This is a genomic window from Azospirillum endophyticum, from assembly GCF_016595245.1.
GTDB classification, from domain to species: Bacteria; Pseudomonadota; Alphaproteobacteria; order Azospirillales; family Azospirillaceae; genus Azospirillum; species Azospirillum endophyticum.
In genome coordinates, this window is the sequence record NZ_JAENHM010000025.1 from 226,984 (window position 1) to 309,768 (window position 82,785).

General features: G+C 67.7%; 69 protein-coding genes and 1 pseudogene (1 of these 70 only partly in view). 42 read left to right on the forward strand and 28 right to left on the reverse strand.

Features of this window, described 5'->3' with window-relative positions:
* The 8 genes from JHL17_RS08130 to JHL17_RS08165 all read left to right on the forward strand — a co-directional run.
* On the forward strand, positions 1–158 hold the 3' portion of the coding sequence (locus tag JHL17_RS08130; RefSeq protein ID WP_200191869.1) for an FAD binding domain-containing protein. Its footprint begins 634 nt before the window's first position; the window shows 158 of its 792 coding nt (coding positions 635–792); its start codon lies beyond the left edge, outside the window; the stop codon is at positions 156–158.
* Positions 159–243: 85 nt separating this feature from the next.
* Positions 244–477 (forward strand): DUF4160 domain-containing protein, encoded by a 234-nt coding sequence (locus JHL17_RS08135; protein ID WP_247893386.1) that lies wholly within the window; start codon positions 244–246, stop codon positions 475–477.
* Positions 478–481: 4 nt separating this feature from the next.
* A complete protein-coding gene (locus tag JHL17_RS08140) occupies positions 482–760 on the forward strand; it encodes a DUF2442 domain-containing protein (RefSeq protein ID WP_200191872.1) in 279 nt (92 codons plus the stop codon).
* 34 nt (positions 761–794) lie between these two features.
* Positions 795–1,718, forward strand: a complete 924-nt coding sequence (locus JHL17_RS08145; RefSeq protein WP_200191874.1) for an AAA family ATPase — start codon at positions 795–797, stop codon at positions 1,716–1,718.
* A 7-nt stretch (positions 1,719–1,725) separates the two neighbouring features.
* Positions 1,726–2,943, forward strand: a complete 1,218-nt coding sequence (locus JHL17_RS08150; RefSeq protein ID WP_200191876.1) for a vWA domain-containing protein — start codon at positions 1,726–1,728, stop codon at positions 2,941–2,943.
* Positions 2,940–3,269, forward strand: a complete 330-nt coding sequence (locus tag JHL17_RS08155; protein WP_200191878.1) for an XdhC family protein — start codon at positions 2,940–2,942, stop codon at positions 3,267–3,269. The genes JHL17_RS08150 and JHL17_RS08155 overlap by 4 nt, the downstream gene beginning before the upstream one ends.
* On the forward strand, positions 3,266–3,982 hold the full coding sequence (locus tag JHL17_RS08160; RefSeq protein WP_200191880.1) for an XdhC family protein: 717 nt from the start codon (positions 3,266–3,268) through the stop codon (positions 3,980–3,982). The genes JHL17_RS08155 and JHL17_RS08160 overlap by 4 nt, the downstream gene beginning before the upstream one ends.
* Before the next feature lie 124 nt (positions 3,983–4,106).
* The gene (locus tag JHL17_RS08165; RefSeq protein ID WP_200191882.1) at positions 4,107–5,774 is read left to right on the forward strand and encodes an NTP transferase domain-containing protein; all 1,668 of its coding nucleotides are present in this window, start codon (positions 4,107–4,109) and stop codon (positions 5,772–5,774) included.
* Here the strand turns inward: JHL17_RS08165 and JHL17_RS08170 are convergent.
* On the reverse strand, positions 5,731–6,429 hold the full coding sequence (locus JHL17_RS08170) for a type 1 glutamine amidotransferase (protein WP_200191884.1): 699 nt from the start codon (positions 6,427–6,429) through the stop codon (positions 5,731–5,733). The genes JHL17_RS08165 and JHL17_RS08170 overlap by 44 nt on opposite strands.
* 182 nt (positions 6,430–6,611) lie before the next feature.
* On the opposite strand from JHL17_RS08170, the gene JHL17_RS08175 reads away from it, so the two are divergent.
* The 4 genes from JHL17_RS08175 (at position 6,612) to JHL17_RS08190 (ending at position 11,085) form a co-directional block, all read left to right on the forward strand.
* On the forward strand, positions 6,612–8,126 hold the full coding sequence (locus JHL17_RS08175; protein ID WP_200191886.1) for a bifunctional metallophosphatase/5'-nucleotidase: 1,515 nt from the start codon (positions 6,612–6,614) through the stop codon (positions 8,124–8,126).
* A gap of 109 nt (positions 8,127–8,235) precedes the next feature.
* Positions 8,236–9,279 carry a hypothetical protein gene (locus JHL17_RS08180; protein ID WP_200191888.1) on the forward strand — a complete coding sequence of 348 codons (1,044 nt, stop codon included), beginning with the start codon at positions 8,236–8,238 and terminating at the stop codon, positions 9,277–9,279.
* A gap of 5 nt (positions 9,280–9,284) precedes the next feature.
* A complete protein-coding gene (locus JHL17_RS08185; RefSeq protein ID WP_200191890.1) occupies positions 9,285–10,283 on the forward strand; it encodes a hypothetical protein in 999 nt (332 codons plus the stop codon).
* 79 nt (positions 10,284–10,362) lie between these two features.
* A complete protein-coding gene (locus JHL17_RS08190; protein WP_200191892.1) occupies positions 10,363–11,085 on the forward strand; it encodes a fused DSP-PTPase phosphatase/NAD kinase-like protein in 723 nt (240 codons plus the stop codon).
* A 15-nt stretch (positions 11,086–11,100) separates the two neighbouring features.
* Here JHL17_RS08190 and JHL17_RS08195 read toward each other — a convergent pair whose 3' ends face one another.
* The 8 genes from JHL17_RS08195 to JHL17_RS08230 form a co-directional block, all read right to left on the reverse strand.
* Positions 11,101–11,757, reverse strand: a complete 657-nt coding sequence (locus tag JHL17_RS08195; RefSeq protein WP_211113345.1) for a YitT family protein — start codon at positions 11,755–11,757, stop codon at positions 11,101–11,103.
* Between the two features lie 148 nt (positions 11,758–11,905).
* Positions 11,906–12,253, reverse strand: a complete 348-nt coding sequence (locus JHL17_RS08200; protein ID WP_200191896.1) for an HVO_A0114 family putative DNA-binding protein — start codon at positions 12,251–12,253, stop codon at positions 11,906–11,908.
* Entirely contained in the window at positions 12,234–12,578 is a 345-nt protein-coding gene (locus JHL17_RS08205; protein ID WP_247893388.1) for a toxin-antitoxin system TumE family protein, read from the reverse strand. Before JHL17_RS08205 ends, JHL17_RS08200 begins: the two co-directional genes overlap by 20 nt.
* Before the next feature lie 25 nt (positions 12,579–12,603).
* Positions 12,604–13,581: a pyridoxal-phosphate dependent enzyme gene (locus JHL17_RS08210; RefSeq protein ID WP_200191898.1), complete on the reverse strand. Its 978-nt coding sequence runs from the start codon at positions 13,579–13,581 to the stop codon at positions 12,604–12,606.
* 446 nt (positions 13,582–14,027) lie between these two features.
* Positions 14,028–15,476: a sensor domain-containing diguanylate cyclase gene (locus JHL17_RS08215; protein WP_200191900.1), complete on the reverse strand. Its 1,449-nt coding sequence runs from the start codon at positions 15,474–15,476 to the stop codon at positions 14,028–14,030.
* Between the two features lie 50 nt (positions 15,477–15,526).
* Positions 15,527–17,149: an ABC transporter substrate-binding protein gene (locus JHL17_RS08220; RefSeq protein ID WP_200191901.1), complete on the reverse strand. Its 1,623-nt coding sequence runs from the start codon at positions 17,147–17,149 to the stop codon at positions 15,527–15,529.
* Positions 17,150–19,837 (reverse strand): sensor histidine kinase, encoded by a 2,688-nt coding sequence (locus tag JHL17_RS08225; RefSeq protein WP_200191903.1) that lies wholly within the window; start codon positions 19,835–19,837, stop codon positions 17,150–17,152.
* A 231-nt stretch (positions 19,838–20,068) separates the two neighbouring features.
* Positions 20,069–21,040 (reverse strand): choline ABC transporter substrate-binding protein, encoded by a 972-nt coding sequence (locus tag JHL17_RS08230; protein WP_200191905.1) that lies wholly within the window; start codon positions 21,038–21,040, stop codon positions 20,069–20,071.
* Between the two features lie 165 nt (positions 21,041–21,205).
* Between JHL17_RS08230 and betI the strand changes: the two genes are divergently transcribed.
* Positions 21,206–21,781 (forward strand): transcriptional regulator BetI, encoded by a 576-nt coding sequence (gene betI / locus JHL17_RS08235; protein WP_200191907.1) that lies wholly within the window; start codon positions 21,206–21,208, stop codon positions 21,779–21,781.
* Positions 21,782–21,783: 2 nt separating this feature from the next.
* Here betI and JHL17_RS08240 read toward each other — a convergent pair whose 3' ends face one another.
* The 4 genes from JHL17_RS08240 to JHL17_RS08255 all read right to left on the reverse strand — a co-directional run bounded on the left by JHL17_RS08240 (position 21,784) and on the right by JHL17_RS08255 (position 26,183).
* The gene (locus JHL17_RS08240) at positions 21,784–22,707 is read right to left on the reverse strand and encodes an ABC transporter permease (protein ID WP_200191909.1); all 924 of its coding nucleotides are present in this window, start codon (positions 22,705–22,707) and stop codon (positions 21,784–21,786) included.
* A complete protein-coding gene (locus JHL17_RS08245) occupies positions 22,700–23,881 on the reverse strand; it encodes a quaternary amine ABC transporter ATP-binding protein (RefSeq protein WP_200191911.1) in 1,182 nt (393 codons plus the stop codon). Before JHL17_RS08245 ends, JHL17_RS08240 begins: the two co-directional genes overlap by 8 nt.
* 255 nt (positions 23,882–24,136) lie before the next feature.
* Positions 24,137–25,318: an acetyl-CoA C-acyltransferase family protein gene (locus tag JHL17_RS08250; RefSeq protein WP_200191913.1), complete on the reverse strand. Its 1,182-nt coding sequence runs from the start codon at positions 25,316–25,318 to the stop codon at positions 24,137–24,139.
* A gap of 61 nt (positions 25,319–25,379) precedes the next feature.
* Positions 25,380–26,183, reverse strand: a complete 804-nt coding sequence (locus tag JHL17_RS08255; RefSeq protein ID WP_200191915.1) for an enoyl-CoA hydratase/isomerase family protein — start codon at positions 26,181–26,183, stop codon at positions 25,380–25,382.
* Positions 26,184–26,456: 273 nt separating this feature from the next.
* Between JHL17_RS08255 and JHL17_RS08260 the strand changes: the two genes are divergently transcribed.
* From JHL17_RS08260 to JHL17_RS08270, 3 genes are all read left to right on the forward strand, one after another.
* A complete protein-coding gene (locus JHL17_RS08260) occupies positions 26,457–27,704 on the forward strand; it encodes an MFS transporter (protein WP_200191917.1) in 1,248 nt (415 codons plus the stop codon).
* A 124-nt stretch (positions 27,705–27,828) separates the two neighbouring features.
* Positions 27,829–28,416 carry a sigma-70 family RNA polymerase sigma factor gene (locus JHL17_RS08265; protein ID WP_247893389.1) on the forward strand — a complete coding sequence of 196 codons (588 nt, stop codon included), beginning with the start codon at positions 27,829–27,831 and terminating at the stop codon, positions 28,414–28,416.
* Positions 28,413–29,078 (forward strand): ChrR family anti-sigma-E factor, encoded by a 666-nt coding sequence (locus JHL17_RS08270; protein ID WP_200191921.1) that lies wholly within the window; start codon positions 28,413–28,415, stop codon positions 29,076–29,078. The genes JHL17_RS08265 and JHL17_RS08270 overlap by 4 nt, the downstream gene beginning before the upstream one ends.
* Before the next feature lie 24 nt (positions 29,079–29,102).
* Here the strand turns inward: JHL17_RS08270 and JHL17_RS08275 are convergent, their stop codons facing one another.
* Both JHL17_RS08275 and JHL17_RS08280 read right to left on the reverse strand, forming a co-directional pair.
* The gene (locus JHL17_RS08275) at positions 29,103–29,384 is read right to left on the reverse strand and encodes a GNAT family N-acetyltransferase (protein ID WP_200191923.1); all 282 of its coding nucleotides are present in this window, start codon (positions 29,382–29,384) and stop codon (positions 29,103–29,105) included.
* 55 nt (positions 29,385–29,439) lie between these two features.
* Positions 29,440–30,225 carry an SDR family oxidoreductase gene (locus JHL17_RS08280; RefSeq protein WP_200191925.1) on the reverse strand — a complete coding sequence of 262 codons (786 nt, stop codon included), beginning with the start codon at positions 30,223–30,225 and terminating at the stop codon, positions 29,440–29,442.
* A gap of 199 nt (positions 30,226–30,424) precedes the next feature.
* Here JHL17_RS08280 and JHL17_RS08285 point away from each other — a divergent pair, with 199 nt between their 5' ends.
* The 4 genes from JHL17_RS08285 (at position 30,425) to JHL17_RS08300 (ending at position 36,902) form a co-directional block, all read left to right on the forward strand.
* The gene (locus JHL17_RS08285; protein WP_200191927.1) at positions 30,425–32,548 is read left to right on the forward strand and encodes a 3-hydroxyacyl-CoA dehydrogenase NAD-binding domain-containing protein; all 2,124 of its coding nucleotides are present in this window, start codon (positions 30,425–30,427) and stop codon (positions 32,546–32,548) included.
* Between the two features lie 171 nt (positions 32,549–32,719).
* On the forward strand, positions 32,720–33,226 hold the full coding sequence (locus JHL17_RS08290; RefSeq protein WP_200191929.1) for a hypothetical protein: 507 nt from the start codon (positions 32,720–32,722) through the stop codon (positions 33,224–33,226).
* Between the two features lie 539 nt (positions 33,227–33,765).
* A complete protein-coding gene (locus JHL17_RS08295) occupies positions 33,766–34,746 on the forward strand; it encodes a TRAP transporter substrate-binding protein (protein ID WP_200191931.1) in 981 nt (326 codons plus the stop codon).
* A gap of 146 nt (positions 34,747–34,892) precedes the next feature.
* A complete protein-coding gene (locus tag JHL17_RS08300; RefSeq protein ID WP_200191933.1) occupies positions 34,893–36,902 on the forward strand; it encodes a methyl-accepting chemotaxis protein in 2,010 nt (669 codons plus the stop codon).
* A gap of 125 nt (positions 36,903–37,027) precedes the next feature.
* On the opposite strand, the gene JHL17_RS08305 is transcribed toward JHL17_RS08300, so the two are convergent.
* The 3 genes from JHL17_RS08305 to menD all read right to left on the reverse strand — a co-directional run bounded on the left by JHL17_RS08305 (position 37,028) and on the right by menD (position 40,154).
* Positions 37,028–37,354, reverse strand: coding sequence for a group II intron maturase-specific domain-containing protein (locus JHL17_RS08305; RefSeq protein WP_200191935.1), 327 nt, complete (start codon positions 37,352–37,354; stop codon positions 37,028–37,030).
* Between the two features lie 165 nt (positions 37,355–37,519).
* The gene (locus tag JHL17_RS08310) at positions 37,520–38,098 is read right to left on the reverse strand and encodes a cupin domain-containing protein (protein WP_247893390.1); all 579 of its coding nucleotides are present in this window, start codon (positions 38,096–38,098) and stop codon (positions 37,520–37,522) included.
* A gap of 142 nt (positions 38,099–38,240) precedes the next feature.
* Complete coding sequence (menD, locus tag JHL17_RS08315) at positions 38,241–40,154, reverse strand: 2-succinyl-5-enolpyruvyl-6-hydroxy-3-cyclohexene-1-carboxylic-acid synthase (protein ID WP_345773771.1); 1,914 nt, start codon at positions 40,152–40,154, stop codon at positions 38,241–38,243.
* A 602-nt stretch (positions 40,155–40,756) separates the two neighbouring features.
* Between menD and JHL17_RS08320 the strand changes: the two genes are divergently transcribed.
* From JHL17_RS08320 to JHL17_RS08360, 9 genes are all read left to right on the forward strand, one after another.
* Positions 40,757–46,774: a beta strand repeat-containing protein gene (locus JHL17_RS08320; RefSeq protein WP_200191937.1), complete on the forward strand. Its 6,018-nt coding sequence runs from the start codon at positions 40,757–40,759 to the stop codon at positions 46,772–46,774.
* Positions 46,775–46,996: 222 nt separating this feature from the next.
* Positions 46,997–48,334 carry a TolC family protein gene (locus JHL17_RS08325; protein WP_345773772.1) on the forward strand — a complete coding sequence of 446 codons (1,338 nt, stop codon included), beginning with the start codon at positions 46,997–46,999 and terminating at the stop codon, positions 48,332–48,334.
* Positions 48,331–50,025: an ATP-binding cassette domain-containing protein gene (locus tag JHL17_RS08330; protein ID WP_200191939.1), complete on the forward strand. Its 1,695-nt coding sequence runs from the start codon at positions 48,331–48,333 to the stop codon at positions 50,023–50,025. The genes JHL17_RS08325 and JHL17_RS08330 overlap by 4 nt, the downstream gene beginning before the upstream one ends.
* Positions 50,022–51,410: an HlyD family type I secretion periplasmic adaptor subunit gene (locus JHL17_RS08335; protein ID WP_200191941.1), complete on the forward strand. Its 1,389-nt coding sequence runs from the start codon at positions 50,022–50,024 to the stop codon at positions 51,408–51,410. The genes JHL17_RS08330 and JHL17_RS08335 overlap by 4 nt, the downstream gene beginning before the upstream one ends.
* 80 nt (positions 51,411–51,490) lie before the next feature.
* Positions 51,491–54,580: an ABC transporter substrate-binding protein gene (locus JHL17_RS08340; RefSeq protein ID WP_200191943.1), complete on the forward strand. Its 3,090-nt coding sequence runs from the start codon at positions 51,491–51,493 to the stop codon at positions 54,578–54,580.
* Positions 54,581–54,618: 38 nt separating this feature from the next.
* Positions 54,619–55,023, forward strand: a complete 405-nt coding sequence (locus JHL17_RS08345; protein ID WP_200191945.1) for a hypothetical protein — start codon at positions 54,619–54,621, stop codon at positions 55,021–55,023.
* A gap of 2 nt (positions 55,024–55,025) precedes the next feature.
* Positions 55,026–55,508 (forward strand): hypothetical protein, encoded by a 483-nt coding sequence (locus JHL17_RS08350; RefSeq protein WP_200191947.1) that lies wholly within the window; start codon positions 55,026–55,028, stop codon positions 55,506–55,508.
* Positions 55,505–56,260: a hypothetical protein gene (locus tag JHL17_RS08355; protein ID WP_200191949.1), complete on the forward strand. Its 756-nt coding sequence runs from the start codon at positions 55,505–55,507 to the stop codon at positions 56,258–56,260. Before JHL17_RS08350 ends, JHL17_RS08355 begins: the two co-directional genes overlap by 4 nt.
* The gene (locus JHL17_RS08360; RefSeq protein ID WP_247893391.1) at positions 56,248–59,583 is read left to right on the forward strand and encodes a type VI secretion system protein; all 3,336 of its coding nucleotides are present in this window, start codon (positions 56,248–56,250) and stop codon (positions 59,581–59,583) included. The genes JHL17_RS08355 and JHL17_RS08360 overlap by 13 nt, the downstream gene beginning before the upstream one ends.
* Positions 59,584–59,774: 191 nt before the next feature.
* On the opposite strand, the gene JHL17_RS08365 is transcribed toward JHL17_RS08360, so the two are convergent.
* Positions 59,775–59,921: a hypothetical protein gene (locus tag JHL17_RS08365; RefSeq protein WP_200191951.1), complete on the reverse strand. Its 147-nt coding sequence runs from the start codon at positions 59,919–59,921 to the stop codon at positions 59,775–59,777.
* Positions 59,922–59,973: 52 nt separating this feature from the next.
* Here JHL17_RS08365 and JHL17_RS08370 point away from each other — a divergent pair, with 52 nt between their 5' ends.
* The 11 genes from JHL17_RS08370 to JHL17_RS08420 all read left to right on the forward strand — a co-directional run bounded on the left by JHL17_RS08370 (position 59,974) and on the right by JHL17_RS08420 (position 70,675).
* On the forward strand, positions 59,974–60,474 hold the full coding sequence (locus tag JHL17_RS08370; RefSeq protein ID WP_200191953.1) for a YcjF family protein: 501 nt from the start codon (positions 59,974–59,976) through the stop codon (positions 60,472–60,474).
* A gap of 42 nt (positions 60,475–60,516) precedes the next feature.
* Positions 60,517–60,687 carry a hypothetical protein gene (locus JHL17_RS08375; protein ID WP_200191955.1) on the forward strand — a complete coding sequence of 57 codons (171 nt, stop codon included), beginning with the start codon at positions 60,517–60,519 and terminating at the stop codon, positions 60,685–60,687.
* An 8-nt stretch (positions 60,688–60,695) separates the two neighbouring features.
* Positions 60,696–61,481, forward strand: coding sequence for a substrate-binding periplasmic protein (locus tag JHL17_RS08380; protein WP_247893392.1), 786 nt, complete (start codon positions 60,696–60,698; stop codon positions 61,479–61,481).
* Positions 61,482–61,488: 7 nt separating this feature from the next.
* Positions 61,489–63,237, forward strand: coding sequence for an ATP-binding cassette domain-containing protein (locus JHL17_RS08385; protein ID WP_200191957.1), 1,749 nt, complete (start codon positions 61,489–61,491; stop codon positions 63,235–63,237).
* A gap of 1 nt (position 63,238) precedes the next feature.
* Positions 63,239–64,549 (forward strand): prohibitin family protein, encoded by a 1,311-nt coding sequence (locus JHL17_RS08390; protein ID WP_200191959.1) that lies wholly within the window; start codon positions 63,239–63,241, stop codon positions 64,547–64,549.
* Between the two features lie 7 nt (positions 64,550–64,556).
* Positions 64,557–66,224, forward strand: a complete 1,668-nt coding sequence (locus JHL17_RS08395) for an ATP-binding cassette domain-containing protein (RefSeq protein WP_200191961.1) — start codon at positions 64,557–64,559, stop codon at positions 66,222–66,224.
* 67 nt (positions 66,225–66,291) lie between these two features.
* The gene (locus JHL17_RS08400) at positions 66,292–67,446 is read left to right on the forward strand and encodes an SDR family oxidoreductase (RefSeq protein WP_200191963.1); all 1,155 of its coding nucleotides are present in this window, start codon (positions 66,292–66,294) and stop codon (positions 67,444–67,446) included.
* Between the two features lie 31 nt (positions 67,447–67,477).
* Positions 67,478–67,906, forward strand: coding sequence for an SET domain-containing protein (locus JHL17_RS08405; RefSeq protein ID WP_200191965.1), 429 nt, complete (start codon positions 67,478–67,480; stop codon positions 67,904–67,906).
* Positions 67,903–68,649: a hypothetical protein gene (locus JHL17_RS08410; RefSeq protein WP_200191967.1), complete on the forward strand. Its 747-nt coding sequence runs from the start codon at positions 67,903–67,905 to the stop codon at positions 68,647–68,649. Before JHL17_RS08405 ends, JHL17_RS08410 begins: the two co-directional genes overlap by 4 nt.
* A gap of 58 nt (positions 68,650–68,707) precedes the next feature.
* Entirely contained in the window at positions 68,708–69,892 is a 1,185-nt protein-coding gene (locus tag JHL17_RS08415) for a porin (RefSeq protein ID WP_200191969.1), read from the forward strand.
* Between the two features lie 234 nt (positions 69,893–70,126).
* Positions 70,127–70,675: a GNAT family N-acetyltransferase gene (locus tag JHL17_RS08420; RefSeq protein WP_200191970.1), complete on the forward strand. Its 549-nt coding sequence runs from the start codon at positions 70,127–70,129 to the stop codon at positions 70,673–70,675.
* A 98-nt stretch (positions 70,676–70,773) separates the two neighbouring features.
* Here JHL17_RS08420 and JHL17_RS08425 read toward each other — a convergent pair whose 3' ends face one another.
* A complete protein-coding gene (locus JHL17_RS08425; RefSeq protein WP_247893393.1) occupies positions 70,774–71,424 on the reverse strand; it encodes a helix-turn-helix transcriptional regulator in 651 nt (216 codons plus the stop codon).
* Positions 71,425–71,582: 158 nt separating this feature from the next.
* Between JHL17_RS08425 and JHL17_RS08430 the strand changes: the two genes are divergently transcribed.
* Positions 71,583–72,212: a superoxide dismutase gene (locus JHL17_RS08430; protein WP_200191972.1), complete on the forward strand. Its 630-nt coding sequence runs from the start codon at positions 71,583–71,585 to the stop codon at positions 72,210–72,212.
* An 802-nt stretch (positions 72,213–73,014) separates the two neighbouring features.
* Here JHL17_RS08430 and JHL17_RS08435 read toward each other — a convergent pair.
* Complete coding sequence (locus JHL17_RS08435; protein ID WP_200191974.1) at positions 73,015–73,791, reverse strand: AraC family transcriptional regulator; 777 nt, start codon at positions 73,789–73,791, stop codon at positions 73,015–73,017.
* Positions 73,792–73,943: 152 nt separating this feature from the next.
* Between JHL17_RS08435 and JHL17_RS08440 the strand changes: the two genes are divergently transcribed.
* Positions 73,944–75,155, forward strand: a complete 1,212-nt coding sequence (locus JHL17_RS08440) for an MFS transporter (RefSeq protein ID WP_200191975.1) — start codon at positions 73,944–73,946, stop codon at positions 75,153–75,155.
* A 64-nt stretch (positions 75,156–75,219) separates the two neighbouring features.
* Here the strand turns inward: JHL17_RS08440 and JHL17_RS36985 are convergent, their stop codons facing one another.
* From JHL17_RS36985 to JHL17_RS08470, 7 genes and pseudogenes are all read right to left on the reverse strand, one after another.
* Positions 75,220–76,077, reverse strand: a complete 858-nt coding sequence (locus tag JHL17_RS36985) for a TRAP transporter large permease subunit (RefSeq protein WP_345773773.1) — start codon at positions 76,075–76,077, stop codon at positions 75,220–75,222.
* Positions 76,078–76,147: 70 nt separating this feature from the next.
* Positions 76,148–77,131, reverse strand: a pseudogene (locus tag JHL17_RS36990) (TRAP transporter small permease); the annotation flags it as partial.
* Positions 77,128–78,147: a TRAP transporter substrate-binding protein gene (locus JHL17_RS08450; protein WP_247893394.1), complete on the reverse strand. Its 1,020-nt coding sequence runs from the start codon at positions 78,145–78,147 to the stop codon at positions 77,128–77,130. The gene JHL17_RS08450 and the pseudogene JHL17_RS36990, both read right to left, overlap by 4 nt.
* Positions 78,148–78,245: 98 nt before the next feature.
* Complete coding sequence (locus tag JHL17_RS08455; protein ID WP_200191977.1) at positions 78,246–79,322, reverse strand: maleylacetate reductase; 1,077 nt, start codon at positions 79,320–79,322, stop codon at positions 78,246–78,248.
* 37 nt (positions 79,323–79,359) lie between these two features.
* The gene (locus JHL17_RS08460) at positions 79,360–80,580 is read right to left on the reverse strand and encodes an enolase C-terminal domain-like protein (protein ID WP_200191979.1); all 1,221 of its coding nucleotides are present in this window, start codon (positions 80,578–80,580) and stop codon (positions 79,360–79,362) included.
* Entirely contained in the window at positions 80,577–81,590 is a 1,014-nt protein-coding gene (locus tag JHL17_RS08465; protein WP_200191981.1) for a 2-hydroxyacid dehydrogenase, read from the reverse strand. Before JHL17_RS08465 ends, JHL17_RS08460 begins: the two co-directional genes overlap by 4 nt.
* A 124-nt stretch (positions 81,591–81,714) precedes the next feature.
* Positions 81,715–82,605 (reverse strand): LysR family transcriptional regulator, encoded by an 891-nt coding sequence (locus tag JHL17_RS08470; protein WP_200191983.1) that lies wholly within the window; start codon positions 82,603–82,605, stop codon positions 81,715–81,717.
* Positions 82,606–82,785: the final 180 nt, after the last annotated feature.

Sequence of the window (82,785 nt, forward strand, 5' to 3'; positions counted from 1 at the left end):
CGTTCGAGACGGCGCTCGCCGCCGATTTCCGGGCGGAAGCGCTGAACGGCCTGTCGGTGAAGGCCGACGGCCTGAACGCCGACATCCACGCCAGCGCCGACTACCGCGCCCATCTCGTCACCGTGATGGCGAAGCGGGCGGTCGAAGCCGCGGGATAAAACGGCCGCTACGCCCTCGCCACGAGTATCCGTATCGTGGCGAGGGCTCTTGACGCCGTGGAATAGAGGCGGTCAGACTTTCTCCATGCCGATCATCGTCCGAATAGGGAACGCCCGCGTTTACATTTATGCCGACGATCACAATCCACCGCATTTCCATATCGTCGGACCGGACTTCAACGCGTTGGTCCGCATCAATGATCTGGCGTTGCTGAAAGGATCGGCACCGCCCGATACGATGCGAAAGGTGCTGGATTGGGCGGCAGAAAACCGGCCGCTGCTGGCATTGCGGTGGATCGAGATCAATGGCGAGGAGTAAATCGATGGATCAGCCCCGCGTCTCCGCAGTCGAAGCCCTTTCCGGTACGCTGTCGGTTGCCGTGACATGGATCGACGGCACTCGGGACGTCGTGGATCTGTCCGATCCGATCCGACGCTTTACCATGCTGCGTCCACTTGCCGATCCGGCCCTGTTTGCCAAAGTGAAGGTGGTGACCTGGGGTTGGGCCATCGGCTGGGGTGAGGCGGAGGAGCCGGACCTCGACTATCCGGCAGACCGGCTTTGGCAGCGGGCACAGGACCAGCGCCGCGCCGCCGCCTGACACGGTGCATTCATTCAATCCATCAAGGCCGTTCATGACCACCCCTCTCCCCGCCTCCGTCGATGAAGCGCTGGCGCTCCTCACCCGCGGCAATTACGTCGCGGACCGCTCGCTGGCGACAGCACTCTTCCTGGCGCTGAAACTGAAGCGCCCGCTGTTCCTGGAAGGCGAGGCCGGCGTCGGCAAGACGGAAATCGCCAAGGTCCTGGCAACGACGCTCGGCCGCAAGCTGCTGCGGCTGCAATGCTATGAGGGGCTGGACGCGTCATCCGCCGTCTATGAGTGGAACTATGCCCGCCAGATGATGGAAATCCGGCTGGCCGAGGCATCGGGCGGGCAGGACCGCGAATCGCTGGCCTCCGACCTGTTCTCCGAACGCTTCCTGGTCAAGCGGCCGCTGCTCCAGGCGCTGGAGCCGGATCTCGCCGGGCCGCCGGTGCTGCTGATCGACGAGCTGGACCGCACCGACGAACCGTTCGAAGCCTATCTGCTGGAGATCCTGTCCGATTACCAGGTCTCGATCCCGGAGTTCGGCACCGTCCATGCGCCGGAACCGCCCGTCGTCATCCTGACCTCCAACCGTACGCGCGAGATCCATGACGCGCTTAAGCGGCGCTGCTTCTACTATTGGGTCGATTATCCCAGTGCCGCACGCGAGCGGGAGATCGTCGCGGTGAAGGCTCCGCAGGCCGATGCCCGGCTGGCGGCCCAGGTGGTCGGCTTCGTTCAAAACCTGCGCGGCATGGACCTCTACAAGGCGCCGGGCGTGGCGGAGACCCTCGATTGGGCACAGGCCCTGGTCGAGTTGAACCAGTTGGAGCTTGAACCCTCCGTCATCAATGACACTCTCGGCACGCTGCTGAAATACCAGGACGACATCGCCCGCATCCAGGGCAGCGAGGCGGCGCGCATCCTGACCCAGGTCAAGACCGAGCTGGCCGCTACCACCGCAAGGTGAGGCTGCCATGAAGGACGACGCGCCGGCCGGCCGCCTCACCCTCAACCTGATGCATTTCGCCCGTGCGTTGCGTGCCGCCGGCCTGCCGGTCGGGCCGGGCAAGGTGCTGCAGGCGGTGGAGGCGGTGGAGGCGGTCGGACTGTCCAACCGCACCGACTTCTACTGGGCGCTGCATGCCGTCTTCGTGAACCGCCATGACCAGAGCGAGCTGTTCGACCAGGCCTTCCACGTCTTCTGGCGCAACCCGGACATCCTGAAGCGGATGATGTCGCTGATGCTGCCGAAGGTTCGGACCGAGGCGCCTCCCGACCAGCCGGAACTGGCGCAGCGTCTTGCCGAAGCCCTGCATGGCGGCGGCACCGAACGGGAGGAGCCGGAGAAGACGGAGATCGAACTCGACGCTTCCTTCACCGTCTCCGCCGCCGAACGCCTGCAGGACAAGGATTTCGAGAAGATGACCGGGGAAGAGATGGCGCAGGCCAAGCGCCTGCTGACCCGCCTCGCCCTGCCGCTGGCCGAGGTCACCACCCGCCGCTATCGCGCCGACCCGACGGGGCCTCGCGTCGATCCGCGCGCCACCCTGCGGCGGATGCTGCGCACCGGCGGCGACCTGTCCGACCTCGCCCGCAAGCGCCGCCGCACCCGGCCGCCGCCGCTGGTGGTGCTGTGCGACATCTCCGGATCGATGACCCGCTATTCGCGGATGCTGCTGCATTTCATGCATGCGGTCACCAACGACCGCGACCGGGTCTACAGCTTCGTCTTCGGCACGCGCCTGACCAACATCACCCGCCACCTGCGCCACAAGGACGTGGATGTGGCCCTGGACGCCGTGTCGGCGGCGGTGGCCGACTGGTCGGGGGGGACCAGGATCGGCACCGCGCTGCACGCCTTCAACCGGACCTGGGCCCGCCGGGTGCTGGGCCAGGGCGCGCTGGTCCTTCTCATTACCGACGGGCTTGACAGGGATGCAGGGGAAGGGCTTGCGGCAGAGGCCGAACGGTTGCACAAAAGCTGTCGGCGGCTCGTCTGGCTGAATCCTTTGCTACGCTGGGAAGGCTTCGCGCCGAAGTCCTCGGGCATCCGGGCGCTGCTGCCGCATGTGGACGATTTTCTTGCGGCCCACAGCCTGAACAGCCTCGCGGATCTGGCCGGCACCTTGTCGGCCGACGGCCCGCGTCGTAGCCCGGGCTTGCGCCGCTGGTTGAAGGAGGCGGCGGGATGAACGACACCCTGATGGCGGACAACATCGTGGAGCAGGCAGCCGCATGGCGTGCCGCCGGCCGCAGGGTTGCCCTGGCGACCGTCGTGTCGACCTGGGGTTCCTCGCCGCGGCCGGTCGGCAGCCAGATGGCCGTCGACGACCGTGGATCGATGGCCGGCTCCGTGTCCGGCGGCTGCATCGAAAGTGCCGTGGCGCATGAGGCGGCCAAGACGATGGAGGACGGCGAACCGCGCGTGCTGTCCTTCGGCATCACCAACGAAATGGCCTGGGAAGTCGGGCTGGCCTGCGGCGGGCAGGTACAGGTCTATGTCGAGGCCGTGGAATGAAACGCGAAATTCTCGACCGGCTGCTTGCGGCGAAGGCTGCCGCGATTCCGGCCGCCCTGGTGACCGACCTGAGCAGCGGCCTGCAGACCCTCGTCTATGAGGACACCGTCCATGGCGGCTTCGGGCTGGAGCCCGACCTGCTGGACGAGGTGCGGCGGCGTATCCGCCAGGACCGCTCCGGCCTGCTGGTCGATCCTCAGGACGAGGACGGCTTCCGCCTGTTCGTGCATGTCCACAACCCGGCGATGCGGCTGCTGATCGTCGGCGCCGTGCACATTGCCCAGGCCTTGGCTCCGCTGGCGGCGCTGACCGGTTACGACGTGACGGTGATCGACCCGCGCGGCAGCTTCGCCACGGAAGCCCGCTTCCCCGGCGTGAAGCTGAACCACCTCTGGCCGGACGAGGCGTTGGCGGAACTGAAGCCCGACGTCCGTACCGCCGTGGTCACCCTGACGCATGATCCGAAGCTCGACGACCCGGCACTGATCGCCGCCCTGCGTTCCGCCGCCTTCTATGTCGGCGCGCTGGGCAGCAAGCGCACCCATGCCCTGCGGCTCGACCGCCTGCGCGACGAGGGGTTGAGCGAAGCCGAGGTCAAGCGCATCCGCGGCCCGGTCGGCCTGTCCATCGGCGCGGTCACCCCGGCGGAGATCGCGATTTCGATCATGGGGCAGATCACCTGCGTGCGGCGGGGGGAAAACCACCCCTGCTGAGAGCGGAAGGTCGGGGTGGGGAGACATCGTCCGCCATCCCACCCATACCTTCCGCCGATTGCCCGGCTCCGGCACGGCCGCCATATCCGTGGGCATCGATCGTCCGTGCCCATCCGGAGCCCCCATGTTCTTCGGTCCGCTTCCCCTCTCCGACGCCGAGGGCGCGATCCTCGCCCATTCGCTGCGCCTGGGCTCCGTCGTCTTCAAGAAGGGCCGCCGTTTGTCGGCCGACGACGTCGAAGCCCTGCGCGACGCCGGCATCACCGAAGTGATCGCGGCCAAGCTGTCCGATGCCGACATCGGCGAGGATGCCGCCGCCTCCCGCGTCGCCGCCGCCACGGCGGGTAGCTCGGTCCAGGTCGCCGCCGCCTTCACCGGCCGGGTCAATCTGTTCGCCGAAACGCACGGGCTGCTGCGCATCGACGCCGCGCGCATCGACGCCATCAACGCGATGGACGAGAGCGTCACCATCGCCACCCTGCCCGACTTCACGCCGGTCGCCCCTGGCCAGATGCTGGCGACCGTCAAGATCATTCCCTTCGCCGCCCCCGCTGCCATGGTGCAGCAGGCCGAGCGGCTGGCGGCCGACGGGACTCCGCCGCTGGCCGTTCTGCCCTATCGCCCACTGTCGGTGGCGCTCATCCAGACACGGCTGCCGGGGGTGAAGGACAGCGTGCTCGATAAGACCGTCACCGTGACGCGGGAGCGGGTGGAAGCTCTCGGCGGCGCGTTGATCCACGAATCGCGCTGCGCCCATGACGAGGCGGCACTCGCCGAGCGGATCGCGGAAGCCCCGGCGGCCGATCTGCTGCTGATCGCCGGTGCGTCGGCCATCACCGACCGGCGCGACGTGCTGCCGGCCGCCATCGAGCGGGCCGGCGGCAGGATCGAGCATTTCGGCATGCCGGTCGACCCCGGCAATTTGCTGCTGCTTGCCCGGCGCGACGGCAAGCCGGTGCTGGGGCTGCCGGGCTGCGCGCGGTCGCCCAAGCTCAACGGCTTCGATTGGGTGTTGCAGCGCATCGCCGCCGGGAGTCCGCCGAGCCGGGCCGATGTGATGCGGATGGGCGTCGGCGGTCTGCTGGCCGAGATTCCAACCCGTCCCCTGCCGCGGGCCGGCGTATCGTCGGAGACTCCGCGCGCTCCGCGCGTCACGGCCCTGGTGCTGGCTGCCGGCCGCTCCAGCCGGATGGGGCCGACCAACAAGCTGCTGGCCGAGATCAACGGTGCGCCGCTGGTCGCCCGCGCGGTCGACGCTGCGCTGGCTTCCCAAGCCGCCAACGTCATCGTGGTCACCGGCCACCAGGGGGAAAGCGTGGCGAGGGCCTTGGCCGACCGTCCCGTCACCTTCGTCCACAACCCGGCCTACGCCGAGGGGCTGAGCAGTTCGTTGCGTACCGGCCTCGCTGCGGTGCCGAGCGAGACGGACGCGGTGATCGTGTGCCTGGGCGACATGCCGAGGGTGGCGTCGGCGGTGATCGACCGGCTGGTCGCCGCCTACAGCCCGCTGGAAGGCCGTGCCATCTGCATCCCGACCATTGATGGCAAGCAGGGCAACCCGGTGCTGTGGGACCGGGCCTTCTTCGCGGAAATGGCGGGGCTGACCGGCGATGCCGGCGCGAAGCGGCTGATCGGCCGGCATGCCGACCGGCTGTGCGAGGTGCCGGTGGACGATGCCGGCATCCTCTACGACGTCGACACCCCCGACCTGCTCGCGCGCTTCACCGAAGCGGACGGCAGGGGAAGGATCAGCGCGCCAGATCCAGCCAGCGCCGGGTCATCGCCCGGGTGAAGCGCTCCGCCACCGGCATGTGGGTGGCGATGGAGTCCTCCAACCCATGCAGCATGTCGGCGTTGCTCTCCCGCGCCTCTTCCCGGATGCGGGAAGCCCAGCCGCGCAGGATGTCGCCCGTCGCCTCCGGATGGAACTGGAAGGCATAGGTGGCGCGGCCGAGGCGGAAGGCCTGACGGTCGCAGGCCTCGCTGTAGGCCAGCGGCACGGCACCGTCGGGAAACTCGAAGGTGTCGTAATGCCACTGGGCGAGATTCAGCTCCGGACCGAAGCCGCCCAGCAGCGGATCGCCCTGCGCGCCCTCGGTCAGGCTGACCCGGTGGATGCCGAGTTCCGGCGTGGTGTGACGGTAGACCTTCGCGCCATAAGCCCGCGCCGCAAGCTGTGCGCCCAGGCAGATGCCCATCACCGGACGGTCGGCGTCGGTGAAGTCGCGGATCGTTTCCATCACCTGACCGAAATGCGGTCCCTTCTCGTCGTTCCAGGCATCCTGCGGGCCGCCGAGGACCACCAGACCGGAATAGCCGTCCTTGTCGGGGATCGCCTCCCCCTCGTTGGCGGCGATGGTGACGAGGGTGGCGCCGTTGTCGGTCAGCGCGTCGCCCACCAAGCCGATGGGAGCGGTGCGGCTGTTCTGAACGACCAGGATGCGCATGGGTCGGCTCGGCTCGCGTCGTTGGCACGGGTGTCATCAAGTTGTGAGACCGTCGCGGGCGGAGTTCAAGCCGCAGCCGCTGCCCACGGCATGCCCCGCTGCGCAAAGCCGCTATGCGCAGCGCCGGAAAGCCAGGCTAACATGCGCGGTGAACCGAGTTTCCCGCCGAAGGATCGTTCCGCATGCCGTCCCCCATCCGTCTCGTCGCCGCTCCGCTGTTCGTCGCCATGCTCGGTGCGGCCCTGCCCGCCTGGGCGCAGAACGGCACGCTGACCTTCCTGCACGTCAACGACGTCTACGAGATCGCTCCGGTGAAGGGACAGGGCGGTTTCGGACCGTTGATGACCCTGCTGAAGCGCGAGCGCGCGGCGGCCCCGGACGCGGTCACCACGGTCGGCGGCGATTTCCTGTCGCCGTCGCTGCTGTCGGGCACGACGCGGGGCGAGCAGATGATCGCGCTGTTCAACGCCATCGGCGTCGATGCGGTGACCTTCGGCAACCATGAATTCGACTTCGGACCCGACCTGCTGAAGCAACGCATGGCCGAATCGAAGTTTCCCTGGATCGGTAGCAATGTGCGCTCGGCCGACGGGTCCGCCTTCGCCGACACGGTGCCGAACTGGACAAGGACCATCGACGGCATCACCGTCGGCTTCCTCGGCCTGATCACTCCCGACACCGCCCGCCTGTCGAGCGCCGGGCCGGGCCTCAGCTTCTCCCCGGTCCTGGAAACGGCGGCGGCGGCGGTCAAGGATCTGCGGGCCAGGGGGGCGGCGGTCGTCGTGGCGCTGACCCACCTGACGATCGAGGAGGACCGGGAGCTGGCGTCCAAGGTCAAGGGCATCGACCTGATCTTGGGCGGCCACGATCATGACCCGATCAGTTTCTACGAGGGATCGACCCTGATCCTGAAGGCCGGACACGACGCGCAGTATCTCGGCATCGTGAAGCTCGCCGTCGCGACCAAGGACGCCGGCAAGGGGCCGGTGACCACCACCATGCCGGCGGAATGGCGCTTCGTCACCACGGCCGGCGTCGCCCCGGATCCGGAGGTCGAGGCGGTGGTGGAAGGCTACACCAAGCGCCTGGACAGCGATCTGGCCGCGGTGATCGGCACCACGGCAACCGAACTGGACAGCCGCAAGGACGTGGTGCGCAGCCGCGAATCCAGCATGGGCAACCTGATCGCCGACGCCCTGCGCGACACGCTGAAGGCCGATGTCGCCATCACCAACGGCGGCGGCATCCGCGCCGACGCGCTGCACCCGGCAGGGTCCAAGCTGACCCGCAGGGACATCTTCGCCGAGCTGCCCTTCGGCAATGTCGGCGTGCTGGTGGAGATGTCGGGACAGGATCTGATCTCCACCCTCGAACACGGTGTCGGCAAGGTGGAGGAGAAGGCCGGCCGCTTCCCCCAGGTTTCCGGCCTGACCATGGCCTATGATCCCAAGGCGCCGTCCGGGCGGCGGGTGACGGCCGTGACGGTCGGCGGCAAGCCGCTCGATCCGCAGGCGACCTACCGCGTCGCCACCAACGACTACATGCTGAAGGGGGGCGACGGCTATGCCGCCTTCCCGCGCGCCAAAGTGATCGTCGATGCGTCTGGAGCGGTGTTGCTGGCAACCATCGTGATGAACTACGTCGAAGCCAAGAAAACGGTCGCGCCCGCGGTGGATGGCCGGATCGTGACAAAATAACGCAGCGGCCGGGACATTATCCGGCTCTCGGGCGACACTCCGTTGCGCGAGGCCGGCATTTGCCTTTAGGGTAACCCGTCCGCCCTATATCCGCGCCGAAGGCCGCCGCATGTCCGACACCCTGACCAAGCGCTCCAACGATTTCGCCCAGACCTTCAACGCCGCCCATGGCGAGGCCGGTCTGGGCCGGGTGTCGATCGCCCATGTCCTTCAGCGCATCCAGTCCGACCCGAACTTCCTCTTCGACGAGGAGTTCCGTCAGGGTGCCGGCCAATGCCCGTTCCATGCCGGGAAGACCGAGGGAGCGGGGGCAGGACCTGCCCCGATCCCGCAGGACGATGCCGACAAGGTGGTGGTCAACAGCCTGCTGGCCCTGCTGTTCAACCGCCTGCGCGATCACATCGCGGAGAAGCTGCCCTTCGACGCCGACGGCCGGCCGATGCTGCCGATCCCGCCACGCTCGCCGCATGGGCTGGACCCGGCCGACCGCGCCGCCATGGCGGCGGCGGCGCCGGATGTCTTCTGTTCCGTCCTGCGCGATGCGACCTGCCACCTGCTGGATGGGCTGATCACCGGCTGGGCCGTCGATCTGGTGCGGGAGGAAGAGCATTTCCGCTCGCTCGGGTCCGGCGAGATCTCGCTCGACGCGGCGGCGACCTTCGTCCTGCGCACGGCGCTGGAGCATTCGCCGCTCTATCAGCGGGCCGGCTACGACATGCTGTCGATCACCAAGACCGGCAGCCACACGGCGATCCACATCTGCTGGGCGATGGTGGAGGCGGCCCCGCTGCTGGTGCCGGGACAGGACGCCGCCTTTTACGACGACCTCGTCCACCGCAGCCTGAAGCAGATCGTGCCGCTGTCGATGGCCAGCCTGGGGATGCTGGTCCATTACATGGAGGAAAGCGGGATCGAGCCGGCCGACGGGCTGGCCGTGCACCGGCTGCCCAAGGACCAGACCGCCTTCGTGCTGGACGGCAACGGCCTGATCCGGCTGAACGCCGACCCCATCGTCACCTTCGCCAAGCCGGGCGAGCGCTACTACACCGGCTGCCCGGCCTTCTACACCACCAACCTGATCAAGCTCTATCTCGACATCGTCGCCGGGCTGGCCCTCGACTACTCCGTCTACGACCGCCTGCAGGAGGGCTGAGAGCGATGGCCCGGACCAACGACTTCGCCCTGACCTATGCCGGGGCGCATGAGGACGCCGGGATGACCCGGATCAACCTCGCCCCCATCCTGCACCGCATCGCCGAGGACCCCGGCTATCTTCTCAGCGAGGAGTTGCTGACGCTCGCCGGCCATTGCCCGGCTCATGCCGATACCCGCAAGGAGGATTTCGAGAAGGTCGCGATCAACACGCTCCTGGGGTTCCTCTACGTCGACCTGCGGGAGCACATCATCGCCCGCATGCCGCTGGACGAGGCCGGGCATCTGGTGCTGTCGACCCCGCCGGACTCGCCGCACCGGCTCGATTTCGCCGATCCGGACGGCATGGCCGCCGCCGATCCCGACCGCATGGTCGGCTTCCTGCGCGATGCCGTCTGCCACCTGCTGGACGCCATCATCAAGGACTGGGCGATCAAGGTGATGATGGAGGAGGAGCGCTGCCGGGCGGAAGGGACGATCACCGACATGGCCGCCGCCGGCTATGTGCTGGGGCGCGAGCTGCAGAAATCGGTCCTGCACGGGCCATCCGGCTACGACATGCTGTCGATCACCAAGACCGGCAGCCACACGGCGCTCCATGTCTGCTGGAATCTGGTGGAGGCGGCGCCACTGCTGCGCCCGGGTCTGGAGGCCGCCGCCTATGACGATCTTGCCCGCCGCAGCCTGAAGCAGGTGCTGCCGCTCGCCATGGGCAGCCTGGGCATGCTGTGCCAGTTCATGGCGGCGGGAAAGATCGAGGCCGACGACCACCAGGCCATCCACCCGCTGCGCATCGACCAGTCGGCCTTCCTCTATGATCCGGACAAGGATCTGATCGTCCTGAACACCGACCTGATCGAACCGACCGCGATGGCGGGCGAGCGCCATTACACCGGCTGCCCGGCCTTCTATGCCAACGGACTCATCAACCTTTACATGGAAGTCGTGCTGACGCTCGCGGCCCAATACGGCATGTATGTACGGCTGCAGGACAGGGTGGCATGACCCTCCGGCGTAATCGAGGTTCTTGACGGAACGCCGACCATGCCTATGTTGGCGTTCCGTCAGAATCGGAAGGTTTGAGTTGGCGAAGAAAAGCACCCTGCGGGCGGTCACCACCACCGCGCTGGCCGATGCGATCAAGCGCAATCGCAGCCGCATGGCGACGCCGTGGCAGCGGGCACTCGGCCATCTGGAAAGCGTGTTCATCGACCATGCCTGCTTCCGGCTGATCTATTCCAACACCTACCGCATCTCGCCCGACATGTACCGGGCGAGCCAGCCCTCGCCCTCGCACATCGCGGCGGCGGCGCGCAACGGGGTGAAGACGATCCTGAACCTGCGCGGTTCGCGCGACTGCGCCTCCTACATCCTGGAGGCGGAGGCCTGCCGTGCACAGGGGTTGGAACTGGTCGATTTTCCGGTCAACTCCCGCGACATGCCGAAGAAGGAAACCCTTCTGAAGGCACGCGAGCTGTTCAGGACTATGACCTATCCGGCACTGATGCACTGCAAGTCGGGCGCCGACCGTGCCGGCTTCATGTCGACGCTGTATCTGTTCGCCCATGAAGGCCAGCCGCTCGACCAGGCGATGAAGCAGCTGTCCTGGAAATACGGCCACTTCAAGCAGGCCAAGACCGGCATCCTCGATTACTTCTTCGAGCTGTATGCCGCCTACAACCAGAAACGTCCGATCGCCTTCTGGGACTGGGTCGAGCGCGTCTATGACCCGGTGGAAGCCAAGGCGAGCTTCCGCTCGCGCGAATGGGCGGATACGGTGGTCGACCGGGTGCTGGGCCGCGAATAAGGCGGCCCGTTCCCTTCAGCGGGCGACGTACCAGTCGGCGCGGTGGTTGAACGAGACGAAGGCGTTCAGCACCGCGGCGCCCAGCATCGACGCCAGCAGCGCCGGCCAATCCAGGACGAAGGCGGCGGCCGAGAATACCGCCACGTCGAACAGAGCCTGCATCCAACCGGCGCGGAAGCCGGTCTTTTCCTGCAGATAATAGGCCAGGATGCCGACACCGCCGCCGCTGGCGCCGTGGCGGAACAGGGCGATCACTCCGATCCCGACGCAGAAGCCGGCCAGCACCGCCGCGACATAGGGGTTGATGGCGCTGAAGCTCATCATCGTCGGCAGCAGGCCGGACAGCAGGGCGATGCCGGTCACCGCGATCAGCGATTTGATCGTGAAGCCGACGCCGATCCGGGCCAGCGCAAGAAAATAGAAGGGCAGGTTGACCAGGAAGAACAGTGTTCCGAAATCGATGCCCGTCGCGTAAGAAATCACAAAGGCCAACCCCGCCGCCTGCCCGGTGACCAGTCCAGCGGCATGAAGGATGGCGATGCCGAAGGACGTCATGACGACGCCGAACAATTGTCCCTGCAAATTATCAAAGAAACTATGCGCTGCGCGTGGACGCTCGTAAGTGACGGATGCCGAGGACGACGAAATAGCCGAGGTAGAATTGTTCGTCATGCCAATCACCCCTTGGTCTTGCCCGTGTGTCTACACGCGACGACCAATATAGGTCATTTTCACTGACCTATCCATACTTCGCTTCGGCAAGGGGGGAGCTATGCGATCTTCGGGGGAGTGACGGAGGCGGCAGTCCTTTGGTGCCGGCTTAAGCCGCCTTCAGCATGAAGTCGACATGCACGGCATCGTATGGAAACTCGAACCTGCCATCGGCGCCCCGCTGGATGATCCCGGCGTCAATCAAGGCATGGACATCGGCATGCACGGCCTTGACGTCACGCTCGACGCGCCGCGCAATCTCGCGCAAGGCCAGTGGTCCTTGACCGGTCATTGTGCGCAACAATTCCCAGCGTTTCGCAGTCAGCACCTTCCAGAGCAGTTCGGGGCTGGCGAAGCCAATGCGCGCACCGTCGTCGGCCCCGCCACTGCTCCAGGCGCTTTGGAAAGCAGCGAGGCCATCGGCAAGGCTGGTCACCTCAAGCGTCAGCGTGTTCATCGAGCCACCTCCGTACATCACCTTCGAAATCAGCAATCAGGCGGTCCACCCCTTCGAAGCGATAAGGATGCTCCTCCATGCCAACGTGACGATGGTCGCCCTTACCGGCTTCATTGTCATATCGGAGGATGCACACACCTCCAACGACCAGAGCCAAGCCATACTTGTAACTGTGCTTGCTGCCACGGACCGGAAACGGCACCTCCCAAAGCAGCATTTCCACAAATGCGATTGGAGTCAGAACAATGCGGCGGTTTACCAGCGCTCGGGCCTTCATGTTGGAGAAAATGCCAACGCTTGATGATGTTGTCAACCATTCCAACATTTGCCGGTGGTATCACTCGACCCGGTTACGCAGCCAAGGTCCGGGCCAGCGTATCGCCGTCGACGTTGCGGCCGGACAGCACCGCGACCGTCCGCCCGGTGCGCCCCAACCGCCCGCCGAGCACGGCGGCCACGCCCGCGGCTCCCGCCCCCTCGGCCACCACGCCGAAAGACCGGTGCAAGGCTCGCATCGCGGACGCGATCTCCCCCTCCTCGACCTCGACCACCCGGTCGACCAGTGTGTCGACGATCACCTGCGGCAGTTTGCCAAGCGCATGGACGTTGATGCCGTCGGCCAGCGTCGGGCCGCCGCGCCGGGCGAGGCGCACGCCGATCACCCGCACCCACGGGCGCTGGGCCTTCACCGCGGCGGCCACACCGGCCAGCAATCCGCCGCCGCCGACCGGCACCACCACCGTGTCCACGTCCGGGCGGTCGGCCAGGATCTCCAGCCCGACCGTGCCCTGCCCGGCGATCACGTCGGGATCGTCATAGGGGTGGAGGAAGGTCAGCCGCCGCTCGACCGCCAGTTCCAGCGCCCTGCCCTTGGCCTCGCCCACCGTGGCGCCATGCAGCACCACCTCGGCCCCCAGTTCGGCCGTCCGTTCCACCTTGCAGCGGGGGGCGGTCTCGGGCATCACGATGGTGGCCTTGACGCCCAGCCGGGCGGCATGCAGCGCCACCCCCTGCGCATGGTTGCCGGCCGACATCGCCACCACTCCGCCGGCACGCTCCGGCGCCGTCAGCCGCAGCAGGCGGTTCAGCGCGCCGCGCTCCTTGAAGGCGCCGGTGGCCTGGAACACCTCCGCCTTCAGCCACAGGTCACGATCCAGCGTGGGGGCATGCAGCAGGGGCGTGCGAACGATCTGGCCGGACAGCCGGCGGGCGGCATCGGTCACCGCCGACAGCGGCAACCATGCCGGCAAACGGTCTTCAAGGTCCGGGGTATGAACGGGCGTGCAGACGGACAGTGTGCGCGCGGCATCGGCATGCGCGGTGAACATCGCGAAGATCCTCGGACGAACGAATTTTTGGGGTAGGACGGGCGTGACCCGGACCGCCTCAGCGGACCGGGTGAGTAATTCGCGCCGAGCCACACATTCGCTCGCGGAAGCGAACACCGCCGTTGAATGCCGCGACTGCCGTCACGGAATTGACCCTGTCATGAACCGGATTGAGGGTTCCGGGAACCACAAGGTGCAGCGACACGCCACACACTCCACACGACCAGTGAACACGAAGACGGCAACTGTCCGACGCTTTAGAGCGCCGGGCCGGTAATTCGCATTCGCATGGTGTCGGTGGTGTTCATAAGATCTGAATACCCGTTGCAGCGGCGGCGGTCAAGCCGTCATCGCTCAAAATGTCGCAGGCCATGGCCGCATGTCCGGCGACCGGATCCGGGTTCCGAAACCAGTCCGGTATCACCCGATCCGGTCTTGTGCCCGCCTCAGGTCGCCTCGACCCGGTTCCGCCCAAGCGCCTTGGCACGATAGAGCGCCTGATCGGCCCGGCCCAGCACGCTTTCGACCGAATCCCCCGGCGGGCGGAGCTGGGTCAGGCCGAAACTCCCGGTCAACCGGAAATGCCTGCCGTCGGCCAGCGTGATCGTCAGCCTGGCCAAGCCGTCGCGCAGACGCTCCGCGATCACCGCACCGTCGGCATGGGATGTCCCCGGCAGCAGGATGGCGAACTCCTCCCCGCCGATCCGGCCGATATGGTCGGTGGCACGCAGATGGCTGCGGATCTCCTCCACCGCCCTGCGGATGGCGACGTCGCCGGCCGCATGGCCGAGTTCGTCGTTGATGCGCTTGAAATGGTCGATGTCGAGCATGACGAGACAGGCCGCGCCGCCATCCTGACGACTGTCCGGAGCGAGCCCCTGCCCGGAGAGCAGCCGTTCCAGAAGGTCCAGGATATGGCGGCGATTGTAGGCGCCGCTCAACGGATCCGTGGTGGCGAGGCGATGCAGTTCGTGCTCCATCCGCCGCCGCTCGGTTATGTCGGTGGCGATGCCGATCACTCCCGCGGCCTCGCCGCCCGGCGTGGCCAGGGGACGCTTGATCACCAGCAGCTCGCGCCTGTCTCCGCCCTCCCCTTCCACGCTGGTCTCGAAGGAGACGGTATCCATGCCGGCCGGGACCTGCCCGGATTCGGTTCCGTCGATCGCTTGCCGGTCGGTGGTTTGATGATCGAAGGTCCAATCGCTCCCGTCGTCGGCATTCGGAAACAGCTCGCGGAAGGCACGGTTGCACAGGGCGTAGCGGCCGGCGGCGTCCCTGTACCAGACCGGACTCGGCATCAGTTCCACCAGGTTTTCGATGAAGCGGCGCTGCTCGTCGGCCACTGCGGTCTGGCGCTCCAGCTCCGCCGTGCGCTCGGCGACGCGGCGTTCCAAAGACTGGTTCAACGTCTCGATGGTGACGAGATCGCACCAGCCGCGCACGGCGCCCACCAGGCTGGTGAACAGCTTCTGGGCGGTCAGTTCCGCCTTGCTCTTATAGTCGTTGATGTCGTAGGCGACGATGGCTTCCCGCTCCGGCGCCTGTCCGGGCTGGCCGGTGCGCAGGATGATGCGGATGTGCCGGTTTCCCAGGTCGCGCCGAATGTAATGGACCAGACGCAGCCCGGCGTCCTGGGTCTCCATCACCACGTCGAGCAGAACCACCGGCACGTCGGAGCGCTGTGCCAGGATCGCCCGCGCCTCCGCCGCCGAAAAGGCGCTGATGACTGCGAAGTGGCGGCCATCGAACTCGAAATCGTTCAACAGGACGCGCGTCATGGCGTGCACCTGTTCGTCGTCGTCGACCACCAGGATCGGCCAAGGGACCGCGGTCTTCGACGGCCTTTCCAGCTGCGGTCCGGTTTCGTCGCCGAACAGCAGGTCATCCGGAGACATGTCGCTTCCGATCGTTGCATTCCCAGATGAGACATTCATATCCGTTTTACTCACTGGGTTTCGATATCGACGCCTGAGAAATTCTGATTGAACAGATTATTCGTATATTTCTTGACTTCTTTGCGATGCGCCACGGCGATAATGGAATTTGCGATGGGGAACCATGGTATTTCCTGATGAAAAATGCGCTGTGCTTCTCGATAATGCGCAGCACGACGTTCCGGATCGCTGATGATCTTGGCCTTCGTAATCTGGTCTTCGAAATCCGGATTGCACCATCTCGCGATATTGGCGCCACCTGGACGCACGGCGCCGCAGTTCAGCAGAAAATACAGGAAGTTGTCGGGATCGCCGTTATCGCCGGTCCAGCCATAGATCACCATGTCCTGCTCGCCCTGCGTCACCTGACGGCGGTAGTTGCCCCAGCTTTCCGTCTTCAACGTGACCTTGATTCCCACGCGCTCCAGGTTCTCCCGTATCATTTCGGCGGCGCGCTTGCCGTTGGGCAGGTAGGGGCGCGTGACCGGCGTGTACCAGAGATCGAGGGTGAAGCCTTCAGGATAGCCAGCCTCGGTCAACAGGCTACGGGCGGTGCCGGGGTCGAAGGGATAGTCCTCGATGCCGTCATCATAGGACCACATGCCGGGCGGGATCGGGTTCTTCGCCGGCCGTCCCCCGTTCTGATAGACGGCATCGACCAGTGTGCGCTTGTCGATCGCCAGAGTTATGGCCCGCCTGACGCGCAAATCGTCCAGCGGCGGCTTGCGCGTGTTGAACGCCATATAAGCGACATTCTGCCCGTCGCGCTGCTCGATCACCAGATTGGGGTCCTTCTCGATGACTCCCAATTCGGCCGGGTTGGGAAATATCATCACATGGCATTCCCCGGACCGCAGCTTGTTCAAGCGCACCGCGATGTTCGGAGTGATCGAGTAGATCAGATTGTCCAGCGGCTGGCGCCCCCGCCAATACCCGTCGAACGCCTTGTAGCGGATCGCCATGTCCTTCTGGTAGGACACCAAGCGAAACGGTCCCGTGCCGATGGGCATCTCGTCGAACAGGGTCGGCCGGCCGCTCTTCATCAACGAGTCGGCATATTCGGCGGACTGAATCGAGAGGAAGGGCATGGCCAGATCAGCCAGGAAGGGGGATTCCGGGCGATTGAGGGTGATGCGGACCCTGTGGTCGTCCAGCTTCTCCACCGACTTCAATAGGTCCGGCAGCCCCATGTCCCTGAAGTAGTCATAAGTCGCAGGTCCGATATTGTGATAGGGATGATCGCTTGCCCGTTGTCGCTCTATGGTGAACAGAACGTCGTCGGCATTGAAAAAGCGCGTTGGAACGAAAATCTCGTTCGAATGAAACGCTACGGACCGACGCAGATAGAAATCATACACCAACCCATCTTCCGAGATCGTATAGGATTCAGCCAGACCGGAGTTCGCGATCTGGCCATTGGGGCCGAATTCGACCAGATTATTGAAGATCGGCGTTATCGCATTCACGCTTGTTCCGGAAGTCGAGACTTGGGCGTTGAAGCTTTGGGGGTTTCCTTCGGTGCAGTAGACGAGCGACTTCTCGGCATGCGCGGAGCCAGAGATTCCTGCAAACCAGAAAAGAACAGCCAGACCCTTTGCAAGACTCCGGGGTAAGGTCTTTAAAGGCAAAGGCATCTACTGCTCCTGCGGGGCCGGCACTCCGGTCGGCGCTGCTATGTTATCAGTAGCAAATCGCCGTGGAAAGCGAATGGTGAAGCGAACCCCGGCGCCGGGAAGACTATCCACCGCAACCTTGCCCCCCAGGCGGTTAACCACAAGGTTGTAAACAATGTGCAGTCCCAGCCCGGTGCTGCCGATACCGCGCCGGGTTGTGAAGAACGGGTCGAACACGCGCGCCAGATCGGCCGCCGCAATCCCTTTGCCGTCGTCGGTATAGACCAGCTTCACCATGTCCGGACTTGGGGCCGTGGCCGCGATCAGCAGTCGGCCCTGCTGCCCTTCGCAATAGCCGTGGATGACCGAGTTCATCACCAGGTTCGTCAGGATCTGCGCCAGCACGCCGGGATAACCGTCGATCTCGATGACGCCCGGGCACTCCACCCTCAGACTGTGGCCGGCCCGGCGCCAGGAGGGGCTGAGGCTGGTCACCAGATCCTCCAGATAGGGCTTCAACAGGAAAAGCCGCCCTTCTCCGCTGGTCTGGTCGGCGGCAACCTGCTTGAAGCTCTGCACCAACTCGCCGGCCTGTCGCAGATTCAGCACCATCAGCCGTGCCACCTCATCCGCCGTCGCATGGAAATCCGCGAAATCGCCCCGGCGCAGGGTCCCTTTGCCAGCCAGCCGTCCGATCGCGGTCAGCCGGTCCTGCAGATGGGTGGCGCCCATCAGGGCATTGCCGAGCGGCGTATTGATCTCGTGAGCCACTCCGGCGACCAGCCCACCCAAGGAAGCCAACTTTTCCGCCTGGATCAGCTCGGCCTGCGTCTGGCGCAGATCCTCCAGGGCATTGTCGGCGCGCTCCTTCGCTTGGCGGGCCGCCTGTTCCCGCCGGCCGATCTCTTGGATGAAGAAGGCGGCGGCGCGGGCCATCGCGCCGAATTCATCCTGGCGACGGGTGCCGTCGATCGGGCCTGCCAGCGGGTCCTCCGCCAGCCGTGTCATCTGCCGCTGCAGGCGCAGCACCGGCCGGCTGATCGACCGTGCCACCACCGCTGCGGCGCCGCCGCCCAGCAGCAGGCCGATGGTCGCACCGATGATCAGGATGCGGGTCAGCAACTCGCCGATCCGTGCAGCCTCGTCACGGAACGTCTCGTCCAACTGACGGGCCGTTTCGACCAGGGTACCGGCATCACGGTCCATGGCGATCAGCAGCTGGTTCAAGCGGCGCAACCCTGCCGCCGTCCGGCCCAGACTGTCGCGCCAGTTGCGGATGGCCGACAGCACCTCGTCCTGCAACAGCGGCGACATCGGGAGGCCGCGCACCGTCGCCAGCAGGGTTCCGGCATCGGCGACGATGCGGTCGGCTTCCTCGGCGTCGCGTACGGCCACCGCCCCGGCCGCCCGCCGTCCCAGGCGCAAGGCGACGACGGCGACGTTCTGCGTCTCCTGCTCCGTGTCGTTGGCCTGGATGGCGTAGGCGATCAGTTGGACCACCTCGTCCTGGATCGCGGTGTAGCCGGTGGACTTCACCATCAGAATTCGGGCGGTCAACTCTTCGATGGCCGATGCCGCCGCCGCGCTGGCGCTCTGGGAAGCCTCGAGCGCCCGCTGCGCCGCGGTGGTGCGGACCTGAGCCCGATACAACGCCTCAAGCGGTGAACGCAGCGAGGGCAGCAGAGAGGAGAGATAGGTCACGTCGGGTTGGCGGTCCAGCGTTCCGGTCAGGACCAGGGCCCGCACCACCGGCAGCGTCCGGATGACCTGTTCCGCCAGCATCCTTTCTCCCAGGGGTCCTGCCGCGCCTCCGCTACGGGCCGCATCGTCGCCCCCCTGGGCCGCCGCTTGTGTCGCCGTTTCGAAGCGGTCCAGAGCGGCACCGCGTTCGCCCTGCGCCGCGCGCAGCTCGGCCACCGCTCCCCAGAGTTCGGCGACGTTGCCCGCATAGCGGGCGGCGGCTTCCTTCGCCGGATACCGGTCGACCAGCGGATCCGTTCGCCCCAGGGCGGCCTGGAGCCGGTCGGCCTTCGCCGCCAGCCGGTCGGTGGCGATGCGGAAATCGCCGACGGTCAAGGGGCGACCGCTCCCGATCGATCCGCTACCGAAGCCGAGGGCGGCAACATGCTGGGCTTCCGCACGCTGCAGGTCCAGCATCGCCTCCCGAAGCTCATGGGCACCGTCGACGACGTCCCGGCTGTCGCGCAGGCGCCGGTCGGCTTCGGTCAGCGACCCCAGGGAATCGACATTGGCGGCATGTTGCCGTTCGCGGGCACGGTCGGTCAGCGCCATCAGGGTGGCGGCATGCAGGCCCATGTCCGCGACGGCGGCGTCGTTCGCCGCAGTCACCTGGATGAAGCTGCGCATCTGGTCGTTGTAGCGCTCCAATACCGCGGTCGCGCGTTCGACCTCCGGACGGTGGGCGCCGGCCGATCCCGCCCCGTCAAGCTGCCGCAATTCCGACGCCGCCGATTCCGCCATCTTTTCGAAGCGGTCGGCACGGCCGGCGCGGTCGTCCGCAGCCACCTGGAGATAGTCGATGCGCGCAGCCGTCGCCGCCAGCACATCGCGATAGACGGAACCGGCGAGCACCGCCGACTCATAAACCCGCTCGCTCCGGGCCAGCAGAAGCCCGCCGGCGACGGTGATCACCGCAGCGACTGCAACCGGAATTCCCCCGACCACGGCGATGCGCGAGCGAATCCTCATATCCGCCCCGCCGTGCCGTCACCCGCGCGGGCTGCCCGGACCGGGCGCAGGGACGGGGTCCAGCATCGGAACAGGGCTGATGAACGATCCGACACGACTGCTCCGCGCTCAGGACACAAATGGGCCTTAGCAGAGCAACAAACGGGCGCAAAGGGATAAATCCACATAAAAGAAAGTGGTAGCGCGAAGGGGGCGCATCGGCGCCCCGCTCCGCCCGGTCCGGTCGCCCGGTCAGGACTTGGACGTGACCCCGAGCTTCGTCTGCACGGCCGCCAGCCCGTCCTTGCCGTCGAAGGTGGTGACGCCGGACAGCCAGCTCTTCAGCACCTCCGGATTCTTCTTCAGCCAGGCCTTGGCGGCGGCGTCCGGCTTTTTGTTGCCGTTCATGATGTCGTCCATCACGGCATTTTCCATGGCCAGCGTGAAGGACAGGTTGGACAGCAGCTTGCCCACATTCGGGCATTCCCCGGCATAGCCCTTGCGCATGTTGGTGGAAACGGTGGCGCCGCCCAAATTGGGACCGAACCAGTCGTCACCGCCTTCGAGATAGGTCAACTCGAAGCTCTTGTTCATCGGGTGCGGCTCCCAGCCCAGGAAGACCACCCAGCCCTTGTTGCGCGTGGTGCGCTTCACCTCGGCCAGCATGCCGGCCTCGCTGGATTCCACCAGCTTGAAGTCCTTCAGGCCGAAGGCGTCGGCCTTCAGCATCTTGTCGATGATGAGGTTCCCGTCGTTGCCGGCCTCGATGCCGTAGATCTTGCCGCCCAGCTTGTCCTTGAACTTCGCGATGTCGGCGAAAGTCTTCAACCCGGCCTCGGCCGCGTATTTCGGCACCGCCAGCGTGTATTTGGCGCCTTCCAGGTTGACACGCGTCACTTCGACCGAGCCGTCCTCCAGAACCGGTTTGACGAAGGGTTCCATCGTCGGCATCCAGTTGCCGAGGAAGACGTCCAGCGACTTGGTCTTCAGGCCGGTGTAGACCAGCGGCACCGATGACATGGTGGTGGTCGGCTTGTAGCCCAGCGCGTCCAGCGTGACCGAGGCGAGGGCCGTCGTCGCCGCGATGTCGGTCCATCCCACGTCGCCGAAACGCACCGACTTGCAGGATGCCGGATCGGCGGCCATCGCTCCGCCGGCCCCCATCGCCGTGACGAGCACTGGGACGGCCGCCATCGTCCTGGCCAGGGTCTTCCATCCACTCATGTCGCAAACTCCTGTTTCTTGTTGTTCGGTTCGCCCGGTCCGCTTCCGCGGCTCTGCCGTTTTCGTCATCGACGGAGCGGCGAAAATGGCGCATTTGTTGCGGCGCAAGCCAAGGTCCCGGTTGCAGGCGGCCTTGGCGGAACTGGACAGGAGACCGCGAGCCCCATGCCCAAAGTCGGAATGGAACCGATCCGCCGCCGCCAGTTGATCGATGCGACCATCGCCTCGATGGGCGAGCATGGCTTGGCCGACACCACGGTCCAGACGATCAGCCGCGGGGCCGGCGTATCGCCCGGCATCATCCATCACTATTTCGGCGGCAAGGACGAGTTGCTGACCGCCACCATGCGCAGCATGCTGCAACAGCTGCGCGACGACGCGACCCAGCGGCTGGCGACGGCCGACTCGCCGCGCGCCCGGCTGGAGGCGATCGTCGACTGCAACTTCGCCCCCGGCCAGTTCGAGCCGCGGGTGGTCGCGGCCTGGCTCGGCTTCTGGGCACAGGCACCGCACAATCCGGCACTGTCCCGGCTGCAGCGGATCAATGCCCGACGGCTGCATTCCAACCTGCTGCACGCCCTGCGCGCCCTGCTGCCGCCGGAACGGGCGGAGCGGGTTGCCGTCGGGCTTGCGGCGATGATCGACGGGCTGTGGCTGCGCTTCGCCCTGACCGGTGCCATCGACGGCAGCGCGGCACGCGCGGTGGCGCTCGGCTACCTCGATTCCGAACTGAGCGCCTGACCTCACCGCCGCCACCAGCGCCGCCTGGCCGTTCCGGCGGTGGCCCGGCGGCGGCGATCGGGGCCGAAACCCCGGCCGAAGCTCTGCGTGATGCGGTCGAGGACGACGGCCAGCAGGACGACGGCCAGCCCGCTCTGCACGCCGAGCCCGATGTCCAGGCGCTGGATGCCCTGCAACACCACGTTGCCCAGCCCGCCGGCGCCGATCATCGAAGCGACGACGATCATCGACAGCGCCATCATCATGGTCTGGTTTACCCCGGCCATGATCGACGGCAAGGCGTTGGGAAGCTGAATCTTGAACAGAAGCTGGTGGCCGCGGCAGCCGAAGGCGCGGCCGGCCTCCACCAACTCCGCCGGGACCTGCCGGATGCCCAGAGCCGTCAGGCGCACGGCCGGCGGCATGGCGAAGACCACGGTGGCGATGATGCCCGGCACCCGCCCCAGCCCGAAGAACAGAACCGCCGGGATCAGGTAGACGAAGGCCGGCATCGTCTGCATCAGGTCGAGCAGGGTCTTGCCCACCCCGTCGGCGATCTTGCTGCGTGCCATCCAGATGCCGAGCGGCACCCCGCCGATCAGGCTGAGCGCGGTGGAGGCCAGAACGAGCCCGAGGGTGGAGACCGTCGGTTCCCACAGCCCCATCACGAAGATGCCGCAGAGCGACACCAGCGTGAACAAGGCGAACCCGCGCCCGACCCGCCAGAGGGCGACCGTCGACAGCACCAGCGCCAGCAGCCAGGGCGGCACTCCGAGCAGCAGTCCGTCCAGCGCCTCGCCCAGCCCGTCGACCGCGGCGGCGATGAGGGTCAGTGCCGGCTGCCCATGGTCGAGAATCGCCGTCACCAGCCATTCGGAACCGCGGGCGATACCGCCGCCGATGGTCTCGCTCAGCCAGTCGATGTCGAGGATGGCGGCGTCAGCCATGCCGCGCCTCGCGTCCGGCATCCTCGCCGCGGTCGAGCGCCGCCAGCAGCGCCGCCCGGGAAATCACGCCGACGAAGCGGCCATCCGCCTCCACCACCGGCAGCGGACAGGGCGCCGCGGCGACCCGGCCGAGAATCGCCGGGATCGGCGTGTCGGCCGCCACCGGCTCCAGCCCGAACAGGGCCGAGGCGCCATCGCCGGCGAGTACGCCGCGAAAATGGCCCGCCGCATCGACGCGGTAGCGGAACCGTGCAGGTTCGCCGGCAGTCCCGTCATCCGGCGGCCGGGCGAGATCGCGGGCCCGCAGCACGCGCGAGGCATCGACGCCGCGGAAGAAGGCGCGGACATAGTCGTTGGCCGGTGCGCGCAGGATCTCCGCCGGGCTGCCGATCTGGACGATCCGTCCGTCCTGCATCACCGCGATGCGGTCGGCGATCCGCATCGCCTCCTCCGCATCGTGGGAGATGAAGACGATGGTGCGGGCATCCTCGCGCTGGAGCCGCAGAAGCTCTTCCTGCATGTCGCCGCGAATCAGCGGATCAAGCGCCGAGAAGGCCTCGTCCATCAGCATGATCGTCGGATTCTTGGCGAGCGCGCGGGCCAGGCCGACACGCTGCTGCATCCCGCCCGACAGCTCGTCCGGGTAGCGGTCGGCATAGTCGGCCAGCCCCACCCGCGCCAGCGCCGCCAGTGCCATTTCCCGTCGCTCCCTGCGCTTCACCCCGGCGACCTCGAGCCCGAAGGCGGCGTTCTCCAAGGCGGTGCGGTTGGGCAGCAGGGCGAAGGACTGGAAGACCATGCTCATGTCCCGCCGCAGCACATCGACGAGCTCGGAGTACGACAGCCCGGTCAGATCGCGGCCGTCCAGCCGGATTTCTCCCTCGGACGGTTCGATCAGGCGGTTCAGCAGCCGGACGATGGTCGATTTGCCCGACCCCGACAGGCCCATGATGACGAAGATCTCGCCGGCCCGGATCTCGAAGCCGGCCTCCGCCACGCCGACATTGACGTTCAGCCGCTGCAGCACTTCCGCCTTGGTCGCCCCGCGCCGCAGCATCTCCAGCGCCGGACGCGGATCGTCGGCGAAGACCTTGCGCAGTCCGCGGACCGCCAGACGCACCTGTCCCGTCCTCGTCGAAGACGAGCCGGTGGGCGTGGGCAGGATCGTCGTCATGGGCAAGGCTTCCGGAACGCAACGGAACGGGGTGAAGGCAATCGCGCCGTAGATTGCCCCGAGACGAGGGGTTCGGTCGATAGCTGCGTTCACGAATGCTGCATTTTGATGGCGCCGTTGCGCGATTGGCCGCACCCTGCGGCCATTTTATTTTGATTGATCGTTCAATGAAAAATATTCCCGGAAGTTTGGGCAGGGGCGGTATTGCTTGCCCTCACCCAAACTCCAGCCGTGATCATCGGGCGCGAACGCGCGTCACACCCGCTCGAAGATGGCGGCGATGCCCTGGCCGCCGCCGATGCACATGGTCACGAGCGCATAGCGACCGCCGGTGCGGTGCAGTTCGTGGATCGCCTTCACCGTGATGATGGCGCCGGTCGCCCCCACCGGATGGCCGAGCGAGATGCCGGACCCGTTGGGATTCACCTTGGCAGGATCGAAGTCCAGTTCGCGGATCACGGCGCAGGCCTGGGCGGCGAAGGCCTCGTTGGATTCGATCACATCCAGGTCGCCGACCGACAGGCCGGTCCGCTCGAGCAGCTTGCGGGTCGCCGGGATCGGGCCGATGCCCATGTAGTCGGGCTCGACGCCGGCATGGGCATAACCGACGAGGCGGGCCAGCGGCTTCAGCCCCAGCGCCTCGGCACGGCGAGCATCGGCCAGCACCACCGCGGCGGCGCCGTCATTCAGGCCCGACGCGTTGCCGGCGGTCACCGATCCATCCTTCTTGAACACCGGCTTCATCTTCGCCAGCCCTTCCGGGGTGACGTCTGCGCGCACATGCTCGTCGGTGTCGAAGACGATCGTGCCCTTGCGCGAGGCGATCTCCACCGGGACGATCTGGTCCTTGAACCGGCCCTCGGCGATGGCGTGGGCGGCGCGGCGCTGGCTTTCCAGCGCCAGGGCGTCCTGCGCCTCGCGGTCGATGCCGTAGCGGGCGGCGACGTTCTCCGCCGTCACGCCCATGTGAATCTTCTGCCAGGGGTCGTGCAGGATGCCGTTCATGTAGTCGACCAGCGCCCCGTCGCCCAGCCGGGTGCCCCAACGGGCGCTCGGCACGAAATAGGGGCCGCGGCTCATCGATTCCGCGCCGCCGCCGATGGCGATCTCGCAGTCGCCCAGAGCGATGGACTGGGCAGCCGAAACGATGGCCTGCAGGCCGGAGCCGCACAGCCGATTGACGTTGAAGGCCGGCACCCCGATGGGAATGCCGGCATCGACGGCAGCGACGCGGCTGAGATAGGCGTCGTTGGTGTCCGTCGGAATGACGTTGCCCATCACCACATGGCCGACGGCGTCGGCCTCGGTGCCGGATCGCTCCAGCGCCGCCTTGACCGCCACGGTGGCGAGCCGGGTCAGCGGCACATCCTTCAGGCTGCCGCCGAAGCCGCCGATGGCGGTGCGGGCGGCGCCGACGATGACGATGTCGTTCTGCATGATGAATCCACTTCTCGGGCGGAGGTGACGGTCGGCGACTGGAGGGTCAGCGGCCGGAGGGTCAGCGGCCGGTGAAGTCCGGCCTGCGCTTGGCGATGAAGGCGCCGACGCCCTCGACGAAATCGTCGGTGGCGGCGGTCGCCAGGAAACGGTCGCGCTCGGCGTCGAGCTGCTCGCCCAGCGTCCGGTCGAAGGACTGCCGCATCAGGTGGCGGATGCCGGCATAGGCGATGGTGGGACCGGCCGCGAGGCGTCCGGCCAGCTTCGCCGTCTCTTCGGCCAGCGACGCGGCCGGGACCACCCGGTTGACCAAGCCGATCCGCAAAGCCTCGGCGGCGTCGATCACCTCGGACAGCATCGCCAGTTCCATGGCACGGCGCAGCCCGACGAGACGCGGCAAGTGGAAGCTTCCGGACCCGTCCGGCGTTGCGCCGATGCGGGCATAAGCCATGGTGAATTTCGCATCGTCGCCGGCGATGCAGAGGTCGGCGGCGCTGGCGAGGCTCATCCCCGCCCCCGCCACCGGCCCATGGACGGAGGCCAGCACCGGCACGTCCAGCCGATCGAGGAGTCGCAGGGCCTCATGCAGCGGGGCGATGATGGCGCCGGCCACCGCGGGAGCCGCGGCCGGATCGTCGTTGAAACGGCCGACATCGCCGCCGGCCATGAAGCCGCGCCCGTTGCCGGCGATCACCAGCACCCGCGTCGGTCCCTGCCCGCCTTCGTCGGCGACGCTGCGGCAGGCATCCAGGAAAGCCGCGGCCGTCGGTTCGTCCAGCGCGTTCAACACACCGGGGCGGTTCAGCCGGATCCAGGACACGGCCCCCTCGCGGACGAGCAGGACCGGTGGGGCGGTGTCGGACATCGTGGCGTCTCCCTGGTCATTGGTTAATAGCCAGACATTACCTGGCGGAAGGTATGTTACCGAACGGTACGATGTGTCAATGGTCGGGTTGACCAAATGGTAAGGCGCGCTGGTGGGATCGTCCGTGATGACGGAGCGAATCCATGGCTTGGCTGTTGGACTTCGGACAGCGCAAGCTGCCGTACGAGCATGAACAGCCGGAGTTTCGCCATGCATCATCGGATTTCGACCGGCCTGCCGGCCCGGACAGGCTGACGGCGGCGGAGGTTCGGCATGCCACCGGTCGTGCGTGCGGTCGCTTCGCTTCTGCTGGGCGTGGCCTTTCTGATGTTGGGGAACGGTGCCCTGTCGACTTTGATCGGGCTTCGCCTGGCGGCGACGGAATCCGGCGCGACGGCGGTCGGGATGATCACTGCGGCTTATTACGCCGGGCTGACCCTGGGGTCGCTCTATGCGCATCGGATCATCACCCGCGTCGGCCACATCAGGTCCTTCGCCGCCTTCGCCTCCATCGTCTCGGTCGCCGCATTGTCGCATGCGCTGTTCGCCGATCCGCCGTTATGGGCCGTGCTTCGCCTGACTCAGGGCTTCTGCATGGCAGGGCTCTACATGTGCATCGAAAGCTGGCTGAACGGCACCGCCACCAACGAAAGCCGCGGACAGCTGCTGTCGGCCTATATGGTGACGCTGTATGGGGCGTCCGGCGTCGGGCAGCAGCTGCTTCGCCTGGACGACGAGACCGGCGTGCAGCTCTTCATGATCGTGTCGATCCTGTTGACGCTGGCCCTGGTGCCGGTCGCTCTGACGCGGACCACGCCGCCGCAATTGCCGAACGTCTCCTCCTTCGGCATCCGGCGGCTCTACCAAAGCTCGCCGCTGGGGGTGGCGGGAGTCTTCATCAGCGGCTCGATCACCGGCTCGATCTATGGGCTGGCTCCGGTGTTCGGTGCCGCGTCCGGCTTCGGGGTGTCGGGCACGGCGCTGTTCATGTCGGTGCTGATCCTCGGCGGGATGGCGCTGCAATGGCCGCTCGGCCGGTTGTCCGACCGGTTCGACCGGCGCAGCGTCATCATCGGCCTGTCGGCAGCGCTGTCGCTGACCAGCCTGGGCATGATCGCCGCCGCCGGGATGGAGCAGCCGTTGGTTCTGATGCTGGTGGCGCCACTGTTCGGCGGCCTGTCCTTTACCATCTATCCGGTCTGCCTTGCCCATACCAACGACTACGTCCGCCGGGAGGACATGGTGTCGGCCAGCGGCGGCCTCATCCTGGCCAACTCGGTCGGTGCGATCATCGGGCCGCCGGCGGCGTCGGCACTGATGACCGTGATCGGGCCGGCCGGGTTGTTCAGCTTCATTGCCGGCGGCGCGCTGTGCGCCACCCTCTATGGTTTGTGGCGGACTCGCGTCCGTCCGCCTCTGCCCGCCGAGGCCCAGGCCGCCTTCCGTCCGCTGCCCCAGACCACGCCGACCGTCTCTCCGCTCGATCCCATGAGCGCGCTGAAGTCGCCGATGGCCCGGTGAGGGACGACCGGACGGCATTTTTCAGGGGTGATTTTCAGGAATGCTCCGTTAAGGAGTTCCGGGTAAGCTGCCGGACGGTGGAATGCTGTCTGGTGGTTGCATGCCGTTTTCGCGCGAGCCGCCCTTGCCGAGGCCCTTGGAACAGGATCGATCGTCTGCGGACCCGGACGCCGACCCTTTCGAGGCGCTGGTCCATGCCGTCGCGCAGGATCGCGACCGCAACGCCTTTGCCGCGCTGTTCCGCCACTTCGCGCCGAAGATCCTAAACTATTGCCTGAAGCTCGGTGCAGACCGCGGCATGGCGGAAGAACTGGTCCAGGACGTGATGCTGGCGGTCTGGCTGAAGGCCGGCAGCTTCGATCCCGCCCAGGCGACCGTCGGCACCTGGGTGTTCACCATAGCGCGCAACCGGCGCATCGACCGCCTGCGCAAGGAGATGCGCCCGGCCCCCGACCCGGACGATCCGGCGATGACCCCGGCGTCGCTCGCCACACCGGAGGAAGCCGCCCAACTGGTCCAGAGCAGCCGCCAGCTTCAGGACGCGATCGGTTCTCTGGCGGCGAACCAATCCGAAGTGCTGCGCCGTTCGTATTTCCTTGAACAGACCCATGAGGAGATCGCCGAGGACACGGAGCTGCCCCTGGGGACCGTGAAGACCCGGCTGCGCCTCGCACTCGGCCATTTGAAACGCAGCATGAGGGACAAGGCGTGACGTTGCCGCTCCATCATCCGGACGACCGGCATCTGTTCGGCTATGCCAGCGGGCAGGAGCGGGCGGGCAAGTCGCTGCTGGTGGCGACCCATCTCGCCTATTGTCCGGACTGCCGCCGGCGCGTCGCCTCGTTCGAGGCCCTGTGCGGCAACTGGTTCGAGGAGCTGCCCTGCCCCGACCATGACGGGCTGGACGGGCTGCTCGACCGCATGGACGGCCTGCTGGCCGGCTCCCCGATGCCGGCGGAGGTCGCACGGCCCAGGCAGGCCGCCGCGACAGGCGAACGGCTGGTGCCGGAACCGCTGCGCGGCTGGCTGCCGGAAGCGATCGACACGCCGACCGATGATGGGCGGTGGCAGGAAATCTCCAAAGGCGTCTGGCTGTCGGGCTGGGAGCGCACCCTGTCCGGCACGACGATCCGCCTGCTCCGCATGGCGTCGGATGCCCCGGTCCCGGCGCATCGCCATACCGCCGATGAGCTGCTGCTGGTGCTGCGCGGTGCGTTCAGCGACGAGTATGGCAGCTACTCGGTCGGGGACGTCGCCCATTATGTCGCCGCGACCGACCACCATGCCCGGGGCGCCAGCGAGGAAGACTGCATCTGCCTCTTCCTGCTGGACGGAGATCTGATCTTTCTCGACGAGGACGGCAATTCGCTCTGACCGGCCCGCATCACCCGCTCCGCTCTAAACGACGAGGTCCTGGTATTCGGGGTGACGCTTGATGTAGCTCGCGATGAAGCTGCAGAGCGGCAGCACCTTCAGGCCCTTGGCGCGGATATCGTCCAGCGCGCCCTTCGCCAGCGCCGACCCCACCCCCTGGCCCGCCATGCTGTCCGGCACCTCGGTGTGGGTGAGGGCGATCTTCCCGTCGCGCATGTCATAGGCCACCAGCGCCGTGGCATCGGCAACCGTCAGCTCGTAACGGTTGAGGGCTTCGTTGTTCCGAACCTGTTCTTGCAAGCTCATGGTCTTCTTCGCCTTCAGTGTTCGTTACGGCTGCACGCCGCAGGATTGCGGCGTGTCAGCCGACCATCAAGGATTCCGCGCCGTCGATCCAGACCGGCGTACCGGTGATATGCTTGGCCCGGTCGGATGCCAGGAACAACGCAAGCTCCGCCACGTCGAAACTGTCGCCCGACTTGCCGTCGGTCAGGGGCACCTTGCCCTTCGGATACTCGATCGGGACCTTCACCGATTCAAGGTTCCGCGATTGGGTGTTGTCGGGAATCTGCGTTTCGATGATGCCGGGGCAGATGGCGTTGACCCGGATGCGTTGCGGCGCCAGTTCCAGCGCCAGCATCTTCACCATGGCGAGCTGCGCCGCCTTGGTGCAGGAATAGGCGGTGGCTCCGGTGTTGCTGAACACCCGGGTGCCGTTGATCGAGGCCGTGACGATCACCGATCCGCCGCCGACCTTCTTCAGATGCGGAACCGAATGATGCAGCGTCAGGTAGGTGCCGCGCAGGTTGGTGGTGATGGTGCGGTCCCATTCCTCCGGCTTCAGGTCGTCGATGGGCGCCCAGACGCCGTTGATACCGGCATTGGCGAAGACGATGTCGAGCCGCCCGAACTCCCCCACCAAACGCTCGACGGCTTGGCGCATCGCCGCATCGTCGCCGACGTCGGCCGTCAGGGCCAGCGCCTTTCCACCGGCAGCCCCGATCTCGTCGGCCGTCTTCGCGATCTCGTCCGCGGTGTGGCTGAGCACGCCGACGCTGGCGCCGGCCTGGGCGAAGCGCAGGGCGGACGCCTTGCCGATGCCCGATCCCGCGCCGGTGACCAGAGCGACTTTCCCCGTCAAATCCATGACCCCAACTCCACCTTTGACCTCAGACGCGAGTGCCAACCTTCGCCCGCACCGATCGGTTCCCTATCCCATGCCCGCGCCTTTGTAAATTTCGATAGACAGAATTATATTCCACGAATTCGATCCGGCTTGTTCGTCTGATAGAATGATCGGCCGTGGGCCTCACGTGCCCGAAACACTGGCCATCCGGAGAGTGCCGATGCCGTCGCCGGCCCAGACCGACGCTGTTCCGCCCGGTCCCGTCCGCTATGCCCGTGAAGGGCGTATCGGCGTCATCACCGTCGATCACCCGCCGGTCAACGCGATCGGCCATGGCGTGCGCAGCGGATTGGTGACGGCGCTCGAAACCGGGCTGGCCGACGGCGGCGCGGATGCCCTGCTGCTGGTCTGCGCCGGACGCACCTTCCTGGCCGGTGCCGACATCCGGGAATTCGGCAAGCCGTTCCCGCCGCCGACCTTGCCGGACGTGGTGGCGTGCTTCGACGCCGCGACCAAGCCGGTGATCGCCGCCATCCACGGCACGGCGCTGGGCGGCGGGCTGGAGGTGGCGCTGGCCTGTCATGTCCGGGTTGCGCTGCGGTCGGCCAAGCTCGGCCTGCCGGAGGTGAAGCTGGGCCTGCTGCCGGGGGCCGGCGGGACGCAGCGGCTGCCGCGGCTGATCGGTCCGGCCAAGGCGCTGGACCTGATGCTGGCCGGCGATCCCGTCGGCGCGGAGGAGGCGCTGGCGCTCGGCCTCGTCGATGCGGTGGAGGATGACGCCTCTCCGCTGGAGGCCGGCCTGCGCGCCGCCGGACGGCTGCTGGACGGAGGCCGGGTCCCGCAGCCGGTCAGCGCCCGGATCGACCGCATCGCCGGAAGCGATCCCGCCCTGTTCGCGGCGAGGCGGGCCGACCTTGCCAAGCGCCAGCCGCACCTATTCTCCCCTCATCGCATCGTCGACGCGGTGGAAGCCGCCGCCACCCTGGCCTTCGCCGACGGCACGGCGCGCGAGCGGGACCTGTTCCTCGCCTGCCTGGAATCGCCGCAGCGCGCCGGCCTGATCCATGCCTTCTTCGCGGAACGCCAGGTGGCGAAGGTTCCCGGCCTGCCGCCCGGTACGCCGACGCGCGACATCCGCAGGGTGGGCGTGGTCGGTGCCGGCACCATGGGCAGCGGCATCGCCATGAGCTTCGCCAATTCCGGCATTCCGGCAGTTCTGGTGGACAGCACGCAGGAGGGGCTCGACCGCGGACTTGCCGCCATCCGCCGCAATTACGAATCCAGCGTCCGCAAAGGCCGCTTGAGCGCGACGCAGATGGAGGAGCGGATGGCGTCGATCCATCCCACCCTGTCCTATGCCGACCTCGCCGATGCCGATCTGGTGGTGGAGGCGGCCTTCGAGAGCATGGAGATCAAGCAGACCGTTTTCCGGAGGCTGGACGGGATCTGCAAGCCGGGCGCGATCCTCGCCACCAACACCTCGACGCTGGATGTCGACGCCATCGCCGCGGCGACCGGCCGTCCGCAGGACGTGCTGGGCATGCATTTCTTCAGCCCGGCCAACGTCATGCGCCTGCTGGAGGTGGTGCGCGGGGCGAAGACCTCCGACAGCGTACTGGCGACGGCGATGGCGCTGGCGCGCCGCATCGGCAAGGTGGGCGTGGCGGTCGGCGTCTGCGACGGCTTCGTCGGCAACCGCATCCTGCACCAGCGCGGCCTGGAGGCGATGGCCCTGGTCGAAGAGGGAGCCAGCCCCGAGCAGGTCGACCGCGTGCTGACCGGGTTCGGCTTCCCGCTCGGCCATTTCTCGATGACCGACCTCGCCGGGATCGATGTCGGCTGGCGCATCCGCGAAGAGCGGCGCAAGGCCGGCGATCCGGAGGCGCAGGCGACCGACTGGCTCGACATCCTGGCGGAGCGCGGCCGCCACGGGCAGAAGACCTTGGCCGGGGTCTACCGCTACGAACCGGGCAGCCGCAGCCCCATCGCCGATCCGGCGGTGGCGGCGGTGATCGAGGAGGACCGCCGGCGCCGCGGCATCATGCCGCGCCCGGTCAGCAACGAGGAAATTCGCGACCGCTGCCTCTATGTGATGGTGAACGAGGCGGCCAAGATCCTGGAGGAAGGCATCGCCGCCCGCGCGGTCGACATCGACGCCATCTGGCTGCACGGCTACGGCTTTCCATCCTGGCGCGGCGGCCTGCTGTTCTGGGCCGATCGGGAAGGGCTGGGCAGAATCGCCGCGGCAGTGCAGCGTTACCACCGCGACATCGGCGGCCCGCGTTGGAGCCCGTCCGCTTTGCTTTTGCAATGCGTCGCGGAAAAACGGCCCATCGCATGCTGAATCCGGAATGCGGATTACAAACCGGAAACTAGTTTCCGTTACGGATTGTTAGGATTCTTCCCTATACTCTGGGTGCAGGGACGCTCCGCCGCAGCCGACCGGCCCCCCAGCCGGCAGGACCGGAGGAACGGACCTGCATGAAGAACCGGGCTTTCATCGAAGGGGAAGAGCATGAAGGACATCACCGTCGCAGCCACCGACTGGGGTTTCCACGCCGTCGCCTGCAGCGGCCTTCGTGACGCTCCCCCCTCCGCTTGGCTCGGGACTTTGCGCAACGCGCTGTCCGGTCCGGGTACCGGCCGTCGCCTGTTCCTGGATCTGCGGGAAATCGGCAATTCCCCCCTGCCGCCTTCCCACCTCGGAGCATTGGCATCGGTCATTGCCCAGGCCGGGATCAGCGCGGTTCTGGTGCCGGACCTCCGGATCGGTCATGCGCTGTGCGATGCGGTTCGTCGCAACGGCCCGGCCGGGGAAGCGGCAACAGGCCTGCGCGTGCTGTCCGCGGACGGACGCGACCGCGTCGCCATCGCTGCCGCCTACCAGTGGTTGCTGAACGGGCGGGAGCCTGCGGACGCCTTGCTGGTATCCGATGGTCGTCCGTCAGTCCTGCACTTCCCCGTCACCGCCGCCGTTCCGGTCTCCTCCTCCATCGGAACCGGGTTGCGGCGCGCGTCGTAACCGCCCACTTCCATCAGTCGCCATCGTCTCCACTGCCTCGTCGCCCCGGCCGGATCCCCCTCCGGCCGGGGCTTTCTATTATGTCCGCCGGCTTCCCGATCAGTCTGCACGAGATCGGATCGCGCAAGATCGGAAGCGATTGGAAGCGCGTTTCCGATCCTCGATCAAGGGCTGGCGGCTCCATGCGTTTCATATCGAACGCACGGCGCTGCAGGTCCCTCCGCCCCATCCGCGGATGATCCGGAACCGAAGGGTCGGCGTGCAAACCCGCCGGCTTGCCCGAACCTCCCCGGTTCGGAATCCTGCAACATCCCCTTGGAGCGCGAATATCCTGCGATCGCATAACGACAGGATTGCGCCATCGCCACGTCCACACCCCTATTAAATATTGTTTAACAATCCGGGAAAGCGTCCTGCTGACATCCGACATATAATTTTTGACTATCCTTAATATATTTTCTACCATTGGACGCATATCATAAGGCAATGCCCGCACTATGATCAGTATATCGGATTATAACGCGCATGGAGGTTTGGCTATGAGGGCGTTTTGGGGTGCAGCGTTGTGCGTGACCATGCTGATGGCGGCTGGAAGCGCCCTGGCCCAGGAAAAGCTTCGGCTGGGACACGTCCTCGCAAAGGGCTCCCAGTTCAGTGAAGCCGTGCGTGTGATGAACGAGGAACTGCAGCGTCGCACCAACGGCCGTTACGTGATCGAAGAGCATCCGGCCAGCGTGCTCGGCTCCGGCCCCGCCATGCTCGACGGCGTGAAGCTCGGCACCATCGACATGGTGATGTCGTCGGCCGGCGGCGCGCTGTCCAAGTTCAACCCGAAGGTGGGCATTCTCGACATCGCCCTGCTGTTCCGCGACGAGGCGCATGCCGACGCCGTACTGGACGGTCCCATCGGCTCGTCGCTGCTCGACACCTTCAAGGACCAGGGGGTCGTCGGGCTGGCCTGGGGTGAGAACGGCTTCCGCCAGCTCACCAACTCGCTGCGGCCGATCAAGACCCCGGCGGACCTCAAGGGGATGAAGATCCGCATCGCCGAGAGCGAGCTCTACAAGCAGGCCTTCGAGACCCTGGGCGCCCAGCCCTTCACCCTGGCCTTCGCCCAGCTCTACCCGGCGTTGAAGAGCGGCCAGGCCGAGGCGGAGGAAAACCCGGTCACGACGATCGTCTCCTCCAAGCTCCAGGAGGTGCAGAGCCACATCACCCTCAGCTACCACACCTATGCGCCGGCGGCGATCCTGATCAACAAGGAGCTGTTCGACGAACTCCCGCCGGACGTCAAGACCGCTTTCGTCGAGGCGGCCAAGGCCGGCGGCAAGGCGTCCCGCACCTTCGTCCGCACCGGCGACAAGGAAGGGATGAAGGCGCTCCAGGCCTCTGGCATCACCATCACCCCGACCGCCCAGTTCGACCGCGCCGCGTTCGAGCAGGCGCTGCAGCCCTTCTACGCGGAAATGGCGAAACAGTTCACCGCCGAGAAGATCCAGGAAATCAAGACCTACAAGTAAGCGTTCCCACCCCCCTTCGGCCGCGATGCCGGCCGAAGGGGGCCTCCTGAAATTCCCGGTTGCGCAGAGGCCGATTGCCGCATCGGACAGCGATGCAGGCAGTCCGCCGGACCGCATCCCCGCAGACACTCAAGTCAGGTGGCGGCATGTATCACTTCGCCTCGCGCATCAAGATTTCCCAGAAGATTCTGGTCGGCTTCATGGCCACCATCGCCCTGATCGTCTTCCTGGGGATTCAGTTCGTCCAGAACGTCGGCGCCATCCGCCACGAATTGGAACTTGTCATCGGGGCCGGCCAGGATGCGATGAGCACCGCGCGGCTGGTCGAGCTGAGCGAGCGGATGGACCGTACCGTCCTGACCTACATCGCCTCCCAGTCCGAAGTCGACCTCGGCACCGCGCGGAAGGAGGTCGACGCGTTCGGCCGCGCGGTGGCGGAGACTGCCAGCGGGGTCGGCTCCGCCGAGCAGGGCGGCATGGATGCCCTGCGCAAGGCGACCGGCGACTACCGCGCCGCGTTCGACGCGGTGGTCGGCGCGGTCGGCCGCCGGCGCGACGGGGTCGGCCAGGCCTTCCTGGTCAGCGCGCAGCTCAACACCACGGTGACCGCCGTGGTCGACGGCGCGCTCGGCGGCGGCGAGCCGCCGGCGCTCCAGGCGGCGCTGCGCCTCCAGCAGGCCCTGCAATCCACCCGCTCGTCGGCCGCCCGCTACTTCTCGACTTTCGATCCCAACGACGCCGGCTCCGCCCAGAGCGAGATGACACGGCTGAACGAAGCCTTGCAGGAGGCCAAGACCGCGATCGCCAACAAGCGCCTGCAACGCTTCCTCGCCTCGCTGGATCCGCAGATCGCCACCTTCGCCAAGGGACTGGACAACGCGGTCGCCGGCAGCCAGGCGCTGGTCGAGACGCAGGAGCGCATCCGCGGCATCCTGGCCGAACTGGAGAAAGGCGTGCACACGATCGTCGACACTTTCTCCCGGTCGCAGTCCCAGACCCAGGAGCGGGCGATCGCCGCGCTGGACTCCAGTTGGCGCCAAGCCGTCGTCACCCCGGTCGTGGCGGTGGTCGGCGGCATTCTCTTCGCGCTGCTGATCGCCACCTCGATCGTCCGCCCCATCCGCAGCATGACCGCCGCGATGAGCGCGCTCGCCAACGGCGATACCGGCATCGAGATCCCGGCCACCGGGAACCGCGACGAGGTCGGCGACATGGCGCGGGCGGTCCAGATCTTCAAGGAGAATGCCCTGCGCATGGAGCGCATGCGCAGCGCCCAGGAAGAGGAACGCCTGCGCAACGAGCAGGAGAAGCAGGAAACCATGAACCGTCTGGCGGTCGCCTTCGAGGAGACGGTGATGGGCGTGGTCCAGAGCGTTATCCACGAATCGGGACTGGTGCAGACCAACGCCAAGCTGGTGTCCGACGTGGCCGAACAGACGGTGGAGCTGGCGACCCAGGGCGCTTCGGCGACCGAAGAGGCCAGCATCAACGTCCGCATGGTCTCGGACGCGGTGGAACAACTCTCGCGTTCGGTGGCGGCGATCAGCTCCCAGGCGTCGGAATCGACGGAGATCGCCCGCGGCGCGGTGCAGGAGGCACGGTCGACCAACACCGTTGTCGGTGCCCTGGCCGAGGCCGCCGGCAGGATCGGCGACGTCGTCCACATGATCGAAAACATCGCCAAGCAGACGAACCTGCTGGCGTTGAACGCCACCATCGAGGCGGCGCGGGCTGGGGAGTTCGGCAAGGGCTTCGCCGTCGTGGCCAGCGAGGTCAAGGCGCTCGCCAACCAGACCACGGTTGCCACCGGCGAGATCGGCGTCCAGATCAACGCGATCCAGTCCAGCACGATGGACGCGGTGAATGCGATCCGGCGCATCGGCGAGACCATCGGCCGCATGGACAGCATCGCCACCACCATCTCGGGCGCCGTGCAGCGCCAGTTCGAGGCGACCACGGAGATCAGCGACAATCTGCGTCAGGCAGCGCTCGGCACCACGGAAGTCGCCAGCACCATCACCCATGTGCTGCAGAAGGCGACCGATGCCGGAGCTTCGGCCGAACAGATGCTGACCAGTTCCGACACCTTCACCCACCAGACCGAGATGCTCCGCTCCGAAGTCAATTCCTTCACCGATCGCATCCGGACCGCATGACGCATCCGGCCGACCCGGCCGGGAAGGCGGGACAGGAATCGGCATAGGGGGCGACCTGGGAAGGTCGCACCCCTGCCACACCACCCGGCATGCGGGTCCGCACCGGGCGGTTCGAGGGATTGAGGTCATGCGAGCCTGGGCATTCCGAGTTGGTCTGCCCATTTGATCGTGAGGACGGCATTGAGGAGCTTGCCGCTGTTGCGCCACCAGCGCCGGCTGTTCGCCGCGACCTGTTGGGCGACGGCGGGCTTGGCCCCTCTGGCCGTCAGTTCCCGGAAGATGGTCTTCCCCCGCTTCCACTGCTTGAGCTGGATGGCCCGCAGCCGGTGGCGCATCCATTCATCCAGCCTTCGCCAGACCCCTGGGGTTTGCGCCAGTCGGAAGTAGGCTTTCCAGCCCAGCAGGAAGTCTTGTCCATCGGCCCACAGTTGCGATCCACGCTTCCTTCCCACGGTCGGTCACCCTTCCGCAGTTGCGCTTCTCTTCGTTCGCCGTGACCAGCTTACGGAGGGACTTCCACCCTCAAGAACGCGCCCATGCTGGGCGCACCATGAAAATGGGCCGCGGGTCTATCCCGCGGCCCATTGGTGTTTCCGGTTCGTCGCCGGAGAGCGGCGTCAGTTCGAAGGCTTGATCGACAGAGGCGCGCCGACCTCGCCGACATAGACGGCGAGCAGCCGGACCGGCTCCAGCCCCTGGTTGATGCCTTCGTGCCAGTCGGTTCGTTCGACGAAGGCGTCGCCCGGCTTGTAGGTCTTCGTCTCGCCGGTGGCGCTCTGGATCGTCAGCACACCGTTCAGGATGTAGGTGACCAGCGGGACCGGATGGCTGTGTACGCCCGTCCTGGCGCCGACGGGGATCTCGGTGGTGCGCACCAGGATCTGCGGCGCCCCCTTGGGATAGGCGATCGGCTTGCCGTCGGAATGCAGCGGGGTTTCGAGCAAGACGACCGACCGCGGCGCCTGACTGGCGGTTTCGCCCGCAATCGGGTGGAGATCGGCGGTCGGCTGATGGACGGCAGCCTCCTTCTGGGCCGGCTGGGCCAGGGCAACGGCAGGGGCGATCACCGGAAGCCCGAGTCCGCCGGCGGCAAGCAAGCCGGTCGCGATCGCCGTGCGGCGCAGCCGCGCGGTTCGGGCAGCGGCTCCGGCTGTCGGACGCGGGGAGTGAGGGGCGGGAAGCAAGGACATTGTCATGACCGTCTCCGTTTCGGATGGTACCGTGGGCGGGACAGGGGCGGCATCCGGACAAGGCCCGCCGCTCCTCACCCGTCATTCCGGAAGGGGTTGCAAAGCCGGCATCGAGCAAGCGGGAGTTCGGCGTCCCGCCGGTGGCCGGTCAGTCCTGAAGACCCGGGTCGAACTCGACGAGCGAGCGGTCGCCGTCGGTGATCTGCGGGGTGGCGAAGGTGATCGACATGCCGTCCGCCCCGCGCAACCGCAAGATGGCGTTGATGCCGTCGGCGGCTCCCCAGAACAGCTTGTGCTGACGCACGCTCTCCGCCCGGTCGACGACGGCTTCGATCAGTTGCGGACCGGGGGCCGCCATCGCCGCGGCCAGGGCGTCGATGAAGCCGGGCAGGTCGCCGACACGGTGATGCGCCCAACCGGCGGCCCGGGCCGCGAGCCCGATGTCGATGGTGGGCGGCGAAACGAAATCGAGATATTCCGGTGCCTTGGCCGTCGCCAGATAGTCGAAGATCGCGCCGCCGCCGTTGTTGAGCACCACCAGCACGATGTTGCCGGGGCCGGCGAGCGACAGGCTGCCGACATCATGCTGGAAGGCCATGTCACCGACCACGGCCAGCGTCTTGACCGACGGCTGGGCGGCGGCAACCCCGATCAGCGTGCCGATCGACCCGTCGATGCCGTTCACGCCGCGATTGGCGAACATCCGCAACCGGCGGGCGGTCCGTCCGGAGAAGCTGTCGGCGTCGCGGACCGCCATCGAATTGCCGCAGAAGAAAACGGCGCCTTCCGGTGTCGCCTGGACGAGCCGGCGCAGGATCGGCGCCTCCCACAGCGTCTTGTCGAAGGCGGTGTGGGACAGGCCGTCGATGAAGCCGTCGCAGGCCATGAAGGATTTCGTCCAACGGTCGGGCGCCGGCTCCAGCCGGCCGGTTGCCGTCAGTGCCCGGCACAGCATCTCGGGGCTGGCGCGGACCAGCCGCGTCAACCGCAGGATCGGATCCTGCCATTTGGTCGTCGGGTCGACGCCGATATAGTCGGTGCAGTTGCAGCCCTGCAGGTAGGTCAGCACCGGTTTGGAGATCGGCGGTCCGCCGAAATTCAGGACCCAGTCCGGCCGGTGGGCTTCGGTGAAGCGGTCCGCGCGCAGAAAGGAATCCGCCCGCGCGATCACCGCGACATCCGCCGGCGCGCCGAAGCGCAGGTTGCTGAAGGGATCGGCGATGATCGGACTGCCCAGCCGCCGCGACAGGTCGTACACCGCCTCCGGAAAGCCGGGCTCGTCGGCATTCTCGCTGGCCCCGCACAGGATCAGGCCGGGACGGCCGGACAGTCTTGCGGCGATGTCCGCGACCACGGCATCCGGCACGGCCAGCAGCGGGTTGGTGATGACCGGCGGCGGCGGGACCGGCCGCTTCCTCCGTCCGGAGGCGATCAGCGGATCGCGGAAGGGCTGGTTGACATGCACGGGGCCCGGGGTCGGCCACAGGCATTGCTCGTAGATGCGGGAGGCCAGCGGCGACAGCGTATCGATGCTGGCATCCGGCAACGGAAGATTGTGCGCGGCCCTGACATGCTGGCCGAAGGCCCGGATCTGATCGATCGCCTGGGCGGAGCTGCGGTCCTGGTTCTCGGGCGCCCGGTCGGCGGTGATGATGACCAGCGGCACCATGCCGTTGCTGGCCTCCATCACGCAGGGATAGAACTCCGCCACGGCCGAGCCGGAGGTGCAGATCAGGATGGTCGGCCGCCGGGTGACGCTGGACAGGCCCAGGGCGAAGAAGCCGGCCGACCGTTCGTCGATCACCACCGTCACCGACAGGCCGGGGTTGGCGCGGCAGGCCAGCGCCAGCGGCGCCATCTGGGCGCCCGGGCACATCACCGCATGGGTGCAACCCGCCGCCACCAGGGAATCGATCAGGAAGGCGGCCCAGGCGAAATTCAGTTCGGCATCACCGGAGACGATCCCGCGGAAGGTGGTGTTGTCGACTTGTGCCCGATGCGATTCGTCGCCAAGCGCCACCCGGCCCTCCTCATCCACAGTCTGATCAATTTTCGCGAACACAATCCTCTCCGCGCAACCATATACGGGAAAAATATTCTTTCACGCCGCCATTTTGATTGTTTTTGCCGATATACGCAACTCATTTGCGGGTAATTCCGCAGCTGTGTTGGCCAAACGGGAAATCGATAAAATATTCACTATCTAAAAATCATTATTTCCGCCGATCCCGCAATTGGGATTTGCAATCAAATAACGGGAGATTGTATCTTTTATTTTCAACCTTTCCGTTCTTTCCCGCCACTCAGGCTTTCATGCCTCTGAGGCAACCGAGCGGCTGGACCGGCTCGAAATCGGCATCGACTCCATGGCTGCATCCGATCACCAAACGACGCTGCGACCCCGGGCAAACACCCCCGCCATCGGTCGCATCCGGCTTATTGCCGTGCGATAGCACGGAACACAAATAGATTCTCTAATCATGGTTGCATGAAAACAATGTACGAAGCGGATTGCGGAAATCGGCATTCCCGTCCGAAGTAAGTTTTCCCCACAAATCGTTCAGGATTCGTCCAAAGAAGCGCCGGCGTTCAGATTTTATTCAGCAAATCGCTGTCTTAATTGAGGTTGCTACAAGCAACTTCCGCGTCGGCGAAAGGGCCGTGATGACAGACCCCCTCCAGGCCGCCACCACGTCCGTCCCGCCCCTGACCATTCCCGACTCGCTTGCATCGGAGGCGGCGGCCGTGCTGCTGAGCGGCGACGCCGGCGCGCTGAAGGCGGTCCAGGTGAAGATGGCGGCGGCCTTGAGCGGACAAGGCCTGCCGGGAACCGCGGCCAGCGCGCTCGCGGATGGGTGGATGCATGATTTCGCGCAGGGGCTCGGCGCGCAAGCCACGCCGGACAGCGCGATCCTCCAGGCCAATCAGATCGCCGCCGGCGCCGCCGCGCGCATGGCCCAGGCGACGCAGGAAGCCGCTTCCCTGACCGGCGAGCAGCGCGTGGCGACCGCGCTGGCTCAAGGACAGACGGTGGACGCACAGTCGCTGACCGCCAAGGGCGCCGCGTCCGATCTGTCCGCCGCCCTGTTCAATGGGGTGATGGATCCGCTCGCCCGCCCGTCGGGAACGGCGGACCCCATCACCGCCTTGTCGCAGGCCTTGACCGCGCCGGCGCAGCCTGCCGCCGCCATGGCGCCGTCCCCGCTCTCCCCGGCGGACCAGCTGACCGCCGCGCTCGCCTCCGGCGTCGGGGTTCAGGACGCCGTCAAGGCGCTCGGATCCGATCCTGGCGGCCGTTTTGCCGATTCGCTGGAACGGGCGCTGTCCGGCGGCGCCGAGTCCACCGCCGCCGTGACGGCGGCCAGGGAATTGAGCGCCAACAGCGAGGTCCTGACGCATTCCGCCACGGTCGGGCAATCCGAAGGCGACCGCATGCTCACCGCCCTGGCGTCGGGCGGTGCGGAGGCGCAGGGCGCCGCGGGCGGCCCCGCCTTCGCAAGCGTCTTGAACGACGCACTGGCCCGGGGAGGCTCGGCCGACGCGGCGCTCAGCGCATCGACCAAAGCGCAGGCTGACATGCAGGCCAGCCAGGACACCGCCGCCGTGCCGGCGAAGCCGACCGACGCGCTGGTGGCGTCGCTCGCGTCCGGCCGTAACGTGGCCGAGACCGTCAAGTCCTTCGCCACGGCCGCCGGCATCGATGCGAACGCATCCGGCGGCTTCGGCCAGGCCCTGGGAGGCGCCCTGTCGGCGGGCCACGAATTGGCCGGCGCATTGGGCACGGCACAACAGGATGTCGCCACCGTTTCCGCGCTGTCGGCGGAAACGATGAAGGGGGTGAAGGGCGACCCGCTCGTCGCGGCGCTCGCCAGCGGACAGAACGTCGAACAGGCCGTCCAGTCCCTCGGCGGAAGCGGCGCCGCATTCAGCGCGGCACTGGGACAGGCCTTGGCGGAAGGGCGCTCCGCCGGGCAGGCCCTGGCAGCCGCCCGGCAAGCCGCCGACACCGTCCAGCAGAACGCGCAGGCCAGCTCGGTGCCGGTTTCCGCACAGGACAAGGCCATGGCCGACCTCGCCAACCCGGACAAGGCGGCCTCGTCGAAGGAGTCCGGGAAGGAAGCCGGCGAAACCGGTGACGGCAAGAAGGCCGCCGAGACCACCGCCGCGCACAGCGACAGCGCCGACGGCAAGAACACCGAACAGGTGGCGGAAGCCCAGGCGAAGGACGGCAAGGACGAGGGCCAGGCGAAGGACGCGAAACAGGACGGCAAGGACGACGCCAAAGGTGACGGCAAGGGCGATGGCAAGGAAAATGCGGGCGACAAGGCTGCATCCGATGCGCCGGCCGACGGGACGCCCGCGACACACGACGCCTCGTCTCCCCCCGCGGCGACGAAGCAGTCGGCGATGAGCGAGCCCGCGCTCAAGACCATCAGCTTCGATCAGTCCGGCGTGGCGGACAAGAGCGCCGCAAGCGACACGTCTTCCCACGCCACGACCTCCTCGGATGCCAAGCCGGCGGTTTCGGCCCCGTCGGTGACCAAGGCATTGTCCAGCGACGCATTCGCCGTTGCCGCACAAAGCCAGCAGCGCGCCGTACAGGCGGCGGTCCGCAGCCTCGAAAATGCCTCATCCGATGCCGGAAGCACCAATTCGCCCGGCACGAATTCGCCCGGTACCAACTCCCCCGGCAGCACGCCGGCGCTTCCCTCGAGCCCGAGCACTCCGGCCGAACATCACATGGCCGCGCCGACGCTGTCGTCGTCCTTCGATGCGGCTGCCTTGGCGAAAGCCCTGGCGATGGCCGAGGGAACGACCGCCCCTGCCGGCTTCACCGTCTTCCACCTGATCGAGGCGATGTTCCGCCCCGGCGAAACCGGCGGCAGCGTGGTCGGCGTCGCCGTCGTGGCGAACCAAGGCTCGCCGCTCGGCGTCTGGCAATACAGCGCCGACGGAAGCAACTGGCTGGCGGTGGGATCGGTGGCCGATGCGGCGGCGCTCGTGCTGCCCGGCAATGCCCTGCTGCGCTTCCTGCCTGCGGCCGGGGCGTCCGGACAGGCCCCCTCCCTGGTGCTGAGGGCGGTCGGCGACGAATGGACCGGCGGTTTCAGCGGCGCCGAGCACCGCTTGTTCACGCTAACCGACACCGGAGGCACGACGCCGCTGTCGTCGGACCTCGCGCAGCTGTCCCTGGACATCACGCCCGTCAACAGCGCTCCGGTGGCGACGGCCGTCCAGGCCACCCTGGCCGCCGTGGCGGAGGACAGCAGCAGTCCGGCCGGTGCCAGCGTGTCGTCGCTGTTCGGCGGCCTGTTCTCCGATCCGGGCGATGCGGTGTTCGGCGCGGCAGGCGACAGCTTCGCCGGCGTGGCCGTGGTCGCCAATCCCGGCAACGCCGCCCAAGGGCAATGGCAGTATTGGAGCGGCTCCGCCTGGGTCGCGGTCGGGGCGGCATCGGACGGCAATGCGCTGCTGCTCGCCGCCGACACGATGCTGCGCTTCCTCCCCGTCGCCAACTGGAACGGGCAGCCCCCCAGCCTGATGGTGCGTCTGGTCGACAGCTCCCAAGGCGCGGTCGTCAGCGGCAGCCACGTCGACCTGACGAGCCTCGGCGTCGGCGGCACGACCCCCTACAGCGTGTCCGCCATTCAGCTCGACAGCCGGGTGACCGCGGTCAACGACGCGCCGGTCGTCACCGGAACGACGGCGACATTGCCGGGGCTCGCGGAGGACGCCGCCAACCCAGCCGGCGCCACCATCTCCACCCTGTTCGGCGGCCTGTTCTCGGACCCGGCCGACGCGGTGGCGGGCGGATCGGCGGCGAACGCCTTCGCCGGGATACTGGTGGTCGGCAATGCCGCCACCGCGGCCCAGGGAACGTGGCAGTACTGGACCGGCTCCGCCTGGTCGAATGTCGGTGCGGCGAGCGACGGCAACGGTTTGCTGCTGTCCGCCGGCACCGCCCTGCGGTTCCTGCCCGCTGCCGATTGGAACGGGACGACGCCGGGCCTGACCGTCAGGCTGGTCGATGATTCCCTGGGCACCATCGCCAGCGGCGACCGGGTGACCGCGACCGCGGGCGGCGGTACCAGCCGCTACAGTGACGGCACCGTCACGCTCTCCGGTGCCGTCGGTGCCGTCAACGACGCACCGGTCGCGACCGGTTCGGCCGCGACCCTGCCCTCCATCGCGGAGGACACGACGAATCCGGCCGGGGCGACCGTCACCAGCCTGTTCGACGGCCTGTTCTCCGACGCAGCCGATGCCGTCACCGGCGGATCGGCAGCCAACGGCTTCGCCGGGATCGCCGTCGTCGGCAACGCGGCGACCACCGCGCAGGGCGCCTGGGAATATTGGACCGGCACCGCATGGGCGGCCGTGGGGTCCGTGTCGGACGGCTCCGCCCTGGTGATCGCCGCCGCCGACCGCCTGCGCTTCGTCCCGGCGTCCGACTGGAACGGCACCACCCCGGCATTGACCGTCCGTCTGATCGAGAACGGCGGCGGCACGATCGCCACCGGCAACCACGTCGACCTGACGCACGGCGTCGGCGGCAGCACCATCTACAGCGCCGAAACCATCGCGCTGACCGGAAGCGTCACACCGGTCAACGACGCGCCGGAGGTCACCGCCGGAACCGCGTCGCTGTCGACGGTTAAGGGCGTGGCCGTCGCGGTCACCGGCCTGTCGGTGTCGGACATCGACGCCGGTTCGGAGCCGATGCTGGTCACCCTGACCGCCGGACATGGGACGCTGACCCTGGCGGATGGCGGAACGGATGCCGTCATCACCGGCAACGGAACGGACAGCGTCACCATCCGCGCGACGCTCGCCACCATCAACAGCCTGCTGGGCGCCTCCAACGGGCTCCTCTACACCGCGACCTCCTACACCGGCGCCGACACCATCCATGTCCTGGTCGACGACCAAGGCAATGGCGGGGCGGGCGGACCGCTGACCGCCAGCACCTCGATCGGCGTCACGGTGGCACCGCCGAACGCGTCCCCGGTCCTGATCGACACCGACCTCTCGCTCTCCGTCGCCGCGGAAGCCCTCGCCGCCCCCACCGCGGGAAGCGCCGGGATCGCCGTGTCGACGCTGGTCGGCCTCAACGGCACGGGCCAGGCGAACGTCACCGACGGCGATACCGGCGCCGTGACCGGCATCGCCCTGGTCGGCACCAACGAAAACTATGGGCACTGGTGGTTTTCGACCGACGGCGGGACGAGTTGGAGCCTGGTCGGAACGGTCAACGACAGCGATTCCGCCCTGCTGCTGCGCTCGATCGACCGGCTCTACTTCCAGCCCAACGCCTCGGTGCCCGGCACCGTCAGCGGCGCCCTGACCATCCATGCCTGGGACCAGACCAGCGGCACCGCCGGCACCAAGGTGGCGATGGACACCGGTGCCGGCAGCGCCTTCTCCACCGCGACCGACAGCGTGACGCTGCACCCCAGCGTGCTGATCCCGAACGGCTCCTTCGACCATGGGCTGACCGGCTGGAGCTACACCGGCGGTGCAACCGTCGGGTCGACCGGCGACGGCCATGAGGGAACCCTCACCTCGGCAAGCGGCCAGACACCGACACAGTTGGAGGATTTCCTCGGCCTGGCCCACGGGTCCATCGCCACCGCGACCGGAACGGTTCCGTCAGCCGGCCATGCGATGAAACTCGGCACGACCGTGACGGTGACGCAGGACACGACGCTGACCTTCGACTGGTCCTTCACCTTCACCGACAGCGGCTCCTATCACGACTTCTCCTTCGTCAGCGTCAACGGCGTGGTGACGCTGCTGGCGAAGGATGCGAGCGCCAGCGGCAGCTTCAGCGTGGTGGTTTCGGCCAACAGCACCCTGTCGCTGGGCTTCGGAACCTCCGACACCGGCGACAACAGCGTCAATCCGATCCTGCACGTCGACAACATCAAGCTGACCACCGTCGCCAGCGACCCCATCGTGCTGGACATGACCGGCAACGGGCTGGCCCTGCGTCCGCTGTCCGACGGCATCCATTTCGACGTGACCGGCGACGGCGTCGCCGACGCCACCGGTTGGATCGGCTCCGGCAACGCCCTGCTGGTGCAGGACAGCAACGGCAACGGACGGATCGACGACGCGCGGGAACTGGTATCGGAACGCTTCGGCACCGGCTTCAACAGCAGCCTGGATGCGTTGGCATCCCTGGATCGCAACCATGACGGCCACCTGGACGCGACCGACGAGGGCTTCGCGACGCTGAAGGTCTGGCAGGACGCCAACGGCGACGGCATCAGCCAGGCCGAGGAGTTGCGCGGCCTCTCCGAAGCGGGCATCCGATCCATCGCCACCACCTCGACGGCAAGCGACGCCAGTCTGGCCGGCAACCGGATCCTGGGCACCACCAGCATGACGATGGCTGACGGCAGCACCCACATGGCGGCCGGCGTCGCCTTCGACGTCAAGGCCGCGTCCGCGGCGCAGGTCCAGGTCCAGCCGCAGGCGGTACCCTCCGGCGATACGTCTCCGGGCACCAACTTCGCGGCCCTTCTGGCATCGGGTCTCGGCCTCCCCAACGAAGCTGGAGTTGCGCCGCAGCCGCCTTTCTCCCCCCTGTCGGATTGGGCTCCCGAGGCCCACGCCTTTGATCAACATCATCCGCAGAATACTGACGCCCAAGGCGGGCATCATATAAACAACGCCTAATGCGAATGACGCATTTAGAGGATTTGTTAGGAATTTGAACACTCTTTTGTCTTAAATCCACATGAGGGCTGTCGGCTATAGTCGTTCTTGCCGCAAGCCGCAAAGCTTCCGCCGACGGCGTTTTCCAGGACCCTCATGCACAAGTTTTTTCACCTTGCTGCGGCCCTGCTTCCGCTTCTTGCCGGGGGCGCGCAATCTTCGTTCGCGTCTGCTCGGGACGACGTGGTCTCCCTGATCGGCAAGGCGACGGAAACGCATGACCGACTGAAGGGGGCTGAAGCGGCGGCCGAGTCCGCCCGCAACGCCCTGCGGATCAGCCATGGCGGCTGGTACCCGACGCTCAGCCTGTCGGCCAATGGCGGGCGCGAGACGACCAACAAGCCGGCCGGCCTTCCCGACACCGACCTGAACGCCAAGCAGTTGTCGGTGCGGGCGACGCAGCTCATCTGGGATTTCGACGCGACCAACGCCGACATCCGCCGGTCGCAGGTGTCGGTGGTTCGTGCCGACATCGCCGTGGAGCGCACCCGCCAGGAGCTTCTGGTGGAGGGGTTGAGCGCCTACGCCACCCTCGTCCGCGCCCATCGTCTGCTCATCTTCTCCCGCCAGTCGGAAGACAACATCCGCCGCCAGACCGGCCTGGAGGAGGTCCGCCTTCAGGAAGGCTACGGCTTCTCCACCGACGTGCTTCAGGCCAAGAGCCAGCTTGCCGGCGCCCAGGCACGGCGCGTCGCGGCGGAAGAGGCGATGCAGACCGCGCTCAGCCGCTTCCAGGCCTATTTCGGCCATGTGCCCTTCCGGCTGGACGGCGCGGAAATCCTGGCGATGACCAAGGCCGCCCTGCCGGTGTCGATGGACGCGGCGGTGGAGGAAGCCCGCCGCCACAACCCCCGCCTCCAGGAGCTGGCCCTGACCACCGCGGCGGCCCAGGAAGCGGTGGCGTCGGTGCGCGGCCGCACCCTCTACCCGCGGATCGAGGGCTATGTCGAGCGCAACATGAAGCGCGACGTCGCCGGCCAGCCCGGACGGCAGGACGAGCTGCTGTTCAAGCTGCAGGTCACCTTCTCCTTGAACACCGGCCTGACCGCGATCAACAGCGTCCGCCTCGCCGAGGCCGACCTGCGGGCTGCCGATGCCACCTGGGCCGATCAGGAGCGCACCGTGCTGGAGACCGTCCGCAACAGCTGGAACCGGCTGGAGAGCGCCCGCGCCCAGGTGAGGCTGCTGAACGACCAGGCGAGCCTGGCCGCCGGCTTCCTCGACGTGGCGCGGGCCGAGCGCGAGCTGGGATCCCGCTCCCTCATCGACATCCTGTCGGGCGAGACGACGCTGATCAACGCCCGCAGCGACGCCGCCGCCGCCGAGACCGAGCTGGTCCTGGCCGGATACCGCCTGCTGGCCGCCATGGGCCGGCTCAGCGCCGCCGACATCCAGACCAAGCCGATGCCGAAGCTGGCGGCGATGGGACGCGGCCTCTTCGAAGGACCGGGCAAGCAGGAACCGGCGGCTCCTGCCAACAAGGATACGAAGCGCAAGCGCGGAACGGGAGAACGTCAATGAGCGGCGGCGCCATCGGATTGCTGCTCCTGCGGCTGCGTTCCAACCTGCGGCTGACGACCCGCGTCTTCGCCGCATCCTTCGCGGCGAACCTGCTCGGCCTCGCCTCCTCCTTCTACACCATGCTGGTGCTGAACCGGTACGTGACGCACGGCGTCGATTCCACGCTGGTGGCGCTGACCGTCGGTGTCGTGCTGTCCATCGCCTTCGAGCATCTGTTCCGCCATGTCCGGCTCGGCATCGCCGGCCGCATCGGCCGCGCCGAACACGAAAGGCTGGCGACCGGCGCCTTCGGCATCCTGCTGACCGCGCGCAGCGGCGCCGGCTCGGCGGAGGGCGACGCCGCCCGGCGCGAGGCGATGCGGGCACCCGACCAGATCGACGCCGCCTTGGGCTCCGCCAATCTGGCGACGCTGTTCGATCTGCCCTTCGCCCTGGGCTTCATCGTCGTCGTCGCGCTGGTCTCCTGGCCGCTGGCGGCGATCTGCGTCCTGTTCACCCTGCTGTCGATCGCCGCCGGCCTGCTGGCCCAGGCGGACATGCGGGCCGTCGGCCGCGATCTGGCCCAGGCCGGCGCCGACGCGCAGGGCTTGGTCACCTCCGCCATCGTCGGACGCGATGCGGCCGCCCTGTTCGGCGGTGCCAAGCCGCTGCTGGGCGATTGGCAGCGGGCGGCGAAGGCATTGCGGACGATGCGCGAGCGCATGTCGATGCGCCAGGGGCGCGCCCAGTCGATGGCGCAGAGCCTGCAAGCCCTGCAGGGCGTCGCGGTCATCGCCACCGGTGCGGTGCTGGTGGTCCGCGGCGAGCTGGACGTCGGCTCGCTGATCGGCGTCAACCTGCTGGTCGGCCGGGCGCTGGCCCCCTTCACCCGGCTGGCCCAGATCGGCGAATCGCTGGCGATGGCACGGCAGGCGCAACTCCGGCTGGAGCAGTTCGCCCGCACCTCGGTGGAACCGCCGGGCGGCACCAGCCTGCCCCGCTATGGCGGGACGCTGGAACTGCGCGACCTGACCTACACGCCGGCGGGGGCGGTCACCCCGCTGCTTCGCCGCCTGTCCCTGTCGGTCCCCGCCGGCAACATCGTGGTGCTGAAGGGCCGGAACGGGTCGGGCAAGTCGACTCTGATCCGCCTGATCGCCGGGCTGGCCGATCCACAGGAGGGAGCCGTGCTCGCCGACGGCGTCGACATCCGCAAATTCGCTCCGGTCTGGTGGCGCCAACAGATCGGCCTCCTGCCGCAGGAACCCGTCTTCCTCAACCGGACCATCCGCGAGAACCTGCTGCTCGCCAACCCGCGTTTGTCGGAGACGGAGCTGCAGGCCGTCCTGCACCGCGCCGGTGCCGACCGCGCGGTGGCCGACTGCGCCCAGGGGCTCGACACGCCGCTGCGCAACTTCGGCCAGGAACTGCCGGTCGGACACCGTCGCCGGCTGGCGCTCGCCCGGGCGCTGGCGGTCGGCGGGCGGCTGATCCTGCTCGACGAGCCGACCGACGGGCTGGATGCCGAAGGCACCGCCGTCGTCTACCGCACGCTGATCGAGCTGGCGCGCGGCGGCCACACCGTGGTCATCGCCTCGCACGATCCGCGCATCCTCCAGGGCGCGTCCCTGGTCCTCGACCTCGATCAGCCGCAGGACATGGTGCAGGATCTGGCGATGAACCGTGACCCGGCCGGAATGGTGGCCTCATGAAGCCGTTCCCCCTCCTGACCAAGAAGCCGGCCGCCGGTCCGGCCCGGCCCCTGGGTGCCGTGCTGGCCCCGGCCCTTCCCCTCGCGACCGCCGACGTCGCGATCGCCGGCAGGGACCGCGAGACCGACGGCCGTTTCGGCGACGGCCTGTTCGCCGTCGGCATCGCCGCCTTCCTGGCCGCGGTGGGCTGGGCGTCCGTCGCCGAGCTGAACGTCTCCAGCAGCGCTCCCGGCGACGTGGTGCCGCTCTCCTACAACCAGTCGGTCCAGCATTTCGAAGGCGGCATCATCCGCGACATCCTGGTGCAGGAAGGCGATTCGGTGAAGGCCGGCCAGATTCTGGTCGAACTGGACCAGACCAAGACCCGCGCCGACCTGGAAGAGCTGCGCCTGCGCCTCGGTTCGCTCTCCGCCGACATCGCCCGGCTGGAAGCCGAGGTCGCGCGCCGCGACGGCATCGACTTTCCCGAGCGCCTGATCCGCGAGCGGCCGGATCTGGTGGCGCAGAGCCGCGACCTGTTCCGCGCCCGGCGCGACCGGCTGGCCTCCGACCTCGACATCCAGCGCCAGGACATCGTGCAGCGCGAGCAGCAGTCGGCCGCGGTCCGGGCGCGCATCGCCGGTTCCCAGGTGGCGCAGGGGCTGATCCGCGAACAGCTCTCCATCAGCGAAAGCCTGTTGAAGCGCGAGATCACCAACCGGATGAAGCATCTGGAGCTGCTGCGCGACGATGCCCGCATCACCGGCTCGATCGCCGAGGACCGCGCCACCCTGGCCCAGGCCGAAGCGGCCTTGGCCGAAGCCCGCAGCAAGCTGGTCTGGATCGGGCGCAAATACGAGGAAGAGGGCCGCAACGCGCTGGACGAGGCGCGGCGCAACCACAACGAACTGTCGCAGCGGCTGACCCGCTACCAGGACAGCCTCGACCGGTCCAGCATGCGGGCGCCGATGGACGGGATCGTCAAGACGCTGGCTGTCTCGACCAAGGGCGCCGTCGTCAAGGCCGGCGAGACCGTGGTCGAGCTGGTGCCGCGCGACGGCAAGCTGGTGGTCGACGCCCGCCTGCCGGTGCAGGACATCGGCTATGTCCGCGCCGACCAGCCGGTGGTGGTGACGCTGGCCGGCAGCGACGCCTCGCGCTTCGGCCACATCGAAGGCCGGGTGCGGACGATCAGCCCCGACACGCTGCTCGATGCCAACAAGCAGTCCTACTACAAGGTCCGCGTCGAGCTGCCGGTGACCCGCTTCGATTACGGCGGCAAGACCTATGAACTGTTCCCCGGCGTCCGGGTGACCTGCAGCATCCTGACCGGGCGCCGCACGATCCTCGACTATGTCTTCTCACCGGTCCTCAACGGCCTCCAGCACGCGATGCAGGAGCGCTGAGGATGGTCCGACCGACGAACGGATCACTCCCTCTCCCCCCCGGGGAGAGGGGATACTTATCCTCTCCCGAGGTTCACCCGATGCTGAGCTCGCTCCAGCCCCGTTCCCGGCCGCCGCTGCGCTGGTCGCACATGACCAAGAAGGCGCGCTTCGCCCTGATCCTGGCCGCGGCGATGCTGGTCACCGTCCTGGTGTCCCTGGTGGTGCGCGCCGGCTTCCTCGGCGAGCGCGGCGGGGAGCCGCTGGCGCTGGCCGTGGTCGGGCCGCTGAGCGGGCCGGACGCGGCGCTGGGGCTGGCGCTGCGCAAGGGCGCCGCCCTGCGGGCCGACACCATCAACGCGGCGGGCGGCATCGGCGGACGGCCGGTGGAGGTCAGGCCCTTCGACGACGAGGGCGACAAGGGCAAGTCGCTGGAAATCGCCCGGCGCATCGCCAACGATCCCGCCATCGTCGCGGTGATCGGCCATACCCCGGACGCCACGGACAGCGCCACCGCCATCTACGCCCAGAAGAAAATCCCGCTGATCGCCCCGCGCCCGTTGGTCCGCCCGGCGGATGCCGCGCCCAGCCCCTGGCTGTTCAACATCGGCTTCGACCGCACGCACGAGACCCGTTTCCTCGCCAACTACGTCCGCAACGTGGTGGGCGAACCGACGGTCGCCATCATCCGCGAGGACAGCGAGCAGGCGGCCTCGCTGGCCGGCCAGTTCGACTCCATCCTCCAGCGCTTCGGCACCAAGCTGGTCAGCCAGTGGACCTACGCGCCCGGACGCGGCGGGGCCGACGCGCTGCCGTCGCTCGCCCAGGCGGTGAAGGAGAAGATGCCGACCGGCGCCATCGTCGTCATCGGTTCGGCGGTGGACAGCGCCCGGGTGGTGGTGGCATTGCGCGATGCCGGCGTGCGCAACCTGATCGCCGGCAGCTCGGACATGGCGACCGCCGCCTTCCGCACCGAGATCGTCGCCCAGACCCAGGCCAATCCCAAGGCCCTGACGCCGGAAGCCTACGGCCATGGCCTGCTGGTCTCCTCGCCGGTGCTGTTCGACACGGCGAACGAGCGGGCGCAGCGCTTCTACGGGCAGTATGTCAAGCGCTTCAACGCGGTGCCCGACTGGGCGGCGGCGCTCGGGGCCGACGGCGTCGACCTGGTCGCCGGCGCCATCGCCGCCGGGCATCACGGCGCCGGCAAGCCCGACGGCGACGCGCTTCGCCTCGCCATCGCCGGCCATGACCGCGCCGAGAACGCCTTCCAGGCCAATGCCGGCACCTGGACCTTCGATGCCCGCGGGCAGGCGACGCTGCCGGTGATGATGGCGACCTACAACGGCCTCAACCCGGTGGCGGCGCTGACCCAGCTGCAGCCGATCCGCGAGGCCGGCGTCTCCAACTTTCTGGAGGAGGTGCAGCGCGGACGGGCGCTCTACGTGAACGACCGCTTCATGTACAAGACGGACGTCATCTATACCGGCATCCAGCTGCACGAGATCCGCGATCTCAACCCCGACACCAACGAAGCGACGCTGAACCTGACCATCTGGTTCCGCTACCGCGGCGGCTTCAACCCGGCCGACGTCGTCTTCACCAACGCGGTCAAGCCGGTGGAGCTCGGCAAGCCCTACCGGGAAGAGCGCGGCGACGTCACCACCTACGTCGCCTACAAGATCGACGGGCGCTTCTCGCTGAACTTCTCCGACCAGCGGCCGCCCTACGGCAGCCATTCCGTCGGCGTCAGCTTCCGCCACCGGACGCAGAACCGGAACACCGTGATGTTCGTCACCGACGTGCTCGGCATGTCGCTGGTGAACACCAACGACTTCGTGGAAAAGCTGAAGGCGATGGCGGCGGCGGAGACCGCGTCGGCCGCCGATCTCAGCCTCGCCGACCGCTTCCGCCGCGCGCTGGAAGGGGAAAGCGAAAGCTCCACCCTGCTCGACCAGCTCCGTGCCAGGCGGGTGCTCGCCTCGTCGCCCGGCTGGCGGCTGGCGCGCGCCTGGATTTCCCAGGACGTCACCAGCGTCAGCAGCGAGGGCGACCCCAACTATGTCGGCTTCGGCCGGCCGCAGCCGGACTTCTCCCGCGTCGATTTCGGCGTGGTGGCAGCGCCGGACGCCCCGGCGGCGCGCGACTTCATCCATCGCGACTTCTTCGTCTACATCGCCATCTTCAGCGCCGTGCTGGCGGTCTTCGCCGCCTTCATGGACCGGCGCGACCGCGGGCAGTTCTGGCGCATCCAGACCCTGTTCATGCGCATCCTGTCCTGGCCGCTCCTGCTGATGTCGGCCGGCAACATCGTGCTGGACCAGGCGGTGGCGACGCTGCCGGCCAGCGGCATCGCCATGGTGGTGAACGGAATCAACGTCCTGTGGTGGATCGTCCCGGCCATCCTGGTCGACCGCACGATGGAGCGCTTCGTCTGGACCCCGCTGGAGATCCGCACCCAGCGCCGGATTCCCGCCATTGTCCGCCGCTTCTCCACCCTGATCGTCTTCGGCTTCGCCGGCTGCGGCATCATCGCCTTCGTGCTGAAGCAGCCGATCACCAGCCTGCTGGCGGCGTCCGGCCTCGTCGGCATGGTCGTCGGCCTCGCCATCCAGGCGAACATCGCCAACGTCTTCTCCGGCATCGTCCTCAACATCGAACGCCCCTTCCAGATCGGCGACAGCATCCAGATCACCGACATCGTCCGCGGCGTCGTGGTCGACATGACGTGGCGGACGGTGCGGGTGCGCAACGTCGCTGGCTTCATCGTCGCCATGCCCAATGCCAAGGTGTCGGAAGCGACGGTCGTCAATTTCAGCTCGGTCGAGCGCGTTTCGATGAAGCTGGAATACTTCGCCGATGCCGGCCACGACCCGGGCCGGATGGGCGGCCTGCTGACCGGCGCCCTGCGCGCGACCGACCGGGTGATGCCCAGCGCCACCGGCGGACTGCCCTTCGTCCGCTACGACGGCTTCCGCGCCGTCAACGGCCGGTGGCTGTGCAAGTACAACCTGTTCTTCTGGGTCAAGGACCACGACGCCAGCTTCGCCGTGCCGGAACTGGTCTGGCGGTCCGTCTACCGGACGCTTGCCGATGCCGGCATCGACCCGACCCCGCCCGACCTGACGGAGGCCGGCGCCGCCGTAGCCGTGGCCACCGCCACCGGGCCACAGACGCCCGTCCCGGCCTGAGCAGGAGCATTCCGATGGCCAGCCCGACGCCCCGCCCAATGACCCGCCCCCTCCGCCTCTGCCTCGTCGCGGCGACGCTGCTGCCGGTCCTGCTCGCCGGGGCGGGTTGCGCCCCGTTCGGCACCGAGAAATCCGCCGCGATCCTGGAGCGCGTGGCCGACGGCGACTACGATTACGGCATCCGCTACCCGTCCAAGCGGGCCCGCTACGTGATGATCGTCGAAGACGACGACGACGAGTCCTTCGCCCTCACCAACCGCCCCGCGACCGGCAGGGATACGGCCGGTACCGCGGCGGTTCCGGCGGCCGAACCGTCGGGCCCGCAGCAGAACGACCGGGTGCTGGCCCCTTGCGCCGCGGCGTCGGGCAACTGGTACCGCCACACGCCGGCCGGATATGTCTGCGCCGGCCAGCCGGGCGCGGCCGCCGCGGCGGGTGGCTGACCATGAAGCGTCTGTCCCTGGCGTTTGCCCTGCTGCTTGCCGCCTGCGCCGCGGACAAGCCCGCCCGTCCCGACGCGTCCGGCGATACGGGAGGCAACTCCGCCCCCATGCTGCGCATCGTCGCCGATGCCGACGCCAACGACCGCCGTCCGGTCGCCGTCGACGTGGTCCGGGTGGCCGACGAAGGCTTGGCGCACCGGCTCGGCATGCTCGACGCCGCGGGCTGGTTCCGCGACCGGTCGATCCTGAACGGCGAAGCCGCCGGGCGGATCGCCATCGCCTCGTGGGAGATGGTGCCTGGCCAGAGCGTGATCCTGCGCAGCCTGCCGCCCTTCGCCGCCACCCCGTCCTCCACCCTCGTCTTCGCCCGCTACGGCACGCCGGGGGCCCACCGCCGGTCGCTGGACGGTGCCGGCGGATTGGACATCCGGCTCGGACGTGACGGATTCTCATTGGCTCCGCTGGCGAAGGACGCCGCACCGTGACCGCACGCCCCGCCCCCGCTCCCAATCCGGCCCCCGCCGCTCCCGTTGCCGCCGGCAACACGGCTCGGGGGCCCGGCCCGGGCGTCCTGGCCCTGTTCCGCGCCTTCCATGCCGACCTGCTGGCCGGCTGCGCGCAGGAGCAGTCCCCATCCGGCTCGGTGGCGGAACGGCTGGTTGCCACGCTCCACGGCATGAGCGCCGCCGCGGTCGCCCGAGGCCCCGCCGCCCATGGCGTGGTGGTGAAGGCGGTCTTCGCGATGGCGATGCTGGCCGACCGGGCGCTGGCCCAGGTCAAGCCGGCGGATGCCGTCGTCGCCAGCCGTCTGTTCGGCGCCAACGCGACGCTTCAGACCTTGTTCGTCCAAGCCGACGACCTGATCCGCCAGGGGGCCAAGGCCGACCGCGACCTGGCCGCCGTCTATCTCGGCGTTTTGGCGCTGGGCTTCCCCGACGACGCGCAGGCGACGGCGCGACGCCCCTCCCTGCATAGGATCGTCGCCGGCCGGGAGGGCGGAACCGATCGCCCGCAGCCCGGCCTCGCCAGCCCACGTGCCTATGATCCGCCGGCGGGTGCCGTGTTCGGCAACTTCCGTCCATCGGCCCGGCGCTGGTGGGTGGCGGCGGGCGGAACGGCCGCGCTTTTCCTGCTGATTTCCCATCTGCTGTGGACCACCGCGGTGAACGATCTCCAACGCGACCTGCGCGGTGCCCGTGCGGCGGTCGAGGATATGGGGCTGTCATGGTCCTACTGATCCTGACGCTGGAGTTCCTGCTCTCGACCATCGGCTCGGCCATCGGCTGGGTCCTGTCCTTCGTCTTCGCCTATTTGCCCTACGCGCTGGCCGCGCTGCCGCTCTACATCCTCTACCGCGTCGTGCAGGCGCTCCGGCCCAGGCTGCGCCGGTGGATGCCCCGCCGACGCAAGCCCGCCGCCAAGGCCGCGGCCCGCACCCGGACGCCGGCGCGCCGGACCATGGCGTCGTCGCCCCTGCATGTGAGGTCGGAGGCACCGCCGCCGTCGAAGGCCGCCGCCGGCAAGCCGCCTCTGGCCCGCACCTACGGCGAAGGGCTGGACATCCTCACCCGGCAGATGCGCGGCCCCTTGCGGCGCGGCGACATTCCCTGGTTCCTGGCCTTCGGCATCGGCGGCCCCGCCCTGCTCGCCACCGACCCGACCCATGTCGGCTGGCCCGAGGACGGCAACACCGAGAACGGCTGCTGGTGGTTCTGCGAAGGTGCGGCGATCCTCCATGCCGGCGCCGACTCCGCCGACGGCTCCAGGCTCGACGCCTCCTGGCCGACGCTGGTCGCGGCGATGGCCAAGCGACCGATGCGGCGTCCCTTGGACGGCATCCTGCTGATGGTCGGCGCCGACGAGCTGCGCGCCGCAGCCGAACGCGAAGCCCCCCGCAAGGCGCTCGCCAGGCGGGCGGAGGCGCTGCGCGCCCGGCTGCTGGCCATCCGCGACCAGCTGGGCATGGTCTGCCCGGTGCATGTGGTGGTCGTCCGGGCGGAGTCCCTCGACGGTTTCACCGAGCTTTGCTCGGCGGTCCCCGCGACCATGCTGGACAGCGTCCTGGGCTGGACCAGCCCGCATGACTGGCTGATGCCCTTCGAGGCCGCCCGGGTCGACGAAGCCTTCGAGTCCCTCCAGTCGGACCTCGCGCTTCTGGAGGCGGACGCCTTCGCCGCCGGGAACGCCGGAGTCCGCCTGCCGCTGCTCCCGGCGTCGCTGGAGACGCTGCGGCACCCGCTGGCGCTGTTCCTCGATGGCGCATTGGGGGAAGCCGGGCCGGCGGATGGCGCCGCCGACCCTTTCCCGCTCCGCGGCATCGCCTTGACCGGGGCCTGCGCGACCGCGACGGGCGGGCGCCGCCCGGCCTTCGCCCGCGACCTGCTGCCCGGCCGCTCCTTCGCCGAACCGGGGTACGGCCGCCCATCGGAGGCCGCCTTCCTGCAAGGCCGCCGCCGCCGCCGCATCGCGCAGGCCGCGCTGGCCGCATCTGTGACCGTTCTGTCGCTGGCCGCGTGGCAAGGCTTCGCGACCGTATCGGCAGGCAGTCCCGCCGTCGCGGCATCGGTCGGCGACCTGCGCCGGGCGCTGCTCGCACGCGATGCCGCTGCCGATGCCCCGATGGTCGGCCGGGTGATCGCCGCCACGGCCGCGATGGAACGCGACCGGCTGGCGACGCCGCTGCTGCCGACCTCCCTGCTCGGCGGCTTCGACGAGGACAAGCGGCGGCTCGCGTCGGTCACCTTGCGTCGGGCGGTGCTGCGCCCGATCCGCGACGCGCTGCTGCCCAGCTCCGCCTTGACCGATCTGCCTCCGGTCGCCAATCCGCACCGCGTCGAGGATCTGCCGGCCTTCCGCCGGCTGGCCGCCCAGCTCGACCGCATCGGCGGCCGGCGCGATGCGCTGGAACGCTATGACCGGTTCCGCCGGTCGAGCGGGTTCGACGAACTGATGGCCCTGGCGGAGAGCGTCTATGGCGCCGTGCCCCGTCCGCCGGTGACGGCAACGGACGGCTTCATCACCCGCATCGCCGCCGGTGCCGATCTTCCCAACCTCGACGCCAAGACCATTGCGGCGGCCGTTCGGGCGGAATCGGTGCAGCTCGCCGCTCCGCTGGCCGAGGAACTCTACGTCCGCAACCCCCTGCGCCTGCGGACGCAGGCGCTGGCCGACCGGCTGCGCGCCCTGCCGGACCCGCCGACCGAAGAGGATGTCGCCGAGATCCGTCGTCTGGCCGATTCGGCCGCCGAAGCCGCAAGCTGGCCGATCGCCGCCGCGCTGCAGGACCCGTCCCGCGGGCTGCCCGATGCGATCAAGCTGTCGCTGCAGAGGGCGGCGATCGCCGATCTGCCCGGCCGGGACACGACCGACCGCATCACCGAGGCGCTGTCGACCGCTGCCATTTCCGCCCGTTCGGCAATGCTGGCGCTCGACGCGCCGCAGACGGGGCGGCTTCTCGTGAGCGGGGAAGGCGGAGCGCTGGGCCTGACCTCGGCCGTGAACCCTGCCATCGACGCGTTGTCGGCGAAGATGGTGCCGGCCCCGGCTCCAGCCATGCCGGCCGGTCCCGCTCCGGCCAAAACGGCCGACGAGCCGGCGAAGCCATCGGCTCCGCCGCCGGAAGCCGCCAAACCTCCTGTTGCCGAAGCGAAGCCGGCAGAGCCGGCCCCGACCGTCGAACAGCGCCCCGCGCCGGCGGTCCAGGCAGCCGCTCCGCCACCGCCCAAACAGGAAGCCGCCATCGCCAGCCCGCCGCTTCCGGCGGCCTACGAAGCTCCGCCTCTGCCCCGGCTGCCTCCGCTGCCGCTGCCGATGCCGCCCGCCGAAACCTTGGCACCGGATGCCGATGCGGCGGTGACGAAGCTCGCCGCAACCTTCTCCCAATCGCTGGCGGGTCGCTTCCCCTTCGTCCGTCCGGATCTTGCCCGCGGCGCCCCCGATGCCGATCCGCAGGACGTTCGCCGGTTTTTCACCCAGTTCGACGAGAACCGGTCCGCGGTCACGAAGGCCGCGACGCCGGAACTCGCCGCACTTCTGGAAAGGATGGAAGCGGCGCGGCCTCTGCTCGACGCGATCGCCCGCTCCGCTCCGGTGAACGTCCGATTCACTTACGGCACCAACCGCGCACAGGAACTCGGAGCCGAGCACATCATCGATTGGTCGATCCGCTCCGGAAACAGCGCCATCGGTGCCTCTTCCGGCTCCGCACCGCTGGTCTGGAAGGCCGGGCAACCGGTAATGCTCAGCTTCCGCTGGGCCGCCGGTTCGCCCTATCGCCCGAAGAACGCAATGGCGAACGAAGCGGAAGCCGCCGCCGGCGATACGCTGACCCTGGTGGAACGCGGTCCGTGGGCGTTGCTGCGGCTGATGAGGAGCCGGCTGGCGCCCAAAGCGGTCGATGGTGACGGCACCTTGCTGCGCATCGCCCTGCCGACCCAAACCATCGACGGCGGGCCGGTCCGCGACACGGTCCTGTTCATGACGGCGTCAATCGGTGCCGGATCGCGGGCGACCCTGCCGGCCAATGCCCTCGAACTGCCATTCCGTTTCCCCCCAAGGTAGAAGAAGCGGCCATCGCAAGAAATACCGATGACACTTTTCGTCACATATTCCGACAAAGCGCTGCAAGTTCCAACAAAACTTCCAACAACCCTGACGGTGACTTAATACGATTTTAATCAATAAAATCGTATCTAAGAGTCATATCAGTCGAGACCGGTGGGTGGATACTTCCTGCCAAGCTTCAGATGAAATCATCCTTCGCTAGTTTCTTGGCTGCCTTGCGCAGCAATAATCTTTCGTTTGTCAATCGCTGAAGTTGCAATTGACGACTGGCTGCTGCTTTCCCCCAGAAGGCTCGGCTCGGCGATGCCGAACGCACGGAAACGTGCGCTCTGCATCGAAGTTTCCACCGCAGATCAACTCTCCCCGATCCGAGAAAGGCTTCAGATCATGGTAGACCGTAAGAAGCGCGCCCAGGACCTGATCAAGTATCACAGCTACGCTTCGGGTGCCTTCGGGCTGATTCCCGTGCCGGGCGCCGATGTCGCCGCCGTCAGCGCGGCGCAGCTCAACCTGGTCCACAAGCTCGCCAAGCTGTACGGCGTCGAGTTCGCGCAGGAGCGGACCCGCGCCATCGTCGGCGCCCTGCTGGGCGGCGTCATGCCGGGGGCTCTCAGCTCCAGCGTTCTGGGTTCCGCCGTCAAGGCCGTTCCCTTCATCGGCACCGCGCTCGGCGTTGCGGTGATGCCGGCGCTGTCGCTGGCCTCGACGCAGGCGCTCGGCCGGGTGTTCGCGCAGCATTTCGAGACCGGCGGCACGCTGCTGGACTTCGATGTCGATGCGATGCGCGACTATTTCCGCAAGGAGTTCGATGCCGCCAAGGGTGAGGCCGCCGACGCTCCGGCCGCCGCTCCCCAGATGGACGAACAGCCGGTCCAGAAGGCCGGCTAAGGCCTGAACGACGGAACGCCGGGCAAAGAAGGAAGCATCGCCGTGTTCGAGCTGATCTATATCGGTCTCTGCCTGCTGGTCGGGTTTCTGGGGATCGGCCGCCGCGGCGGCTTCCTGCTTTACGCCTTCCTGGCGGTGGTTCTGACGCCGCCCGGCGCCCTCCTCGTCATGATCCTGCTGACCACCCGCGCCAAGAAGCCGGCCAAGGTGTGACGGCAGCCATGACCATGACCTTCTCCGCCGCATTCCCGTACCGGCCGGCGTCAAGGCCGGCGCTGCACCTGCTGGCATCGCTTCTGATCCTGCTGGCGTCGCTCGCCGCCGCCCTTCCGGCACGGGCCGAATATTGGACCGTCGCGTCGGAGGATCATTTTCCGCCCTACAACTACTCCTTCAACGGCAACCGCACCGGCATCGATACCGAGATCGTCAACGCGCTGCTGAAGGAGGTGAACGTCACCCCGGTCCATCGCCCGCTGTCCTGGTCCGAGGTGGTGCAGTCGATGGACGAGAACACCGCCGACATCGGCTTCCAGTTCGTCGCCTCCCCCGCCCGCTTCGCGCAGTACAACATGATCGGGCCGTTCCGCACCGGCACGACGGTGTTCATGGTGCGCAAGGACTCCACCATCACCTTTGATCGGCTGGAAGACCTGACCCCTTACCGGATCGGCGTGGTCGACGGCTTCTCCTACGCCGCCGATTTCGACGCGGCGACCTATCTGGAGAAGGTCGCGTCCAGCAGCAACGTGGTCAATTTCCGCCGCCTGATCCTGGGACGGGTGGATGTCATCGTCGGCGACCTGCATGTGCTCAACTACATGGCCAAGCAGGACGGCCGGCTGAAGGACGTCCGCGTGCTGCCCAAGCCGGTCGGGCTGATCCCGCGCTACATCGCGCTGCCCAAGGCGCGCAAGGAGAAGGCCGAGCGTCTGCAGGCCGCCTTCGTCAAGCTGCGCGACAACGGAACCATCGCCCACATTCTCGACGGCTGGCTGGCGGAGTGACCGGACGATGAGCAAGCGCCTTCCCCCGAGCCGGCCGCCGTCCTCCCTGCTGCCGCTGATCGGCCTCGCCGACCGCAGCATCCTGACCCGGCTGGTCGTCACCGGCTGCATCGCCGCCACCGCCAACCTCATCAGCCTGATGAGCCTCAGCGCCGAGCTGAGCGGCTGGATGCGCGGCGAAGTGCTGGATGCCCCCTTCCTGATCTTCTGCCTGTCGCTGCTGGTCGCCTATGCCTTCGGCAAGCGCTTCGTCTCCCTGGCCCTGACCACCGCCTTCAGCGCGCTGGCGGAGGTGCGGCGGCGGTTCCTGCGCCACGTCACCCTGGGCGGCCACGCCGACATCCTGGATCTGCAGGCCAAGCGGTCCTTCGATCTCGGCAACCACCATCTGGAACGCATCGCCGCGCTGCTGCCCAACCTGTCGATCGCCGCCAACATGATGCTGGTGGCCGCCGTCGCCTACCTCTACCTGTGGACGCTGTCGACCGTCGGCGCCACGCTGCTGCTGGTGGCGGCGGTGCTGGTCGGCGGCTGGTACGTCCGCGAGGCGCAGCGGACCCGCGCCCTGCTGGGCGAGGCCAAGGAATCCGAACTCCGGATGCTCCAGGGCTTCTCCGAGATGGTCGGCGGCAACGCCGAGGTCAAGCTGGGCAAGGCGCGGCGCGACGAGCTGAGCCAGGCGGTGGAGGCCGACGTCGCCCGCTGGGAAGAGCTGAAGCGCCGCCACGGCCGCAACCTGGGCGAACTGTTCTCCTGGATCGCGACGATCATCATCGGCTTCTCGGCGGTCTTCGTCTTCATCTTCCCGCGCATGGGCGCGATGTCGGTGTCCGAGCTGCCGCTGGTCACCTCGGTCATCCTGTTCCTGGCGCGCCCGCTGTCGAAGTTCCTCAACGCCGTGCCCGACTATGTGGCGGCGGAGGACGCGGCGGCGCAGCTGACCGCCCTGCTCGCCACCATGCCGGCGCTGGAATACGTCCCCTCCCGCACGGCCCGCGCCCCGCGCCGCTTCTCCAGCATCGAGCTGCGCGGCGTCAGCTTCGCCTACCGTGCCGGGCTGCGTCCGGAACCCTTCGTGATCGGTCCGATCGACCTCACCATCCCGGCGGGCAGCGTCGTCGGCATCGTCGGGTCCAACGGCTCGGGCAAGTCCACCCTGCTGCGCGTCATCCCCCTGCTGTTCCGTCCCGACGAGGGGCAGGTGCTGCTCGACGGACAGCCGGTGGAGGCCGACCGGCTGGAATCCTACCGCGACCTGTTCTGTGCCGTCTTCCAGGACCACCACCTGTTCACCCGGCTGCCGCAGGGTCCCGGCTTCGATGCCGAGCTGTTCCGCGAGATGCTGGCCTACCTGAAGATCGACCATCTGGTTCCGAACACCGGCGACGGGATGCTGAACCGCGACCTGTCGAAGGGGCAGCGCCGGCGCGTCGCGCTGGCGGTGGCGGTGGCCGAGGGCCGGCCGGTCGTCATCCTCGACGAATGGACCTCCGATCAGGACGCCGAGTTCCGCACCCGCTTCGCCAACGAGATCATCGGCAAGCTGCGCTCGCTCGGCCGCACCGTGATCTTCGTGTCGCATGACGGCGACGTGTCGTCGGTCTGCGACGTCACCATCCAGATGACCAATGGCCGCATGACCGGCGGCCGAATGAACAGCGAGGGAACGGACATGCCGGCCGCGACGGTCGCGTCCTCCCCCGTCATGGGCTCGGCCACCGAACCCGCCATGGCTTGCTTGCAGGAGACCGCGTGATATGGCTGACCAGGCCTTCACCATCGACGGCGCCGACGCGCTACCGAAGCCGAAGTCGCGCCTGCGCGCGCTGCTTGTCCACTGGTACGAGGAGCACCGCCGGTCCCTGCTGTGCACGCTGCTGGTCGGGGTGCTGATCTTCCTCTATTTCGCCCCGTCGATCGTCGTCTTCATCCCCGCCGGCCACGGCGGCGTGCTGTGGAAGCGCTTCCATGAGGGCACCCAGATGGGGCCGGCCCTGGCTGAGGGCGTGCACGTCATCTTCCCCTGGGACAAGATCGAGGTCTACGACCTGCGCCTGCAGGAAGACACCCGCTCCTATTCGGCGATCGCCAACGACGGCCTGAACGTCAGCATCGAGATCACGGTGCGCTACCGCCCCTATGCGGAGATGCTGGCCGCCCTGCACAAGAACGTCGGTCCGCGCTACCTGGAAGTGCTTCTGGTGCCGGAGGTCGGCTCCGTCTCCCGCGAGATCGTGTCGCGCTTCAAGGCGGACGAACTCTATGCCCACCGCCGCCTGCGCGTGCAGACGGAAACCTACGAGCAGGTCGCCGACCGCGTGATGTACGCCCAGCTGATCGGCGCCGAGAACGTGCCGAAGCCGGACGGGCGGACCAAGACCGGCTACCTGCTGATCCAGGACATCCTGATCCGCAACGTCGCCCTGCCCGATGCGATCATGGCGTCGATCGAACGCAAGATCCAGCAGGACCAGGCGGCGCAGGAATACCAGTTCCGCCTGCAGCGCGAGCTGTTCGAGAGCCAGCGCAAGCAGCTGGAAGGCCAGGGCATCCGCGCCTTCCAGGAAACCGTCCAGGCCAACCTGACCGAGAACTATCTGCGCTGGCGCGGCATCGAGGCGACGCTGGAGCTGGCCCATTCGCCCAACGCCAAGATCGTCGTCATCGGCAACGCCGCCAGCGGCGGGCTTCCGCTGATCCTCGACGCCGCCTCCAACCAGAACCCCCTGCCGGCACCCGGCACCACCACCGCCGCGCCGGGCGCACCGCCCGCCTCGCCGAACGCCAAGCTGACCTCGGTGCCCACCAGCGCCGCCGTCCCGCCGGTGTCGCAGCTGCCGTCGCTGAGCGGAGAGGGCACGCCGGGTCAGACCCCCATCGGCCAGATGCCGAGCCTGAACACCGGCGGCGGCGAATCGGCTCCCGCGGCCGGGCATCCGGCGGCCCCGGCTCCGACGCCGGCCGCCAAGCCGGAATCCGCGAAGGAGGGTTCCAAGACCGCGGCGTCGGCACCGATCCTGTCGAAGGTGGCGCCGTCCCGGCTGCTCGACATGATCCAGTCGAAGTGAGGCGGCGATGGATCTCTGGCGCATCCTGAGACGCGACGCCCTGCGCAACATCCAGCCGCTGATGCTGCTGGCGGTGCTGGCGGCCGCACTCAACCTCGCCCTGCTGACCTCGCTGAACGACGCGCTGCTGGCGCTGGACGATCCCGAAGGCTTGCAGCGGCTGCTGATCGTCTTCCTGCTGTCGGCCTTCCTGTGGCGGATCGCCCAGGGCTGGATGATGAACGCCGCGTCCAAGCGGATGCAGGCCGCCCTCGCCGTCCTGCGCGTCGACCTGCTGCGCCGGGCGGTGGCCGCCGACCTGCCGGACGCCATGGCGGTCGGCTCCTCCCGCTTGGCCCAGGTGGCGGGGCCGGAGCTGCAGCTGCTGGCGCAGGCGGTGCCGACCCTGGTCATCAGCTTCCAGTCGGTCGCGGCCATCGTGCTGTGCCTGCTGTATCTCGCCACCCTGTCGGGCGCCGCGGTGCTGATCGTGTTCGGCTTCCTGGTGACCGGCGGCATCCTGATCGGGCGTTCCGTCGTCCGGCTGGAACTGATGTCGGAGACGATCCACGAGGCCGAAGGCGCGCTGTCCGAGCGGTCGGAGCATATCCTGCAGACCCTGCGCGAGTGCAAGCTGAACCGCCGCCGCGCCGCCAACGCGCTGGCCGACGCAACCGCCTGCGCCGAATCCCTGCGCAAGGAACGCCACCGCTTCGGCGCGGAGTACAGCCACTACTTCACCATCAGCGAGCTGACCTATTACGCCGCCCTGGCCGGAATCATCTTCCTGCTGCCGGCGGTCACCAACACCGACATCGCCACCGTCATCCTGGCCGGCCATGCCGCCGCCTTCATCGCCTACCCGGTCATCACCATCGTCGCCTCCTACCCCTCCTACATCAGCGCCGAGACCGCCGCCCGCTCCTATCTGGCGGTCGAGGCCGAGCTGAAGGCGGCGCCGCTCGCCGTGACCCAGGGCCGCGGCACGGACGACGCCTTCTCCACCATCGCGCTGGAGGGCGCCACCTTCCGCCATGCCGGCCGCGACGGGACGGGATCCTTCACCGTCGGTCCGGTGGACATGACGGTCGAGCGCGGCAGCGTCGTCTTCATCACCGGCCACAACGGTGCGGGCAAGAGCACGCTGATCCACATGCTGCTCGGCCTCTATCCGGTCCAGCGCGGCATCCTGTCGGTCGACGGCGTGCCGGTCGGACCGGACGGGCTGACCGCCCACCGCGACCGCTTCTCCGTGGTGTTCTCCGACAACCATGTGACCCGGCAGCTCTACGGTGCCGCGGCGCTCGACGACGGCTTCGCCGAGGAACTCCTCGATCTCCTGGAAATGTCCGACAAGGTCGCCATCGACGGCCGCGCCTTCACCACCGTCGACCTGTCGCAGGGCCAGAAGAAGCGCCTCGCCCTGATCGCCGCCCTGCTGGAGCGCAAGCCGGTGCTGGTGCTGGACGAATGGGCGGCCGACCAGTCGCCCTATTTCCGGCGCAAGTTCTACCGCGAGATCATTCCCTGGCTGAAGGCGCGCGGCATCACCGTCATCGCGGTGACCCACGACGACGCCTATTTCGACGCGGCCGACGTGCAGCTCCAGGTCGACCGCGGCGGCATCCGCCGGCTGGTCACCACGGCTCCCCCGGCCGGCATCCCGGCCCCCGACCTCCTCCCCGCCTCCTCCTGAGGCGAAGAGTCCCTTCGTTCCTTCTTCCCCTGCCCCCATCCCTTCAGACGCGAGACAGAGGCACATCATGATCCTTCTCACCGGCGGCACAGGCTTTCTCGGCGGCTCCTTCTACCTCGACGCCGTGCAGAACGGGTCCGCGGCCGACTGCCTGCTGCTGATCCGCGGCGCCGACGAGGCCGCCTGCCGCGCCCGTCTCGCCGCCAACCTCGCCCGTTGCGTCGATCGCGCCACGGCCGAGGCCTATGCCGGCCTGTGCCAGATCCTGCCGGGCGACCTGCAGTCGCTGGCGACCAGTGCCGACCCGCGTCTGGACGCGGTGACCCACATCGTCCATGTCGCCGCCGACACCTCCTTCGACAGCCGCCACTCGGTCTGGCAGATCAACGTCGACGGCACGCTGGCGCTCGCCGCCCGCGCCCGCCGGATGAAGCACCTCCAGCGCTTCCTGCACATCGGCACCGCCTTCTGCTGCGGCGAGACGCCGTGGCTGGAAATGGTGAGCGAGGCCCCGGCCCCCGGCCACGACACGCCGCACATCGTCGAATACACCCGCAGCAAGGCTGCGGCCGAGCGCGCGCTGGCCGCCGGCTTCCCCGACCTGCCGATCGTCATCTGCCGTCCGTCGATCGTCGTCGGCCACAGCCAGCTCGGCGTGCGTCCCAGCGCCAGCATCTTCTGGTTCTTCCGTCTGGTCGACCGCACTGGCGTCCTGCCCTGCTCGCCCGACGGCTTCATCGACATCGTGCCGGTCGACTGGGCCTCGGCCCGTCTCCACGACCTGCTGCGCAAGCCCGACCTGAAGCACAACATCTACCACATCTCCGCCGGTCTCGGCAGCCGGACGACCTGGGCCGATTTCGAGGAGGCCTTCGCCGGCCACGGCCACGAGGGCACCCGCCCCTACAGCTTCTTCGATCCGAAGGGTCCGGAAGGCTGGAAGCCGTTCGACCGCGCCTATCGCCTCGCCTTCCCGCAGCGCGACATCCTGCACCGGACGATGGCCGCCGGCGGCCGCAAGTACCATCGCTTCACCGCCCAGGACATCGCCTTCGACAACAGCCGCCTGCTGTCGGAAGGCTTCGCCCCGCCGCCGCGCTTCGCCGACTACATCGGCGTCTGCCTGCAGCAGCCGCGCACGACCATCGAGGAGCAGTTCGTCGACGACGCCGCCAGCTTCGAGTTCGACGAGTCGCTGGTTCCCGCCGCCACCGCCGCCTGACATCCCAACGGGTCCGCCGGAACGAAACGACATGCCGCTCCTCATCCCCACCCGCCTCGCATCCAGCCCGATCCACGGGCTGGGTCTCTTCGCCGAGGAGCCGGTCGAGGCCGGCACGCCGGTGTGGCGGTTCGATGCCCGCATCGACCGCCTCTTCGCACCCGACGACGCCCTGCTGGACGAGTTCCCGCAGGTCTCCCGGCTGGCGGACTTCCACGGCTGCGTGATCGACGGGGTCGGCGTCCTCCTGCCGGGGGACGACGCCCGCTTCCTCAACCATGACGACGAGCCGGCGATCGGGCGGTCCGATCCCGGCGACTGGCGGATGTTCGTCGCCCGCCGTGCCATCGCCGCCGGCGAGGAGATCACCTGCAACTACGAGGACATCTGCGCCGATGTCCGCGATGCGGGTGCCGCCAGCTACCTGTCCGCCAGCGACCCATCCGGAGCGCCGGCATGACGCCGCGCGCGTCGCATCATCCCCTGCGGACCAGCATCGTCGAACCCGCCGCCCTGACACCAGAGCGGCGGGCGGTGATGTTCGCCCTGCTCAGCGTCTGGTTCGAGGGCTACGGCGAGGAGTATTTCAACGAGGAACTGGGCGACCTCGACCATTGCGTCCTCCAGGAGGATCCGAAGACCGGCGAACTGGTCGGCTTCGCCACCGTCTACCGCCAGGAGACCGACATCGACGGCACGCCGGTCGGCGCCTTCCACACCGCCCACTGCATCCTGGAACGCCGGTTCTGGGGGTCGAACGGGCTGGTGCGCGCGATGGTCGCCGAAATGGTCGGACGGGCGCGCGCCGACCGCTCGGGCCGCCTGTGGTATTGGAGCTACAGCGCCGTCGGCTACCGCTCCTACCGCTACATGCCGATGCTGTTCGTCCGTCACGCCCCCAACGCGGAGCAGACGCTCGACGCGGTCGACCGGGCTCTGCGCGACCACATCGGACGCGAATGCTTCGCCCATTACTACGATGCCGACACCGGCACCGTGGATTGGAAATGGCAGGGTTACGGCCTGACGGAGGAAGCCCGCGCCATCAGCGAGGCAAAGCTCGACAGCCCCGCGGTGGCCCAATTCCGACTCCTCAACCCGCGCTGGGCCGAGAGCGTGGAAATCCTCTGCCTCGCCCGCCTGACCGACGACAACCTCACCGCCTTCGGCCGTCGCTGGTTCCCGATCGCTCGACCTGCCTGACGCGCGCCGCCCAACCCGCTCTCATCCCCTGCCGTTCAATTTCGGAATGATCATCGCCATGCGCCCGACGTCCCCGCTCTCCGTCCTTCGCACCGCAGCCCTGGCCGGCACCGCCTCCGTCGCGCTTCAGGCAGCCCCGGCGCTTGCCGAACCCGAGTTCAGCCTGACCATCGGCGGGGACGCCTATTTCCAGGGCGCCTATGTCAGCCAGAAGCAGGATGACGGGCTGCGCTCGAGCGAGTTCGCCAACCGCCTGCGCCTGACCGTCACCCCGTCGGCCACCGCCGACAACGGCCTGACCTACGGCGCCCGGCTGCGTCTGGTCTCCGGCAACGGCGACCCGTCGGTTTCGAGCCGGACGGTCGAGAACGACCGCGCCTTTCTCTTCGCCAACGGCTCCTTCGGCACCATCCAGGCCGGCGTGATCAACGGGCTGTCGGACGAATACGGCATCATCGGCCCCAACACCGAAGGCATCGCCGGCAGCCCGGACAGCAACGGCATCCTGTTCCTCTACGGCTCGCCCACCTACGCCGGCCTGCCGCTGGCGGCGACCAGCCTGCGCACGCTGGTGTCCTACGACACCGGAACCAAATTCGTCTACATCAGCCCGAGCTTCGGCGGCCTGCAGGCTGCGGTGTCCTACACGCCGCGCACCGGCGATTCCAATACCTCGGTCAACCGCCGCAAGGTCGATGCCCTGGGCGACGCACTGGCCTTCCGCGACGTCATCGAAGCCGGCGCCGCGTTCCAGAACGCCTTCGGCGACGTCACGGTGGAGGCCAGCGCCTTCTACCAGACCGGCAAGGCAGTGCGGCAGAGCGACGGAATCCTCAGCCAGTCCTTCGAGGATCTGAACTCCTTCCATGTCGGCGCCAATGTCGGCTACGGCCCGGTGAAGGTCGGCGCCAGCTACGCCTACAGCGGCGACAGCGGCTATGCCAAGGGCCTCGCCCAGTCGCGCAACCAGCAGAACCTGATCGTCGGTGCCCAGTATCTCAGCGGTCCGCTGCTGTTCGCCGCCAACTACATGCGGGCGCTCGGCAACGACCAGGCGACCATGACGATGCCGGCCAAGGCCGACATCTGGCAGGGCGGCGTCACCTGGACCGTGGCCCCCGGCCTGACCGCCGGGCTGGAATATGACTACGTGCGCTCGACCCTGTCCGGCGGCGCCCCCACCGGCGGCGATCTGACCGACCGGGCGCATATCATGATGCTGGACACGCGGCTGGCATTCTAAATCGGATCGCGCAGGGCCGTTTCCTATTTGAAGCACGAATCCTTCCGCGAAACCAAAGGCTTGGAGACCGCCGGATACTTCAGGGAGTATCCGGCGGTCTTGCAATGCCAACTCATTGCTCGGGCTGTCTCACATTCGTCGACACGGTTCGAGGCTCACCCGGTAATTTGTTCGCCGGTGTCGATTGACGCCGTGCGCCCCAAATGATGGGTGTCCTCAACTCGGAGGTTCCGAATGGTTCCCGCCCTGTTGCAAACGAGCCGCCTTCAGCTCCGCCGGTGGCGGGAGGCGGACCTGGAGGCTTTTGCGCGGATTTCCGCGGATCCGGTCGCTATGCACCATCTCTTGCCAATCGGCGATCGGACGGCCAGCGATGCGTTCGCTCGCCGTGCCGAGGCGCATTTCGAGCAGCATGGATTCGGATTTTGGGCAGTGGAACTCCTATCCACGCAAGAATTTATCGGATTTGTTGGCCTCGTGAACGTCGGGTATGATGCTCATTTCACCCCGGCGGTGGAGGTCGGGTGGCGGCTGCATCCCGATTACTGGGGTTATGGCTACGCGACTGAGGCCGCGAAACGCGCCTTGCGCGATGGTTTCGAAAGATTGGATCTCAAGGAGATTGTCGCCTTAACAGTCCCTGCCAACAGCCGGTCGAGACGGGTGATGGAGCGCTTGGGTATGACGAGAGATGAGGATGACGACTTTGATCATCCTCGTGTTCCAGATGGGCATCCGCTCAAACGGCACGTGCTCTACAGGCTGCCCCGCTCCAGCCCATAGGCGTCAGCTTCAGACATGCCAACCTGCCAAACCCTGGTTCAACGGGCGGGACACCGTTGCATCGCAACGGTAATGCTCGGGGGGAGCCTACCCGGAACTCACGACGACGCGTGAGAATCGCCGTCTGCTCTCTCGTCTTCGCCATGAGGCGGTGCCGGCTCGATCCGGTAGGTGCAGCGCCGTTCGTCAGCCAGAATGTGCTCCATCCGCCGAATCTGTGAATCGGCTCCGATCACCCGCTGGAAGACGGCCAGTTCGGCACGGCAAAACCCCTGTTCCGTCGCCGCTGCGGCGCAGATCGGGCAATGATTCTCGATGAGGAACAGGGCGCCGTCTGCATCCTCCCTCCATTCGGCCATGTACCCCTCCCGGCTTCGGATCGCCGCCAGGCGCGCCACGCGATCCTTGAGGTCCGTCACCTCCGCCAACTCCGCCATATAGTGCCTTTCGGTGTCGGCCCGGCGTGTCGCGATCAGCCTATCGAGGGCATCCCGCCCCAGCGTCTCGCCGATGCCGCGGATCAGTTGCACGGCCAGTTCCGCATGCGCGTTCGGAAAGCGCGCATGTCCGGCCTCCGTCAAATGCCAAACCTGGGCCGGCCGTCCAACTCCACGTGACCGTGCCTGGGCCTCGACCAATCCTTCGGACGAGAGTCTGGTCAGTTGCTGGCGCGCATTCTCCGCGGTCGTCCCCAGCGCCTGCCCCAGCTCCGCCGTGGTTTGGGGGCCATTCATCTTCAGGAACGTCAACAGCCTGTCGGCCCCGCCCGGCGCGGTCGAGACGCTATTTTCCAAGCCTTGACTTGACATATTCGCCGCCATTCAATAAACCAAGCTTGTACTTTGGATTTTACGCCGCCCGGAACGGCCGATGCAACGGCCGGGTGGCCTTGGCAAAGGAGGAACCGATGACCGTTGCGTTCGTTCTGCCCGATCTGCCCTATGCCCCCGACGCGCTCGGGCCGGCGATGTCGTTGGAAACGATGACGCTTCACCATGGCAAGCACCACGCCGCCTATGTGGCGAAGCTCAACGAGCTGGTGCCCGGTTCGGTTTTCTCCGGCTTGGCTCTCGACGACGTCGTCCGCCGGTCCTTTGCCGATCCGCAGGCCCAGACCATCTTCAACAACGCCGGCCAGCACTGGAACCACCTCCATTTCTGGACCTGGATGAAGCCGGGCGGCGGCGGGGCGGTTCCCGGCATCCTGGAGCGCCGCCTCATCGACAGCTTCGGTTCCGTCGCGGCCTTCAGGGACGGCTTCGTCAAGGAGGGCGTGGCGCAGTTCGGCTCCGGCTGGGTCTGGCTGACCGAGGAAGCGGACGGGCGGCTGGCGCTGATGCGCACTCCGAACGGCGACAACCCGCTGGCGCATGGGCGGCACGCTCTACTGGGATGCGATGTTTGGGAGCACGCCTATTACGTCGATTACCGTAATCGCCGCCCGGACTATCTCGCGGCGTTCCTAGACCAGCTCGTCGATTGGGAAGCCGTGGCTGCACGCCTGGGACAGGTTTCCGGGACGTCCGCCGTGGGGTGATCGTCGACGGGTGCCGCCCTATGCTTTCGTGCGTTTGATGTGGAATGCACGAAAGCATAGCTCCATGTCCGACAACCGGATCGCGTCAAATCCATTCCGATTTGGCGCGATCCGGTTCGGCAGGTCTGGTGACGAGGCCGACGCCTCGTTCTTCGGAAGACAGAGGCCAAGAAACCAGGGCAATCGCATGTGGAATCGAGATTCCCATACAAGGACTTCCGTCATTCCCGCGAAGGAGGCTGTGAAGAAATCGAACTTATGTGGAAAAGCCCTGATCTGGCAGGCGCGCACATCTCCCACTCGTCATCCCCGCGGAGGCGGGGAACCAGGATTTCCAACACAAGTGCTTGTGGAGACTGGATTCCCGCCTTCGCGGGAATGACGGCCGAGGGACGCGCAAGATGCGACCCAACGCGACGTGGTTCGAACTTGGGGCTTCTCTCAGCGAGTCACCGATTTCTTCACAGACTCGAAGGCGGGAATGACGGGCTTCCTTGTATAGGATCACAATTGCCATATGCGATTGCCCTGGCAAAGGAACCGTCCGGTGATATTTCGCAAAGCTCGGGAATGAGAACGCGCCCGATGTCCACGCGACATCGTCCCAACCGGGAGGAAAAAGCGGTGGCTGACGGTCAAGCGGGAGGCTGACGGCTGGCTTCCGGTAGAGGTGCGTTCGAATTTCTTGATGATAACGATTATTATTCTCATTTCAAGCGGCTTTTTCGGCAACGAAGGGCATATCCGGCGACCGCATCGGGTTCCGCGGTTCGGGCCCCCCGTCCATCGAGACAGGACCGCCTCAATCGCCGCCCTTGAGATAGGCGCGCGGCGAGGAGCCGAGCACCCGCTTGAACATCGCCGTGAAGGCGGCCGGGTTGTCATAGCCGAGGTCGAGGGCGACGGAGGTGACGGTCTCTCCCGCCACCAGCCGCGGCAAGGCAGCGGCGAGGCAGGCCTGCTGGCGCCATTCGAGAAAGCTCAACCCGGTCTCGCCCCGGAACAGCCGCGTGAAGGCGCGCCGGCTGGTCCCCAGATCCGCGCACCAGTGTTCGATCGTCTCGTGCACCGCCGGCCGGCGCAGGAAGCGCCGGCAGCGGTCGGCCAAAGCCGGGTTCGTCGGGAACGGGACGGTGAGCGGCTGGGCCGGAAGATGCCGCATCTCATGGCGGATCAGCGCCATCACCGCGCCGTCATGGCTGTCCGCGTCATAATCCGCCGGCACGTCCACGGCGCGCGCGATCAGGCTGCGGATGAAGGGCGAAAGCCCGACGACTTGGCAGCGGTCCGGCATTTCGCCGCTCAGCGCCGGATCCAGGTAGAGGCTGTGCGTGGTCACCGCGCCGATCATGCGGACCTCATGCATGACACCGGGCGGGATCCACAGGCCGAAATCCGGCGGCACCACCCATCGGCCCTGCGGGGTCGACATGATCAGCACGCCGGTGATGCCGGAGATCAGCTGTCCGCGCCGATGGCGGTGGAGAGGCAGGGTGCCGCCGTCGGGATAATCATGCGTGGTGGCGAGGAGCGTCCGAAGAACCCCGTCGATTTCGTCGATGCGGACATTCCTGACCATGGCCCGATCTCGTAGGAAACTGGCCTGACCGCGGTGGCGGGCCTTCAGGACCGACCGTAGGCTTACGATGCATTCAACGCAACAATGCCGGGTCGCCGGACCGCTCCCCAGCAGGCCGGCCGCAAAAGGCGGAGAGAGAAGGGCATGCCCCCGTGACTGAGACCATTCTGGACCGGCCGCGTTCCGGTTCGACGGCCTTTTCCATCCTGGGCGCGATCAGCGCCTGCCATCTGCTCAACGACATGATCCAGTCGCTGCTGCCGGCGATCTATCCCATCCTCAAGGATGGATTCGGCCTCAGCTTCGCCCAGCTCGGCCTGCTTACTCTGACCTATCAGGTGACGGCATCGCTGCTGCAGCCGCTCGTCGGCCTCTTCACCGACCGCAAGCCGATGCCCTATTCTCTGGTCTTCGGCATGGGCTCAACCCTGCTCGGGCTGCTCACCCTGGCCTGGGCTCCCGGCTTTCCGGCATTGCTCGCCGGCGGCATGCTGCTGGGCTTCGGGTCGTCCATCTTCCATCCGGAAGCATCGCGCATCGCCCGCCAAGCCTCCGGCGGCGCCCATGGGCTTGCCCAGTCGCTGTTCCAGGTCGGCGGAAATCTCGGCTCCGCGCTCGGCCCGCTGCTGGCCGCCTTCATCATCCTGCCCCACGGCCAGGGCAGCCTCAGCTGGTTCGCAATCGCCGCACTGGCCGGCATGGTGGTCATGGTCCGGCTGGGAAGCTGGCAGCGGCTGAACGGCGCGACCCGCAAGGGGAACGGCGGGACGGCAGGACGGCATGCCGAACTGCCGGCGGGACAGGTCGCCAGGGCTGTCGGCATCCTGATCGCGCTGATCGTCTCCAAATACGTCTATCTCGCCAGCATCACCAGCTACTACACCTTCTACCTGATGGAACGCTTCGCCCTGTCCACCGGAGATGCCCAGCTCTGCCTGTTCGTCTTCCTGGCGGCGGTCGCGGCGGGAACGGTGATCGGCGGCCCGGTCGGCGACCGGATCGGCCGCAAGACGGTGATCTGGGTCTCGATCCTCGGCATCCTGCCCTTCACGCTCGCCCTGCCCTATGTCGGCCTGACGACGACCGTCATCCTCAGCGCCGTGATCGGACTGGCCCTGGCCTCCGCCTTCCCGGCCATCGTGGTCTATGCGCAGGAACTGCTGCCGGGCCGGGTCGGCATGGTGTCGGGACTGTTCTTCGGGCTGGCCTTCGGCGTGGCCGGGATCGGCGCGGCCGGCCTCGGGGTGGTGGCCGACTGGCGCGGCATCGGCTTCGTCTATGCCGCCTGCTCGTTCCTGCCGCTGCTCGGCCTGCTGACGGTCTTCCTGCCGGACGTGGAACGCCGCAAGCCGCGGGCGGCGTGACGCCGACATGAAAGAAGCCGGCCACGGTGCGAACCAGGGCCGGCTTCCTTGCTTCGGCTGTCTTTTACAGGAAGCCGATCGAGATCCAGGGAATGGCGGCGACCAGCACCAGGCCGACCAGCAGCGCCGCCAGATAGCCCAGGATCGGCTTCATGCCTTCGTCCGGGTTGACGCGGCCGATGGCCGAGGCGACGTAGAAGCCGACGCCGAAGGGCGGGGCGAACAGGCCCATCCCCATGGCGAGGATCACCACCATCGCATACTGCACCTCATGCACTCCCATCTCGCGGGCGATGGGGAACAGCAGCGGACCGAACAGCACGATCGCCGGAATGCCCTCCAGCACGCTGCCCAGGACGATGAAGGCGACGATCGACACCGCGATGAAGGTGAAGGCGCCGCCCGGCAGGCTGGCCATGAACTGGGCCAGATCGGTCGAGAAGCCCGAGCGCGTCAGGCACCAGGCCATCCCGGTCGCGGTGCCGATGATGAACAGGATCGCTCCCGACAGGGCCGCGGTCTCCACCAGCATCGGAACCACCCGCCGCCAGTCGAAGCGGCGATAGATCAGCAGCCCGACCGCGACCGAATAGACGATGCCGATGGTCGACACCTCGGTCGCCGTGGCGACGCCCTCGATCACCGCGGTGCGGATGACGAACGGCAGGGCGAGGGCGGGTATCGCCACCACCAGGCTGCGGCCGAGCTCGCCGGCGGTCGGCCGGCGCACCCCCGACAGGTTCTCGTTGCGGTAGCGGTAGCGCACGACGATGCACAGCATCACCGCCAGCAGCAGGCCGGGCAGCAGCCCGCCGGTGAAGAGCGCGGCGATCGACACGCCGGTGACCGAGCCGATGGTGATCAGCACGATGCTGGGCGGGATGGTCTCGGTCTGGGCGCCGGTCGCCGCCAGCAGGGCCACCAGATCGCCNGGCGCCGGTCGCCGCCAGCAGGGCCACCAGATCGCCCGGCTTGGCGCCGCGCGCCTTCATCTCCGGGAACAGCACCGGCGCCACCGCCGCCATGTCGGCCGCCTTGGAGCCCGAAATGCCGGAGACCAGATACATGGCACCGACCAGAACGTAGGACAGGCCGCCGCGGACATGGCCCAGCAGGTTGGCCAGCACCGCCACCATGGCGCGGGCCATGCCGGTCATCTCGATCAGCAATCCCAAGAAGACGAACAGCGGCACCGACAGCAGGATCAGGTGGCTCATCCCCTCGTCCATCCGCCCGACGATCACCAGCAGCGGCACGCGGGTGGTCAGGGCGAGATAGCCGAAGCTGGACAGGCCGAAGGCGAAGGCGATCGGCACGCCGGCGAACACGGAGCCGGCCACCACGATCACGAAGAAGACCAGCAGGTTGAGCTTGCCGAGATCGGCCAGCACCGGCTGCAGCGCGAAGAACAGCAGGGCGATCCCCGCCGCCGACGCCAGGGCGCCCGCCACCAGCTTGAGATCGCCCACCCGGGCGAGCCGGACCAGGGCGGTGACGATCATCAGCCCGAGCCCGGTGGGCAGGGCCGCCGCGCGCCACATGTTCGAGATCTGCAGCGCCGGGGTGGTGATCTCCAGCTCTTCCCAGGCGAATTCGCTGGCCGGCATGATGACCAGCAGCAGGAAGCACAGCCCCGCCGCCACCGCGAAGACGTCGAGGAACGCCTGCGCCCGCGGCGACGCCCAGCTGACGAAGGCGGTCATCCGCATATGCTCGCCCCGGCGGAAGGCGACGACGGCTCCCATCATCGCCAACCACAGGAACAGGATCGAGGCCAGCTCGTCCGACCAGGTGATCGGGGCATGCAGGACATAGCGGGCGACGATGCCGGCGAAGAGGATCACCACCTCCGCCGCCACCAGAAGCGCCACCGGCAGTTCGGACACCCAGCCCAGGATCCTGTCGACATGCGCCAGCCAGTGGCTGGCGCCGTCGGACGGTCCGGCGGTGGATTTGTGGTCCACCGCCGCCGTCATGTCAGGGCCCCGACCGAGCTTTCCAGGGCGGCCCAGGCCTCTTCACCGTATTTGGCCTTCCATTCGCCGTAGAAGCCGGACTTGCGCAGGACCTCGCGGAAGGGCGCCGGATCGACCTTGTTGAAGGTCAGCCCCTTCTGCGACAGCGAGTTCTGCAGCGCCTCGTTGAGGCCGGCGATGTCCTGGCGCTGCTGCTGCGCGCCATCGTTCAGGTTGCGGCTGACGATCTGGCGCAGATCATCGGGCAGCCCGCGCCAGGAGCGGCCGTTGGTGACGATCCAGGACCCGTCCCACACATGGTTGGTGATCGAGCAGAATTTCTGGACCTCGTAGAACTTGGCGGTGTCGGCGACCACCAGCGGATTCTCCTGCCCGTCCACCACGCCGGTCTGCAGCGCGGCATAGACCTCGCCCAGGTTGATGCTGGTCGGCGAAGCGCCCAGCCCCTTGAAGAGCGACACGTAGACCGGGCTGACCGGAACGCGGATCTTGAAGGCGGCCAGATCGGCCGGCCCGGTGATCGGCTTGGTGGCGGTGGTGATCTGGCGGAAGCCGTTGTCCCAGATGCGGTCGAAGGCGAAGAGGCCGGCCTTGTCGAACCCCTTGCGGATCACGCCGCCGAGCGGGCCGTCCATCGCCTTCCAGACCGCGTCGTAGTCCTTGAAGGCGAAGCCCATGCCGTTGATCGACGCCACCGGAACCAGGGTGGACAGGATCAGGCCGCCGGTGCTGAAGAACTCGATGCCGCCGGAGCGGACCTGCGCCAGCAGGTCGCTGTCGCCGCCGAGCTGGCTGTTGGGGAAGACGGCGATGTCGACCTTGCCGCCGGTCTCCTTGCGGATGCGCTCGGCGGCCTCGACGACGCGGACATGCAGCGGATGGCTGGCCGGGAAGCCGTGGCCGAACTTCCAGGCGAACTCCGCGGCATGGGCCTTGGAGATGAAGGGGGCGGCCAAAGGAGCGGCCAGGGCGCCCGCCGCGGTGGCGGCCAGAAACTGTCTACGCTTGATCATCATGGTGGTTCCTCCCTCTTTTTGCGTTCTCTGCACCGGTTCGGCTCCCGGTGCCGGGCCGGTCCCTCGCCGGTCCGGCTGCGATCCGACCCGAAAGCCGATCAGGTTCCGGGCCGACGACCCTCCAGCGCCGCAGTGAGGATACCGCGCACGGCCTCCTCGGTCACCGGGCCGGGGTTGTAGCGGTTGTCGGTCTCGACGGTGATCCGGGCGGCCTCTTCGACCTGATCGGCGGAGAAGCCGACCTCGGTCAGGCGCGTCGGCAGGCCGACCGTCTCCATCACGTCGAAGATGGCGGCGCCGACATCCGCCACCCCCATGGCGGCGGCCAGCCGGTCCATCGCCCCGCGGGCGAAAGGCGCATTGTAGGCGGCGACATGGGGCAGCACCAGCGCATGCGACAGGCCGTGCGGCACGCCGTAGGTGCCGCCCAGCACATGGGCGACGCCATGCTGGAGGGCGAAGCCGCCGGCCAGCGCCGCACCGGCGAGATGGGCGCCGTAGAGCAGGTCGGCGCGCGCTTGCCCATCGTCCGGACGGGCCGCCACCCGCGGCAGCGCGTCGAGGATCGCCCGCGCGCCCTCCATCGCCGCCGGCACGATCACCGGGCTGATGGTCGGGGTGTAGATGGCATCGACGCAATGGGCCAGCGCGTTCATGGCGCTGGCCATGCTGACGTCCACCGGCAGCCCGAGCGTCAGGGAAGGATCATAGACGACGGTGCCGGCCAGCATGCGCAGGCTCTGGTGCATCCGCTTGACGCCGTCGATGGTGATCCCGCAGAAGCCGGTCATCTCCGAGCCGGAATAGGTGGTCGGCACGGCGATGATCGGCAGCCCGAGTTCGAGCGCGATCGCCTTGCCCAGCCCGATGGAGGCGCCGCCGCCGACGCTGACCAGACAGTCGGCGTCCATCTCGCGCGCCTTCGCCCGCCCGCGGATCGCCAGTTCGATCGGCACCTGGGAAATCGCCTCCGGCAGGATGCCGATGCAGCGGCTGCCGAGACGGTCGGCGACGCGCTCGCCCATGGCGCTGCGGCCGGGGGTGGACACGACGAGCGCGCGCCTGGCACCCAGCCGTTCCACCTCCCCGTCGATGCGGTCGACGGCGCCGGCGCCGAAGACGACCCGCGACGGCAGTGCGTTGAACACGTCGCCGGGAGTGCTGAAGTCTCTCATGTTGGAAATCCGTCCGATAGATCGGTGAAGGCGGGGCTTACCAGTCGACGATGGTGCCGTCGTCGAGGACGGCGGAGGTCGTGTGCATCACCTCCGGCTTGAACGGGTGCTTGGCCGCCTCCGTCTCGTTCACCTCGATGCCGAAGCCGGGGGCGTCGGGCACCTCCCAATGGCTGCCGGTGCGGCGGATCGGCGTCTGCACCACGTCGTCGTACCAGGGCACCGCGCCGCTCATCTCCTCCTGGATGACGAAATTCGGCGTGGAGACGTCGAAATGCAGGGCGGCGACCCCGGCCAGCGGGCCGTTGGGATTGTGCGGGGCGATGCCGATCAGCTCCGCCTCCGCCAGCGCCGCGATCCGCTTGCCTTCCAGCAATCCGCCGGTGTGGTTCAGGTCGGGCTGGGCGATGTGCACCGCCTTCTGGGCGAAGACGGGCTGGAACTCCTTCAGCCCGACCAGCCGCTCGCCCGATGCGATCGGGCAGTCGGCCTGCTCGGCGATGCGGCGCAGCGCCTCGGTGTCGCCGGGCTGGACCGGCTCCTCGCAGAACATCGGCCGGTAGGGCTCCAGTTCGCGGATATAGCCCATGGCGGCGGCGATCGAGCCGGGGCGGCCGTGGAAGTCGATCATGATGTCGACCGCGTCCCCCACCGTGTCGCGCAGCGCCTGCATCATCTTGCCGACATGGCGCTGGGCCGGGACCGGCGCGCTGTGGGCGCCGTAGGGGATGAACACCACCTTGAGCGCGTCGTAGCCCTTCTCGGTCACCGCGGCGGCGCGCTCCTTCAGCGAGCCGACGTCGAAGGTCTCGTAGACCGACTTCATCTCGCCGAGGCCGAGATGGGTGTAGACGCGGACGCGGTCGCGCACCTTGCCGCCCAGCAGGCGCCACACCGGCAGGCCGACGCTCTTGCCGAAGATGTCCCACAGCGCGTGCTCGATGCCGCTGATCGCCGTCGCCCCGACCATGCCCAGCTTGTAGTAGCTGAACTTGTTCATCGCGCGGACGCACTGCTCGATGTCGCGCGGATCGCGGCCCAGCACGGTCGGCTCCAGATCCTCGACGGCGCCGGTGACCGCCCGCGTCTTCCAGTTCAGGCTCGCCTCGCCCCAGCCGTACAGGCCGGGCTGGTCGGTCAGGACCTTCACGAAGATCCAGTTGCGCATCTCGGCATTGACCACGAAGGTCTTCACGCCGGTGATCTTGATCGGCACGCCGGCGCTGCGGCGGGCGAGGTCCTCGTTGTCTCGGATCATGGAAAGCTCGTGTCTTGGAGGACGGGTCGGGACGCCGGCGTCGGCGCCCGCACCAGGTTCAGCAGCGGTTCGCCGGCGGCCAGCCGGTCGATGTTGCGGGCGATGAAGGCGTAGCGGCGCTCGGGCAGCCGGGTGGTCCAGGCCGAGGAATGCGGGGTGCAGACCGCGTTGGGCAGCTCCTCGAAGCGGAAGCGCGAGGGCGCCACCCGGTCGTCGGCGCCCGTCGGGTAGCCGTACCAGACGTCGAGCACCGCGCCGCCGATCGTCCGGCGCGACAGCGCGTCGTACAGCGCCGCCTCGTCGACGATGGCCGCGCGGGAGACGTTGACCAGCACCCCCGTCGGCTTCATCGCGGCGAGTTCGTCCGCCCCGATCAGGTTGCGGGTCTGGTCGGTCAGCGGGCAGGCGATCACCAGGAAATCGGAGCCGGCGAGCAGTTCCGGCAGCCGCTCGGGCGGCAGGACGGCGTCGGCCAGCCCCTCGGCATCGGTGGCGAACTGGTCGACGGCGAGGATGCGCATGCCGAAGGCGGCCGCCCGCCGGGCGATGGTCCGGCCGATGCGGCCGAAGCCGATCAGGCCGAGGGTCCGGCCGTGGATTTCGCCATGGGGCACCCGCGACCGGTAGACGTCGGACCAGCTGTCGGTGGCGAAGGATCGGCGCAGCGCGTCGGGACGGATTTCCCAGTTCAGCATCGCCGACAGAACGAATTCGGCGATGGGGATTTCATGCTCGAAGACGTTGCAGATGCCGGCACCGGGCGGCACCGAGGCGATGTCGATGCCGTCCAGACCGGCGCCCGGCACATGCAGCAGGCGAAAATCCGGACTCTTCCCATCGCTGCGGGAGAAACGCAAAGACACGACCACGTCTTCCGCGGTGATCGCGGAGTCGAAATCCGACGCGTGGGCCGCTTCGCGCGGAAGCGGAACGATGTCGCAGGGAGTCGTCAGGAAAGCGGCAAGCTTGTCCTTGTGATTGGCAGCCTCCCCGATCATGAAGATTTTCATTGGCCGGTTCCTCCGTTCCACGAACGATAGGTCCAACCAACTGAGTAGGTCCAACTATTTAATATGATCGTTTGATAAGGAAAACTTCTCACAGACCGTCGCTTCGGCGGACGACGGCCCCTTGCTACGAGACCCGTTCGCCGACCGCCGTCGCGACGTTCAAGAAGGTCTGGATGGCGGGAGAGCTGTCATCGCTCTGATAGGCGACCCCGAGCGTCAGAAAGGGGGCCGGCCCTTCCAGCGGGCGGTAGACCACCCCCGGCCGCTCGAACTGCTGGAGATCGGAGGCGATGAGGCCGATGCCGAAATCGGCGGCGGCCAGCGCGATGATCGATTGCGCCGGGGAGGCTTCGAGGATCAGCTCCGGGCTGAACCCCGCCTGCTGGCACAGGCTGATGATCTCGTCATAGAGGCGCGGGCCGATCACGCGCGGGAAGATGATGAAGCGCTGCCTGGACAGATCCTCCAGCCGCAGGCTCGGCCGCTGCGCCAGCGGGTTGCGGTCGGACAGCACGACGTTGAAGCGCATGCGGGCGATGGGATGCGACGACAGCGACTGGTCGTCGAGCGGCGGATGGAAGATGCCGACGTCGATGGCGCCGGCCCGCAGCGCCTCCTCCTGCTCGGCCGTCGTCATGACATGGACGTTCACGCCGAAATTCGGCAGCGCCTCGCGGAACCGGTGCATGATCTCGGGGAAGACGATGTAGAGCGCCGGCGCGGTCATGCCGACCGACAATTGCCCGATCTCGCCGCGGTCGGTCTGGCGCGCGAGCTGCGAGGCCCGGTCCATCTGCCGCAGGATCTTGCGCGCCTCGCCCAGGAAGGTCTCGCCGGCGCGGGTCAGCGAGACGCGGCGCTTGTTGCGGTGGACCAGTTGGACCTGGAGCTCGTCCTCCAGCTGCCGCAATTGTTGGCTGAGGGCGGGCTGCGTGATGTGGCACCGTGCGGCGGCGCGGTGGAAATGCAGCTCTTCGCAGAGCGCGACGAAAAACTGGAGCCTGCGACGATCCATGGGGCGGAGATAAGATCATCCGGCCGGAGCTGTAAAGCCGGATGCGCAAGTATTGCCCTCTCCCGGGACCTACGGGATGCACAGATCTCGCGCTTGCGGCAGGAAAAGCACCTTACCGCTGCGCGTAGCCCCTCTCCCCTCGCGGGAGAGCAACCGTGTTGTTGACTGAACCTCGTGTGC

Coding starts and splice junctions, on each gene's coding strand:
- JHL17_RS08290 (WP_200191929.1), top strand. CDS start 32,720: ATGAAGGACATCACCGTCGCAGCCACCGACTGGGGTTTCCACGCCGTC.
- JHL17_RS08260 (WP_200191917.1), top strand. CDS start 26,457: ATGCCACCGGTCGTGCGTGCGGTCGCTTCGCTTCTGCTGGGCGTGGCC.
- JHL17_RS08210 (WP_200191898.1), bottom strand. CDS start 13,581: ATGTTCACCGCGCATGCCGATGCCGCGCGCACACTGTCCGTCTGCACG.
- JHL17_RS08460 (WP_200191979.1), bottom strand. CDS start 80,580: ATGATCCGAGACAACGAGGACCTCGCCCGCCGCAGCGCCGGCGTGCCG.
- JHL17_RS08415 (WP_200191969.1), top strand. CDS start 68,708: ATGCGCCCGACGTCCCCGCTCTCCGTCCTTCGCACCGCAGCCCTGGCC.
- JHL17_RS08470 (WP_200191983.1), bottom strand. CDS start 82,605: ATGGATCGTCGCAGGCTCCAGTTTTTCGTCGCGCTCTGCGAAGAGCTG.
- JHL17_RS08255 (WP_200191915.1), bottom strand. CDS start 26,183: ATGTCCGACACCGCCCCACCGGTCCTGCTCGTCCGCGAGGGGGCCGTG.
- JHL17_RS08430 (WP_200191972.1), top strand. CDS start 71,583: ATGACCGTTGCGTTCGTTCTGCCCGATCTGCCCTATGCCCCCGACGCG.
- JHL17_RS08175 (WP_200191886.1), top strand. CDS start 6,612: ATGCCGTCCCCCATCCGTCTCGTCGCCGCTCCGCTGTTCGTCGCCATG.
- JHL17_RS08140 (WP_200191872.1), top strand. CDS start 482: ATGGATCAGCCCCGCGTCTCCGCAGTCGAAGCCCTTTCCGGTACGCTG.
- JHL17_RS08330 (WP_200191939.1), top strand. CDS start 48,331: ATGAGCGGCGGCGCCATCGGATTGCTGCTCCTGCGGCTGCGTTCCAAC.
- JHL17_RS08365 (WP_200191951.1), bottom strand. CDS start 59,921: ATGCAGAGCGCACGTTTCCGTGCGTTCGGCATCGCCGAGCCGAGCCTT.
- JHL17_RS08185 (WP_200191890.1), top strand. CDS start 9,285: ATGGCCCGGACCAACGACTTCGCCCTGACCTATGCCGGGGCGCATGAG.
- JHL17_RS08170 (WP_200191884.1), bottom strand. CDS start 6,429: ATGCGCATCCTGGTCGTTCAGAACAGCCGCACCGCTCCCATCGGCTTG.
- JHL17_RS08370 (WP_200191953.1), top strand. CDS start 59,974: ATGGTAGACCGTAAGAAGCGCGCCCAGGACCTGATCAAGTATCACAGC.
- JHL17_RS08455 (WP_200191977.1), bottom strand. CDS start 79,322: ATGAGAGACTTCAGCACTCCCGGCGACGTGTTCAACGCACTGCCGTCG.
- JHL17_RS08230 (WP_200191905.1), bottom strand. CDS start 21,040: ATGAGTGGATGGAAGACCCTGGCCAGGACGATGGCGGCCGTCCCAGTG.
- JHL17_RS08160 (WP_200191880.1), top strand. CDS start 3,266: ATGAAACGCGAAATTCTCGACCGGCTGCTTGCGGCGAAGGCTGCCGCG.
- JHL17_RS08385 (WP_200191957.1), top strand. CDS start 61,489: ATGAGCAAGCGCCTTCCCCCGAGCCGGCCGCCGTCCTCCCTGCTGCCG.
- JHL17_RS08465 (WP_200191981.1), bottom strand. CDS start 81,590: ATGAAAATCTTCATGATCGGGGAGGCTGCCAATCACAAGGACAAGCTT.
- JHL17_RS08450 (WP_247893394.1), bottom strand. CDS start 78,147: ATGATGATCAAGCGTAGACAGTTTCTGGCCGCCACCGCGGCGGGCGCC.
- JHL17_RS08320 (WP_200191937.1), top strand. CDS start 40,757: ATGACAGACCCCCTCCAGGCCGCCACCACGTCCGTCCCGCCCCTGACC.
- JHL17_RS08220 (WP_200191901.1), bottom strand. CDS start 17,149: ATGCCTTTGCCTTTAAAGACCTTACCCCGGAGTCTTGCAAAGGGTCTG.
- JHL17_RS08150 (WP_200191876.1), top strand. CDS start 1,726: ATGAAGGACGACGCGCCGGCCGGCCGCCTCACCCTCAACCTGATGCAT.
- JHL17_RS08390 (WP_200191959.1), top strand. CDS start 63,239: ATGGCTGACCAGGCCTTCACCATCGACGGCGCCGACGCGCTACCGAAG.
- JHL17_RS08335 (WP_200191941.1), top strand. CDS start 50,022: ATGAAGCCGTTCCCCCTCCTGACCAAGAAGCCGGCCGCCGGTCCGGCC.
- JHL17_RS08345 (WP_200191945.1), top strand. CDS start 54,619: ATGACCCGCCCCCTCCGCCTCTGCCTCGTCGCGGCGACGCTGCTGCCG.
- JHL17_RS08395 (WP_200191961.1), top strand. CDS start 64,557: ATGGATCTCTGGCGCATCCTGAGACGCGACGCCCTGCGCAACATCCAG.
- JHL17_RS08435 (WP_200191974.1), bottom strand. CDS start 73,791: ATGGTCAGGAATGTCCGCATCGACGAAATCGACGGGGTTCTTCGGACG.
- JHL17_RS08295 (WP_200191931.1), top strand. CDS start 33,766: ATGAGGGCGTTTTGGGGTGCAGCGTTGTGCGTGACCATGCTGATGGCG.
- betI (WP_200191907.1), top strand. CDS start 21,206: ATGCCCAAAGTCGGAATGGAACCGATCCGCCGCCGCCAGTTGATCGAT.
- JHL17_RS08380 (WP_247893392.1), top strand. CDS start 60,696: ATGACCATGACCTTCTCCGCCGCATTCCCGTACCGGCCGGCGTCAAGG.
- JHL17_RS08300 (WP_200191933.1), top strand. CDS start 34,893: ATGTATCACTTCGCCTCGCGCATCAAGATTTCCCAGAAGATTCTGGTC.
- JHL17_RS08200 (WP_200191896.1), bottom strand. CDS start 12,253: ATGAACACGCTGACGCTTGAGGTGACCAGCCTTGCCGATGGCCTCGCT.
- JHL17_RS08245 (WP_200191911.1), bottom strand. CDS start 23,881: ATGACGACGATCCTGCCCACGCCCACCGGCTCGTCTTCGACGAGGACG.
- JHL17_RS08135 (WP_247893386.1), top strand. CDS start 244: ATGCCGATCATCGTCCGAATAGGGAACGCCCGCGTTTACATTTATGCC.
- JHL17_RS08310 (WP_247893390.1), bottom strand. CDS start 38,098: ATGACAATGTCCTTGCTTCCCGCCCCTCACTCCCCGCGTCCGACAGCC.
- JHL17_RS08340 (WP_200191943.1), top strand. CDS start 51,491: ATGCTGAGCTCGCTCCAGCCCCGTTCCCGGCCGCCGCTGCGCTGGTCG.
- JHL17_RS08215 (WP_200191900.1), bottom strand. CDS start 15,476: ATGTCTCCGGATGACCTGCTGTTCGGCGACGAAACCGGACCGCAGCTG.
- JHL17_RS08275 (WP_200191923.1), bottom strand. CDS start 29,384: ATGAGCTTGCAAGAACAGGTTCGGAACAACGAAGCCCTCAACCGTTAC.
- JHL17_RS08250 (WP_200191913.1), bottom strand. CDS start 25,318: ATGCAGAACGACATCGTCATCGTCGGCGCCGCCCGCACCGCCATCGGC.
- JHL17_RS08195 (WP_211113345.1), bottom strand. CDS start 11,757: ATGACGAACAATTCTACCTCGGCTATTTCGTCGTCCTCGGCATCCGTC.
- JHL17_RS08420 (WP_200191970.1), top strand. CDS start 70,127: ATGGTTCCCGCCCTGTTGCAAACGAGCCGCCTTCAGCTCCGCCGGTGG.
- JHL17_RS08400 (WP_200191963.1), top strand. CDS start 66,292: ATGATCCTTCTCACCGGCGGCACAGGCTTTCTCGGCGGCTCCTTCTAC.
- JHL17_RS08180 (WP_200191888.1), top strand. CDS start 8,236: ATGTCCGACACCCTGACCAAGCGCTCCAACGATTTCGCCCAGACCTTC.
- JHL17_RS08280 (WP_200191925.1), bottom strand. CDS start 30,225: ATGGATTTGACGGGGAAAGTCGCTCTGGTCACCGGCGCGGGATCGGGC.
- JHL17_RS08350 (WP_200191947.1), top strand. CDS start 55,026: ATGAAGCGTCTGTCCCTGGCGTTTGCCCTGCTGCTTGCCGCCTGCGCC.
- JHL17_RS08165 (WP_200191882.1), top strand. CDS start 4,107: ATGTTCTTCGGTCCGCTTCCCCTCTCCGACGCCGAGGGCGCGATCCTC.
- JHL17_RS08225 (WP_200191903.1), bottom strand. CDS start 19,837: ATGAGGATTCGCTCGCGCATCGCCGTGGTCGGGGGAATTCCGGTTGCA.
- JHL17_RS08410 (WP_200191967.1), top strand. CDS start 67,903: ATGACGCCGCGCGCGTCGCATCATCCCCTGCGGACCAGCATCGTCGAA.
- JHL17_RS08155 (WP_200191878.1), top strand. CDS start 2,940: ATGAACGACACCCTGATGGCGGACAACATCGTGGAGCAGGCAGCCGCA.
- JHL17_RS08145 (WP_200191874.1), top strand. CDS start 795: ATGACCACCCCTCTCCCCGCCTCCGTCGATGAAGCGCTGGCGCTCCTC.
- JHL17_RS08205 (WP_247893388.1), bottom strand. CDS start 12,578: ATGTTGGAATGGTTGACAACATCATCAAGCGTTGGCATTTTCTCCAAC.
- JHL17_RS08240 (WP_200191909.1), bottom strand. CDS start 22,707: ATGGCTGACGCCGCCATCCTCGACATCGACTGGCTGAGCGAGACCATC.
- JHL17_RS08360 (WP_247893391.1), top strand. CDS start 56,248: ATGGTCCTACTGATCCTGACGCTGGAGTTCCTGCTCTCGACCATCGGC.
- JHL17_RS08405 (WP_200191965.1), top strand. CDS start 67,478: ATGCCGCTCCTCATCCCCACCCGCCTCGCATCCAGCCCGATCCACGGG.
- JHL17_RS08285 (WP_200191927.1), top strand. CDS start 30,425: ATGCCGTCGCCGGCCCAGACCGACGCTGTTCCGCCCGGTCCCGTCCGC.